The 115,343-nt window shown below is 67.9% G+C and carries 95 protein-coding genes and 1 pseudogene (1 of these 96 running past the window's edge); 54 read left to right on the top strand and 42 right to left on the bottom strand.

The annotated features are described in order from the left end of the window. The 3 genes from mgtA to AC3WLY_RS19270 all read right to left on the bottom strand — a co-directional run. A protein-coding gene (mgtA, locus tag AC3WLY_RS19280; protein ID WP_492310022.1) for a magnesium-translocating P-type ATPase crosses the window boundary here: on the bottom strand, positions 1-2,384 show its 5' portion. 379 nt of this gene lie to the left of the window's left edge; 2,384 of the gene's 2,763 nt are visible here — the first part of the coding sequence; the start codon lies at positions 2,382-2,384; its stop codon lies off the left edge, out of view. A gap of 46 nt (positions 2,385-2,430) precedes the next feature. Then, a complete protein-coding gene (locus tag AC3WLY_RS19275) occupies positions 2,431-2,589 on the bottom strand; it encodes a hypothetical protein (protein WP_175959268.1) in 159 nt (52 codons plus the stop codon). 521 nt (positions 2,590-3,110) lie between these two features. Beyond that, a complete protein-coding gene (locus AC3WLY_RS19270; RefSeq protein WP_310137577.1) occupies positions 3,111-4,769 on the bottom strand; it encodes a S8 family serine peptidase in 1,659 nt (552 codons plus the stop codon). A gap of 437 nt (positions 4,770-5,206) precedes the next feature. Between AC3WLY_RS19270 and AC3WLY_RS19265 the strand changes: the two genes are divergently transcribed. From AC3WLY_RS19265 to AC3WLY_RS19245, 5 genes are all read left to right on the top strand, one after another. Beyond that, positions 5,207-6,103, top strand: coding sequence for a glutamate/aspartate ABC transporter substrate-binding protein (locus AC3WLY_RS19265; protein WP_492309831.1), 897 nt, complete (start codon positions 5,207-5,209; stop codon positions 6,101-6,103). A gap of 428 nt (positions 6,104-6,531) precedes the next feature. Beyond that, a complete protein-coding gene (locus AC3WLY_RS19260) occupies positions 6,532-7,374 on the top strand; it encodes an ABC transporter substrate-binding protein (protein WP_175959265.1) in 843 nt (280 codons plus the stop codon). Positions 7,375-7,476: 102 nt separating this feature from the next. Continuing rightward, complete coding sequence (locus AC3WLY_RS19255; RefSeq protein WP_492309830.1) at positions 7,477-8,979, top strand: amino acid ABC transporter permease/ATP-binding protein; 1,503 nt, start codon at positions 7,477-7,479, stop codon at positions 8,977-8,979. A 30-nt stretch (positions 8,980-9,009) separates the two neighbouring features. Then, positions 9,010-10,350 (top strand): amidase family protein, encoded by a 1,341-nt coding sequence (locus AC3WLY_RS19250; RefSeq protein WP_492309829.1) that lies wholly within the window; start codon positions 9,010-9,012, stop codon positions 10,348-10,350. A 61-nt stretch (positions 10,351-10,411) separates the two neighbouring features. Beyond that, positions 10,412-10,810: an ectoine synthase gene (locus tag AC3WLY_RS19245; protein WP_492309828.1), complete on the top strand. Its 399-nt coding sequence runs from the start codon at positions 10,412-10,414 to the stop codon at positions 10,808-10,810. A 67-nt stretch (positions 10,811-10,877) separates the two neighbouring features. On the opposite strand, the gene AC3WLY_RS19240 is transcribed toward AC3WLY_RS19245, so the two are convergent. Next, entirely contained in the window at positions 10,878-11,552 is a 675-nt protein-coding gene (locus AC3WLY_RS19240; protein ID WP_175959261.1) for a GntR family transcriptional regulator, read from the bottom strand. 78 nt (positions 11,553-11,630) lie between these two features. Then, positions 11,631-12,491 carry an urea carboxylase-associated family protein gene (locus tag AC3WLY_RS19235; RefSeq protein ID WP_175959260.1) on the bottom strand — a complete coding sequence of 287 codons (861 nt, stop codon included), beginning with the start codon at positions 12,489-12,491 and terminating at the stop codon, positions 11,631-11,633. Positions 12,492-12,860: 369 nt separating this feature from the next. On the opposite strand from AC3WLY_RS19235, the gene AC3WLY_RS19230 reads away from it, so the two are divergent. Continuing rightward, positions 12,861-14,108 carry a multidrug effflux MFS transporter gene (locus AC3WLY_RS19230; protein WP_175959259.1) on the top strand — a complete coding sequence of 416 codons (1,248 nt, stop codon included), beginning with the start codon at positions 12,861-12,863 and terminating at the stop codon, positions 14,106-14,108. Positions 14,109-14,198: 90 nt separating this feature from the next. Further along, positions 14,199-14,720 (top strand): GNAT family N-acetyltransferase, encoded by a 522-nt coding sequence (locus AC3WLY_RS19225; RefSeq protein ID WP_492309827.1) that lies wholly within the window; start codon positions 14,199-14,201, stop codon positions 14,718-14,720. 29 nt (positions 14,721-14,749) lie between these two features. Here the strand turns inward: AC3WLY_RS19225 and AC3WLY_RS19220 are convergent, their stop codons facing one another. Continuing rightward, positions 14,750-15,442 carry a hypothetical protein gene (locus AC3WLY_RS19220; RefSeq protein WP_175959257.1) on the bottom strand — a complete coding sequence of 231 codons (693 nt, stop codon included), beginning with the start codon at positions 15,440-15,442 and terminating at the stop codon, positions 14,750-14,752. Positions 15,443-16,003: 561 nt separating this feature from the next. Here AC3WLY_RS19220 and AC3WLY_RS19215 point away from each other — a divergent pair. Further along, complete coding sequence (locus AC3WLY_RS19215) at positions 16,004-17,059, top strand: TPM domain-containing protein (RefSeq protein WP_492309826.1); 1,056 nt, start codon at positions 16,004-16,006, stop codon at positions 17,057-17,059. A 90-nt stretch (positions 17,060-17,149) separates the two neighbouring features. After that, complete coding sequence (locus tag AC3WLY_RS19210) at positions 17,150-17,770, top strand: LemA family protein (RefSeq protein WP_072438790.1); 621 nt, start codon at positions 17,150-17,152, stop codon at positions 17,768-17,770. 17 nt (positions 17,771-17,787) lie between these two features. On the opposite strand, the gene pbpC is transcribed toward AC3WLY_RS19210, so the two are convergent. Beyond that, positions 17,788-20,025, bottom strand: coding sequence for a penicillin-binding protein 1C (gene pbpC / locus AC3WLY_RS19205; protein WP_492309825.1), 2,238 nt, complete (start codon positions 20,023-20,025; stop codon positions 17,788-17,790). Between the two features lie 7 nt (positions 20,026-20,032). Then, a complete protein-coding gene (locus AC3WLY_RS19200; RefSeq protein WP_492309824.1) occupies positions 20,033-26,071 on the bottom strand; it encodes an alpha-2-macroglobulin family protein in 6,039 nt (2,012 codons plus the stop codon). Positions 26,072-26,378: 307 nt separating this feature from the next. Here AC3WLY_RS19200 and AC3WLY_RS19195 point away from each other — a divergent pair, with 307 nt between their 5' ends. From AC3WLY_RS19195 to AC3WLY_RS19175, 5 genes are all read left to right on the top strand, one after another. Then, positions 26,379-26,879 (top strand): sugar dehydrogenase complex small subunit, encoded by a 501-nt coding sequence (locus AC3WLY_RS19195; RefSeq protein WP_175959253.1) that lies wholly within the window; start codon positions 26,379-26,381, stop codon positions 26,877-26,879. After that, positions 26,879-28,498 carry a GMC family oxidoreductase gene (locus tag AC3WLY_RS19190; RefSeq protein WP_072438782.1) on the top strand — a complete coding sequence of 540 codons (1,620 nt, stop codon included), beginning with the start codon at positions 26,879-26,881 and terminating at the stop codon, positions 28,496-28,498. The genes AC3WLY_RS19195 and AC3WLY_RS19190 overlap by 1 nt, the downstream gene beginning before the upstream one ends. A gap of 2 nt (positions 28,499-28,500) precedes the next feature. Further along, positions 28,501-29,778 (top strand): c-type cytochrome, encoded by a 1,278-nt coding sequence (locus AC3WLY_RS19185; RefSeq protein WP_492309823.1) that lies wholly within the window; start codon positions 28,501-28,503, stop codon positions 29,776-29,778. A gap of 172 nt (positions 29,779-29,950) precedes the next feature. Continuing rightward, the gene (locus AC3WLY_RS19180; protein WP_174382050.1) at positions 29,951-30,370 is read left to right on the top strand and encodes a DoxX family protein; all 420 of its coding nucleotides are present in this window, start codon (positions 29,951-29,953) and stop codon (positions 30,368-30,370) included. 56 nt (positions 30,371-30,426) lie between these two features. Then, on the top strand, positions 30,427-31,530 hold the full coding sequence (locus AC3WLY_RS19175; RefSeq protein WP_492309822.1) for a porin: 1,104 nt from the start codon (positions 30,427-30,429) through the stop codon (positions 31,528-31,530). An 83-nt stretch (positions 31,531-31,613) separates the two neighbouring features. Here AC3WLY_RS19175 and AC3WLY_RS19170 read toward each other — a convergent pair whose 3' ends face one another. The 3 genes from AC3WLY_RS19170 to AC3WLY_RS19160 form a co-directional block, all read right to left on the bottom strand. Further along, positions 31,614-32,156, bottom strand: coding sequence for an isochorismatase family protein (locus AC3WLY_RS19170; RefSeq protein WP_310137620.1), 543 nt, complete (start codon positions 32,154-32,156; stop codon positions 31,614-31,616). Positions 32,157-32,388: 232 nt separating this feature from the next. Continuing rightward, entirely contained in the window at positions 32,389-33,708 is a 1,320-nt protein-coding gene (locus tag AC3WLY_RS19165; RefSeq protein ID WP_492309821.1) for an MFS transporter, read from the bottom strand. A 42-nt stretch (positions 33,709-33,750) separates the two neighbouring features. Then, a complete protein-coding gene (locus AC3WLY_RS19160) occupies positions 33,751-34,935 on the bottom strand; it encodes a M20 aminoacylase family protein (protein ID WP_425132598.1) in 1,185 nt (394 codons plus the stop codon). A gap of 182 nt (positions 34,936-35,117) precedes the next feature. Between AC3WLY_RS19160 and AC3WLY_RS19155 the strand changes: the two genes are divergently transcribed. Next, on the top strand, positions 35,118-36,020 hold the full coding sequence (locus AC3WLY_RS19155) for a LysR substrate-binding domain-containing protein (protein WP_034180242.1): 903 nt from the start codon (positions 35,118-35,120) through the stop codon (positions 36,018-36,020). A gap of 208 nt (positions 36,021-36,228) precedes the next feature. Next, on the top strand, positions 36,229-36,549 hold the full coding sequence (ppnP, locus tag AC3WLY_RS19150) for a pyrimidine/purine nucleoside phosphorylase (RefSeq protein WP_006478890.1): 321 nt from the start codon (positions 36,229-36,231) through the stop codon (positions 36,547-36,549). Positions 36,550-36,641: 92 nt separating this feature from the next. Here ppnP and AC3WLY_RS19145 read toward each other — a convergent pair whose 3' ends face one another. The 4 genes from AC3WLY_RS19145 to AC3WLY_RS19130 form a co-directional block, all read right to left on the bottom strand. Continuing rightward, positions 36,642-36,977, bottom strand: a complete 336-nt coding sequence (locus tag AC3WLY_RS19145) for a hypothetical protein (RefSeq protein WP_174418674.1) — start codon at positions 36,975-36,977, stop codon at positions 36,642-36,644. A gap of 475 nt (positions 36,978-37,452) precedes the next feature. Continuing rightward, positions 37,453-39,240 (bottom strand): chloride channel protein, encoded by a 1,788-nt coding sequence (locus tag AC3WLY_RS19140; RefSeq protein ID WP_492309820.1) that lies wholly within the window; start codon positions 39,238-39,240, stop codon positions 37,453-37,455. Between the two features lie 20 nt (positions 39,241-39,260). Further along, positions 39,261-39,674, bottom strand: a complete 414-nt coding sequence (locus tag AC3WLY_RS19135; RefSeq protein WP_175959244.1) for a MarR family winged helix-turn-helix transcriptional regulator — start codon at positions 39,672-39,674, stop codon at positions 39,261-39,263. A gap of 112 nt (positions 39,675-39,786) precedes the next feature. Beyond that, positions 39,787-40,962 (bottom strand): HPP family protein, encoded by a 1,176-nt coding sequence (locus AC3WLY_RS19130; protein ID WP_492309819.1) that lies wholly within the window; start codon positions 40,960-40,962, stop codon positions 39,787-39,789. A gap of 366 nt (positions 40,963-41,328) precedes the next feature. Between AC3WLY_RS19130 and AC3WLY_RS19125 the strand changes: the two genes are divergently transcribed. Continuing rightward, positions 41,329-42,297, top strand: a complete 969-nt coding sequence (locus tag AC3WLY_RS19125; RefSeq protein WP_072438761.1) for a LysR family transcriptional regulator — start codon at positions 41,329-41,331, stop codon at positions 42,295-42,297. A 42-nt stretch (positions 42,298-42,339) separates the two neighbouring features. On the opposite strand, the gene AC3WLY_RS19120 is transcribed toward AC3WLY_RS19125, so the two are convergent. Continuing rightward, complete coding sequence (locus AC3WLY_RS19120; protein ID WP_492332713.1) at positions 42,340-42,630, bottom strand: hypothetical protein; 291 nt, start codon at positions 42,628-42,630, stop codon at positions 42,340-42,342. On the opposite strand from AC3WLY_RS19120, the gene AC3WLY_RS19115 reads away from it, so the two are divergent. The 3 genes from AC3WLY_RS19115 to AC3WLY_RS19105 all read left to right on the top strand — a co-directional run bounded on the left by AC3WLY_RS19115 (position 42,577) and on the right by AC3WLY_RS19105 (position 46,072). After that, positions 42,577-43,485, top strand: a complete 909-nt coding sequence (locus AC3WLY_RS19115; protein WP_492309818.1) for a LysR family transcriptional regulator — start codon at positions 42,577-42,579, stop codon at positions 43,483-43,485. The genes AC3WLY_RS19120 and AC3WLY_RS19115 overlap by 54 nt on opposite strands. 659 nt (positions 43,486-44,144) lie before the next feature. Further along, positions 44,145-44,918, top strand: a complete 774-nt coding sequence (locus AC3WLY_RS19110) for a hypothetical protein (RefSeq protein WP_111020118.1) — start codon at positions 44,145-44,147, stop codon at positions 44,916-44,918. A 20-nt stretch (positions 44,919-44,938) separates the two neighbouring features. Continuing rightward, positions 44,939-46,072, top strand: coding sequence for a transporter substrate-binding and LysM peptidoglycan-binding domain-containing protein (locus tag AC3WLY_RS19105; RefSeq protein ID WP_492309817.1), 1,134 nt, complete (start codon positions 44,939-44,941; stop codon positions 46,070-46,072). 69 nt (positions 46,073-46,141) lie between these two features. Here AC3WLY_RS19105 and AC3WLY_RS19100 read toward each other — a convergent pair whose 3' ends face one another. Then, the gene (locus AC3WLY_RS19100) at positions 46,142-47,230 is read right to left on the bottom strand and encodes a calcium:cation antiporter (protein ID WP_492309816.1); all 1,089 of its coding nucleotides are present in this window, start codon (positions 47,228-47,230) and stop codon (positions 46,142-46,144) included. A 550-nt stretch (positions 47,231-47,780) separates the two neighbouring features. On the opposite strand from AC3WLY_RS19100, the gene AC3WLY_RS19095 reads away from it, so the two are divergent. The 5 genes from AC3WLY_RS19095 (at position 47,781) to AC3WLY_RS19075 (ending at position 53,727) form a co-directional block, all read left to right on the top strand. Continuing rightward, positions 47,781-49,337, top strand: a complete 1,557-nt coding sequence (locus tag AC3WLY_RS19095) for a 3-hydroxyacyl-CoA dehydrogenase (RefSeq protein ID WP_492309815.1) — start codon at positions 47,781-47,783, stop codon at positions 49,335-49,337. 69 nt (positions 49,338-49,406) lie between these two features. Further along, the gene (gene paaK / locus AC3WLY_RS19090) at positions 49,407-50,720 is read left to right on the top strand and encodes a phenylacetate--CoA ligase PaaK (RefSeq protein ID WP_492309814.1); all 1,314 of its coding nucleotides are present in this window, start codon (positions 49,407-49,409) and stop codon (positions 50,718-50,720) included. 234 nt (positions 50,721-50,954) lie between these two features. After that, positions 50,955-51,755, top strand: a complete 801-nt coding sequence (locus AC3WLY_RS19085) for an enoyl-CoA hydratase-related protein (protein WP_414856273.1) — start codon at positions 50,955-50,957, stop codon at positions 51,753-51,755. A gap of 127 nt (positions 51,756-51,882) precedes the next feature. After that, positions 51,883-52,554, top strand: a complete 672-nt coding sequence (locus tag AC3WLY_RS19080) for a MarC family protein (protein ID WP_034180232.1) — start codon at positions 51,883-51,885, stop codon at positions 52,552-52,554. A gap of 192 nt (positions 52,555-52,746) precedes the next feature. Beyond that, on the top strand, positions 52,747-53,727 hold the full coding sequence (locus tag AC3WLY_RS19075; RefSeq protein ID WP_425132589.1) for an aldo/keto reductase: 981 nt from the start codon (positions 52,747-52,749) through the stop codon (positions 53,725-53,727). Positions 53,728-53,769: 42 nt separating this feature from the next. Here AC3WLY_RS19075 and AC3WLY_RS19070 read toward each other — a convergent pair whose 3' ends face one another. From AC3WLY_RS19070 to AC3WLY_RS19055, 4 genes are all read right to left on the bottom strand, one after another. Continuing rightward, on the bottom strand, positions 53,770-54,636 hold the full coding sequence (locus tag AC3WLY_RS19070; RefSeq protein WP_492309813.1) for a CPBP family intramembrane glutamic endopeptidase: 867 nt from the start codon (positions 54,634-54,636) through the stop codon (positions 53,770-53,772). Between the two features lie 89 nt (positions 54,637-54,725). After that, on the bottom strand, positions 54,726-55,382 hold the full coding sequence (locus tag AC3WLY_RS19065; protein ID WP_072439081.1) for a VC0807 family protein: 657 nt from the start codon (positions 55,380-55,382) through the stop codon (positions 54,726-54,728). Positions 55,383-55,855: 473 nt separating this feature from the next. After that, on the bottom strand, positions 55,856-56,920 hold the full coding sequence (locus AC3WLY_RS19060; protein ID WP_310137905.1) for a zinc-binding dehydrogenase: 1,065 nt from the start codon (positions 56,918-56,920) through the stop codon (positions 55,856-55,858). Positions 56,921-57,268: 348 nt separating this feature from the next. After that, positions 57,269-58,009 carry a GNAT family N-acetyltransferase gene (locus tag AC3WLY_RS19055; protein WP_492309812.1) on the bottom strand — a complete coding sequence of 247 codons (741 nt, stop codon included), beginning with the start codon at positions 58,007-58,009 and terminating at the stop codon, positions 57,269-57,271. A 245-nt stretch (positions 58,010-58,254) separates the two neighbouring features. Here AC3WLY_RS19055 and AC3WLY_RS19050 point away from each other — a divergent pair. Further along, positions 58,255-58,546: pseudogene (locus AC3WLY_RS19050) on the top strand (MFS transporter); the annotation flags it as partial. Positions 58,547-58,593: 47 nt separating this feature from the next. Next, complete coding sequence (locus tag AC3WLY_RS19045; protein ID WP_175959231.1) at positions 58,594-59,079, top strand: DUF3331 domain-containing protein; 486 nt, start codon at positions 58,594-58,596, stop codon at positions 59,077-59,079. 24 nt (positions 59,080-59,103) lie between these two features. On the opposite strand, the gene AC3WLY_RS19040 is transcribed toward AC3WLY_RS19045, so the two are convergent. Further along, positions 59,104-60,306: a GNAT family N-acetyltransferase gene (locus AC3WLY_RS19040; protein ID WP_492309811.1), complete on the bottom strand. Its 1,203-nt coding sequence runs from the start codon at positions 60,304-60,306 to the stop codon at positions 59,104-59,106. A gap of 153 nt (positions 60,307-60,459) precedes the next feature. Between AC3WLY_RS19040 and pdxR the strand changes: the two genes are divergently transcribed. Both pdxR and AC3WLY_RS19030 read left to right on the top strand, forming a co-directional pair. Beyond that, positions 60,460-61,932 carry a MocR-like pyridoxine biosynthesis transcription factor PdxR gene (gene pdxR, locus AC3WLY_RS19035; RefSeq protein WP_492309810.1) on the top strand — a complete coding sequence of 491 codons (1,473 nt, stop codon included), beginning with the start codon at positions 60,460-60,462 and terminating at the stop codon, positions 61,930-61,932. Between the two features lie 215 nt (positions 61,933-62,147). Beyond that, complete coding sequence (locus tag AC3WLY_RS19030; protein WP_492309835.1) at positions 62,148-63,707, top strand: trypsin-like peptidase domain-containing protein; 1,560 nt, start codon at positions 62,148-62,150, stop codon at positions 63,705-63,707. Positions 63,708-64,283: 576 nt separating this feature from the next. Here AC3WLY_RS19030 and AC3WLY_RS19025 read toward each other — a convergent pair. Then, positions 64,284-64,937, bottom strand: a complete 654-nt coding sequence (locus AC3WLY_RS19025; protein ID WP_208457403.1) for an inclusion body family protein — start codon at positions 64,935-64,937, stop codon at positions 64,284-64,286. A gap of 696 nt (positions 64,938-65,633) precedes the next feature. Between AC3WLY_RS19025 and AC3WLY_RS19020 the strand changes: the two genes are divergently transcribed. The 3 genes from AC3WLY_RS19020 (at position 65,634) to AC3WLY_RS19010 (ending at position 68,675) form a co-directional block, all read left to right on the top strand. Continuing rightward, positions 65,634-66,221 carry an inclusion body family protein gene (locus AC3WLY_RS19020; RefSeq protein WP_175959228.1) on the top strand — a complete coding sequence of 196 codons (588 nt, stop codon included), beginning with the start codon at positions 65,634-65,636 and terminating at the stop codon, positions 66,219-66,221. A gap of 564 nt (positions 66,222-66,785) precedes the next feature. Then, positions 66,786-67,997, top strand: a complete 1,212-nt coding sequence (locus AC3WLY_RS19015; protein WP_175963495.1) for an MFS transporter — start codon at positions 66,786-66,788, stop codon at positions 67,995-67,997. Positions 67,998-68,129: 132 nt separating this feature from the next. Further along, positions 68,130-68,675 (top strand): DUF4303 domain-containing protein, encoded by a 546-nt coding sequence (locus tag AC3WLY_RS19010; protein WP_492309834.1) that lies wholly within the window; start codon positions 68,130-68,132, stop codon positions 68,673-68,675. A gap of 102 nt (positions 68,676-68,777) precedes the next feature. Here AC3WLY_RS19010 and AC3WLY_RS19005 read toward each other — a convergent pair whose 3' ends face one another. The 6 genes from AC3WLY_RS19005 to cobA form a co-directional block, all read right to left on the bottom strand. After that, positions 68,778-69,476 (bottom strand): fumarylacetoacetate hydrolase family protein, encoded by a 699-nt coding sequence (locus tag AC3WLY_RS19005; RefSeq protein ID WP_072438717.1) that lies wholly within the window; start codon positions 69,474-69,476, stop codon positions 68,778-68,780. 126 nt (positions 69,477-69,602) lie between these two features. Further along, positions 69,603-70,544, bottom strand: a complete 942-nt coding sequence (locus AC3WLY_RS19000) for a helix-turn-helix transcriptional regulator (protein WP_310137660.1) — start codon at positions 70,542-70,544, stop codon at positions 69,603-69,605. Positions 70,545-70,636: 92 nt separating this feature from the next. Continuing rightward, positions 70,637-71,236 carry a uracil-DNA glycosylase family protein gene (locus AC3WLY_RS18995; protein ID WP_310137661.1) on the bottom strand — a complete coding sequence of 200 codons (600 nt, stop codon included), beginning with the start codon at positions 71,234-71,236 and terminating at the stop codon, positions 70,637-70,639. A 126-nt stretch (positions 71,237-71,362) separates the two neighbouring features. Then, positions 71,363-72,415, bottom strand: a complete 1,053-nt coding sequence (locus AC3WLY_RS18990; protein ID WP_310137662.1) for an ABC transporter substrate-binding protein — start codon at positions 72,413-72,415, stop codon at positions 71,363-71,365. A gap of 5 nt (positions 72,416-72,420) precedes the next feature. Next, positions 72,421-73,017, bottom strand: coding sequence for an ANTAR domain-containing response regulator (locus tag AC3WLY_RS18985; protein WP_175963501.1), 597 nt, complete (start codon positions 73,015-73,017; stop codon positions 72,421-72,423). A gap of 165 nt (positions 73,018-73,182) precedes the next feature. Further along, positions 73,183-73,944, bottom strand: a complete 762-nt coding sequence (gene cobA / locus AC3WLY_RS18980; protein ID WP_492309809.1) for a uroporphyrinogen-III C-methyltransferase — start codon at positions 73,942-73,944, stop codon at positions 73,183-73,185. A 642-nt stretch (positions 73,945-74,586) separates the two neighbouring features. On the opposite strand from cobA, the gene AC3WLY_RS18975 reads away from it, so the two are divergent. From AC3WLY_RS18975 to AC3WLY_RS18960, 4 genes are read left to right on the top strand one after another with little or no spacing between them, the layout of a single operon-like run. Continuing rightward, complete coding sequence (locus AC3WLY_RS18975; protein ID WP_175963503.1) at positions 74,587-75,912, top strand: MFS transporter; 1,326 nt, start codon at positions 74,587-74,589, stop codon at positions 75,910-75,912. Between the two features lie 21 nt (positions 75,913-75,933). Continuing rightward, positions 75,934-78,531 carry a nitrite reductase large subunit NirB gene (gene nirB, locus AC3WLY_RS18970; protein WP_492309808.1) on the top strand — a complete coding sequence of 866 codons (2,598 nt, stop codon included), beginning with the start codon at positions 75,934-75,936 and terminating at the stop codon, positions 78,529-78,531. Positions 78,532-78,569: 38 nt separating this feature from the next. Next, positions 78,570-78,914 carry a nitrite reductase small subunit NirD gene (nirD, locus tag AC3WLY_RS18965; protein WP_047903106.1) on the top strand — a complete coding sequence of 115 codons (345 nt, stop codon included), beginning with the start codon at positions 78,570-78,572 and terminating at the stop codon, positions 78,912-78,914. Positions 78,915-78,930: 16 nt separating this feature from the next. Then, positions 78,931-83,118, top strand: a complete 4,188-nt coding sequence (locus AC3WLY_RS18960; RefSeq protein WP_492332702.1) for a bifunctional nitrate reductase/sulfite reductase flavoprotein subunit alpha — start codon at positions 78,931-78,933, stop codon at positions 83,116-83,118. A gap of 139 nt (positions 83,119-83,257) precedes the next feature. Here the strand turns inward: AC3WLY_RS18960 and AC3WLY_RS18955 are convergent, their stop codons facing one another. After that, positions 83,258-84,034 carry an SDR family oxidoreductase gene (locus AC3WLY_RS18955; RefSeq protein ID WP_175963506.1) on the bottom strand — a complete coding sequence of 259 codons (777 nt, stop codon included), beginning with the start codon at positions 84,032-84,034 and terminating at the stop codon, positions 83,258-83,260. 4 nt (positions 84,035-84,038) lie between these two features. Next, a complete protein-coding gene (locus AC3WLY_RS18950) occupies positions 84,039-84,476 on the bottom strand; it encodes a GlcG/HbpS family heme-binding protein (protein WP_425131321.1) in 438 nt (145 codons plus the stop codon). Positions 84,477-84,571: 95 nt separating this feature from the next. Here AC3WLY_RS18950 and AC3WLY_RS18945 point away from each other — a divergent pair, with 95 nt between their 5' ends. The 4 genes from AC3WLY_RS18945 to AC3WLY_RS18930 all read left to right on the top strand — a co-directional run bounded on the left by AC3WLY_RS18945 (position 84,572) and on the right by AC3WLY_RS18930 (position 90,304). Beyond that, on the top strand, positions 84,572-85,486 hold the full coding sequence (locus AC3WLY_RS18945) for a LysR family transcriptional regulator (protein ID WP_492309833.1): 915 nt from the start codon (positions 84,572-84,574) through the stop codon (positions 85,484-85,486). Between the two features lie 80 nt (positions 85,487-85,566). After that, entirely contained in the window at positions 85,567-86,001 is a 435-nt protein-coding gene (locus AC3WLY_RS18940; RefSeq protein WP_425131320.1) for a hypothetical protein, read from the top strand. A gap of 428 nt (positions 86,002-86,429) precedes the next feature. After that, positions 86,430-89,024 carry a bifunctional lysylphosphatidylglycerol flippase/synthetase MprF gene (mprF, locus tag AC3WLY_RS18935; RefSeq protein WP_492309806.1) on the top strand — a complete coding sequence of 865 codons (2,595 nt, stop codon included), beginning with the start codon at positions 86,430-86,432 and terminating at the stop codon, positions 89,022-89,024. Then, the gene (locus AC3WLY_RS18930; RefSeq protein WP_492309805.1) at positions 89,021-90,304 is read left to right on the top strand and encodes a virulence factor family protein; all 1,284 of its coding nucleotides are present in this window, start codon (positions 89,021-89,023) and stop codon (positions 90,302-90,304) included. The genes mprF and AC3WLY_RS18930 overlap by 4 nt, the downstream gene beginning before the upstream one ends. A gap of 81 nt (positions 90,305-90,385) precedes the next feature. Here AC3WLY_RS18930 and AC3WLY_RS18925 read toward each other — a convergent pair whose 3' ends face one another. From AC3WLY_RS18925 to AC3WLY_RS18910, 4 genes are all read right to left on the bottom strand, one after another. Continuing rightward, positions 90,386-90,829 carry a DUF934 domain-containing protein gene (locus AC3WLY_RS18925; protein WP_492309804.1) on the bottom strand — a complete coding sequence of 148 codons (444 nt, stop codon included), beginning with the start codon at positions 90,827-90,829 and terminating at the stop codon, positions 90,386-90,388. Then, positions 90,826-92,610 (bottom strand): nitrite/sulfite reductase, encoded by a 1,785-nt coding sequence (locus AC3WLY_RS18920; RefSeq protein WP_175963512.1) that lies wholly within the window; start codon positions 92,608-92,610, stop codon positions 90,826-90,828. The genes AC3WLY_RS18925 and AC3WLY_RS18920 overlap by 4 nt, the downstream gene beginning before the upstream one ends. A 211-nt stretch (positions 92,611-92,821) precedes the next feature. Continuing rightward, on the bottom strand, positions 92,822-93,223 hold the full coding sequence (locus AC3WLY_RS18915) for a hypothetical protein (protein ID WP_492309803.1): 402 nt from the start codon (positions 93,221-93,223) through the stop codon (positions 92,822-92,824). A gap of 106 nt (positions 93,224-93,329) precedes the next feature. Beyond that, entirely contained in the window at positions 93,330-94,763 is a 1,434-nt protein-coding gene (locus tag AC3WLY_RS18910; RefSeq protein WP_492309832.1) for an aminotransferase-like domain-containing protein, read from the bottom strand. A gap of 527 nt (positions 94,764-95,290) precedes the next feature. On the opposite strand from AC3WLY_RS18910, the gene AC3WLY_RS18905 reads away from it, so the two are divergent. Then, the gene (locus tag AC3WLY_RS18905; RefSeq protein WP_175963514.1) at positions 95,291-96,421 is read left to right on the top strand and encodes an ABC transporter substrate-binding protein; all 1,131 of its coding nucleotides are present in this window, start codon (positions 95,291-95,293) and stop codon (positions 96,419-96,421) included. Continuing rightward, positions 96,418-98,199 carry a diguanylate cyclase domain-containing protein gene (locus AC3WLY_RS18900; RefSeq protein ID WP_492309802.1) on the top strand — a complete coding sequence of 594 codons (1,782 nt, stop codon included), beginning with the start codon at positions 96,418-96,420 and terminating at the stop codon, positions 98,197-98,199. The genes AC3WLY_RS18905 and AC3WLY_RS18900 overlap by 4 nt, the downstream gene beginning before the upstream one ends. A gap of 97 nt (positions 98,200-98,296) precedes the next feature. Here the strand turns inward: AC3WLY_RS18900 and AC3WLY_RS18895 are convergent, their stop codons facing one another. The 3 genes from AC3WLY_RS18895 to AC3WLY_RS18885 form a co-directional block, all read right to left on the bottom strand. After that, positions 98,297-98,596: a DUF4148 domain-containing protein gene (locus tag AC3WLY_RS18895; protein WP_175963516.1), complete on the bottom strand. Its 300-nt coding sequence runs from the start codon at positions 98,594-98,596 to the stop codon at positions 98,297-98,299. A 270-nt stretch (positions 98,597-98,866) separates the two neighbouring features. Further along, entirely contained in the window at positions 98,867-99,124 is a 258-nt protein-coding gene (locus AC3WLY_RS18890; RefSeq protein WP_006478949.1) for a hypothetical protein, read from the bottom strand. Positions 99,125-99,313: 189 nt separating this feature from the next. Continuing rightward, entirely contained in the window at positions 99,314-99,460 is a 147-nt protein-coding gene (locus AC3WLY_RS18885; RefSeq protein WP_492332701.1) for a hypothetical protein, read from the bottom strand. Between the two features lie 425 nt (positions 99,461-99,885). On the opposite strand from AC3WLY_RS18885, the gene AC3WLY_RS18880 reads away from it, so the two are divergent. Both AC3WLY_RS18880 and AC3WLY_RS18875 read left to right on the top strand, forming a co-directional pair. After that, the gene (locus AC3WLY_RS18880) at positions 99,886-100,782 is read left to right on the top strand and encodes a LysR family transcriptional regulator (protein WP_072438672.1); all 897 of its coding nucleotides are present in this window, start codon (positions 99,886-99,888) and stop codon (positions 100,780-100,782) included. Positions 100,783-100,905: 123 nt separating this feature from the next. After that, complete coding sequence (locus tag AC3WLY_RS18875; protein ID WP_492309801.1) at positions 100,906-101,538, top strand: LysE family translocator; 633 nt, start codon at positions 100,906-100,908, stop codon at positions 101,536-101,538. A gap of 40 nt (positions 101,539-101,578) precedes the next feature. Here AC3WLY_RS18875 and yddG read toward each other — a convergent pair whose 3' ends face one another. Together yddG and AC3WLY_RS18865 are read right to left on the bottom strand one after the other, a co-directional pair. Next, positions 101,579-102,529: an aromatic amino acid DMT transporter YddG gene (yddG, locus tag AC3WLY_RS18870; protein WP_492309800.1), complete on the bottom strand. Its 951-nt coding sequence runs from the start codon at positions 102,527-102,529 to the stop codon at positions 101,579-101,581. 646 nt (positions 102,530-103,175) lie between these two features. After that, positions 103,176-104,861: a purple acid phosphatase family protein gene (locus AC3WLY_RS18865; RefSeq protein WP_492309799.1), complete on the bottom strand. Its 1,686-nt coding sequence runs from the start codon at positions 104,859-104,861 to the stop codon at positions 103,176-103,178. Positions 104,862-105,184: 323 nt separating this feature from the next. On the opposite strand from AC3WLY_RS18865, the gene AC3WLY_RS18860 reads away from it, so the two are divergent. From AC3WLY_RS18860 to AC3WLY_RS18830, 7 genes are all read left to right on the top strand, one after another. Then, positions 105,185-105,484 (top strand): YXWGXW repeat-containing protein, encoded by a 300-nt coding sequence (locus tag AC3WLY_RS18860; RefSeq protein WP_034180189.1) that lies wholly within the window; start codon positions 105,185-105,187, stop codon positions 105,482-105,484. Positions 105,485-105,710: 226 nt separating this feature from the next. Then, the gene (locus tag AC3WLY_RS18855) at positions 105,711-106,496 is read left to right on the top strand and encodes an RNA polymerase sigma factor (RefSeq protein WP_492309798.1); all 786 of its coding nucleotides are present in this window, start codon (positions 105,711-105,713) and stop codon (positions 106,494-106,496) included. Next, entirely contained in the window at positions 106,493-106,912 is a 420-nt protein-coding gene (locus AC3WLY_RS18850; RefSeq protein WP_072438661.1) for a hypothetical protein, read from the top strand. The genes AC3WLY_RS18855 and AC3WLY_RS18850 overlap by 4 nt, the downstream gene beginning before the upstream one ends. Beyond that, a complete protein-coding gene (locus AC3WLY_RS18845) occupies positions 106,909-107,412 on the top strand; it encodes a periplasmic heavy metal sensor (RefSeq protein ID WP_492309797.1) in 504 nt (167 codons plus the stop codon). Before AC3WLY_RS18850 ends, AC3WLY_RS18845 begins: the two co-directional genes overlap by 4 nt. A gap of 251 nt (positions 107,413-107,663) precedes the next feature. Further along, positions 107,664-109,067 carry a DUF1800 domain-containing protein gene (locus AC3WLY_RS18840; protein ID WP_492309796.1) on the top strand — a complete coding sequence of 468 codons (1,404 nt, stop codon included), beginning with the start codon at positions 107,664-107,666 and terminating at the stop codon, positions 109,065-109,067. Positions 109,068-109,069: 2 nt separating this feature from the next. Further along, the gene (locus AC3WLY_RS18835) at positions 109,070-110,227 is read left to right on the top strand and encodes a DUF1501 domain-containing protein (RefSeq protein WP_492309795.1); all 1,158 of its coding nucleotides are present in this window, start codon (positions 109,070-109,072) and stop codon (positions 110,225-110,227) included. Positions 110,228-110,286: 59 nt separating this feature from the next. Continuing rightward, positions 110,287-110,505: a YXWGXW repeat-containing protein gene (locus tag AC3WLY_RS18830; protein WP_072438653.1), complete on the top strand. Its 219-nt coding sequence runs from the start codon at positions 110,287-110,289 to the stop codon at positions 110,503-110,505. 135 nt (positions 110,506-110,640) lie between these two features. Here the strand turns inward: AC3WLY_RS18830 and AC3WLY_RS18825 are convergent, their stop codons facing one another. Next, a complete protein-coding gene (locus tag AC3WLY_RS18825) occupies positions 110,641-111,870 on the bottom strand; it encodes a tyrosine-type recombinase/integrase (RefSeq protein ID WP_492309794.1) in 1,230 nt (409 codons plus the stop codon). Positions 111,871-112,123: 253 nt separating this feature from the next. On the opposite strand from AC3WLY_RS18825, the gene AC3WLY_RS18820 reads away from it, so the two are divergent. Continuing rightward, positions 112,124-112,504, top strand: a complete 381-nt coding sequence (locus tag AC3WLY_RS18820) for a DUF4377 domain-containing protein (RefSeq protein ID WP_492309793.1) — start codon at positions 112,124-112,126, stop codon at positions 112,502-112,504. Between the two features lie 9 nt (positions 112,505-112,513). On the opposite strand, the gene AC3WLY_RS18815 is transcribed toward AC3WLY_RS18820, so the two are convergent. Then, positions 112,514-113,902, bottom strand: coding sequence for a DHA2 family efflux MFS transporter permease subunit (locus tag AC3WLY_RS18815; RefSeq protein WP_310137735.1), 1,389 nt, complete (start codon positions 113,900-113,902; stop codon positions 112,514-112,516). Positions 113,903-114,531: 629 nt separating this feature from the next. On the opposite strand from AC3WLY_RS18815, the gene AC3WLY_RS18810 reads away from it, so the two are divergent. Together AC3WLY_RS18810 and AC3WLY_RS18805 are read left to right on the top strand one after the other, a co-directional pair. Next, on the top strand, positions 114,532-114,768 hold the full coding sequence (locus tag AC3WLY_RS18810; RefSeq protein WP_175963531.1) for a FitA-like ribbon-helix-helix domain-containing protein: 237 nt from the start codon (positions 114,532-114,534) through the stop codon (positions 114,766-114,768). Beyond that, the gene (locus AC3WLY_RS18805) at positions 114,755-115,171 is read left to right on the top strand and encodes a type II toxin-antitoxin system VapC family toxin (RefSeq protein WP_175963584.1); all 417 of its coding nucleotides are present in this window, start codon (positions 114,755-114,757) and stop codon (positions 115,169-115,171) included. Before AC3WLY_RS18810 ends, AC3WLY_RS18805 begins: the two co-directional genes overlap by 14 nt. Positions 115,172-115,343 lie beyond the last annotated feature (172 nt).

Raw genomic sequence — 115,343 nt, 5'->3', positions numbered from 1 at the left:
ATGTCGAACACGGACGACGTCGGCCCGACCCACAGCATGAAGCGGCTGATGTTGCCGGCTTCCCACTTGCGCGGCTTCTTCAGGAACTCGGGATCCATCTTGTCCCACGGCAGCAGCATCTGCGACGTGTCGTAGACCAGGTTCAGCACGAGCAGCTGCGTCGCGAGCATCGGCTCCCACGGCAGGAACGCGCTGGCGACGAGCACCGAGAACACGTTGCCGAAGTTCGAGCTCGCGGTCATGTTCAGGTACTTCAGGATGTTGCCGAACGTCTCGCGGCCCTTGATCACGCCTTCCTCGAGCACCATCAGGCTCTTTTCGAGCAGGATGATGTCGGCGGTTTCCTTCGCGATGTCGGCGCCGCTGTCGACCGAGATGCCGACGTCGGCGTCGCGCAGCGCGGGCGCATCGTTGATGCCGTCGCCGAGGAAGCCGACCGTGTGCCCGTTCGCCTGCAGCGCCTTGACGATGCGCGCCTTCTGCAGCGGCGTGAGCTTCGCGAACACGGTCGTGCGTTCGACGACCTGCGCGAGCGTTGCGTCGTCGAGCGCCTCGATTTCCGCACCGAGGATCGGCTTGCCGGGTTCGAGGCCGACCTGGCGGCACACCTTCATCGTGACGGTCGGGTTGTCGCCCGTCAGCACCTTCACCGCGACGCCGTTCTCGCGCAGCGCGGCGAGTGCCGGCGCGGCCGACTCCTTCGGCGGATCGAGGAAGGTCAGGAAGCCGCGCACGACGAGGTCGCGTTCGTCGGCGGTGCGGTACTGCTCGCGTTCGTCGCCGCGCGGGATCGTGCGCGTTGCGAGCACGAGCACGCGGAAGCCGTCCTCGTTGTACGCGTTGGCCCGTTCGAGCAGCCGCTTGCGCGCGACGAAGTCGAGCGGGCGCACGCCGTCTTCATCCTGCACATGCGTGGAGACGGCCAGCATTTCCTCGACCGCGCCCTTGCAGACCAGCAGGTGCGTGCCGCGCGTATCCTCGACGACGACCGACAGGCGGCGGCGCACGAAGTCGAACGGCAGCTCGTCGATCTTCTTGTAGCCCTGAGGCTTCGCGCGTTCGCCGATCTCGTCGGCGCGTGCAACGACCGCGATGTCGATCAGGTTCTTCTGGCCGCTCTGGTGGAAGCTGTTCAGCCAGCCGAGCCGCAGGATTTCCTCATTTTTGTGACCGGACAGGTCGAGGTGGTGTTCGAGGATGATCTTGTCCTGCGTGAGCGTGCCGGTCTTGTCGGTGCACAGCACGTCCATCGCGCCGAAGTTCTGCACCGAGTTCAACCGCTTGACGACGACCTTGCGGCGCGCCATCGCGATCGCGCCGCGCGCGAGGTTCGCGCTGACGATCATCGGCAGCATCTCGGGCGTGAGACCCACGGCCACCGCGAGCGCGAACGTGAGTGCGCTCAGCCAGTCGCCCTTGGTCAGGCCGTTGATCATGAACACGATCGGCACCATCACGAACATGAACTTGATCAGCAGCCAGCTCACGCTCGCGACGCCGCGGTCGAAGCTCGTCTCGATGCGCTTGTGGCTCACGACGTTGCGCGCGAGCGAACCGAAGTACGTGTCTTCGCCGGTCGCGACGACGACGGCCGTCGCCGTGCCGCTGACGACGTTGGTGCCCATGAAGCAGACGTTCTCGAGATCGAGCAGCGGCGTCGACGCATCGTTCGCCGCGCCGGCCGTGCCGGTGCTCGCCGATTTGCCGGCCACCGCGCCAAGCGTGTCGTATTTCTCGACGGGCAGCGCTTCGCCCGTGAGCACGGCCTGGCTGATGAACAGGTCGCGCGACGCGAGCAGGCGCACGTCGGCGGGGATCATGTCGCCGGCCGACAGGTGCACGATGTCGCCCGGCACGACCTCGCGCATCGGCACCTCGCGGCGCGCCGGCTCGGCGGTATCGGTGATCGCGCGCTGCACGGTGGCCGTCGTGCGGACCATCGCCTTGAGCTTTTCGGCCGCGCGCAGCGAACGGAATTCCTGCACGAAGCGCAGCAGCGCGCTGATCGTGACCATCGTCAGCAGGATCGTCATGCCGACGTAGTCGCGATCGCCGGGCGCCGCGAAGTAGACGTCGGTGAAGAAGCTGATGGCGGCCAGCACCAGCAGCACGTAGACGAACGGGTTGTGAAATGACATCAGCAACTGGCGGGACCAGTGCGGCGGCTTGTCGTGCGCGATTTCGTTCGGGCCGTGGTGCTGCAGGCGGTCGGCGGCCTGGCCGTAGGTGAGGCCGCGCGTGCTGGTGCGCAGCGACTTCAGCGTGTCTTCGAGCGGACGGGCCGCTTCCTGCGCGGCGCGCATGATGCGCGGTTCGTTCTGCTGACCGGGGCCGGTCTTGATGAAGCCGCGCTGTTTTTTCTGAGAATGGTTTCGTTGTGTCATGGTCGCTCCTGGCGCGCGAGGCGGCGGGCGGGGAGCGGCCGTGACGTTATCGACGCACGAGCGCTCCCCGCCGCGTCGCGTCAAACGCGATCGGCTGTGGATCGGTAAAGGCGGGAACGCTCGCCGGCGCGCGGAGTGCGGTCGGACGGACGATGCGCAGCGTCGCACCGGCGAGCGGTAATCGACTACTGTCGTCTGAGTTCATCTGCACTCCTGTCGGTTGCGGGTAATCGGCACGGGCGATCGGCAGCCGCGCACGCACGAAGGCGCGCGGCCGGACGGCACGCGAACGGAAAACGCACGCGGCTGGCGCCGCGCGCAACACGAACGCACACGCGCGACGGCGCGTCGCGTGCATTCGACAACATCGAAAAATTCGGCGGGGAATCTGGCCGGTCGGGCCGGAAGGACGCCGCATCCTGCTTCCCGGGATGCGGCAGAAGACGAGGCTCTGCGCGTTTTCCTCAGGCAGCAGTCAAGTTGGTCGAGCACCAACTACAACTCGCATCGGTGTTCACAGAACACTCCATGTAATCAGACGGGGGCGATGGTAAAGGCTCGTCGTGCGAAGCGTCAACCTTTTTGTCAGGTGTTATTTCGAGAAACGGAACGGGTCGATGAGCGATCGCCGGATCGCCGGCCGCCGGATCGCCGGCCGCCGGAAAAAAACAAACCGCGCGCACGCCATGTCGGCATGCGCGCGGCTGCGTCGAGGCAGGGCGCCGGTTACGGGTTGGCTGCCGCGACGGCGGCCCCTGCATCGAGAATGCCCGAGCCCGCCGGCATCGCGGTGCACGACGTGCCGGCCGCCAGTTTCGCCACGCGCGTGCCGCCTTGCAGCTTCTGCTGGATCTGCGCGGACGTGAGGTTGCCGTTCACCGCGAGCATCAGCGCGGCGACACCCGATACCTGCGGCGTCGCAAGGCTCGTGCCGCTTGCCGGGCCGTAGGTGTCGCCGCCCGGCGTCGTCGTGCCGCTGTTGGCTGTCGACAGGATGTTGACGCCCGGCGCGCTCAGCGCGATGTTTGTCCCGAAGTTGCTGAACGATGCGCGGCGGCCGGTCGCGTCGGTGGCGCCGACGCTGATCACGCCGCGGCAGTTCGCGGGCTGGTCGAGCCCGGTCGACAGGCCGTCGTTGCCGGCGGCGACGACGACGGTCACGCCCTTCGCGTTCACGTCGTCGATCGCCTGCTGGAACGTCGTGCTGCATGCGCCGACGCCGCCGAGGCTCAGGTTGATGATTTTCGCGGGCGTCGGGTTCGTCGGTACGCCGGTGACGGGAATGCCGGCCGCCCAGCGCATCGCGTCGGCGATGTCGCTCGTCACGCCGCCGCACTTGCCGAGCACGCGCACCGGCAGGATTCGGCCGAGCCACGACACGCCGGCGATGCCGATGCCGTTGTTGGCGGTCGCGCCGATCACGCCCATCACGCGCGTGCCGTGCCAGCTGCTGGCGCTCGGTTCGCTCGCGCAGTGATAGTACGGGCCGCTCGTGTTGTCGAGTTCCTGCTGCGTGACCCAGTCGCCCGGGTCGGTCGCGTCGGAGCCGCGCGACACGCCGTTGTTGCTGGTGTTGACGTTGGTGATGAAGCTGTAGCCGGGCAGCAGGTTGCCGACGAGGTCGGGGTGCGGCCGATAGCCGGTGTCGAGCACGGCCGTGACGACGGTCGGCGAACCCTTGGTCGTGTTCCATGCGGGCGGCAGGTCCACGCCGGCGGTCGGATCGGACAGATACCACTGCTGGCTGTAGCTGGGGTCGCTCGGCGTGTCGCGGACCTTCATCGGGTGATCCGGTTCCGCGTAGTCGACGTCGGCGTCGGCGGCGAATGTCTGCGCGAGCGCCGTCGCGTCGGCGGCCGCGACACGCTGGCCGAGCGACAGCACGGCCGCGCCGTTCGAGATCGTCCGCTCGACCTGCACGTTCAGCGGCGTTTGCGTCGTCGAGGCCGCATACGCACGTGCGGCGCCGGTCGCCGTCGGCGCCGTCCAGCGTGTCATCGAACGCTGGATCACCGCATCGAGCCGCGTGCCGTCGTCGATGGCCGCCATCGCACGCGTGGCCGTCAGCGTCTTCAGCTTGACGATCAGGTGGTCGACCGGCGGCTCGTCGGGCGTGGTCTGGGCGGCCATCTGCACGGCGGCTTGCTGGGTCGTGCAGGCGTTGCTGCCGGACGTGGTGGGCGGGGCCGTGGGGGCGGGCGTCGGGGTGGGCGCGGGGGCCGGCGTCGGGGCCGGTGCTGCGTTGGTCGGCGACGGGTTGCTGCCGTCGCCGCCTCCGCCGCCGCAGCCGGCGAGGGGCAGGAGGGCGGCGGCAGACAACATGCCGGCGAGCATGCGCGCATGAGCGGAACGCGCCAGCGCGAAATTGAAACGTTTGGCTTTCATGTTGAAAGTCGATCCTCGTATAGAACCGTCGTGCCGGCGGTGTGCCCGGTCCGGCAAAACCGGACCTTGTCGTTTTTTGTCTGGTGGTCGCGGCGGGGTTGCTGCGACGCGCCATGCACTGGGTAACGGCCGCTGTGGCGGCTTCTTGAGTATGTTTTGTGTGAAAAAAGAGCAAGACGCAAACGATTACGTTGCGGCATTGCAGCATGAACGCGCGTTTGGAACGAGTGGCACAGAAGATGGGGTCGAGCCCGCAAGCGGCCGGTCGGGCGAAACGCGCGGGCGCGGGCGTTTTTGCGCGCCACGGAAAACGGCTGCCCGCGGCGTAGCCGACGTTAGTCGCAGCAGTGAAGGGCGCCTGACGCTTTCCCTGATACGGTGCGAATTTTGTCGGGCGTACGATCGCGATTCGATCAACGTTTCGTCAGGAGAAAAGCATGGATCGCCGCTTCCGTTGGCTGGCTGTCGCGCTGTCCTGTGCGCTGGCGGGCGCCGCGCATGCGCAGGCCCTCACCGGTACGCTGAAGAAGATCAAGGACACGGGCATCGTGTCGCTGGGCATTCGCGAATCGTCGGTGCCGTTCTCGTATTCGGACAACCAGCAGAAGAACATCGGCTACTCGCGGGACATCGCGTCGCGCATCATCGACCAGTTGAAGACCGAACTGAACCTGCCGAACCTCGCGGTGAAGGAGATTCCGATCACGTCGCAGAACCGGATTCCGCTGCTGCAGAACGGGACGATCGATTTCGAATGCGGATCGACGACGAACACGCTCGAACGGCAGAAGCAGGCCGCATTCTCGAACAGCATTTTTCTCTATGGCATCCGCTTCAGCACGCGCAAGGATTCGGGCGTGAAGGATTTCTCGGACCTGGCCGGCAAGACGGTCGCGACGACGGCCGGCACGTCGGACGAGCGCCTGCTGCGCAAGCTCAACGAAGAGAAAGGGATGAACATGACGATCATCAGCGCGAAGGATCACGCCGAAGCGTTCATGAACGTCACGACCGGGCGCGCGGTGGCGTTCGTGATGGACGAGCCGCTGCTGTACGGCGAGATCGCGAAGGACCGCAACCCGGGCGCGTACACGGTGACGGGCACGCCGCTCGTCCACGAAAACTATGCATGCATGATGCGCAGGGACGATCCGCCGTTCAAGCATGTCGTCGACGGCGTGATCGCGAAGATGCAGACGTCGGGCGCGGCCGAGAAGCTCTACAACCAGTGGTTTACGCAGCCGATTCCGCCGAAGGGCGTAAGCCTCGACTATCCGCTGTCGGCGGAGATGAAACAGTTGTTCAGGAATCCGACTGACCAGGCGCAGTATTGATCGTGATCTAGCAGTGTGGCAGGGGCCGGTGCGTCGTTCTGCCGGTCCATGCAGTCGATGCGCGCCGCGTATGCCGGCTGACGAGTCGGCTTTCATCTCGGCTGCGTTGCAGAAATCGTTGCGTCCGCAATGGGCGCGCACACCTCGGCGGTGATCCCAGGGGATCGCCGCCTTCTCCCGCTCATTTCTCCCCGTCCTGAAACTCGCGTCCGGCACCGGACGACGGCGCATGCGTGCGCGGATGATTCGCGCACGGTGACGCCGTTTCTCGCGTAAACCCGGATTCAGTTATCAATTTTAACTGGTCAGAATCGGCCGAAATTGTTCAACAATCTTCGGTGAAAAATCTCGCAAAGCCGCATGTGGCGGTGCGCGGGAGGCGTTGTGACGTCTATGCGCAGGAGCCGAAAAACCTCAGGAGCCATGCCATGCCCGGTCAGTTCTCGTTTCGACGTTTTCTCGGCGGCGCGTTTGTGCCGCTGGCTTTCGCGTGCTCGCTCGCGTCGGCGGCATCGCTGCAGACGGTGCGGCCCGGCACGCTCCTGGTCGGCTCCGACTTGACGTATCCGCCTTACGCGTACCTGGACGGCGGCAAGCCGGCCGGCTTCGACGCCGAGTTTTCGCGGCTGCTCGCGCGCCACCTGAAGCTTGAGCCTGTCTTCCTCGATACGCGCTTCCCCGACCTGATCCTCGGGATGAAGGCGCGCCGCTTCGACGTCGTTGCGTCGGCACTCTACGTGACGCCCGATCGCCTGAAGCAGGTCGATTTCGTGCCGTACCTGAAGACGGGCGCGTCGCTGCTCGTCGCGAAGGGCGGCGCATACCTGCCGAAAACGCCGCAGGACCTGTGCGGCAAGCGCGTCGGCACGATCAAGGGCGCGTCGTGGACGCCGAAGCTGCGCGTGGTCTCGCAGGACACCTGCAAGGCGGCCGGTCGCGGCGAGATTGCGATGCTCGAGTTTCCGACCTCGCCGGAAGCGACGTCCGCGCTGATGTCGAGGGCCGTCGACGTGCAGATCGAGGATGCGGCCGTCGCGCAGGGCATTCCGAAGCAGACGAACGGCCGTGTCGAGCTCAGCTCGACGACGCTGCTGTACCCGATCGTCATCGGCCTCGGCGTGACGAAGGATGACGCGGGTCTGCTGCGCGCGCTGGAGGGGGCGCTGGACGAGGCGAAGCACAGCGGCGAGTACGACAGTCTCGTGAAGAAGTACGGGTTGCAGGCGCCGACCGATGCCGACGTCGCGAACGCGCTCGGCACGGCGAAGTAGTCGCGAAGCGGCAACCGCGCGCCGGGCCGGCGCGCTCGCCCGCCCGGACGCGCGACCCGCGCCGGGCGCTTGCATCACCTATCGGCGGTTGAGGAGTCTTCGATGCAGTTCGATTGGCACTACGCGTTACAACTCTTGTGGGACAGGGATTTCTGGCGCGCCTGCGTCGTCGTCGTGAAGCTCAGCGTATCCGCCTGGTTACTCGGTGTGTTGCTCGGCTTTCCGGTGGCGCTCGCGAGGCAGTCGCACCGAACTGGTCTGAAGCGCGCCGCGAGCGTGTATATCTGGTTCTTCCGCAGCCTGCCGCTGCTCGTGCTGCTTGTGTTCATCTACAACCTGCCGCAGGTGTTTCCCGCCACCAGCGCGGTGCTGTCCGATCCATTCACGGCCGGCTTGATCGCGATGGTGTTGAGCGAGACCGCCTATTTCGCGGAGATCCATCGCGGCGGGATCCTGTCCGTGCCGCGCGGGCAGCTCGAAGCCGGCCGCGCGCTCGGCATCCGTTTCACGGGTATCCAGCGGATGATCGTGATGCCGCAGGCGATTCGCGTCGCGCTGCCCGCGCTCGCGAACGAATTCATCACGATCGTGAAGCTGACCTCGCTCGTGTCGGTGATCTCGCTCGCCGAGATCCTGCTCGTCGGGCAGCGGCTGTACACGCAGAACTTCCTCGTGTTCGAAACGATGCTGGCAGTCGCGTTCTATTACGTGCTGATCGTCACGGTGTTCAGCCGACTGCTCGGTTATCTCGAACGGCACCTCGACGTCAGCCGCCGCACGCCGGCCCAGGCGGGCCCCGCGACCATCGCACTGCCGCTGTCGACGCCGGCCGTCGCGCCGCGAAAGCGCGCGAGTGCCGAATTCGCGTTGCGGCTGAAAGGCATCCAGCAGCGCTACGGTCGTCACGAAGTGCTGAAGGATATCCATCTCGATGTCGCGCCGGGGCAGGTCGTATCGATCATCGGCCCGTCGGGTTCGGGCAAGACGTCGCTGATCCGCACCGTCAACGGCCTCGCGCCGGTGAACGCGGGCGAGATCGATCTGTACGGCGAGCCATTCATTCGTGCGTCGGGCGCGCATCCGCCGCGCGTGCCGCACGACCGGATCCTCGACATCGGCATGGTGTTCCAGAGCTTCAACCTGTTCCCGCATCGCACGGCGTTGCAGAACGTGATGATGGCGCCGTGCTATCACCGGCAGGCGGATACGGAGGCGATCCGGCTGCAGGCACTGTCGCTGCTGTCGAAAGTCGGGATGCTCGACCATGCGAACAAGTACCCGCATCAGCTGTCGGGCGGCCAGCAGCAGCGTGTGGCGATCGCGCGGGCACTCGCCACGCGGCCGTCGATCATGCTGTTCGACGAGCCGACGTCGGCGCTCGATCCGGAGCTCGTCGGCGAAGTATTGAAAGTGGTCGAGACGCTCGCGAAGGAGGGGATGACGATGATCATCGTGACGCACGAGATGAACTTTGCATTCAAGGTATCCGACCGGATCGTCTTCATGGAGAACGGCCGGATCCTGTACGACGTGCCACCCGAGAGGATTCGTGCCAGCGCCGATGCGCGCGTGAAGGACTTTCTGCGGCACGTCCATTTCGCGTGAACCGCAACGAGCGATCGGCGAGGAACGACAATGGACGCTTCTGATTTACGGCATCCCGACGCGAACGGGCAGGCGTGCGTCGAACGGTTGCGTACCAGCCTCGCGCGTGCCGATGCACATCCTGACGACATCGGGACGGCGTGGCTCGCACGGCGCGACAAAGCGGCGCTGGACGACGCGCGTGCAACGGATGCATCGGCACGCCGCGATGCGTCCGCCGTGCCGCTGGCCGGCGCGGTGCTGACGGTCAAGGCGTGTTTCGATTGCGAAGGCTGGGTCACGCACGCCGGCTCACTTGTCCTGGCCGGCGACCCGCCTGCGCGAACCGATGCCGCGCTCGTGGCAGCGCTGCGCCGCGCCGGCGCGGTGCGAATTGCGCAAACCGCGATGACCGAGTTCGCGTACGGCGCGCTCGGCGTGAACCGCGCATACGGTACACCCGCGACGCCGCTCGATGCGCGACGCGAGCGCGTGGCCGGCGGATCGAGTTCGGGCGCGGCGGTGTCGGTGGCGCTCGGCGCGGCCGATCTGTCGATCGGCTCGGACACGAGCGGTTCGGCGCGCATTCCGGCCGCGTTCTGCGGTGTGGCTGGCTTCAAGCCGTCGCGCGGCCGCTATCCCGATGCGGGCATGCGTTTCCTGTCGACGACGTTCGACGTGCCGGGGATCCTGGCCGCGACGGCTCGCATGTGCCGGCGGGTCGATGCGGTGCTGCGTGGCCGCGCCGCCGGCCGGCCCGTACCGGCGAGCATCAAGGACCTGCATTTCATCGTCCCCGAGCGCTTCGCGACGGACGACGTCGACCCGGCAGTCGGACAGGCATTCGACACGTGGCTGTCGCGGCTATCCGCACAGGGCGCGCGCATCGAGCGCAAGCGGCTCGATTGTGCGGTCGAAGCCGGCGCCGCCGCGCGGGCGGGAGGCGTCATCGCGGCTGAAGCGTTCATGCTGCATCGCACGCTGCTGGAAACGGCCGCGGATCGCTACGATCCGCTCGTCGGCCCGCGCATCGCGGCTGGCGAGTACGTGCGCGCTCACGACTACGCGGCCGCGCTGTTGCGCCTGGCGGCGCTGGCCGATGCGTACCACACGGAACTCGGCGATGCGCATGCGGTACTGACGCCGACGGTGCCGATGCTGCCGCCGCGCATTGCCGATCTGGCGGACGAGGCCACATATCTCGCGGCGAACGCACGCGCGTTCCGTCTGACCGAATTTGCGAACCGGCTGGACCTGCCGAGCATCAGTGTGCCGGGCGACTGTCGACGGAAGCAGCCGATAGGCCTGTTGCTGACAGGCCGCCGCGGCGACGACGCGTGGCTGCTCGATGTGGCGGTGCTGGTCGAACGCGCATTGACGGATTCCGAATGAACCGATTTCCGGCGGCAAGCATCGTCTTGCCATTTCTCATCGTTATTATTCAGAGGTGCTCATGATCGTCGTAAGGTCAGCCGATATCGCCCATACCGAACGCCACGCGCACGGCCCGGGCTGGGACAGCAAGCGCATGATCGTCAAGCAGGACGGCGTCGGCTATTCCGTTCACGAGACGCGCGTGCATGAAGGTGCGGAGTTGCATCTGCACTACAAGCATCACTTCGAAACCAACTACTGCGTGGCGGGCGAAGGGGAGGTCGTCGATACGGCGACCGGCAAGGTACACCGGATCACGCCCGGCACGATCTACGCGCTGAACCGGAACGACGCGCACATCCTGCGGGCGACGCGCGGCGATCTGCATCTCGTATGCGTGTTCAATCCGCCGCTGACGGGGCTCGAGACGCATCGCGACGACGGCAGCTACGCGTTGCCGGCGGGCGAGGAAGCGTGACGGCGTTCGATGCCGGATTCGTGCGTGCCGCGTTGCGCGGCACGCATGCAGGAGGCAGGACGCTGGCTCAGGCCGCGTCGCGCTGGCTGCGCCTGATCGCGTCGAGCAGCATCCGCTCGGAATCGTCGAGATAGCGTGCGAGCGCGGTGACGGCTTCGCTGCGACGGTTCTGCGTGAGCAGTTCGTAGATCCGGTATTCGCGCTGGATCCAGTCGGCCGTCTGCACGCGCTTCTCGTCGGGATCGGACGCGAATACGAGGCGCAGCTGTGCCGAGATGGTCCGGAAGAACTCGTCGAGCAGCGTCGACTTCTGCAGTGCGACGATATGCTGGTGAAACCGCAGGCTGTGCGTGCCGACGGCCTGCCAGTTCTCCTTGTCGAGTTCGCGCTCGGCGGCGCCGATGGCCGCCTGCATTTTCTCGAGCAGCGCCGGCTGTGCGAGTTCGGCCGTGTTCAGCGCATGCAGTTCGAGCGTGCGGCGCGCGACATAGAGATCGCGCACGTCCTGGCGATTGAGCGTGCGTACGACGACACCCTTGTGCCGCACGAACGTGACGAGCCCTTCGCGGCCGAGCTGGTGCAGGACTTCGCGAAGCGAGTTGCGCGACGTATCGTATTCGGCCGCGAGGTCCATCTCGATCAGCGCCGTGCCGGGCGGCAGCTTGCCGCTGATGATGTGTTCGCGCAGTTGATGGCTGATCCGGTCGGCGACCGATTGTCCCCGCGCTTTTTCGCTTGCCATGCTGTTCGTTTGCTCCTCTCCTGATCGTAAGCCGCCGGCGTCGCCGGCCGGCGGCGTTGCGTCATTCTACGGGCTGTGTCACACGGTCTTGCCGTGCTGCCAGTCTGCCTGGGGCGGCTGCATCCCGTGCAGGCCCTTGTACGGCGCGACGGGCGGCGACGACCAGCCTTCCAGCAGGCCCGGATCGAGCCGATATACCTCGACGCCGAGCGGCCGGCACACGTCGATCGGGTCGCGCGCATCGGGGCCCCACATCGGCACCGACAGGTCGCCGCCCGGACACGTGGACATCGCGCACAGCAGGTCGATCTCGGCGAAGAACTCGAGATAGTCGCCCGCCTGCGCGGGGCAGGCCTTCATGAAGTATTTGTCGTCGTCGTTCAGGCCCGTGCACTGGAACACGTTCAGCACGTCGTGCACGTCGAATTCCGTCAGCCCGTACGGCGCGACCGCGCGCACGAGATTCGAGTGGCAGTGGAAATGGAAGTCCTCGCCGGTCAGCAACTTGTTGACGTACGGATCGCAGCGCGTGCCGAGCAGGTCGTGCACGCGGCCGCCGTCGCCGTCGACGCCATAGCCGGCAAGCGTGTCGTCGGTGATCGTGACCATCGGGCGCAGGTAGGGCAGCGTCGACCAGATGCGGTCGAACGTCGTCACGTGCGCCGCCTGCAGCTGGCGCGTGCGCGACGCCCACATGCGCTCGCGCGGATTGTGCAGGTTCCACATGTTGAAGTCGGCGACCTGCGGACCTTCCAGCGTGACGATGCGGAATACGTGACCGGCAGGCACCGTCCACGCGAAGCCGCTGCGAATCGGCACGACGTGCGATTCGATGCGTTGCCGCGCGTCCTTGCGTTGCGCGATCGCGGAGTAAAAGGACCGGTCGACGTTCAGGACGGACCCTTTGGTGACCTGATAGGCGGCGGGATAGTTCGACATGACGCGGTGCTCTCGGGGAAATTTGCAGACGTGGATATCCGGCCGAAATCCTTGTCGGTGGCCGGTCAGGCGTCAACGAGCATGTTGGATTGTTCAACAATTAGTGGCGCTGCGGGGAGTATAGGGCGAAGGCGGGGAGGCGTGTCAATGGGTGGAAAGTACGGGGGCGGCGGACGAATGCGCACGCGGCTCGGCGAGTGTGTCCGGGCATGCCCCGATGGACGTTCAACCTCGCCCGCGCCATGGGAATCGCATCGGTTGCCGTAACAACAGGCACAATATGCGACCCGGCACGCTGCGCACGCGTGTTCACAATGCGAACACGCGGGTCGCGCCGCGTCGCCGCCGCCCGAATCCTTCCCAGTCGTCATGAACGCCACGCTCACTCCCGCGCGCGAGCCGAATTCGCCGCGCTTCCTGCTGTTCCTGATCTGCCTGTTCGCGTCCGCGGGCCAGCTTGCGATCGATATCTACGTGCCCGCGCTGCCCGACATGGCGCGGTCGTTCGCGACGACGCCGCAGGCGATCCAGTCGAGCGTGTCCGGCTACATGGCGGCCTACGCGCTCGGCCAGCTCATCTTCGGCCCGATCGCCGACGCGTACGGGCGCAAGCGCGTGCTCGCGTTCGGGCTCGTGATCTACACGCTCGGCTGCCTGCTGTCGCTCGGCGCGCAGAACCTGGAGACGTTCGTGCTGGCGCGCTGCCTGCAGGGCTTCGGGATCGCGACCACCAACCTGCTCGCGAAGGCGATCATCACCGATTCGTTCTCCGGCCAGGCGCTGATGCACGCGTTCACGTACATGTCGATCGCATGGGGGCTCGCACCGATCGTCGCGCCGGTGATCGGTGCGCACCTGCAGGAATGGTTCGGCTGGCGCGCCTGCCTCGTGTTCCTGCTCGTCTACTCGCTGGTGATGTGGGCGCTGCTGTGGCGCTATCGGGAAACCTTGCCGAAACCGGTGCATCTCGAGCCGCGCACGCTGATCGCGAACGCGGGCAAGGTGCTGGCGAGCCCGGTGTTCCAGAGCTGTTTCCTCGCGCAGGGGCTGTGCTACAGCATCCTGCTCGTGTTCAACATCGTCGGGCCGTTCATGGTGCAGACCACGCTGCACAAGCCGCCGACGTTCTTCGGCTATCTCGCGCTCGGGATCGGCCTGATGTATTTCCTCGGCGGGCTGTCGAACCGGATTCACGGGCGCGGGCTGCCGAGCGCAGAGCAGCGGCTGCGCATCGGCGCGCGCGTGATGGCGGGCGCGTCGGTCGCGATGCTGGTGCTGGCGCTGACCGTCGGCCTGCGCGTGTGGACGCTCGCGACGCCGGTGCTCGTGATGGGCTTCTGCGCGGGCGCGATGTATCCGACGCTGATGGCCAAGGGCAATTCGCTGTTTCCGCATATCGCCGGCCTGACGAGCGCGATCCTCGGGTGTGCGCTGCTGCTCGTGTCGTCCGCGATGATGGGGCTGGCCGGGTTCGTGTCGATCCACGTGCTGACGCCGCTCGCTGTGTTCTTCGTCGCGCTGTCGTTCATCGTCGTATGGATGGTGACGAAGCTGCTGCGGTATCTGACGCAGCAGCAGGCGGCGACCGTCGTGTGCGGGAGCGGGGAAGCCGCGTAGGCGTTTCGTTGATCGATCGCGAGCGGTGGCGACGCGGGCGAACGGCCCGCTTGCCGGCCGCTTGCGCCACATACCGCGTCCGACCGAACCATGAGCCTGATCCTGCTGAACCGCGTCGCCCGATCCGACGCCGCCGACCTGATCGTCGCCAACCGCGCGAGCCGGAGCCACCATCTGCCGTGGGTCGACTCGTTCACCGACCAGGTGGGATTCGACCAATGGTTCGCCCGGTGCCTGACGGGGCCGAATGTCGGCCTCGTCGCGCGGGAACGGGCGTCCGGGGCGGTGGTCGGTGTGGTGAACCTCAACGAGATCGTCGGCGGCGTGTTTCAGAGCGCGTATCTCGGGTACTACGGGATGGCGGATTTCAGCCGCAAGGGGCTGATGACGGACGCGTTGCGCGCGACGATCGGCGTCGCGTTCGGCGAGCTCGGGCTGCATCGGCTCGAAGCGAACATCCAGCCCGGCAACCACGCGTCGATCGCGCTGGTTCGGCGGCTCGGTTTCCGGAAAGAGGGGTTTTCGCCGCGCTATCTGCGCATCGGCGGCGAATGGCGCGACCACGAACGGTGGGCGCTGCTGGCCGACGACGAGAACGAAGCGGGCGCCTGACGTTTGGTTCCTTGCGCGCCGCAGGCCGCTTACAGCGGATGCGCGGCGCCGGCCTGCGTCAATAGCGAAACGGCAACCGGATCCGGCAATCCATTCGAGTCGATCGCGCCAGCCTTGGCCAGCGCACCGAGATCGCTGTCGACACCCGGTTGCCCGACCACGAACGACGTGGTCAGGAACGCCGGCGTCGTCAGCGTGACCGCATACCGCTGCTGCAGGTTCGTCACGACGGCGGATTGCGCGGCCTGCACGGCGTTCGGGCTGCCCATCACCTGCTGGAAGTGCAGATTGCCCTGGAAATTGCCGATCAGCCCGGCCGTATTCGTACCCAGCTGTGCCGCGAGATAGACCAGCATCAGCTCGGTTTCGGGCGTCGTGTTGAAGGTGCCGCCCGCGTACGCGAGCGAATGCAGGCTCGTGCCGCCCGACGTCACGGTGATGACGCACGGCAGCGCGGCGTTGACCGTCACACGGTAGTTGCCGCCGCCGTCCGTCAGCGTCGTCGCGGAGCCTGCCGCGCAACTGACCGCTACCGGCGCGCTCGCGAGCGCGCTGCCCGTGGCAGCCGTGCCCGACAGGGAGACGGTCTGCGTGTTGTTGTTGTTGAAGCAGACATCCACGCCGAAGCAGGCGTCGCCGTTGCAGGCCTGGAGCGTCGCGAGCGCTGCGACGCAGAGCGCGCCCAGCGCGGGGCGGGTGAAGTGTGTATGGCGAATGTTCATGGTCGCGGGCGTCCGGGAGAAGGAAGCAACCGGTGCGCCCGGAGAAGCGGCGCTGTTCATATTCTAGATTCCCGATCCGCGAACTGCTTGCCCGTTTGCCTGTCCAGCCGGAAACCTTTCAGTTCCCTTCGCAATTGGTTATGCTGCGGGACGACTAAAAACGACGAGAGAACGCGCCGTTGCTGAGGGAGCAGGCGTGCCGTTTCCGACATGAACTTGAAACGACAGACGGGGCGGCCGCGCCCGACGGGTTGCGAGGGCGATCCGGCATCGCGGGCAGGCACGACTCGACACGACGGACGCCCCACGCGCACGCGCAGCACGATCGCCTTTACCGGGATAGGGAAAGCGGTGACTGCCGTGCTGACGGGCGCAACGCTCCTTTACAGTTTGGCGTTCGCCGCGCCGGACGGCGGCGCAGATGGCGCCATTGCGTCGGCAGCCGGCGCACCGTCCGCGTCGGCGCCATCGGCCTGCACGCACGCGGCTGTAGCAGCGGCTACTTATCCTGTCGCCACTGATCCCGAAGCGGCGCCGCCGCTGAAAGGCCGAGTGACGGACATGACCGGCGCGCTGAGCGCCGCATGCGCGACCGAACTGACCGAGCGCCTCGCTGATCTCGAGCGCCGGCTCGGCGTACAGATGGCGGTGCTGCTGGTCGGCTCGACGGGCCACGCGACGATCGAGCAGTTCGCGACTGCGGTGTTCGAGCAATGGCGTCTAGGCGAGAGCAAGATCGACAACGGCCTGCTGCTCGTCGCGGCGCTCAACGACCATACCGTGCGGATCGAAGTCGGCTATGGGCTCGAAGACGCAATTCCGGACATTGTCGCGGGCCGGATCATCCGCGAACGGATCGTGCCGGCGTTTCGCGAGAACCGGATCGAGGCCGGCGTGAGCGATGCAGTCGCTGCGCTCACGCTCGAGATGACGCCGCCGGAGATGGCTACGTCGACCGACGCACGGCGGGATGACGAGGTGGCCGACCTCGCGTCCCGCGACAGCCGGGCGGGCGATGAGCGGCGGATGTCGAACGGATTGCTCGAGAACCCGCCGGTCGAGTACGGCAGTTTCACGTTCTGGCTCCTGCTCGGGCTGGCCAACGTCGCATTGGGTGCCGTGACCGCGTGGCGCAAGCTGCGCTGGCAGGTGATGCTCCCGGCAAGCTATCTCGTCGCGACGATCGTGCCGATCGTGATGCTGCCGGTCGGCGCGATCTTCGACGGCAATCTCGAGGCGATCCTGGCGGCCCTGGCATTGGTTCCGACGAGCGTGGGCGTCGGGGCATGGCTGCTCGGCATCGGTGTCGTCCGGTCCGCACCCATCCGCAAGTACGCGGCGATCATCGGCGGCACGCTGCTGGCGTTGATCGCGATCGGGCACTGGATGGGCTATTCGCCCGGCGAAGTCCTGGTGACGGTATTTTGCGTGCTGACGCTGATCCTCGGAATCATCGACAAGCTCACGGGCGGAAGCTCGTCGTCTTCGTCCTCGTCGTCATCCGGTTTCAAATGGCCGTCGTCAGGCTCGCGCGCGGACTCCGATTCGTCGAATTCCGATTCGTTCAGCGGCGGCGGTGGGTCGAGCGGCGGCGGGGGCGCATCGGGTCGCTGGTAACCACCAGGCGCCATACGCAGCGCACCTGCGCAAACAACGTTTCTTTTCACTACCGCTCCGCCCGGAGCGCTCAACCGGAAGTCTCCAACAATGAAATGGTTTCGAATCCTGCTCGTGTGCTGCTTACTGGCTCCGCTCGCGGGGTGCGGCTATAACGCGATCCAGTCGTCCGATGAGGACATCAATGCGGCGTGGTCCGAAGTGCTGAACCAGTACCAGCGCCGCGCCGATCTCGTGCCGAATCTCGCCGCGTCGGTGAAGGGCTATGCGTCGCACGAGGAGCGCGTGCTGACCGAGGTGGCCTCGGCCCGTGCGCGCGTCGGCAGCGTGCAGATGACGCCGGAGATGGCGAAGGATCCGGCCGCGCTCGCGGCGTTCGATCAACGGCAGGGCGAACTGTCGGGCGCGCTGAGCCGGCTGATGGTGGTGTCCGAACGCTACCCGGAGCTGAAGGCCAACGAAGCGTTCCGCGACCTGCAGACGCAGCTCGAAGGCACGGAAAACCGCATCGCGGTCGCGCGCGGCCGCTACATCAAGACGGTGCAGCACTACAACGTGCAGATCCGCCAGTTCCCGGGCGTCGTGATCGCGAAGATCTTCGGCTACCAGCCTCGCCCGAACTTCAGCGTTGCGAACGAAGCGTCGATCTCGACAGCTCCGGCACTGGACTTCTCCGCGCAGCCGCAGAAGGCGAACGCGGCCGGCCAGTAAGCAGCCGGCTCACGCGCTCAAGGCTTGCGCGCAGCCGTCTTCGCGAACGCGCCGCGCACCTCGAAGCCGATCGCATCCGCGACGTTGCCGCGCGCGTCGACGAGTTCGAGCCGGTGCCGGCCCGGCCACGGCATCCACGCGACGCGGTCGGCATGCCCGATCACCTTGTCGTCGAGCCGCCACGCGAACCGCGCGGCGCGCCCGGCCGAGCGTTCGAACCAGATCCGCTGGTTCTTCGGCGGAATGTCCGGGTCGATCGCGAAGATCGTGCCGTCGGTCGGCGCGCCGATCGTCAGCGGCGCGCGCGCACCGTCCTTGCCCGGCGTGACGGGCGCGGCGAGCCGGATCGTGTCGACCGCCGTTCCCGCGATGAACCACTCGCTGCGCGCCGGCTCGATGTCGCGCTCGAACGTGATGCGGCGCGTCTCGACGCCGGCCGGCGCGCGCGGCGCGCGGCTCGGCAGATCGCGGTGCAGGTAGCCGACGACGGCCGACCACACGGGCGACGCGCCCGTGACACCCGACACGTCCCACATCGGCGAGCCGTCCGCGTTGCCGACCCACACGCCGACCGTATAGCGCGACGTGAAGCCGACCGTCCAGTTGTCGCGCATGTCCTTGCTCGTACCGGTCTTGACCGCCGAGAAGAAGCGCGTCGCGAGCGGGTTGTCGAAGCCGAACGTGCGTACGCGCGCATTGTTGTCGGAGAGGACATCGGTAACGACGAAGCTGGCCGCCTCGCTGAACACGCGCGTGCCGCTGTCCGTACGCGCGGGCGCCGATGTGCCGGGTGCCGGTGCCGGCGCGGGCAGGTCGACGACCTTGCGCGCGACGCCGCCGTTCGCGAGCGCGCGATACGCGTTGGTCAGCGACAGCAGCGTGACGTCGGCACTCCCGAGCGCGAGGCTGAAGCCGTAGTAGTCGCCTTCCTGCGCGAGCGGCAGGCCGAGCGCGGTCAGCGTGCGCGCGAAGCGGTGCGGCGTGACGAGCACGAGCGTGCGCACGGCCGGCACGTTCAGCGAGCCGCCGAGCGCGCTGCGCACGCTCACCCAGCCCTTGAAATCCTTGTCGTAGTTTTGCGGAATGTACAGGCCGCCGCCGGCGGCGAGGTTGATCGGCGCGTCGTCGAGCAGCGACGCGGCCGTCAGCCGCTTTTCGTCGAGCGCCTGCGCATAGAGGAACGGCTTGAGCGTCGAGCCGGCCTGGCGCGGCGCGAGCACGGCATCGACATCGCGCGCGCTCGACAACGCGCCCGACGATCCGACCCATGCGCGAATCTCGCCGGTCGCGTTGTCGATCACGACGACCGCACCGTCCTGCACGTTGCGCCGGTGCGCGGGCGCGTTGAGTTCGGTCAGCGCGCGCATCAGCGTGTCGCGCGCGAAGCGCTGCAGCGGCGCATCGAGCGTCGTGCGGACCTGCGCGCCGGCCGCCGGCCTGACCTCGGCCGCGATGCGCCGCGCGAAGTGCGGGGCGAGGGCGGCACCGTCGTCGCGTATGGCGTTGGTTGGACGCGCTGTGACGAACTGCACGTAGCCGTCGAGCGACGCGCACGCCTGCTCGGCATGCATGTCGCGCAGGATCCGGCACGCGCGCTCGGCGACCTTCGCGGCCGTCGCGTTGGGCGCGCGTACGAGTGCGGCCGCGATCGCGGCTTCGCGCGCGTCGAGGCCCGACGGCGCCTTGCCGAACAGTACCTGCGACAGCGCGCCGAGCCCGACCGTCTCGCCGCGGAACGGCACGAGATTCAGGTACGCCTCGAGGATCTGGTCCTTGCGCCAGCCGCGTTCGAGCAGCAGCGCGTTCATCGCCTGCGTGGCCTTCTGCGGCAGCGAGCGCTGGCCCGAGCGGCGCGGCGAATCGCTGAGTAGCCCGGCGAGCTGCATCGTCACGGTCGACGCGCCGCGCGTGCGCTCGTTCCACAGGTTGCCCCACGCGGCGCCGGCGATCCCGCGCCAGTCGACGCCGCTGTGTTCGTAGAAGCGCTTGTCTTCGGAGACGACGATCGCCTCGCGGAACGCGGGCGACACGTCCGCGAGCGACACCCAGTCGCCGCGCCGTTCGGTGAGGTCGACGCGCGTGCGCTGCAGCGGCGTGCCGTCGCGCGCGAGCAGCACCCAGTCGGAACTGCGCCAGTTGCGGCGCACATCGTCGTAGCTCGGCAGCGCATGCGCGACGAGCGGCGCGGCCAGCACGACGGCGACGAATATGCGGCCGGCCAAACGCGCCGGCCGCGGCAAAACCCGATCGATCATCACGCGCTCACTGCTTGGCCGCGTCGGCCGGCTTCACGGTCATCGGCGGGTTCGGCCACAGGCCGTACACGGATGGCGCGTACAGCGCCTCGACGCGCGTCGGCGGCAATCCGAACGTGCCGACGTTGTTCAGCCGCACCGTGTACTCGACCGAGAATTTGCCCTTCGGCAGATAGTCGTAGTACGCGCGGTAGCCGTCGAAGTCGCGCTCGATGAACGCCGGCCACGCGCCGTCGGGCGTCTTTTCGCCCTGCGTCGCCGCTTCGGAGTCGCGGCCGAGGCCCGAACCGAGGATCGTCGCGCCGGACGGGATCGGATCGTTGACGACGACCCACGTCATGTCGCTCTGCGCATCGATGTCGAGATGCACGCGCACGACGTCGCCGCGCGTCAGCACGCCCTTGACGGCGGGCGACACCGGCGTGACGGTCTTCGTGATCCGGTAGCCGGCCGCGAACGGCGAGCGCAGCGGCACGGCCGCGAGGCTCTCGACCGTCGCCCACGGGCGCCCGGTGCCTTCCTGCGTGACAGACAGCGTGGCCGGCGCCTGCGACGCGCGCGGCCACGGCATCAGCACGCTGCGCGCGGCGGCGGCGCGGGTCGCGGCGGTGGCCGACGCCGGCGTGTCGGCCGGGGCCGGCGCCTGCGACCACGAGATCGCGCGCTCGTTGCCGCCGAGCGCGACCTTCGTTGAGCCGGAGACGGGCGTGCTCTCGTAGGTGCGCGAGAAGCGCTCGACCGCGAGCAGCCCGAGCGCGTTCGACGTCGTCGTCTGCCATGCGCCCTGGCGCTGCAGCGCGAGCAGGCCGGCCGTGACGCGCGGCATCTCGTCCTTCCACGCCGGGTCGCCCGCGAATTCCATCGCGAGACGCGCGGCGTTGGTCTCGTTGCTGGTCATCAGCCACCACAGGTCGTCGTCGCGCGCGGTCGAGAACACGAGCTGCGTGCCCTGGTACGTGAGGCGCGCCCGCAGGATCTGTTCGACCTGCGCGCGTTTCTCGTCGCGCTGCGGGATGTCCTTCACGCGCGTCAGGATCGCGTGATAGTCGATCACCGCCGACGTCGGCCACTGGTTCGGCGCGATCTCGATCGAACCGAGCATGCGGCCTTGCACGGCACCGTAGCGCGACAGCGCCTCGATCGCGGCGAGCTTGCGCAGGTCGCGATCCTGGCGCGGCGCCCACGCGTTGCGCTCGATGCGGCCGTCGACGAAGCGCGCGAGCCCGGCTTCGAGCTGCGTGCGCAGGTCTTCCGGCAGCGCGAAGCGCGGGTCGGCACGGCTCGCCTCGTCGGACAGCACGAGCAGGTACGACGACAGCGTCGGACTGCCGTGGTGCGAATCGTCGGACGACGGCGGGAAGTAGCTCGCGAGCCCGTCGCTGTCGAGATAGACGGGCATGCGCGCGACCAGCGCCTGCCATTGCGCCGGGTCGCGCAGACCGATCGCGCGCGACGCCTGCTGTTCGAGGCAGCGGTACGGATAGCGCTCGAACCAGCGGCGCACGCCGGGCAGGCCGTCGGCAAGCTTCGACTGCAGCGACACGGCGATGCCGCCGCGCGGCGTGCCCTGTGCGTTGCTGACGGCGCCGGCCGGTGCCGACACGGGCACCGTCAGCGTGCCGTCGACCTGCGCGAGCGTCGCCTGCTGCACGGTTACCGGCAGTGCAGGGACGACCTTCTGTGCGACCGCCAGCGCGTCGGACGCGCGCTTGCCGCCTTGCTCGGCCGCTTCGATGCGCCAGTTCAGCGCGCCGGCCGCGTCGAGCGCCTGCTCGGGCACGGTGATCGTCCACGCGACCTCGGTCGCCGTATTGGCCGCGAGCGACACGGTTTGCGACGCGACCTCGAGGCCCGTCACGCGCGGCGTCACGACGACCTGCATCGCGCGGTCGGTCGTGTTGCGCAGCGTGACCTGCGCGCGGAACGCGTCGCCTTCGCGCACGAGCGGCGGCAGGCCGGAGATCAGTTGCAGATCCTGCGTGCTGCGGATCGACGTGCTGCCGGTGCCGAAACGGTCGGGGCCGACTGCCGCGATCGCGACGATCCGGAAGCGCGTGAGCGCGTCGTTCAGCGGCACCTCGACGGTCGCACTGCCGTTCGCGTCGAGCGTCACGCGCGGATTCCACAGCAGCAGCGTGTCGAACAGCTCGCGCGTCGGCGCGCTGCCGCCGCCGCCGCCGCCGGCCGGCACGGCCTTGCGGCCGAAATGGCGGCGGCCGACGATTTCCATCTGCGCGGTGGCCGTCTCGACGCCGTACGCGCGCCGTCGCAGCATCGCGTCGAGCAGGTCCCAGCTGTTGTTCGGCATCAGTTCGAGCAGCGCCTCGTCGACGGCCGCGACCGCGATCTGCGTGCCGGCCGGCGCGGGCTGGCCGTTCGGCAGCGTGACCTTCACGTGCGCCTGCGCCTTGCCGCGCACCGTGTAGCGCGTCGCGTCGGTCGTCACGGTCACGCCGAGACGGTGGACGCCCGTGCCGACCTTGATCTCGCCGAGGCCGTAGCGGAACGCGGGCTTCGACAGGTCGACGAATGCGGTCGGCGCTTCATAGTGGCGGCCTTCGCGCCAGAACGCGCGCGCCCATTCGACCGGCGCTTTCCAGCCCCACGTGAAGAACGAGTACCACGGCACTTCGCGAATCCGGCCGCGCAGCGCGAGCACCGACACGTAGACGTTCGGCCCCCACGATTCGCCGACCTTCAGGTCGACGGTCGGGTTCTTGCCGTTCAGTTCGACGATGTGCGTTTCCATCACGCCGCCGCGTTCGACCGCGACGAGCGCGGTCGCGTAGCGGAACGGCATGCGCACCTGGAAGCGGGCCGTTTCGCCCGGTTCGTACGAGGTCTTCTCCGGGATCACGTCGATCCGGTCGGTGTTGTCGCCGCCGAACCAGAGTTCGTCCTCGCGCGTGACCCAGACCGACGTCGATGCGTTCGACGTGCGGCCGTCGCCGTCCTTCGCGACCGCGATCAGCTGCACGTTGCCGGCCTGTTCGAGCGTCGCGTCGCAGGCCATGCGGCCCTTGTCGTCGGTCTTGCCCGAGCACAGCACGCCGAGGTCGCGCGTGTCGCTCTTGTTGTCGTACGCATAGAAGCCGCCGACCATCCGCTTGCGCGACGACGTCGTGATGTGCGCGACGCCCTTGATCTCGATCGGCACCGATGCGCGCGGCTTGCCCTGCAGGTCGACCGCGAGCGCCTGCACGGGCACGCGCTGGCCGACCGACACCCAGCGGCCGGCCTTGATGCCGGCCACCACCGCGGCCGGCCACAGGATCGTGTCGCCCCGGATCGTCTGCACTTCGCCGTTCGGGTCGGAGAACGTCGCTTCGAGCGCGATGCGCTTCGGCGCGTCGACGTCGGGCAGGCCCTTGAGCGTGACCGAGCCCGCGCCGTTGCGGTCGAGCGTCAGCGGCAGCTTGTCGGCGATCAGCTTCGTCGCGTCGGGATCGTGGTTCGACGACGACGCGTTGTCGCCGTCCTGCGAATCGTCGTCGGCGTTGCCGTCGCTCGTGTCGGGGCGATACGGCGTGAAGCTGAAGTCCTCGAAGCGATCCGCGAACGGCGGCGATGCCCACTTCATCAGCGCCGACACCTGCACCGGCAGGTTCGATGCGCCGCCGCCCGACACGTAGTCGATCTGCACCGCGAGCGGCGCTTCCTTCACCGCGACGAGCGGGCTCTTCTGCGCGTCGCGCGCGCCGATCGATCCCTTCAGCACCGGCAGGCGGAACGCCTCGACGCGGAAGCTGCCGCTGTAGTAGGTGGCGGTCGGCGCGTCTTCCGGGCCGCCTTCGAGCGCGACGCTGTATTCGCCGAGCTTCGCGGCCGGCGGCAGCGTGAACTGCGTGTCCGCGCTGTGATCGGCGGCCCACGTGAGCGGCAGCTTGTACGTCTGACCCGTGCCGAGATGGCGGATCGTCACGCGCGTCGGGTATTGCGACGGGAACGCGAGGCTCTGCAGCGTCTCGGACCGGATGAAATGCTTCATCGACACGGTTTCGCCCGCGCGCAGCAGCGTGCGGTCGAACACCGTGTGCGCGCGCATGGTCGGCGCGCTATCGGTGTCGGTCGGCACGTTGAAGCGCCAGGATTCGATCCCGCGGTTCCAGCCCGAGCTGACGAATGCCATGTCGTGGCCCGTCTTCGGATCGTCGACGCGCGCCGACACGAAGTAGTCGTCGAAACGCTCGGACGAACTGCATTCGTGCTTCGGTTCGAACGACCCGTCGATCTTCAGCAGGCCCTGCGCATCGGTCTTGCCCGCGGCGATTTCATCGCCGTTGCAGTCCGACACGCGAATCTGCGCGTTCGGCACGGGCTTGCCCTTGTCGAGCGTCGTGACCCACACGAGGTTGTTCTCGCGGCCCTGTTTCAGGTGCACGCCGAGGTTCGTGACGAGCACGGTGGTGCGCACGTACATGCTCGACGGCTTCGCGAGCAGCGAGCGGCCGAGCGCGGGCGACGCGAGTTCGAGCACGTAGAAGCCGGGCTTGTCGATCGGCACGCCGACGATCTCGAACGGGCGCAGCGTCTTCGGGTCGGCCTGCGGCAGCGTCAGCGCCTGCGCGCCGGGCTCGCCCTTGAGCAGCGACAGCGATCGTACGTCGATGCGGCGGTCCTTCGGCGCGGGCTGCTTTTCGCCGGCCTGGAGCGGCACGTAGACGGGGTGCTGGCCTTTGCGTTGGAGCAGGCCGGGAATCTGGCTGTCGATCGAGTCGGCCGTCATCGACCAGTTGTCGAAGCGGTCGACGGTGCGCATCCACTGGCGGATCGCGGTGTCGTTCTCGACCTTCAGGTTCGCGAACTGCGCGCCGCCCGCGTTGAGGCCGGCGATATGCAGGTCGGCCTCGACGTTGCGCAGCGTGACGGGCACGAGCGCCGGCGTATCGGGTTCGGCGAAGCGCTCGACGATCCCGAAGGTGCCCGACGAGAATTTTGCGAGCGGCGGCATCGGCGCGGTGCGCGTCGCCAGCGGGAACAGGTCGGCGTTGGACAGCGAGCGGTCGGTCACGTCGCGCAGGCCCGACGGCAGTTCGATCGTCAGCGCGGCCTGCGCGGGCAAAGGCGGGTTGAACGTGACGGTCGTCACTTCCTCGCTGTGGTCGTCGGCCGCGAAGGTCGGCGACAGCGAACCGTCGGAGCCGCGCAGCTTGATCGCCTCGGCGTTCTTGCGCGAGATCGGCGCGTTGAACGACAGCGTGAGCGGGCGCAGCGGCGTGCAGGGCGCCTTCGCGTTCTCGCGTTCGCACGAGAAGCTCGCGGCGAACGGCGCGCGCACGGTGAAATCGAAGCGCCGTTCGGTTTCGTTCGCGATGCCGCTCGGGCTCGCGACGCCCTTGCCGTACACGAGCTGCATCTTCGCGCTCGCCGGCAGCGCCTGCGAGCACGACAGCGTCAATACGCGCGCGGCGTCCTTCTTCAGCCCGAAATGGTCGAGCAGTGCGTTGCGCGCATCGTCGTCGGCGGCCGTGACGGGAATGCGGTTGCCGATGCCGGCCGCTTCGCACCAGATGTTCGCGAGCGCCGAGCGCGGTTCGGCCGGGCCGTTCAGCTTCATCACGAAGACCTGCCGTTCCTCGATCTCGCGCGAGCCGGGGCGCACGTTCACCGGGAACGGGCCGCCCGTCTGGAACGTGAAGCGGCGCGGGCCGCTGGCCGCATTGCCGGCGACCGAGCGCAGCGTGTCGTTGAGCGCGACCGAGCAGCGTACCCCGGGCGGCAGGTCGTTTTCGAAATCGTAAACCCAGGTCTTGTCGTCGAGCCAGTGACCCTGGCCGCGCGCGGCGGTCGAGTCGTTGCAGGTCACGCGCGCGGGATTCGGCGCGGATGCCGAGCCGAACGCGACCATCGGTTCGTCGAACTTGACGACGGTCTGCCGGACTTCGGTGACGGTGCCTTGCGGCGACACGCTCACCGTGCGCGCCGCGAGCGCATGCAGCGACAGGGCCGCGGCGCCGCCGAGCGCCGCGACGGCGCCGATGCGCCAGAGCAGCCGTGTGGTGTGGTTGGTTCGAATCGTGTTGTTCTGTTTGTCGTGCTGCTTCATCGCTCGATTGCCCTCGGAGGGAAGCTTTCTGTTTGATTGCACGGGATTCTAACCGACCGTCGTGCGCACGCATCGTCGCGCGCAGCCGCAGGTCGCCGGCATGCGACACCGGTGCGTCTGTCGCAGATTTGTCGCGTCGACGACACAAAAATGCAGCGAAATGTCGATTATCGCGGATTGCGGAACATTTAATGGACTATAAAAAGATTGTCCGATCCGATTTGTGCGCGTACATTTCAGGTCCGCGCCGAAATTTGAGAAATATCAAGCGTGGTTTTCCCGAATCCGGCGTTCGAGAGAAGGAAACATGCACAACGACAACACTCCCCATTCGCGTCGCGATGGCGACGCAACCGGCATCACGCGGCGTCAATGGCTGCAGGGCGCACTGGCGCTGACGGCGGCGGGCCTGACGGGCTCGCTGGCGTTGCGGGCCCTGGCCGATGCGCCCGGCACCGCGCCGCTCGATACGTTCATGACGCTCTCCGAAGCGTTGACCGGCAAGAAGGGGCTGAGCCGCGTGCTCGGCCAGCGCTTCCTGCAGGCGTTGCAGCAGGGCTCGTTCAAGACGGCCGACAGCCTGCCGCAACTCGCCGGCGCACTCGCGTCCGGCTCGCTGAATCCCGATCAGGAAGCGCTCGCGCTGAAGATTCTTGAAGCGTGGTATCTCGGCATCGTCGACAACGTCGTGATTACCTACGAAGAGGCATTAATGTTCGGCGTCGTATCCGATACGCTCGTGATCCCTTCGTATTGCCCCAACAAACCCGGCTTCTGGGCCGAAAAACCGATCGAGAGGCAAGCCTGATGGCCGATACCGATACGCAAAAGGCCGACGTCGTCGTCGTCGGATCGGGTGTCGCAGGCGCGATCGTGGCACACCAGCTCGCGATGGCGGGCAAGTCGGTGATCCTGCTGGAAGCCGGCCCGCGCATGCCGCGCTGGGAAATCGTCGAGCGCTTTCGGAATCAGACCGACAAGACCGATTTCATGGCGCCGTACCCGTCGAGCCCGTGGGCGCCGCATCCGGAATACGGCCCGCCGAACGACTACCTGGTCCTGAAGGGCGAGCACAAGTTCAACTCGCAGTACATCCGCGCGGTGGGCGGCACGACGTGGCACTGGGCCGCGTCCGCGTGGCGCTTCATCCCGAACGACTTCAAGATGAAGACCGTGTACGGCGTCGGCCGCGACTGGCCGATCCAGTACGACGACCTCGAGCATTATTACCAGCGCGCCGAGGAAGAGCTCGGCGTGTGGGGCCCGGGCCCCGAGGAAGACCTGTACTCGCCGCGCAAGCAGCCGTACCCGATGCCGCCGCTGCCGTTGTCGTTCAACGAGCAGACGATCAAGAGCGCGCTCAACGGCTATGACCCGAAGTTCCACGTGGTGACCGAGCCGGTCGCGCGCAACAGCCGTCCGTACGACGGCCGGCCAACCTGTTGCGGGAACAACAACTGCATGCCGATCTGCCCGATCGGCGCGATGTACAACGGGATCGTGCACGTCGAGAAGGCCGAGCAGGCCGGTGCGAAGCTGATCGAGAACGCGGTCGTCTACAAGCTGGAAACCGGCCCGAACAAGCGCATCGTCGCGGCGATCTACAAGGACAAGTCCGGCGCCGACCATCGCGTCGAAGGCAAGTACTTCGTGGTTGCGGCGAACGGCATCGAGACGCCGAAGATCCTGCTGATGTCGGCGAACCGCGATTTCCCGAACGGCGTCGCGAACAGCTCCGACATGGTCGGCCGCAACCTGATGGACCACCCGGGCACCGGCGTGTCGTTCTACGCGAACGAGAAGCTGTGGCCGGGCCGCGGCCCGCAGGAAATGACGTCGCTGATCGGTTTCCGCGACGGCCCGTTCCGCGCGACCGAAGCCGCGAAGAAGATCCACCTGTCGAACATGTCGCGCATCAACCAGGAGACGCAGAAGATCTTCAAGGGCGGCAAGCTGATGAAGCCCGAGGAGCTTGACGCGCAGATCCGCGACCGTTCCGCGCGCTACGTGCAGTTCGACTGCTTCCACGAAATCCTGCCGCAACCCGAGAACCGCATCGTGCCGAGCAAGACGGCCACCGACGCGATCGGTATCCCGCGCCCCGAAATCACGTACGCGATCGACGACTACGTGAAGCGCGGCGCCGTGCACACGCGCGAGGTCTATGCGACGGCCGCGAAGGTGCTGGGCGGCACCGAAGTCGTCTTCAACGACGAGTTCGCGCCGAACAACCACATCACGGGCGCGACGATCATGGGCGCGGATGCACGCGACTCGGTCGTCGACAAGGACTGCCGCACGTTCGACCATCCGAACCTGTTCATCTCGAGCAGTTCGACGATGCCGACCGTCGGTACGGTAAACGTGACGCTGACGATCGCGGCGCTCGCGCTGCGGATGTCGGACACGCTGAAGAAGGAAGTCTGACCGTGCGGAAATCTACTCTCACTTTCCTCGTCGCCGGCTGCCTCGCGCTGCCGGGCCTCGCGCGCGCGGCCGACGCGGCCGATCCGGCGCAGGTCAAGCGCGGCGAATACCTCGCGATTGCGGGCGACTGCATGGCGTGCCACACCGCGAAGGGCGGCAAGCCGTTCGCGGGCGGCCTCGGCATGCCGATCCCGATGCTCGGCAAGATCTACACGAGCAACATCACGCCCGATCCCGATACGGGCATCGGCAACTGGACGTTCGACGACTTCGAGCGTGCGGTGCGTCACGGCGTCTCGAAGAACGGCGACAACCTGTACCCGGCGATGCCGTACGTGTCGTACGCGAAGATCAACGACGACGACGTGCAGGCGCTGTACGCGTACTTCATGCACGGCGTCGAACCGGTCAAGCAGGCGCCGCCGAAGAACGAGATCCCCGCGCTGCTGAGCATGCGCTGGCCGCTGAAGATCTGGAACTGGCTGTTCCTGAAGGATGGCGTGTACCAGCCGAAGCCGGCGCAGAGCGCCGAGTGGAACCGCGGCGCGTACCTCGTGCAGGGCCTCGCGCACTGCAGCACGTGCCACACGCCGCGCGGCATCGCGATGCAGGAGAAGTCGCTCGACGAGACGGGCGGCAGCTTCCTGTCGGGCTCGGTGCTCGCGGGCTGGGACGGCTACAACATCACGTCCGACCCGAACGCGGGGATCGGCGGCTGGACGCAGCAGCAGCTCGTGCAATACCTGCGCACCGGCAGCGTGCCGGGCGTCGCGCAGGCCGCCGGCCCGATGGCCGAGGCGATCGAGCACAGCTTCTCGAAGATGACGGAATCCGACATCGGCGCGATCTCGACGTATATCCGTACGGTGCCGGCCGTCGCCAGCGGCGACGCGAAGCAGTCGCGCTCGTCGTGGGGCAAGCCGGCCGAGGACGGCCAGAAGCTGCGCGGCGTCGCGCTCGCGTCGTCGGGCATCGATCCGGCGCGGCTGTATCTCGGCAACTGCGCGACCTGCCACCAGATGCAGGGCAAGGGCACGCCGGACGGTTATTACCCGCCGCTGTTCCACAACTCGACGGTCGGCGCGCCGAATCCGACCAACCTCGTGCAGGTGATCCTGAACGGTGTGCAGCGCAAGGCCGGCAGCGAGGACGTCGGCATGCCGGGGTTCCGCCACGAGCTGTCGGATGCGCAGATCGCCGCGCTCACGAACTACCTGACCGGGCAGTTCGGCAATCCGGCCGCGAAGGTGACCGAGCAGGACGTCGCGAAGCTGCGTTGACGCGGCGGGCGACGGCGCAGGGCGACAACAGAAAAGAGGAGGAGCACAGCACATCGGGCCGAGCCCGATGCCGGTTGTTGCAGAGCGGGGCGGGCGGCGCAGGCGGTCGCCCGTCCCGGTTCATTGGCAATCCGGTGCGCCAGCCGCGCATCGTTTTTCGTTGATCGACACCATGACACCGAATCAACCGTTTCTCGCGTCCCAGCGCGATGTGCTGCTGCTGCTTGCCCGTATTCTTCTCGTGATCCTGTTCGTGATGTTCGGCTGGAAGAAGATCGTCGACTTCCCCGGTACGATTGCGTTCATGGGTTCGGAAGGCGCGCCCGCGCCGATCGTGTCCGCGGCGATCTCCGTCGCGATGGAGCTGTTCGCCGGGATCGCGATCCTGGTCGGCTTCCAGACGCGGCCGCTCGCGCTGCTGCTTGCGCTGTATACGATCGGCACCGGCCTCATCGGCCATCATTACTGGACGATGACGGGCGGCGAGCAGATCAACAACATGATTCATTTCTACAAGAACATCGCGATCTCGGGCGGCCTGCTCGCGCTCTGCGCGGCCGGCCCCGGACGTTTTTCGATCGATCGCGGATGACCGGGCGCGCGCATGGGGCGCGCGTCGGATGGTCGAGACTCCGAGGGGGCATCATTTTGCGACTCAAACATTTAGCATGGCTGATCGCGGCCGCCACGCCGGCGGCCGCATTCGCACAAACGAGCGTGACGCTGTACGGTCGTGTCGACGGCGGCGTCGAATACCTGAACCACATCGCGACGCCGAACGGCAGCAAGTCGCGCTGGAGCGCGGAAAGCGGCGACTGGGGCACCAGCATGTTCGGCCTGAAGGGCATCGAGGATCTCGGCGGCGGGCTGTCGACGGTCTTCAACCTCGAAACCGCGTTCCAGGTGATGAACGGCCAGACGGGCGGCGGGCGCATGTGGTCGCGGCGCGCGTATGTCGGCCTGAAGAGCGACACGTGGGGCCAACTGCAGGCCGGCCGCAACCTGTTCATCGACAGCGACGGCGTATGGGAATTCGATCCGTTCGTGCAGCAGGCGTTTTCGTCGGCTTCGCTCGTGCGCGGCCGCAACTGGCAGCAAAGCAGCAACAACATCGAATATCACAGCCCGATTATTGGCGGCTTCGACGTGCAGGCGCAATATGCGTTCGGCAACCAGTCGCGCGGCTTCAACTACGGCGCGGCCGACGATTTCGGCCGCTCGGACGGGATCATGATCTCGTACCACTCGCCGGTGCTCGACGTGCGCGGCATCTACGACGAACTGCGCGACAACAACGGCAAGTTCAGCAACATCTTCACCGCGTCGCGCGAGTACTTCGTCGGCGCGAACGTGAAGGTGTCGAAGTTCAAGATCCAGGGCGCGTATACGCACTATCAGGCGCCGGACAGCCCGGCCGGTGTCGCGGATCGCGCGGATCACTACTGGCTCGGCGCGACCTACACCGCGACGCCGCAGTGGGCCGTGACGGGCGGCGGGTATTACGTGAAGGTCGGCGACGGCGGCGGCGATGCGTCGCATGACCCGTCGGGCCACGCGATCATGTATGTGCTCGGCACGACGTACAACCTGTCGAAGCGCACGTTCCTGTACGGCACGGTCGCGTATGCGCGCAACGGCGGGAATTCGAACTTCTCGTTGCTCGCGACGCCGCGCGACGCGACGTCGGGTACGAGCCCGCTGACGGGCGAGTCGCAGACGGGGGCGTATGTGGGGATGATGCATACGTTCTGAGCGGGGCGACTACGGACTTGCACACAAAACGCACGGGCCGTGACCCGTGCGTTGTCGCGTTTACGGAGCGCGATCGGTGTCGTTCAGAACACGCAGGCGTCGGTGGTCGTCAGCATCGCGAACGGCCCGTCGAGCGTTGCGTTGTGATGCGCGACGATCTGCTCGGCCCGCAGCGTGGGTGTATCCATGCAGGTGTGCGCATCGGCGACGAGCACCGCGCGAAAGCCGAGATCGGCGGCGGCGCGGCAGGTCGTATCGACGCAGTATTGCGTCTTCATGCCGGTGACGACGAGTTCGCCGATGTTAGCCGCGCGCAGCCATTCGGCGAGCCGCGTGCCCGCGAAGCAGTTCGGCCGGGTCTTGTCGAACAGCGTGTCGCGAGCGGCATCGATCGCGAGTTCCGGCAGCAGCGCGGCGAGCGGCGAATCGGGCGCAATCGGCGAGCCGGCGGGCCCGGTGTGGCGCACCGCGAACACAGGCGCACCGGCTTCGTGTGCGCGGCCGATCAACCGGTTGATGTTCGCGAGCACACGTTCGCCGTCGTGCGGACGATCGGGACCGTGAAACAGCCCGACCTGCATGTCGACAACGAGCAGCGCGCGTTTCGGGGAAGGGGCTTCGGACATTGCGTTTCTCCTGAGTGACCGATACGGACGGAGAAACGACAAGACCCCATCCGGAACCGGCGGGGCCTGTGAGGAATCGGTGCGCTACGACCTTGCGCGCACTCGCCGCACGAGCCCGCCGAAGGCGGTCGTGCGCGTGGTGGTCAAAGAAATGGTCGTGGCGTGGCGCATGGAGCGATCATGCCCGATGCGCGCGCACCACGTCAATCGCGTGCTGCGCATCGGCCGCCGCTCAATCGAGCGACTTCCCGGCCTTCTCGTCCATGCATCGCACCGCGAACAGCGTCAGCACGCCGCACCCGATCGCATACCACGCAGGCGCATTCGGATTGCCGGTCGCCGCGATCAGCCACGTGACGAAGAACTGCGCGAAGCCGCCGAAGATCGCGACGCCGACGCTGTACACGAGCGCGCCGCCGGTCGCGCGCACCGCACGCGGGAACAGTTCGCCGAGCATCGCGCCGGTCGCGCCGATATTGATCGCGTGCACAATCGACAGCGCCGCGATGATCGACAGCAGCGACGCGGCGCCCGGCCAGCGGTTCAGCGCGATGAACGCCGGGTAGATCGCGGCCATCAGCACGATGCGCGTCCACCAGACGATCCGGTTGCGCCCGTAGACGTCGGACAGGTGGCCGCCGATCGGCGTCACGAGCATCAGGATCGCGCCGGCGACGCAGCCGGCCGTCATCGACAGCCAGGTCGGCAGGTGCAGCACCTGCACGCCGTAGATCGCCATGTAGAACACGATGATGTAGTGGATCGACGTGCCGCCGATCGTCACGCCGAGGCCCGCGAACACGGCCTTGCCGTGATGGCGCAGCACGTCGGCGAGCGGCAGCGACGCGACCGGTTCGTCGTGCGCGGCGGCAGGCGTAGCGGCCGGCACTTCCTCGACGGTCTTGCGCAGCCAGTAGCCGAGCGGCACGAACAGCGTGCCGATGATGAACGGCACGCGCCAGCCCCAGCTTTCGAGCTGTGCGGCATTCAGCGTCGACGTCAGCGCGACGCCGGTGAGCGCGCCCGCAAGCGCGGCGAGCCCCTGGCTCGCGAACTGGAACGATGCGTAGAAGCCGCGACGATGCTGCGGCGCCTGTTCGAGCAGCAGCGTCGTCGACGCGCCGACTTCGCCGCCCGACGCGAACCCCTGCAGCAGGCGCGCGAGCACGAGCAGCAGCGGCGCGGCGAAGCCGATCTGCGCGAAGGTCGGCGCGACCGCGATCGCCGCGGTGCCGAGCGCCATCAGCAGCAGCGTGAGGATCATCGCCTTCTTGCGGCCCGCGCGGTCGGCATACATGCCGATCACGAGCCCGCCGAGCGGACGCGTGACGAAGCCGACGCCGAAGCTCGCGACCGCGAGCATCAACTGCCCGAACGACGAATGCACCGGAAAGAACAGCTTGCCGATCAGGATCGCGAAGAAACTGTAGACCGTGAAGTCGTAGAACTCGAGCGCGTTGCCGACGGCGGCGGCCGCGATCAGCCGGCGTTTCTTCGCGGCGGCGCGGGCATCGACCGGCGTGCCGGCAAACGGAAGGGCGGACGTTTCCATGGGGTTCCCCCGATAAGCGCGAAACTGCGTGGTGAAGGGCCGTCAGGCAGCGAGCCAGGCTTCGGCGATGCGAACCCAGTAGCTCGCGCCGATCGCGAGAATGTCGTCGTTGAAGTCGTAGCCGGGGTTGTGCACCATGCAGCCGCCCTTGCTGCCGATCCCGTTGCCGATGAACGCATAGCAGCCGGGGCGCGCTTCGAGCATGAACGCGAAATCCTCGCTGCCCATCAGCGGCGCGGCGTCGGTTTCGACCCGCTCGGCGCCGAGCATCCGGCGCGCGATGTCCGCCGCGAACGCGGTCGGTTCCGTGTGGTTGACGAGCACCGGGTAGCCGTAGTCGTAGTCGACTTCCGCGGTGACGCCGAAGCTTTCCGCCTGGCCTTTCGCGAGCGCTTCGATGCGACGCGCGAGCAGCGCGCGCACGTCGGCGTTCAGCGCGCGCACCGACAGCTTCATCACGACGGTTTCGGGAATGATGTTGAACGTCTCGCCGGCCTGCACGCTGCCGACCGTGATCACGGCCGCATGCTGCGCGTCGACCTCGCGCGCGACGATCGTCTGCAGCGCGACCATGATGCTGCCCGCGGCCGACATCGGATCGCGCGCGAAATGCGGCATCGCGCCGTGGCCGCCGACGCCGCGCAGCGTGATCGTCACGCGGTCGGCCGACGCCATCGCGGCGCCGGTGCGGAAGGCCATGTCGCCGGCCGCGCGGCCCGGCATGTTGTGGATCGCGAAGATCGCATCGCACGGGAAGCGGTCGAACAGGCCGTCGTCCATCATCGCCTTCGCACCGCCGAAGTTTTCCTCGGCCGGCTGGAAGATCAGGTTCAGCGTGCCGGAGAACTGGCGCGTCGCCGCGAGGTGGCGCGCCGCGCACAACAGCATCGCGGTGTGGCCGTCGTGGCCGCAAGCGTGCATCTTGTTCGCATGGCGGCTCGCGTACGGCAGGCCGGTGGCTTCCGCGAGCGGCAGCGCGTCCATGTCGGCGCGCAGGCCGACCGTGCGCGTGCCTTGTCCTTCGCGCAGCACGCCGACGACGCCCGTCTTGCCGATGCCGCGATGCACTTCGTAACCCCAGCCGGTGAGCAGCTCGGCGACGAGATCGCTCGTGAGCGTCTCTTCGAACGCGAGTTCGGGATGAGCGTGGATGCGGCGGCGCACCTCGACCAGCTCGGGGGCGATCGCGGCGATGCCGGGGATGACGGGGTTCACGGCTTGCAGCATGGTGTCTCCTGTGGGGCCGGTGGGGCGTTTGACGCGCATATGACGTGCAAGCATATAAATTTCTTTTGCGCACCAGAAGCTGCTAAATTGCTTTGGTGCTCACCACCGGTTGCCGCTCGGGAATACCCTGAACCGGCACGCACGGCCACGCACAGGGTTTCCACGGATCGCGCATCGCCGCCATGAAATACCATCAGTTGAAAGCGTTCGTCACCGTCGCGGAAGAGGGGAGCATCCGCGCGGCCGCGCGGCGCCTGAACGTGTCTCCGGCGGCGCTGACGAAGGCGGTCAAGGAACTGGAGATCGCGCTCGGCGTGTCGCTCGTCGTGCGCACCGCGCGCGGCGTGCAGCTCACCGCATTCGGCCAGCAATTGCAGGTGCGCGCGCGGCTGATCGTCGCCGAAATGCAGCGCGCCCGCGACGACATCGAGCAGGCGCAGGGGGCGACGACGGGCTCCGTCGCGGCGGCGATCACGCCGGCCGCCGCGGTGACGATCCTGCCTGATGCGTTTCGCGCGTTCCGGCGCCGCTTTCCGGTGGCGCGCGTCAACCTGATCGAAGGGTTTCCGGGCGTAGCGTTGCCGCGCCTGCACGACGGCTCGCTCGATTTTGCGGTGGCTGTCGTCGTGCCCGAATTGCTGGCGGCCGAGTTCGATCATGCGGAGCTTTATGCGAGCCGTTCGCTGATCGTCGCGCGCAACGAGCATCCGCTCGCGTCGGCCACGTCGCTCGCCGATCTCGTCGAGGCCGACTGGTTGATGAATCCGTCACCGGAAAGCTCGACGCAGGCGCTGTTCAATTCGTTCGTCGCGCACGGGTTGCCGGTGCCGGCGCGCATCGTCGAATGCCCGAGCTTCGGGCTCGCGCACAGCCTGATGACGGGTTGCGACCTGATCGCGTCGATGCCCGAGCAACTGCTTCAGGGCGAGTGGGCGCGCGATCAGCTGACGGTGCTGCCGATTCGCGAGCGTTTGCCGGCCGTGTCGGTGCAGGTCGTCACGCGCCGCGACAGCCCGCTGACGCCGGCTGCGGCGATGCTGCTCGATTGCCTGCGCGATTCGGCGCGACGCAAGGGGCTGCGGTGATCCGGTATCTCGGGCAGCGGCCGTCATCGCATAGTCATCCTGACGATCTGGTGCGTCGCGCCGTCGTCGTTTGAAGGGCACGACGTTTGCCCGGCGGGCGCGCAGTTCCGGCGCATGCCGCGCGAGCCGGTATCATAGCGGCCGGCCCGCCGCTCCGGCCGGCTTCCAACAACATCGCCATCCGGCATCCAGCAAGCAGAGGCATCACATGACCAGTGCAACCCAATTCGACAACGTATCGGTCGTCAAGCGCGCGAACGTCTATTTCGACGGCAAGTGCGTGTCGCATACCGTGCTCTTCCCGGACGGCACGCGCAAGACGCTCGGCGTGATCCTGCCGTGCGCGCTCAACTTCGGCACGGACGCGCCCGAATTGATGGAAGTACAGGCCGGCAAGTGCCGCGTGAAGCTCGACGGCAGCAGCGAATGGCAGACCTACGGCGCCGGCGAATCGTTCTCGGTGCCGGGCAAGAGCCGCTTCGACATCGAAGTGCTCGAGACGCTCGACTACGTCTGCAGCTACCTGTAAGCGCGGGCGACACAAAAAGAAAAGCCCCGCCGAAGCGGGGCTTGTCGCAAGCGGATGGCGCGAGGCCATCCGGAGCGCCTGTTCTCGTCTCGTTACAGGCAGGCGTTGATGTCGCCGGCCGACGACGCATCGCCGCCGCGGAAACCGACCCAGGTCTTCGCGTTTGCGGCGTTGGCCGGGCGTACCACGGCAGCGGCGCCATTCGGCGGTTGCTGGCCAGGTGCATAAACTGCCATCGCGAGGCCGTTCGCCAGTTCATACTGCGACGTCACCTGTTGCTGCGACTTGTCGGCCCAGGTCTTCGCGATGCACTGCGCCACCTGGTCGGCGGGTTTCTGGCTTTGTCCCACGTTCTGCAGGGCAGAATCGGCTGCATGAGCAGAAAATGCCACGGTCAATGCGATGAGCGGTAAGTATTTCACGTTCACGTTATCTCCCTCGAGTCGTGATTGATTGAGTGGGATGCGCAGCAGTACTGCGTACTAATGAGATCGCAGCGGACAAGCACGGTTCCGACTATTCCGAAACAAGTTGTTAACGCGCTTGCCAAACGGCAGCTACGGTGCTGTGCACTCTGCTGCGGCGCGGCATGCATCGTGTGCGGCCCGTCGATGGACGGGCGATGCGGCAACGACGTCATGCGTTGCCCGGTCGGCGCGCTGCCCGGTCGTGTGGTGACGTGACGGTCGCGGCGAGCGGCATGTGTCTGCATGCCGTGCCGCGACTCTTTATCTGATCGCGAAGTGGAATGGCTGATTACGGTGGCCCCGTCGCATGGGTACCATGATGACAAACTTTCGTCGGCTGGATTGTTAACCAACTTTAAACGCGGAAAGCGAGCGCTTTCCAATGGAACATGAGCCTGGGCGAGGGCGCGTTGCACGCCCTCGCATGCTGGACGCGTCAGCCGGCCTTGCGCGCGCCGATGTCGCGCAGGTTGGCCGGGACGATCGGACGGAAGCGCTCGCGCTTCTGTTCGTCGTCGAAGTGCTGGAGCGCGGGCTTGATCAGGTCGCTGCGCGACACGATGCCCGTGATGCGCAGCGCTTGCTCGTCGTCTACGACCGGCAGGCGTTCGAAGCCGAGCATCGCGAGTCGCGATGCGACGACGCGGCACGTTTCGTGCGCAAACGCGACGGCGGGCACGCGGTTGGCGAACGCGGCCGAGATCGGCGTGTCGGCCGCGGCGTGCGCGCGCTGCGCGTCGAGCGTCGCGCGATCGACGAGGCCGAGCAGGCGGCCGTTCTGCACGACCGGATACGCGCGGTGCGTCTGCTTCGCGCCGAAGTACTGCGTGTCGACCGCATCGAGCGTCGCCGCGCCGTCGATCGCGACGAGCCGGTCGGCGGACGTCATCACTTCGCCGATGTCATGCCGCTCGAGCGGATCGACGCCGTATTCGCGGTAGATGTGATAGCCGCGACGCGCGATCTTTTCCGTCATGATCGAGCGCTTCATCACGACGGTCGCGAAGCCGTGCGCGACGAGCGTCGCCGCGAGCAGCGGCAGCAGCGCGTTGGCGTCGTGCGTGAGGCCGAACGCGAACACGATCGCGGTCAGCGGGGCGCCAAGTGTTGCGCCGAGCGTCGCGGCCATGCACACGAGCGGCCACAGCGCCGGATCACCGCCCGGCAGCACCGGCGACAGCACGGTGCCGAGGCCGGCGCCGAGCATCAGCAGCGGGGCGAGCACACCGCCCGACGTACCCGAGCCGAGCGCGATCACCCACATCACGGCCTTCACGATCAGCAGCGCGAGCGCGATCTTCAGCGCGATGTGCTGGTGCAGCAGGTCGCCGATCACGTCGTAGCCGACGCCGAGCGCGCGCGGTTCGAGCCAGCCGCCGATGCCGATCACGATCGCGCCGAGCGCGGGCCACCACATCCAGTGCACGGGCAGCTTCGCGAAGGTGTCCTCGACGCGGTACAGCGCAGCCGACAGGCCGCAGGCGAGCATGCCCGACAACAGGCCCGCGACGATGCACGACAGCAGCGCGACCGGCGTCGGCGCGGCCGTGGCGAGCGGAAACAGCGGATCGACGCCGAAGAACAGCGCGCGTGCGAAACCGGCCACCGCGCACGCGAGCGCGACCGGCAGGAAACTGCGCGGACGCCATTCGAACAGCAGCAGCTCGACCGCGAGCAGCACGGCGGCGACCGGCGTGCCGAACACGGCCGTCATCCCCGCGGCCGCACCGGCGACGAGCAGCGTCTTGCGCTCGGCCGCGGTCACGTGCACGCACTGCGCGATCAGCGAGCCGAGCGCGCCGCCCGTCATGATGATCGGGCCTTCGGCGCCGAACGGGCCGCCGCTGCCGATCACGACGCCGGACGACAGCGGCTTGAGGATCGCGACCTTCGGCGACATGCGGCTCTTGCCGAACAGGATCGCCTCGATCGCTTCGGGAATGCCGTGGCCGCGAATCTTTTCCGAACCGAAGCGCGCCATCATCCCGACGATCAACCCGCCGATCACCGGCACGACGATCACCCATGCGCCGAGCGTATGGTTCGCCGGAGAGCGGTCGGCGAACGAGAACTGCTGGAAGAAGAACAGGTTCGTGAACAGGTGGATCAGGCTCAACAGCACGAACGCGGCGAGCGTGCTGAGCAGGCCAATCCCGGCGGCAAGCAACGCGATCCTGGGCAGGCGTTCGTTGGTCGAGAAATCGCGTTTGTGCGGTGCGTTCATCGGAGTGGTAAAAGCGAGGGTCAGTAATCGATCTGGGGAACCTGGAACGTGCCCTTGAGCGACTTCAGCTCGGCGCGATGCATCGCCGCGAGGCGGGCGAGCAGCGTCTCGCCGGCTTGTTCGAGATGGACCTCGACCTGCCGGCGGTCGACTTCGCTCGTCTTGCGCTTCACGAGCCCGAGCGCTTCGCAGCGCGTCACCAGCGCGACGACGCCGTGATGCTGCGCCTGCAGGCGTTCCGCGAGTTCGCCGATGGTTGCCCATTCGCGATGCGGATAACCCTTGATGTGCAGCAGCAGCAGGTATTGCAGCGGCGTCACGCCTTCGCTTTGCGCGGCGCGTTCGGAGAAGCGCTCGAAGCGGCGCATCTGGTAGCGGAACTCGGACAGTTGCTGGAAATCGCTTTTGTTCAGCGCGCGTCTGGTATCGTTCATCGAGGGCGGGCAGTCGGTTTCGGAAACGGAAAATATATCACAACATGATATAAATGGCCGAATTAAAGCGAAATTAATGCATTCCGCGTTGCGTCGGTGCGTTGCGCCTGCGTTAAGCAGCCTCGAGCATCTGCGTTTGCCGGTAGAGGCCCGTGACGAGATCCGTCTGCGTAATGATCCCGACGAGCCGGCGCGACGCATCGACGACCGGAATATGGTGATGGCCCGAATGCGTGAACAGCGGCACGAGCGCGGTGATCGGCATCGTTTCCGGCACGAACGCAACGTCGCGCGTCATCACCGACGCGACGCAAGCGGGCTGGCCGCCGAACGATTGCGGCAGCCGTGCGGACAGGCGTTGCCACAGCGGGGTCGGGCGGCGCAGCTGGCGCGTGAGGTCGGCGCGCGTGACGATGCCGGTCAGGCGGCCCTCGCCGTCGACGACGGGCAGCGCCTTCACGCGGCGGCGGTCGAGCAGCATGAGCGCGGCTGTCACCGACGTCGACGGCGCGACCTCGATCGCGTTCTTCGTCATCAGGTCGGCGCACTTGAGCTGGCCGAACGTGCGCGTATAGGCCTGCATCTCGGTTTCGCGCAGCAGCGTTTCAAGATCATCCGGATCGACGTCGAGCCATTCGCCGCGACGCTTCAGCACCGCGTCGAGGTCGCCGCGCGTGAAGCCGCCGCGCGCCGGTGCGGCGCCGCCTGCGTGCGGTTTCGCTTCGGCGCGCGCGCCGCCGTGCGGGTAGCGATGCCCGGTCAGCGCGTGATACGCGAGCGCGGCCGACAGCAGGATCGCCGATTGCAGTGCGATCGGCTCCAGCACGAAACTGAATCCGAGCGAATGGATTGCCGGGCCGCCGACCACGGCCGTGAGCGCGACGGCGCCCGACGGCGGGTGCACGCAGCGCAGCGCGAACATGCCGCCGATCGCGCATGCGATCGCGACCGCGGCGGCCGTAATCGGATCGGCGATCCATTGCGCGCACGCGACCCCGACCGTCGCCGCGACGAGATTGCCGCCGATGATCGACCACGGTTGCGCGAGCGGACTCGCGGGCACCGCGAACAGCAGCACGGCCGATGCCCCCATCGGCGCGACGAGCAGCGGCACGAGGCCCGGTACGCCGGGCAGCCACCGCATCGTGACGCCGACCGTCGCGATGCCGACGAGCGCGCCCGTGCATGAACGCAGTCGCTCGCGCCAGCCGAGCGACATCGGATGGGGAATGAAACTGTGCAGCCATTGGCGCAACGTGCGGCGCGACGAAGATGAGCCTGACGACATGGACGGGGAAGCGGTAAAAATGACAGCGTGGGGATGTGCGGCGACAAGGGCGGAATTATATCGCGTTGTGATACAAATTGTCGCGCTGCATCAAGCCGTTACACGCGCACGACGCACGCGCCTTGCATAAACCTTTCATCAGGAGAAAATTTGGGCGGCTGGCAATAGCGCAAATTTGTCTGCGGCGGCGTACAATTCCGGCCACTGAATCCCCGACATACCAGAACCACGTACGCGATGCCCGCTCTCCCGCCTTTCCCCCGGCACGGTGATCATCGATTCGGCATGGTTCGCGGCCGCGCTCCGTTCCCCACCTGACGCGAGCGCCGCCGACGCCTCCTCACTGACTCTCCCCAAACCAATTCAATGGACATGCTCGAAAACATGCGCCTGTTCGTGCGCGTTGTCGAAGCCGGTAGTTTTACGGCGGTCGCGAAGGAAATCGACGCGACCACCGCGCAGGTGTCGCGTGCGGTATCGAACCTCGAAGCGCACGTACAGACGCGCCTGCTGCATCGCACGACGCGCCATCTCGGCCTGACCGAAAGCGGCGAACGCTATTTCGAGCGCGCGAAATCGATCCTCGCGGAAATCGACTACGCGAACGCGGAGGCGCGCAACGCGCTGCTGCGGCCGAGCGGCAAGATGCGCATCCATGCGATGACGGGGCTCGGGCAGAGTCATGTCGTGTCGTCGATCGTCCGCTACCAGGAGGACAACCCCGACGTGTCGGTCGAGCTGACGCTCGCGCAGCGGATGCCGAATCTCGTCGAGGAAGGCTACGACGTGTCGATCGTGACGGCGTCGCAGTTGCCCGATTCGGGTTACGTCGCGCAGACCTGCGGCACGAGCTGCAGCGTGCTCGTCGCGTCGCGCGAATACCTGGCGCGGCACGGCACGCCGCAGTCGCCCGACGATTTGCCGAACCACGTGTGCCTGCGCCTCGATACGCCGGCATCGCCGGCCGGCGAATGGCGGCTCGAGCGCAACGATGGCGAGGAGACTGTCTACGCGCTGCAGCCGGCGCCGTTCCAGGTCAACGTGCCGGACGCGCTGTGCGTCGCGGTGCGCGCCGGGCGCGGGATCGCGTGCGTCGCACTGTATACGGTGCTCGACGACATCCGCGCAGGGCGGCTGATCCGCGTGCTGCCCGCGTACCGGCTGCAGACGGTGAGCGTGTACGCCGTCTACGCGACGCGCCGTTATCTCGACGCGAAGATCCGCACGTTCCTCGATCACCTGCGCACGACGCTCACGCCAGCGCTGGAGAACGACCTGCGCGAACTCGACCGTCTGACGGTCGAGCAGATGCCGGGCGGCCGCAAGCGCGCGTGACGGTGCGGCCCGCCGACCGAACCGCGTGCGCCGTGGCGATGCTCATGCGCCTGGCGACGTGATGCGAATCCGCTCGAACTGCCCGCGAGCCACGGCGAGCCACGTATACGCAGCGACGCCGATCAGCCCGTGCGCGGCGACGAACCGCAATGCGCCGACGAGCCATGAAGGTCTCGGTCGTCGTGCGCGGCGCGGGCCGCGCATCAGGTGCAACCGAGCATGGAAATCGTATCGATATCGGTCTAACCTCGAAGGACCATCGATCGATACAAAATCTGGATGATTGAACTGCACCAGCTTCGCTGCTTCGTTGCGGTGGCCGAGGAGCTTCATTTCGGCCGCGCGGCCAGACGGCTCTTCATGACGCAACCGCCGCTCAGCCGGCAGATCCAGTTGCTCGAGCACGCGCTCGGCATCGCGCTGCTCGAACGCAGCAGCCGGCAGGTGAGCCTGACCGCGGCCGGCGAACGCTTCCTGCGCGACGCGCGGCACATCCTCGAATTCTCCGCGCGGGCCGAGCAGGCCGCGCAGCGCGTCGCGCACGGCGGGGCCGGCCGCATCACGCTCGGTTTCACGGCCGTCAGCGCGTACCGGATGATCCCGATGCTGCTGGCGCACGCCGCGCACGCGCTGCCGGACGTCGACGTCGAATTGCGCGAGATGGTGTCGACCGTGCAGATCGACGCGCTTGCGTCGCGGATGCTCGACGCGGGTTTCGTGCGCCAGCGCGCCGCGCGCCAGCCGCTCGAATACCGGCTCGTGCAGCGCGAACCGATGCTGGTCGCGGTCGCGCAAGGCGTGCCGCTCGCCGCGTGCGAGCGCATCGGCCCCGACGATCTCGACCGGCAGCCGTTCATCGCGTATTCGCCGAACGAGGGGAAGTATTTCCACGACATGATCTCCGGCCTGTTCGCGAACGCAGGCAGGCTGCCGAACTACCTGCATTACGTCGGGCAGACGCATACGATCCTCGGCCTCGTGCGTGCGGGGCTCGGCGCGGCGCTCGTGCCGGCGTCGGCGCGCGAGCTGCATGTGGACGGTGTGGTGTTCCGGCCGCTTGCGGGCGTCGACGTGGCGGCGGAGCTGTATCTCGCGTGGCGGACGGACAACGACAACCCGGCGTTGCCCGTGTTCAACGCGATGGTCGAGCGGTTTCTCGCGCAGGAGCAGGGCGGCGCGGCGGCATAGCACGTTCGTGCCGTGTCACAAGCTTTCAATCCGGAAGCTTGCGGCGCCGTGATGGCAAGCAATCCTGATCGAGTGCGGCCGGCTGGCGTCGTGCGAATCCTTACCGTCATGAAAGCTGCCTCGATGCCAGCGTTTCAACGGCGGAACGAGGCGGTTCGCTGCACCGCGACAACCGCTTGACGCTGCATGCCGGTCGGCGCACGATACGCCAGTGCATTTGGAGCGGGACGCGCCGGCCGCGCGGTTCCTGCACCCGCGAGACGCAAAAAGAACAACGATGAGCCTTTACGCACTCGTACCGGAATCCCGGCGCCGCTTCTGTCGGCCCGCCGGAACAGCGATTTTCCCGACGCCCGTCGCGTCACGTATCCGTCATCCTGTTTCGTACCGTGCGTCGGTACACTTCCCCGTCCGCGCGCTGGCCGCGTCGATGAGCGGTGCCCGTCCGGCCCGCCGCATCGGGCCGCAGCCTGCCGCCCCCGATCTCCGCATCCTGAACGGCGTCTATACCGGCGTCTCGTGACGCCCGGCGGCGGCTGTCCTTGCATTGCGCCGCCGGTTTTCCCGACCGTCCGGCGGCACCGGAGTCCGAAGCATTTCGAGTGAGCTTGAAGAAGCAAACGCACGCAGTTCGGTTCGAGATTCAAGGAGAAAAACTCATGTCGCAGCTTTCGAATGAAGCAAACGGCAGTTCGGGGAGTGGCAAGGCAAAACTGATCAAGTGGGCGATCATCATCGCCGGCGTCGCGATTGCGGCACCGGCCGCGCTGTTCGTCCTGAAGGGGATGGTCGCGCTGATCACGGCGGCCGTCATCGGCCTCGGCGCGATCTATTTCGCGCCGGTCGTCGCGATGAAGTTCGCGAACCAGAAGGTGAAGATGATCGTCGAGGAGGCGCAGTCGAATCCGATCGAGACGCTGATCAACCAGCTCGCGGAAAAGCGCCAGGCGGCTCAGAAATTCGCGGACAGCATCACCGCGTTCCGCACCGAGGTGAAGAACTTCGAGAACAAGACGGAACTGTTCGAGAAGCAGTATCCGGACGATGCGCCGCGCTTCCGGTCGCAGCTCGACACGATGAAGCAGCTGCTCGCGTTTCGCGAAGGGCGCTACAAGCAGGTGCAGGCCGAACTGAAGAATTTCGCATCGGCGATCGACCGCGCGAAGGCGATGTGGGACATGTCGCAGGCGGCGCAGCAGATGAACAAGCTCGCGGGCCGGCAGACGGCCGACACGTTCGAGCAGATCAAGACCGACGTGGCCGTCGATTCGGTGATGCGCTCGGTCAACAAGGCGTTCTCCGAAATGGAGACGTCGCTGATGGATAACCCCGAGGTCAAGCAGGCGCAGCAGCAGGCGATGACCGGCGGTCACGTGCCCGTTCCCGGACCCGATGCGGCGAATCCCGCTGCGCTGCCGTCGAAACAACAATAACTTCCTGCAGGCACGCAACCATGAAAAAACTTCTCGGCGCAATCGCGTTTCTGGTGGTGCTCGTCGGCGTATGGGTCGTGCATCAGGGCGGCCTGTCGACACTGATTCCCGCGCATGACGCGGCCCCGGCCTCGACATCCGCGCAAAATGGCGACGCCGGCCGGCCCGCGCAGCCGTCGCCTTCGGCCAACGTGTTGCCGGCCGGCTTCACGCCGCAGGCCAGCACGCTGAAATCGATTGCCGAAAACGGCATCGTGCGAATCTCGGTGCAGAACCCGAGCGAGCCGTTCTTCGGCGAGGACAAGGGCGCGCCGCACGGCTTCAACGTCGAATTCGCGCGGCTGCTGTTCGCGGATCCGTCGTTCTCGCACGGCGGCAAACCGGTTGCCGTCGATACGCGTCACGAGGTCGACACGTACCCGGGCGTGCCGAAGCAACTGCTCGACACGGACGCGAAGGGGAACCACGTCGTCGACGTGGCGATGGACGGGCTGACGTTCCCGGACAACACGCCGGCCGGCGTCGTCTATTCGGTGCCGTACGTCGACGATTTCGGCTACTCGCTGATCGTGCGGCAAGGGTCGGCGATCCGTTCGACCGACGATCTCGCGGGCAAGACGGTCGGCATCCTGAAAGGCGACCCCGACGTGCGCGCGTTCGTCACGCGCCAGTATCCGAACGTCCGGTTCGTCGAGGTCGACGATTCCGATCCGGCGTTCATCGCGAAGAGCATCGACGGTCATGCGGTCGACGCGTTCATCTACGACTATCCGTTCGCGGTCAGTTCGATCAAGAACACCGACCTGAAGTTCGCGGTGACCAAGCTCGACGGCTCGAACATCGCATACAAGATCGGCGTGCGTGCCGACGACCAGGATCTGCTGATCTACCTGAACGCCGCGATCGCGAAGCTCAAGCAGTCGCCGCAGTATCTCGACCTGCTGCGCAAGTACTTCGTCAGCGACCAGGCGGTGACGACCGCGGCCGCGTCGGGCGAACACACGTACGTGGTGAAGGCGGGCGACACGCTGAACCTGATCGCGGCGAGCAAGCTCGGCAGCGGCCAGCGTTATCGCGAGATCCAGCGCCGCAACAACCTCGCCAATCCGAACCTGATCCTGGCGGGCCAGCATCTCGTGATTCCGGTTCGGTAACGATGGCGTGACGTGAAAAAAACGCGCGGCCCGGCGGAGATGATCCGCCGGGCCGCGCGCATATTGGCGTCAGTGAGTGATCGACAGGAACAGGTACGCGGCGAACAGCGACAGGTGCACGACGCCGTGCAGCACCGTCGTGCGCCCCTGGCTGAGCGTCAGCGTGCTGACCAGCAAGGTGAGCGCCAGCAGCACGGTTTCCATCGCGCCGATGCCGAGCGTGAGCGGCTGGCCGACCCAGATGAACACGGCCGCGACGGTCGGGATCGTCAACCCGATGCTCGCGAGCGCCGAGCCGAGCGCGAGGTTCATGCTGGTCTGCAGGCGGTTCGCGCGCGCGGCGGTGACGGCCGCGAGCCCTTCCGGCAGCAGCACGAGCGCGGCGATCACGATGCCGACCGCGGCTTCGGGCGCGCCGAGCTTCAGCACGGCGTGCTCGACGGCCGGCGACAGCAGCTTCGCGAGCAGCACGACCGCGACGAGGCTCGCGAACAGCAGCAGCAGGCTGATCAGCGCGGTGCGGCTGCTCGGCGGCGCCGCGTGCACCGTTTCGTTCGCGCTGTCGTGCTCGGTGAGGAAGTAGTCGCGGTGACGCACGGTCTGCACGAACACGAATGCGCCGTACAGCACGAGCGACGACACGCCGGCGAACGCGAGCTGCGATTTCGAAAAGAACGGGCCCGGTGCGGCGCTCAGGTAATTCGGCATCACGAGCGACAGCACCGACAGCGAAGCCAGCACCGCGAGCGCCTTGCTCGCGCCGCGCCCCTGGAAGTCCTGTTCGCCGTGCTTCCACGCGCCGACCAGCAGGCAGATGCCGACGATGCCGTTGCAGATGATCATCACGGCCGCGAACACGGTGTCGCGCGCGAGGCCCGATTTCTCCGGGCCCGCGCCGAGCATCACCGACACGATCAGCGCGACTTCGATGACGGTCACGGCAACCGCGAGCACGAGCGTGCCGAACGGTTCGCCGACGCGGTGCGCGACGACTTCCGCATGGTGGACGGCGGCGAACACGGCGCCGGCCAGTGCGGCGGCGAACAGCGCGATGACGAGGCCTTCGGCCGGCACGGCGCGCGACAGCGCGAGCACCAGCCATGCGGCAATTGGGGCCCAGAGGGTCCAGCGCGGGAGCTGGTTGGACGAGAGCGGCATGGAGGGTTTCCTTATGCGAGTGGCGGCGCGCGACGCGCCGTCACGGGGTGACGAAGCCCGGCCGTACTATCCGCCGAACGAGGATGATGAAACCGAAGGGTGGCCGCGCGCCAGGACGCTGCCTTGAGTTCGCCGCGGTGACGCGGCGAGGGGCGCGGGCGGGCCGAAGCCCGTCGCTGGATGAAACGGTTCGATGCGGCTGGCCGCCGATGGCAGGGCGAACAATCGTGAAGACACGCCGGACGGAGGCTCGGTTCCGGCCCCGGAAGGGGGGCGGACGATGGACATCGGTGGCGGCGTGACACGCGGTTTCCCCCTGAAATCCGTCGAGTTGTCGAATTTTATCAGGCGTTTGGGGGCCGCAATCTCATATTCGAACGCTTTCATTGACCTTTCGGTTTGCAAAAAGTGCCCCAATTCTTCAATTTTTTGTCTTTGCAGTTTCCGTAACGGTTTCTTGTACGACAAATTCGGGCTCGCCCTGACATAAATCTACCGACCGGTCGGTTTATAATCGCTCGCACTTCCACTTCATGACGGATCGCAAGCGATGGCTGTTTCCTCTGCACATTCGGTGAACTCGGGCGCGCTGGCGCCGTCGGCCATCGTCGGCGTGATCGGCGCCGGCGCGATGGGCGCGGGTATTGCGCAGGTCGCGGCGGCGGCCGGCCATCCGGTGCTGCTGTACGACCTGAACGAAGCGGCCTGCGACAAGGCGCTGGCCGGCATCCGCGCGCAGTTCGCACGGCTCGCGGAGAAGGGCCGGCTCGAACCGGCACAGGCCGACGCGGCCGGCAACCGGATCCGCGCGGTGCGCGCGCTGGCCGATCTGGCGGGCGCCGCGCTGATCGTCGAGGCGGCGGCCGAACGGCTCGACGTGAAGCGCGACATTTTCGCGACGCTCGAACGCCATGTCGACGACGCGTGCCTGCTGGCGACCAACACGTCGTCGATCTCGATCACGTCGATCGCGGCCGGGCTGCGCGTGCCGCAGCGCGTCGCCGGCCTGCATTTTTTCAACCCGGCGCCTCTGATGGCGCTCGTCGAGGTGGTCAGCGGGCTTGCGACCGCGCCCGACGTTGCGCGGGTCCTGTATGCGACCGCGGCCGCGTGGGGCAAACAACCCGTGATGGCGAAATCGACGCCGGGCTTCATCGTGAACCGCGTCGCGCGGCCGTATTACGCGGAGGCGTTGCGCGTACTGAACGAGCAGGGCGGCGCGCCGGCATCGATCGACGCGGTGATGCGCGAAGCAGGCGGCTTCCGGATGGGGCCGTTCGAGCTGATGGACCTGATCGGCCAGGACGTGAACTTCGCGGTGACCGAATCGGTGTTCCGCGCATATTTCAACGACCCGCGCTACACACCGTCGCTGATCCAGCAGGAACTCGTGAACGCAGGCTTCCTCGGGCGCAAGTCGGGGCGCGGCTTCTATTCATATGCGGACGGCGCGACGCCGCCCGCGCCCGATCTCGAACCGCCGCGCGACGCACCGGCGGATGTCATGCTCCACGCGCAGGACGGCCCGGCCGCCGCGCTGCACGCGCGCTTCGCGGAACGCATCGCGCTCGCCCGGCAGGCCGGCGCGCATCCGGACGACCTGCTCGCGACGGCCGGCCGCGCGTCGATCGCGCTGACCGACGGCCGCACGGCGACCGCGCGCGCCGCGCAAACGGGCGTGGCCGATCTCGTGCTCGTCGACCTCGCGCGCGATTACGCGCAGGCCGGGCTCGTCGCGCTGACGCGTGCGCTCCAGTGCAGCGATGCCGCCTATGCGGACGCGGTCGGCCTGTTCCAGCAGGCGGGTTTTCGCGTAGTCGGCGTGGCCGACGTGCCGGGGATGGTCGCGATGCGCACCGTCGCGATGCTCGCGAACGAGGCGGCCGATACGGTGAACCAGGGCGTGTGTTCGCCCGCCGATCTCGATCTCGCGATGGAGAAGGGCGTGAACTACCCGTGCGGCCCGCTCGCGTGGGCCGATGCGATCGGCATCGGCCGCGTGTTTCGCGTGCTGTCGAACCTCGCGGCGAGCTACGGCGAGGACCGCTATCGCGTGTCGCCGCGCATTGCCGCGCTGCATGCAGCCGGCCGCACGTTCCGGTCGTAGCCGCCGGCCCCGGTCACCCCGATTACCCCGAACACGATAACGACATCACGCCATTGGAGGAGCACCCCGATGACTCACCCGACGCATCCCGCCGCCGCCCTCGAGCCGATCGAGACCGCCAGCCGCGACGAACTGCAGGCGCTGCAGCTCGAACGCCTCAAATGGTCGCTGCGCCACGCATACGACAACGTCCCGCACTATCGGCGCACGTTCGATGCGGCGGGCGTGCATCCGGACGACCTGAAGACGCTCGCCGATCTCGCGAAATTCCCGTTCTCGACGAAGAACGACCTGCGCGACAACTATCCGTTCGGTCTCTTTGCGGTGCCGCGCGAGCAGGTCGTGCGCGTGCATGCGTCGAGCGGCACGACGGGCAAGCCGACCGTGGTCGGCTACACGGCGCGCGACATCGACACGTGGGCGAACGTGACCGCGCGTTCGATCCGCGCGGCCGGCGGCCGCCCGGGCGACACGCTGCACAACGCGTTCGGCTATGGCCTCTTCACGGGCGGCCTCGGGATTCATTACGGCGCGGAGCGGCTCGGCTGCATGGTCGTGCCGATGTCGGGCGGGCAGACCGAGAAGCAGGTGCAGTTGATCCGCGATTTCGAGCCGAAGATCATCCTCGTCACGCCGTCGTACATGCTGAACCTGATCGACGAGATGGTGCGGCAGGGGATGGACCCGGCCGAGTCGTCGCTGAAGATCGGCATCTTCGGCGCCGAGCCGTGGACGCAGGCGTTGCGCGAGGAAGTGGAGACGCGCGTGGGCATCGACGCGCTCGACATCTATGGGCTGTCGGAAGTGATGGGCCCGGGCGTCGCGTGCGAATGCGTCGAGTCGAAGGACGGCCCGGTGATCTGGGAAGACCACTTCTACCCGGAGATCATCGATCCCGTCACGGGCGAAGTGCTGCCCGACGGCAGCCACGGCGAGCTCGTGTTCACGTCGCTGACGAAGGAAGCGATGCCGGTGATCCGCTACCGCACGCGCGATCTCACCGCGCTGCTGCTGCCGACCGCGCGCGCGATGCGCCGCCTCGCGAAAATCACCGGCCGTTCCGACGACATGCTGATCGTGCGCGGCGTGAACGTGTTCCCGAGCCAGATCGAGGAGATCGTCGTCGCGCTGCCGGCGCTATCGGGCCAGTTCCAGATCACGCTGTCGCGCGACGGCCATATGGACCGGCTCGACCTCGCGGTCGAACTGCGCTCCGAGGCTGCGGCGTCCGTTACCGAAAGCGATCGCGCGGCGCTCGCGCGCGAGTTGCAGCACCGGATCAAGACGATGGTCGGCGTGTCGTCCGGCGTGATGGTGCTTGCGGCGGGCGGCATTCCCGCGACCGCGACCGGCAAGGCCCGGCGCGTGATCGACCGCCGCTAGGGTCTGTTCACGCTAATAACGGGCCAGCCCCACGAATGATTTTTTCCAAACAGGGGAACGTGCCTTGTCGGCCGCATTGCGGCGTCGCGCGTCGCTTGTTTGGCTCGGCCAAACGGCGCTCCTTGCTTCTTGCACTGCGACCGGCAAGGCACGTTCGCAAGCCCGTTATTAGCGTGAACAGGCCCTAGCCGCCTGATTCCGATGTTTGCCGTTCTACCCGAGGAAACCTGTTCGATGGATGGATTGAAGACCCTGGCCGTCGCGGTCGATGCGCGCGGCATTGCGACCGTGGCGCTGCAGCGCGGCGACGTGCTCAACGCATTCGACGAGACGATGATCGCCGAGCTGACCGACGCATTCACGGCGCTCGGCCGGCGTGACGACGTGCGCGCGATCGTGCTGCGCTCGGACGGCCGCGCATTCTGCGCGGGCGCCGACCTGCAATGGATGCAGCGCGCAAGCGCGAACGATGCGGCAGCGAACCTGCGCGACGCGCAGCGGTTCGCGGCGATGATGCGCGCGATCCGGCAATGCCCGAAGCCGACGGTGGCACGCGTGCAGGGGCACGCGTTCGGCGGCGGCGTGGGCCTGTGCGCGGCCTGCGACATCGTGATCGCGAGCGACCATGCGCGCTTTTCGGTGAGCGAGGCGCGTTTCGGAATCCTGCCGGCCGTGATCGGCCCGTATCTGGTCGAGGCGGTCGGCCAGCGCCAGGCGCGCCGGCTCGCGCTGACCGCGACGCAGCTCGCCGCCGGCGAAGCCGTCGCGATCGGCCTGATCCACCAGGCCGTGCCGCTCGATGCGCTCGACGAAGCGCTCGAACGGACGCTCGCCGAACTCGCTCGCAACGGCCCGAACGCGCTGATGGAAATCAAGCGCTTCTTCGACGCGATCGGCGAGTATCCGCCGTCGGACGAGCGCGCGGCGTTCACCGCGCAGACGATCTCCCGCGTGCGGGCGACGCCGGAGGCGAAGGAGGGTTTCGCCGCGTTCTTCGCGAAGCGGCCGCCGGCATGGGAAGCGGGCGCCGAGTAAGGAAAAGACGCGACGATCGGCGGCTAAGCGCGCCCGGCCGCATTTTGCGTCTCGGGCGCGGGCGCTTGCTCTACAATGCGTGACCCCCGGCGCGCTGCCGGCCCAGCCCCGACCGATTCTTCGCCCGATGATCGTCAACCGCCTTATCTCCGAGATCCTGTTCGGCTTCACCGGCCTGATCGGCATCATCAATCCGATCGGCATCGCGTTCCTGTTTCTCGAGCGGACCGAGGCGCTCACCGAGCACGAGCGCGACCTGCTCGCGAGGAAGGTGGCGTTCAACGCGTTCATCGTGCTGATGGTCGCGTTCTTCGCCGGCACGCCCGTGCTGCATTTCTTCGGGATCTCGATGGAGGCGCTGCGGATCGGCGGCGGCCTGGCGGTCGCCGTGGCGGGCTGGCAGATGCTGAACGAGCCCGACGTGCCGGGCGGCGGCGACACGCCGGTCAAGCCGATCGATGCGAACGCGATCATGACGCGCGCATTCTTCCCGCTGACCGTGCCGCTGACGGTCGGTCCCGGCTCGATCTCGACCGCGATCGCGCTGAACGCGAACCGCACGCACAAGCTGTCCGAGTTCATGCTGTCGAGCATCGTATCGATTGCCGTGTCCGTGCTCGTCGCCGTGGTGATCTGGCAAACCTACAGCCGCGCCGCGCTGCTGTCGCGCTACCTCGGCACCGAAGGCACCAAGGTCGCGATGCGCGTGTCGGCGTTCCTGCTGCTGTGCATCGGCGTGCAGATCATGTTGACCGGCTTCTCCGCGTTCCTGCAGCCGATCGCCGACCAGGTCAAGTAACCCGCCCGTCCTTTTCCGCGTTGCGACCGTGCACCCGATGCGCGCGGCGTGCCGGCGTGCGCGTCATACGCGTTTGCGCGGCGCGGGATAACATGCCACGTCTGGCGGATGCGCGGCGCACCGTTCGCGCCCTTCGCGCCGAACGGCGGCGCGCATCCGGCCGCAAGCTCAACTTCAATGACGAGGTGTGCGATGGAATACGTGAAATTCGGATCGACCGGGCTGGAAGTATCGAAACTGGTGCTGGGCTGCATGACGTTCGGCGAGCCGTCGCGCGGCACGCATCCGTGGACGCTGCCGGAAGCGGAAAGCCGCCCGATCATCCAGCGGGCGGTCGAAGCCGGCATCAACTTCTTCGATACCGCGAACATGTATTCGGACGGCACGTCGGAGGAGATCGTCGGCCGCGCGCTGCGCGATTTCACGAAGCGCGACGATATCGTGATCGCGACCAAGGTGTTCTACCGGATGCGGCCGGGGCCGAACGGCGCGGGCCTGTCGCGCAAGGCGATCATGACCGACATCGACCAGAGCCTGAAGCGGCTCGGCACCGATTACGTCGACCTCTACCAGATTCATCGCTGGGATGACGGCACGCCGATCGAGGAGACGCTCGAGGCGCTGCACGACGTCGTGAAGGCCGGCAAGGCGCGCTATATCGGCGCATCGTCGATGTTCGCGTGGCAGTTCGCGAAGGCGCTGTACACGTCGAAGCAGAACGGCTGGACCCGCTTCGTCAGCATGCAGAACCACCTTAACCTGCTGTATCGCGAGGAAGAGCGGGAAATGCTGCCGCTGTGCGAAGCCGAGGGCATCGCGGTGATTCCGTGGAGCCCGCTCGCACGCGGCCGGCTGACGCGCAACTGGGACGAATCGTCGGACCGGCAGCAGAAGGACGAGGTCGGCCAGCGGCTGTACGACGCGACGGCCGATGCGGACAAGGCGGTCGTCGACGCCGTCGCGGCGATCGCCGCCGCGCGCAACGTGCCGCGCGCGCAGGTCGCGCTCGCATGGGTCGCGCAAAAGCGCGGCGTCACCGCGCCGATCGTCGGCATCTCGAAGCCGCAGCAACTGGACGATGCGCTCGGCGCGCTCGAGTTGAAACTGACCGACGACGAGATCGCCACGCTCGAAGGCCCGTACGTGCCGCATGCGATCGCCGGGTTCAACTGAAACTGAGCGCGGTATCTCGCCGGGCGGTGCCGTGCGCCGGGGTCAGCGGGCGGCGTCGAGCATCGGGTAGGTGAACAGCCCGAAGTGGACGACGTTCAGCCCCGCATGCGCGAGCGCGGAGGCGAGCAGTCCGCCGCGCCGCCACGCGAGGCCGTAGCCGACGCCGGCCGCCGTGCCGAGCACGATCCATTGCCAGCCGCCGGCCGCGTGCGCGGCGCCGAACAGCACCGCGCCGATCGCGAGCGCGGCCCACGGGCCCCATGTGAACGCGTGGAGCGCGCGCGTCAGCCCGCCTTGCACGTAGCCGCGGAACAGCGCTTCTTCGGCGAGCGTCACGAGCAGCAGGTTGTTCACGAGCCACAGCCAGCCCGATGCCGGCCATTTGGGCGCCCAGCCGACCATCCCGAACGCGAGCGCGCCGGCCAGGCATGCGGCCGCCGTCGCGACGGCCGCCACCGCGCCCGTGCGCAGCGCTCGCGACAGCGCGATGTCGGGTGCGACCCATGGCAGCACCCACAGCAGCCACAGGCCGACCAGCGGCTTGTCGAGATTCAGGTACATCGTGAACGGCACGGCGTCCGGCGTGAAGCGCGTCGGGGCGATCACGAGCGGATTGTGGAAACCGGGGATCAGGTGCAGGCTCAGCGCGATCGCGAGCGCGGCAAACACCGCGTGCGCGGCGATCCGCACCGCGAGCGGGCGTGCGGGCGACACGCCCCATGCGGCCGCGGCCAGCAGCGCTAGCGGCGCCAGCGCGATCGGCTCGAGCTTGCCGAACGCCAGCGCGCCGGCATAGCCGAGCACGGCCAGAATGAGGCTCAGGCCGTGCTGCGGGCGATGCCACACGAGTGCGGCGGCCGCGAACAGGGCGAGCCAGATCGTGGCGCACGGAAGGAGCGAAAGGGACATGACAGGAAACGCATAGGTCGGACAAGACGCCGCGCATCATACAGCAGGCGCGGCGACATGCCGCCGGGCCGGCGCCGGCCGGTCGGCCGTCAGCGGCCGGCGACCTCGGTGACGCCGTCGCGGGTCGGGATGTCGACGCTGTTGCGCACGCGCATCCGCCGCCGGTACCAGAACGTCCACATCAGCAGGCAGCCGAACACGGTGTAGCCCATGATCGGCGACACGACCAGCACGCGCTCGACGGGCCAGGTCACGACCATCCAGCAGCGCAGCAGCATCTCCAGCGTCATGAAGGCGCCCCATACGAAGGTCATCCGGCGGAGCATCTGCCGTAGCCCCGGCTGTGCGGCCCAGACCGATTCGAAGTGCGCGGCGCCGCCGGCCATTTCCCGCGCGACGGTGGCGCGGGCGAGATAGAAGATCAGCGGACGTTCGCGGAACAGGGACAGCAGGAACACGATGCCGATCGTGCCCGACGCGAGCGATTCGCGCATCAGCAGCGTGCGCGGGCTGCCGCCGAACGCCATTCCGGCGATCGACAGCGCGATGCCGAGCAGCACGACGGCCGCCACCGCGTCGACGCGGCGCGAGCGGACGAATTCGACGATCGACCAGATGATCGGCGGAACCGCCGACGCGTACAGCGCACCGGTTTCGCCGAAATACGGATGCGCGACCCGGTACGCAACCCAGGGCAGCAGCAGGTTGACGAAGAGTTCGAGAATCAGGCCGGCTCGCGGTTTCACGGTACGCAATTCCACGCAGGTTGGGGCGAACGCGCGACGGGCGTGGTTGCCCGCGGTTGCCCCGAAAAGGGTTCGGTCCAGTATATCGAAGAATCGCGCCGGGCTGCGGTGTCGCAACGGCCGTTTGCGGCCTGCGCGTTTTTCATGCATTGGCCGCGGCCGGCTGCGTGATCCGGGAAGCCGGATCGCGCCGTGCAGCGGAGGATCGCGTCGCGCCACGTTTCTGTCGACACCGGGGCGCTTGTTCGGCGGGGGCGCATTGCGGCTAATGGTTTGGATTGCGAATGCTTTTAATCTTCGTATCCGAACGGAAAGCGGCACGAGGCCCGCTTCGGATGACGAAAGCAGGGAACAGGGCGCTGGAGGGGAATTGTCGGCAATCGGATGCGTCGCCCGGGCGCGTGGCGATGCTTTCGCGTGGAACAACGGCACGCGTGCCGCGGCACGAATCGTTGCCGCGGCCGCATGCGCCGTCAGGCGACGGCGGGTTGGACGATGATCTTCACGTTCCGGTCCTTGTGGTTGACCAGTTCCTCGAAGCCGTGCGCGACGATGTCGCCGAGCGCGATGCGTCCGGTGATGAGCGGCTGCACGTCGATGCGGCCGTCCGCGATGAAGCGGATCACGTCCGCGAATTCGCCGTTGTACGCGAGCGAGCCGATCACTTCCTTCTCGGTCGACACGATGTCGAAGAAGTTGAACGACGTCGGCTCCTCGAAGATGCCGACCATCACCGACTTGCCGGCCTTGCGGATCACGTCGATCGCCAGCTTCGCGGTGGCCGTGTGCCCGATGCACTCGAACGACACGTCGGCGCCGTAGCCGCCCGTCAGCGCCTTGACTTCCGCGATCGCGTCGGACGTCTTCGGATCGATGACGATGCTCGCGCCGACCTCCAGCGCCTTCTGCTTGCGCGCGGCCGACATTTCGAGCGCGATCACGCGCCCGGCGCCCGCGGCCTTCGCACACATGATCGTGCACAGGCCGATCGTGCCCGCACCGACCACGACGACGGTCTGCCCGACGATGCTGCCGGCCTTCTTCACCGCGTGCAGCCCGACCGCGAGCGGTTCGATCAGCGCGCCGGCTTCGGTCGGGAAGTTGTCGGGCAGTTTGTACAGCAGCTCGGCCGGCACGTTCACGTATTCGGCGAACGCGCCGTTGTTCATCAGCCCGGTAAACGCGAGGTTTTCGCAGATGTTGTACAGCCCGTGCCTGCAATACCAGCATGTGCCGCAATGCTGGCACGCGTCGGCCGTCACGCGGTCGCCGACCGCGAAGCCCGTCACGCCCGCGCCGAGTTCGGCGATCTCGCCGCTGAACTCGTGGCCGAGGATGCACTGGCCCTTCAGGCCCGTCAGCGGATGCGGCGCGTCGACCGGGATGAACACGGGGCCGGCGACGTATTCGTGCAGGTCGGAGCCGCAGATGCCGCACCAGTGCACGCGAATCGTGACCCAGCCTGCCGGCGGGCGCTCCGGAACGGGAACCTCTTCGACGCGGATGTCGTGGCGGCCGCGCCAGACGGCGGCTTTCATGCTGCGGGCGGTAGTCGGTGCCGGTGTACTCACGTTGCTGTCTCCGTCAGGTTGTCGTCGGGCGTGAGGCGTCGCTGCCGGTGCGCCCGTCGCGCGATTGCGCGATCGAACGGTATGCAGGAACGGGGCCAGCGTGAATCGGTGTGGTGCGGGGTGGTCGGCGAGAGTTGGAAGTTTGCGACGCACCATTGCGCTACACGTTTGCAGGAAGCGATATGACGGGAGTCATGCGTGAAGTTTGCTGCGATTGCGAAGTCGCGGGCCGGGTGAGACGCCGGGACGTTCGTCTCAGCGAAATGAGACGGATCGCGAGACGAACGGGGGTGGCTGGCGTGGGGCGAAGCGCGCTCAGGCGATGACTTCGTCCACCGCGACCGGTGCGAGCGGCGTGAATCCGGCGGCACGGTACAGCGGCTGACCGGCCTCGGTCGACACGAGCCATACACGCCGCGCACCGCGCTGCCGCGCATGCGCGACGATCGCGGCGAGCAGTTGCATGGCGAGGCCACGGCGCCGGTATGCGTCCGCCGTCCCGACCCGGTCGACGACGATATCGCGCGCCGACGCGAAGCCGTAGCGCGCGGTGGCCGCGATTTGCCCGTCCAACCGGTGCGCGAACAGGAACGCGGCCGGATTCCGCTGGAACGGCGGGAATGACGCGCTCGCATTGAACGCCGCGATGTCGTCCGGCGTGTGACAGGCGAGTGCTTCCGCGAGTGCGTCGTCGCTGGACAGCGTGCCGATATCGGCGGCCATGAAATGCTCGTCCGACAGCCGGCGCGTCCTGCCTTGCAGCGCAAGCGGCAACGGCGCGGCGCCATAGCGCGTGATCCATGCGCCGACGGCGAACGGGCCGTCGCTGCGCGCGGGCGCACCCTCGATCATGAAATGCTCGAAAGGCCGGCCCATGCCGGCGTCGAACCGCACGACCTGGCCGTCCGGGCTGTCGAGGACCGGCGCGTCGCGGCGGTCGCGCGCGGCGCAGTACCCGGCGATGAAGGTGCGCACGGCGGCCCTGCGGTGGGAGAAGGTCGACCAGACCGAGTCGAGCGGAAGCGTGGCGTCGGGAGCGGGCGAGGCGGTCGGCATGCGTATGTGCGCATCATTGTCGGGCGAAGCCGACAGCTTAGATCAGGATGCCGTCGCTGTCGCGCCGGTCCATTACAGCGATCGGCGAAACGCATCGTTGCGCAACTTTCCCTTTACTTGAAGTGAACTTCAATTTGTATCATGTGCGCCAGTCCGATCGCGGCCGCGTGAGACATCCCGTTGCGCGCGGCGGCCCCAACGGAGGTGGAGATGACCGAATCGCCCGTCGCGGCCAACGCCGCCACGCTGTCGGTGCGCGGCTCAGCGCGGCGATCGTCGCTTCACGCGTGATCGGCAACCTGACGGCCGGCTGGCTGCTGTCGCGCGCCGGGCTCCGCACCGTCGCCGTCGCTGGCGCCGCTCGGCATCGGCTGGGTCGTGCAGGGCAACTATCTGGGACAGGTGATCGGGCCGCTGGCGATCGGCGCGATCGTCGGCGCGTCCGGCTGGTCGGGCGGCATCGGGCTGATGCTCGCGGCCGCCGTCGCCGGTGCGGCGATCGGCCTGTCGCTGTTGCGCGAACCGATGGGCCGGCGCAGAGCGCGGCACCGGTGCCGTTCAACCCGCACGTCAATCCGTCAAGCATGCCGAACACCATGGAAAGCCTGATCTGCGAAGAAGACCTGTCGTGCGATGCGCCGTCGTTCGGCGAACGCGATGCGATGCCACTGCACGGCGGCGGCGTCGCGCATCCGCTCGTGACGAGCGGCCGCGCGCCGGTTCGGGAGCACGCCGCGGCCGCGGTGTCGCCGTTGCGCCCGCAACTGTTCGTCACGGTGCTGGAGGCCGGCGACGACGGGTTGCTGATTCGCTGGGTCGAGAGCGGCCGTTGCCATTACGGCGAGCAGCGCTGGCGCCTGCGCGTCGCGTTGCAGCCCGGCCGCTGTGCGATCTCGGGGCGGCCGATCGAGCCCGGCGAGCCGGTGTTCCGGCCGGTGCGGCGGCCCGTGCCCGCGAATGGCGACGAGATGATCTGCCCGGCATCGGTGTCGGGCGCGGCCGGCGCGGCGCGGGCGGACGTTGCGCCCGAGGACGACACGACGCGGGATCCGGCCGACGTTCTCGACTGAACGCCGGCTGGCCGCTGCGCCGCGTTACTTCTTCAGATCGTGCCGGTACTGGATGAACCCGGCATTGTTCGCGAGCCTGTCGTACAGCGCGCGCGCGGTCGTGTTGGTTTCATGCGTGAGCCAGTACACGCGGCTCGCGCCGGCTTCGCGGGCGCGTTCGTACACGGCCTCGATCAGCGCGCCGCCAGCGCCTTGCCCGCGTGCGTCGGGCGCCGTGTACAGGTCCTGCAGGTAGCAGTATGGCCCTTCGGTCCAGCACGAACGGTGGTAGATCGAATGCACGATCCCGACCAGCGCACCCGATGCGTCGAATGCGCCGAGCGCGAACATCGGCTCGGCGGGATCCATCAGGCGCGCCCACGTCGTCGCGAACACGGCATCGCTCAGCGCGGTGTCGTAGAACTTCTGATAACCCTGCCACAGCGGGCGCCACGCAGCTTCGTCGGCGGCGACGAGCGGGCGCACCGTGACGCGCGTCGCGTCGTTCGCGCGGGCGGCTGCGTCGCGCGCGTTCGCCTGCGCGTGGCGGATCGCGGTGAGCGACTGGCGCTGCTCGCCGTGTGCGTCGAAGTTCTCCGGCGCGAGCCACGCGTCGAACGCGGCGCGCACGGCCGGCCATTCGCCGTCGACGATCGAATACCACGCGGTGTCGCGACTGCGGCCCTTGTAGACGATCGCCTGCCGGAACGTGCCTTCGTAGCGGAAGCCGAGCCGCGCGGCCGCCTTGCGCGACGGCGCGTTCAGGTCGTCGCACTTCCATTCGTAGCGCCGGTAGCCAAGCGTGTCGAACGCGTACTTCATCAGCAGGTACTGCGCTTCGGTGGACACGGGCGTGCGCTTGAGCCGCGGCGAGAACGTGACGGAGCCGACCTCGATCACGCCGTTGGCCGGATCGATGCGCATCAGCGCGAGCGTGCCGACCGCGCGGCCCGTGGCAACGTCGATCACCGTGTAGTGCAGCGGATCGGCGCTCGCCTGCGCGCCGCGCGCGTAGTCGCGGTAGCCCGACTCGTCGGCGTACGGCCCGTGCGCGAGATAGGTCCAGTCGCTGCCGTCGGGCGCCTGCGCATAGGCGGCATACAGATCGGCCGCGTGGCGCTCGGCGTCGAGCGGTTCGAGCCGGCAGTAGCGGCCCTCGAGCGCGATGCGCTCGGGGCGCGGGCGCGCGGACCAGTCGGGAACGGGGTGGCCGATGGGTTGCTGGAAGGCGTTGGTGAGCGTGGACAAGGTCGATCTCGCGTCGGTTGGCGGCCGGCGACATGCCGGCATGCAGACGATCGTAGTCGCAGCGAGGTACCATGAAAAGCGCCACAGACCGGCAAATTTATGGTGCCACGGTCCGGGCGCCGTGTTCCGACACTTTCACGCTGCGATGTTCCGATGACGACTGCCTTTCCTTCCGGCGACTCTCCGTTGCTGCCGCTCGACGCGCCGCTGGCGCGCACGCCGGGCGCGCCCTCGCTGCAGCGCCAGTTGCTGCGCCGCGTGCGCGACGCGATTCTCGGCGGCGCGATGCCCGCCGGCACGCGGCTGCCCGGCACGCGCGCGCTGGCCGAGACGCTCGGCGTGTCGCGCAACACGACGGCCGCCGTCTACGAGCAGCTCGTCGCCGAAGGCTTCCTGCAGTCCGACCGCCGCGGCACGCGCGTCGTCGGGCTGTCGCGGCCGGCGCCGCCGCGCCGGCGTGCCGCGCCGCCGGCCGTCGCGCAGCGGCTCGGCCGGATTCGCCCGAGCCTTGTCGGTAGCGGCGAATCGGAGGGTTTTCGGCCGGGCGTGCCCGCGCTGTCGCATTTCCCGGTGGATGCGTGGCGGCACGCGATCGACCGCGCGCTGCGCCGTGCCGCCCGCGACCTGCTTGCCTATGGCGATCCGCTCGGCGAACGCGAGCTGCGCGAATCGATCGCGCGCCACCTGGCCGTGACGCGCGGCGTGCGCTGCGATCCCGAGCAGATCGTGATCACCGAAGGCGCGCAGGGCGCGATTGCACTGTGTGCGCAGTTGCTGACGAACCCGGGCGAGACGGTGTGGGTCGAGGAGCCCGGCTATCGCGGCGCGCGCACCGCGATGCAGGCGGCCGATCTCGACGTCGTGCCGATGCCGGTCGACGCGGAAGGGCTGCGCGCGGAAGAGCACGACTGGCACGAGCGGACGCCGCGCCTCGTCTATACGACGCCGTCGAACCAGTTCCCGACCGGCGCCGTGCTGTCGATCTCGCGGCGGCTCGCGCTGATCGATGCCGCGCGCCGGCATCGCGCGTGGATCATCGAGGACGACTACGACAGCGAATTCCGTCACACCGGCGAGCCGATCGGCGCGATGCACGGGCTCGCGCCCGATTCGCCCGTGGTCTATCTCGGCTCGTTCAGCAAGACGATGTTTCCGGCGTTGCGGATCGGCTTTCTGGTGCTGCCCGAGGCGCTGCTGGCCGCCGTGCGGACGGTGCTGCCGGAGATGCTGCGCGGCGGGACTCGCCACGTGCAGCTCGCGCTGGCCGATTTCATCGAGACAGGCGAGTATGGCCGCCATCTCGGCCGGATGCGCCGGCTGTATCGCGACCGGCGGCGGTTGCTGCTCGCCGCGCTCGACGGCAGCCTGGGCGTGCCGCACCAGGTCGAGGGCGGGCCGTGCGGATTGCATCTCGCGCTGCGGCTGCCGGCGCGCTACCGCGACCGCGCGATCGTCGACGCGGCGCGCGCGCATGGCATCGGCCCGTTTCCGCTGTCGGGTTTTTCGATTCATGCGGAGTCGGCGGCCAACGGGCTCGTGCTCGGCTTCGGCAATACGTCGGCCGATGCATTCCAGCCGATGTTGCGGACGTTGTCGGCGATCGCGGAGCGGGTCGGCGGAGGTTGAACGGTCGCCGGACTTGTGCGGATTGACGAATCGCGCACTTTGTTCGAAACGAACGCCGTCGCGGCTCCGCGGCCGCCGCGCCACCTCGCATGCGGGTTTCGATTCGTATGTTCGAACAGGCTGCTTGGACTATAAATGGATGCGTGTACCGGTGCTTGTCGGGTGCCTGCGCGTCTCGCGCAAGGCGGCGCCGCGACTGCCGGGGGAGGTGCACCGTGGTTCGCCAGACGCTTGCTCGCGCCGTGCTTCGCACCGCGTTGATCGGGGGCGTATTTGCCGGTTTTTTGCTACCGCCGCCAGCCGCCATTGCGGGGACGCCCGCACCGCCCGTCAAACCTGCCATGAAGGAAAGGCCGGCCGCCGCGTCTTACGCGATGCCGGTCGATTTTCCGGCCATCGTCGATCGTTACGGACCCGCGGTCGTGACGATCATGACCGCGCTCGATCAGCAAACCGGCGGGCCGTCCTTCGCGATCCTCGATACCGACGATCCGCTCGCCGCGTTCTTCCGGCGCGGCGCGCCGCCGCCCGCGCAGGGCGTGCCGGCGCCGCCCGACACGGTGCTGCGTGCGGTGTCGGGCAGCGGCTCCGGCTTCATCGTCAGCGCCGACGGCCTGATCCTGACGTCCGCGCATGTGGTCGACGATGCGACCGACGTGACGGTGCGGCTCACCGACCGCCGCGAATTCAAGGCGACGGTGCTGGCCGTCGATCCGCAAAGCGACGTCGCCGTGTTGCGTGTCAATGCAACGAAGCTCCCGTTCGTGCGCCTCGGCGATTCGGCGAAGGTGCGTGCGGGTGAACCGGTGATGACGATCGGCGCGCCGGACGGATCGGGCAACACGGTCACGGCCGGCATCGTCAGCGCGACGTCGCACCGGCTGCCGGACGGCAGTGCGTTTCCGTTCTTCGAAACCGATATCGCGCCGAATCCCGACAACTCGGGCGGCCCCGTGTTCAATCGCGCGGGCGACGTGATCGGCATCGCGGTGCAGGTTTATACGGGCGCCGACCGCTACGCGAGCATGACGTTTGCGATCCCGATCGCGTTCGCGGTAAAGGTGCGTGCGCAGCTACAGACGCAGATGCAGGCGCAACAGGCGCAGGCGCAGGAGCCGGCGCAGGGCGCGCCGTCAGTCAACGCGTTCGGCGTCGATGTGCAGGATGTCGGCATCGGGCTGGCCGCGGCGTTCGGGCTGCCGCGTCCGGCGGGCGCGCTCGTCAACGGCGTCGCGCCCGGTTCGCCGGCCGCCGCGGCCGGCGTGAAGCCCGGCGACGTGATCGTGAAGCTGGGCGACAAGCCGATCGGCCGCTCGGCCGAACTGAACGACCTGGCCGCCGCGCTGTCACCCGGCGAGAAGGCGTCGCTGCGGGTGATTCGCAAGCGTGCGCCGGTGATGCTGACGATCACGGGCGCCGACGACGCGGCCGGCAGCGCGGGCACGACAGTCGGCATGGTTGCGCCGAAGGCCGCTGCACGGCCGGGGGCGGCGGCGGGGACGGGCGAGGGCGGCGATCGTCTCGGGCTGACGATGCATGCGCTGAGCGACGACGAGCGCCGCTCGACGGGGCTCGCGGTCGGGATGATGGTGGACGCGGTGCACGGCCCGGCAGCGAGGGCGGGCATCCAGCCGGGCGATGTCGTGCTCGAGATCAACGACACGCTGCTCGAGACGCCGGACGATGTGCAGTCGCTTGAAGCGAACGGCAGCGTGATCGCGCTGCTGATCCAGCGCAACAACGCGCGGAAGTTCGTGTCGGTGCGTGTGCGTTAGGGGCGTTGACGTGGCTGGCGTCGTGCGCCTGCCGTCGTCCGGTATCGCCGGCAGTCGGCCAGGCATTCAGGAGCGATCACGCATGAAAGCGGCATTCTTCATCGTAGTCGTACACAGGCGCAGGGTCCGGTAGCGGCACCGCGCGGGCACCTATGCGCCCGCAGACTTGTTCGGGGGCTTTTTGGGGGGGGCTTCGTGGAATTCAGTGGATGTCGCTTGACGACCCACTGGAGTCGTTTAGACCGTGCCGGATAAGTGGCCGCTTTCACGCTGCTGCGGCCATTGGCCCGGTACGTTGGCCCAAGCGCCTTGCCTTCCACCGGTGCGCAAAATTCTACACGCCAATAAAAAACTCGCAGGTGAGCGATCAGAACAGACGTTCGAGATTTTCCTTCGACCAAATCTTGCCGGCTAAGGCCAAATAAAATTCCGCTCGCCTCGTCAGAGCCGCAGCATCAGAGGTGGCCATTGCCGACATTCGCTCAACGGCGTTGGGGGGCGCTATATGCTGCTGAACGACCATCTATTACTCATTTGTAATTGGGTAGATAGAACGGTCAGGCTAATTCGTCGCAATTATTCAGCCTCAGTCGAACGCGGCCGCTCGACGGCAATAGTGAGATCGCACCGGTAATAGCCGAAAATTTCCTGATTCTGCCCATCGTCCGACAGCGAATAAAGCGCGAAGGCAAGATCGAGGCGCTCGACGCCGTGGGCCGCGATTTTCGACTCGAAGCTCGAGAAATTGACCTCCTTTTTCATGGCCGGCAAACCATTTTGATTTGGCGAATCGGGATCGGGCTGAACCCCAGCCATTCTCTTCACATAATACGGCTTGAATCGATTAAATACCGGACCTCGCGCAACAGGATGCACGCCATATACGATCACGGCATCGTCCGCATTGTTATAAATCGACACGCCAGTCATGGAAACGACGTCGCCGATTTTTGCCTTGAACTTCAGCTCGCCGATGTCGCCCCGCGAGCCAGCACCGATCATGAACAGGTGCTTGGGGTTCACGGATGTTGGCGCTAACCTATCCGGATTCGGTCCGTAAGTTTCTTTGATGCGTTCCGTATCCACGACCACCAGCACATGGATTATCCGCGCTTTCGCATGCACGACAACGTCGACTTCCATGACGAATTCTTCATTCCCGTTGAATGATGGGGCGCGACTTGGCGACAAACGAAGGCGCCGTGTCGCGGCAATCTCATCCTGATCCATTGCCTTTCGCCATGAAGGAGCCGGGTATTTTCGGCGTAATGACGCCAGCGAAAGGCACTTGACGAGACTTGAACGGAGATCAAGGATCCTTGTTTTTGCCTCCTTCCGCAAGTGTTGATTTGTTGCTCTCGGGCATCGGACGTGGAACGCGGCAGCTCTCGCCCTCAAGCACGACGCGATCCCGATAAGCGTTATCCGGATTAGCGCGTGCTGCGTTTCGACCGGTGCCGGCCAGACGGCGAGATCCTCCATCCGTATGCGGGCCGCGAAGATGGCGAAGCGTGGTCCGTGCTCCTATTTCAGGCGAGCCACTTCGGCACGCAGTCGCGCCGGCTCTATTCTCTATGGTGGAACGTCCTTTTGGTTTTTTGGCGTGCGACCACACCTTTCCAAGATTGTTTTCCGATTTCTTGAAAAACTCAAAAACCTATTTACTTTGTCAGGTGCGTGACCAAAAAAATAAGGGAGGCATGGGGTCAACGAAGATCAAAAACATCCTCATTGGCCGCCCAATTTTCCCGCCGTGTAATCACGTGTAATTGATTTGGCAAGGTGTCCGGCCCAATCTTAAGTCTCGATATGCACAGGTCCGCGAGACCTTCCGGCCGAAGGGCCGACGGACCGGTGTCTATCGAGGTGGTTGATAGTGCATCACCAAGCGGTCTCCCAAATATTCACGAGAATGGAGAATTTACCATGAGCGAAATTGACCTGAAAGCAAGCTCCCAGGCAATCGACATACTGGTGGTCATCGACACCGAGTATGTAAAAAACTACTGGAACAAGAGTACTCCTGCACGGACGCCGAGCCAGAAATGGCAAGAACCAACCGGTCTGGACCATATTAATAAGTTCATGATTTGCACGGGTTCGCGGGGCATTATCAGCGGACAGGGCACGGGCGACCTGCACTTCAGGGCGAACGTCAAGGATTCGGTAAGATTCAACGGCACGTCGGTTTACGGTAACGCCGACGACGCCGTGATCGTCTACCAAATCAAGCCAATCCTGATACCCGGCGTCAGCATCAACGTATTCAATAAGTTCATCGTTAACGACTACACGTTGACAGGCGCGGCGCAGCCGAACTCCAAGTCGGAGTGGGATAACGGCTTGCCAGCCCTGCACGTCCCGGAAGACTTCCAGACGTTCGAAGCGACCGTCGCGCAGAGCGGCACCGAATTCTTCGGCTTGAGCTTCGCTCTTTACACGCTCGCAGACGACGGCCAGCGCCAGGATCTGTACGGCTATTTCTGGTGGGATCCGCACATCACCGTCGCCTAAGCGGCCGAAACAGGGGGCGGCCGCAGTCGTACAAAAAATAAGAAGACCGACGAATAGGCCTTTGGGGGACCGAAGCGGGTCCCCAAAAGGCTTCGGGCGCCCGCGCCTTGTACTCGTTCCATAGCAGGTCAATTGTTACGTTCTTCTTGCTTTGTTCGCAATGCACCAACGGCGATTTCGGGATTGAGGACCCAACGTGTGACACCGGCACCGGCAGAGACGGGCGGCCATCGAGTAGCTGCATCGCAACGCCGTGCCGTCGAGCGCGACGAAGCTGCAGTGCTCGCATGGAAGCAAAAGACGTGGCCGATACTCAAAAAAATGTGCAGCCTAATCGACGCCACTACGTGAACATGGGCAGTGGCCGATGGTGCGATGAACAAGATCTTGGACGGAACGTCCCTTAACTGAGTGAAGAGGACCTTTTAACGTCCGCGTGAGCGCGCGGTCGGACGGCCGAAACTGGCCGAACGCAGACGGTCTTTCTCGCGCTCCCCGGAAATCCGCTAAGAACTTTTTTTGCATTGCGCACGCCCAAGCGGCGAGTGCGCGGAGGGCATTCGCTTGCAACCGAACCTGCCGATCGATTCCGCTGCGGCGTCGCCGCGACACGCGACGCTGATCCTGCTGTGCGCGTTCTCGGTGCTGCCGCTGAGCCTGTTCCTGCCGTCGCTGCCGGCGATCGCGCGCGACCTGCGCGCCGACTATGCGCTCGTCGCGCTGTCGCTTGGTGGATACGCGGCGGTGGCGGCATCGCTCGAGTTCGTGATGGGGCCGCTGTCGGACCGGTTCGGGCGAAGGCCGATCGTGCTGACGAGCGTCGGCGTGTTCGCGCTCGGCTCGCTCGGCTGTGCGATGGCGACCGATATCCGCGTGTTTCTCGCGTGCCGGCTGATGCAGGCGGCGATCACGTCGGTCTATCCGGTGTCGATGGCGACGATCCGCGACACCGGCGGCGGCAGCCGTGCGGCGAGCCGGATCGGCTATGCGGCGATGGCGGCCGCGTTCGCGCCGATGCTCGGCCCGACGCTCGGCGGCGTACTCGATCAGACGGTGGGCTGGCGCGAGAGCTTCTGGTTGCTCGGCGCGGCCGGCATCGCGCTGTTCGGCTGGTGCGCGTTCGATCTCGTCGAGACGCACACGAACCGGTCGTCGAGTCTCGGGCGGCAGCTTCGCACGTATCCGGCGCTGCTCCGCGCCCGCCGTTTCTGGGCCTATGCGCTTTGCATGGCGTTTTCGACGGGCTCGTTCTACGCGTTCCTGGCCGGCGCGCCGCTCGCCGCGAAAACGCTGTTCGGCATCGCGCCGGCGGAGATCGGTTTCTACATGGGGACGATCACCGCCGGTTTCGTGTGCGGCAGCTTTCTGGCCGCGCGTTTCGCGCGCCACTACGCGCTGGCGACGACGATCCTGTGCGGTCGTGTCGTCGCGTGCGCGGGGCCGTTGATCGGCCTCGCGCTGGTGTTCGGCGGCGCGACGCATGCGATCGCGTGGTTCGGGCCATGCGTGCTGGTAGGCATCGGCAACGGGCTGACCAATCCCGGCGCGCATGCCGGTGCCGTGTCGGTGCGCCCGGACCTGGCGGGCAGCGCGTCGGGGCTGGCCGGTGCGATGACGATCGCCGGCGGCGCCGCGCTGTCGTCGCTGACGGGCGCGGTGCTGACCGCCGGCAACGCGGGCTATGCGCCGCTCGCGATGATGCTGCTGTCGGCGGCGATCGCGCTGGCGGCCGCCGTCTGCGTGCGCGTGTTCGACGCGCGGGACGCCGGGCGGTGAACGAGGGTGCGGCCCGCTACCGTGCCGCGCGCGATTGGCGGACAATTCATCGAACGCCGGGAGACGACGAACCATCCGCGAGCCGTATTCCCCGACGCGCGAAGGGCGACTGGGCGACTGGGCGAGGATGCGATGATCGACTTTTCTGATTTCCAGCGGGAAATTGCCGACGCCGCGAGGGCGACGTTCAAGGCGCTGCGGGCGTTGCACCCGGATGAGCATTTCTACGCGTTCGCGCTTTATACGGACAGCGGTGCGATGACGGTGGTGCCGGCGGCCAATTCGGTCGAAGGGCTGAGCCGGGTCCGCGCGCAACAGGCGGTCGCGGACGACGATCCGGATCCGCAGTACGTGTGGGGCTTTTCCGAGTGGGCGTACGCGGCGGCGGAAGCGTCGCCGTTCAACGTGATCTGCGGCAAGCTGGCCGACGAAGTGCTGAGCCCGACGTTTGTGCGGTCGAGGTTCGCGGAGTTCTCCCGGCAACTCCACGCCGACATGATCGAGGCGTTGCGGCTGCTCGATCGCGACGGCCTGTTCGGCACGGGTGAAGCAAGGGAATCCATCACGCTGTTCGTATCGATCAGCGACGACGACGCAGCCGAGGCACTGGAAAACGAATCGGCGAAAGCGCTGAATCCGCCGGCCGTCGCCGACAAATTTCTGCGCCGCTACGACTGAGCAACCGGAATGCCGTCGCGGCCGGCCAGAGCCGCAACGCGCAACGCGCAACGCACGGCGAGCGCCGCATCCGCCCGCGTGCGCGCGTGACTCTTTGATCCGTTACGGCTTCGCGCCGACGACGAACTCGAACGCCGCGACGCCGTCGACGCCGCCCGTCACGCGGTCGCCCGGCTGCAGCGCGCCGACGCCGGCCGGCGTGCCGGTGAAGATCAGGTCGCCGGCCTTCAGTTCGACCGAGCGCGACACATATGCGATGACGTCGGGCACGGCCCAGATCATGTCGGCCAGATCGCCTTGCTGGCGCGTTTCTCCGTTGACCGCGAGCCAGATGCGGCCGGCGGCCGGGTGGCCGGTGGCCGTCGCCGCGCGCAGCGCGGTCACGGGGCCCGACGCGTCGAAGCCCTTCGCCCAGTCCCACGGACGGCTCAGCTTCTTCGCTTCGGCCTGCAGGTCGCGGCGCGTGAGGTCGACGCCGACGCCGTAGCCCCACACGTGCGACAGCGCGTCGGCCGGGTCGATCGACCGGCCGTCCTTGCCGATCGCGACGACCAGTTCGATTTCGTGATGGAGGTCGCTCGTCAGCGGCGGATACGGGACGGTGCCGCTTGCCGGGACGATCGCGTCGGCCGGCTTCGTGAAGAAGAACGGCGGCTCGCGGTCGGGATCGGCGCCCATTTCGCGTGCGTGGTCGGCGTAGTTGCGGCCGACGCAGAATACGCGGCGCACCGGAAAGCGCGCGGAAGACTGTTCGACTTCGACGGAAGGACGCTCGGAAGCGTCGATGACATAGGCGGACATCGGATGGCCTCGTTCGGTGGGTAGACGGATGCCGGCGCCCGTGCGGCGCACGGGCCGGCATGCGTGCAACGATACCCGACGCGCGTGCGGCCGGATGCGACGCAACTGCGTTTTACCGGGACAAAACTACGCGTCGTCGGCGGCGGGTGCGTCGTCGCCGTCCGGCAACGCGGCGTTCGCGTCGCGATACGCCTTCGGCGACACGCCGACCCGCGCGCGGAAGCGCCGCGCGAAATACCCTTCGTCGCGGAAGCCGACCGAGCGCGCGATGTCCGCGATGCGCCGGCTCGTATGGGCCAGCAGCGATTGCGCGAGCGCGATCCGGCGCTCGGTCACGAGATCGGTGAACGTGCTGCCGGTTTCCTTGCGGACCAGGTGCGCGAGGTAGTTCGGCGACAGGAACGCGGCCTCGGCGGTCGCGGCGAGCGTCAGGTCCTCGCGGGTCAGGTTCGCGCGCACGTGCCGCAGCACGCGCGCGAGCGCGTCGCGCCGGCCCGCGCGCTGGGCGCCGCGCTGCGCGAGCTTGTCGAGCGCGCCCGCGTACTGCGTGCAGACGAGCCCGATCAGCTGCAGCAGGTAGCCGCGCAGCAGCGTGGTCGAGCCGAAGGTGCGCACGCGATCGGTGTCGAGCATGCACAGCGCGAGGCGGCGCGCTTCGTCGTACGTGTCGCCGGTCAGGATGAAGTCGAGATGCTCCTGGAAGCGGAACGGCGTCAGCTCGGGAAAGCGGTGCGCGGGCACGTCCTCGAGATCGAGCGGATCGACGTCGAGATCGGCGCGCAGGAACGCCTGGCTGAAGTTGATCACGATGAAGTGCGCGCCTTCCGGATGCGGGATCAGGTGCTCGCGATGCGGCAGCACGAACGCGAGCGCGCCGCGCGGAAACGGCCGCGTGACGCCGCCGATCCGCTGCTCGGTGTCGCCGCCGAGGTTGAACTGGATCTGGAAATACGCGTGCCGGTGCGGCTCGGTGATCGCCTGGCGCGACGCCTGGTCGCGGATGTAGAAATCGAGCCGGTCGCTGCGTTCGGGCATCCCGTACAGGCGCGGCGGGGCGGTGGATGGCATTAAGGATTCTGCGGTTCGTGACGCGGTTGAGCCGCGATGGTACAGCGAACCGGGCGCGACGGGGATGGGCGCGGATGTGCTGGGCCGCGCGATCAACCCGCAACCAGCGGCGCGACCCGGCGCCGCAGCTCGGGCACGACGTCGGCGTCGAACCACGGGTGGTGCTTGAACCACGCCTGGTTGCGCGGCGACGGATGCGGCAGCGGCAGCACGCCGGGGCCGTAGTCGCGCCAGGCGTGTACGGTGTCGGTCAGCGTGGCCTTGCGCGTATCGCGCAGGAAATGCCGCTGCGCGTACTGGCCGATCAGCAGCGTCAGCCGGACCGACGGCAACTCGGCAACCAGCCGGTCGATCCACAGTTGCGCGCATTCGGGGCGCGGCGGGTTGTCGCCGCTCGCGCCGCGGCCCGGGTAGCAGAAACCCATCGGCACGATCGCGAAGCGCGTCTCGTCGTAGAAGGTATCGGCATCGACGTCGAGCCAGCCGCGCAGCCGCTTGCCGCTCGCGTCGTCCCACGGGATGCCGCTTGCATGGACACGCGCGCCCGGCGCCTGCCCGACGATCAGGATCCGCGCGTCGCGCTGCGCGCGCACGACCGGCCGCGGGCCGAGCGGCAGCTCGGCTTCGCATGCGCGGCACGCGCGGATTTCGGTGAGCAGCACGTCGAGCGGCGCGCGCGTTCGTTTCGGCATCGATTCGGATCGGGGACGGAGTGGCAAGGCGGTGTCGTTCGTGCGGCGCTGCCGGAAGCCGCCGGGTGACCCGGATCGGCGTGGCGCGGCCCTGGGGCGCGCGCCAACTGCATCATGCGACCCGTATCACGCCCGCGACGGGCCCGCTGCGCCGCCTTCGGCGACCGCAGCATCATACAACGCGCTCTGCGCGATCGCCGCGGCGATCTCCACATCGTCGCGCGGGCCGTCGAGCATGCCCCAGCGCCGGTATTGGGCCAGGAACCACCGGCCGTCGAGCGGATCGGGCCGGTTCACGGCGCCGCCGTCGTGGAAGCGGATCGGCAGCGGCGGCTCCGCGAACGGCCCCGCGCCGTAGTCGCCGAGCAGGCGCGGTGCGATCAGCCGGGCCGGCACGCCGATCGCGTCGGGCGACGCGAGCCAGTCGGCCGCCTCGACCCGGTGCGCGGCGCTGTCGAGCCACGCGCACGCGTCGATCAGCGTGCGGATCAGCGCGCGTGCGGTTGCCGGATACAGCGAGACGAAGTCGCGTCGGGCCGCGAGCACCTTCTCCGGATGATCGGGCCAGATCTCGCTCGTGACCGCGACGGTGCGGCCTGCGTGGCACGCTTCGGCGACCGCATGCCACGGCTCGCCCGCGCAGAAGCCGTCGAGCTCGCCGTTCGCGAGCGCGGCGACCATCTCGGGCGGCGGGATCACGACGCTGCGCACGTCGCGCAGCGGATCGACGCCGTGCGATGCGAGCCAGTGGTTCAGCCACATCGCGTGCGTGCCGGTCGGGAACGTCTGCGCGAGCAGCGGCTTGCGGCCGAGCGTCGCGAGCGCGTCGCGCACGCTGCCGCTCTCGCGGTACGCGTCGGCGAGGCCGCGCGAGAACGAGATGGCCTGGCCGTTGCGGTTCAGCACCATCAGCGCGGCCATGTCCGCCTGCGGGCCGCCGATGCCGAGCTGCAGCCCGCAGACGAGCCCGTACAGCGCATGCGCGGCGTCGAGCTCGCCGCTCAGCAGCTTGTCGCGCACGGCGGCCCACGACGGCTGGCGGTTCAGTTCGAGCGTCAGGCCATGCGGCGCACCGAGGTTCAGGCGCTGCGCGACGATCAGCGGGGCCGCATCGCTGAGCGCGACGAACCCGAGGCGAAGATGTGCGCGTTCCGGCGCGGCGGGAGGCGAAGTATTCATGGCGGTCATGACTGGGGTGACGCGTCGAGCAATTGCCGCGCGACGTCGACGATGCGCAGGCCCTGATCCATCGCGCGCTTGCGCAGCGCTGCATACGCATCGTGCTCGGACAGCCTGCGCTGGTCCATCAGCACGCGTTTCGCGCGGTCGATCAGCTTGCGCTCCGCGAGTTCGCGCTCGACGTCGGCGAGCCGGCGGCGCAGCGCATCGTCGTGCGAGAAGCGCGCGAGCGCGACTTCGAGAATCGGCGCGAGGCGCTCGGCCGACAATCCTTCGACGAGATACGCGCTGACGCCCGCGCCGACCGCCGCGCGGATCAGCGCCTGGTCGCCGTCGTGGCTGAACATCAGCACGGGGCGCGGCGCGGTCGCGTTCATTACCGCGAGCTGCTCGAGCGTGTCGCGCGACGGCGAATCGGTATCGATGATCACGACGTCGGGGCGCTGCTCTTCGACGGCCGCCGGCAGGCGCGCGGGCGTCGCGACGTCGTTCAGCATCTCGTAGCCGAGGCGCGCGAGCGCGTCGCCGAGCTCGCCGATCGGCTTGTCGGTGTCGGTGACGAGCAGCACGCGCAGGCGGGTGGGCAGGGCGGACGCACTCATGAGGCGAGCGGCAGCGGCGGAAGGTCGGCGCGACGCGCGAACGGCATGTGACGGCCGAGTCGGGACGCGGTTCCGATACCGCGCGTGCGCGACCGGCGGCCGGCGCGAACGCGGCCAATGGATTCGAAAGAGATGGGCGGCCGGCGCCGCGTGATGCAGCGCATGCTACGCAGCCCGGGCCAGCGCCGCGTCGCGCGCGGCATCCTCGTGCTGCACGGCCGCCTCGCCGATCGCGCCGCCGACGAGGATCACCGCCGGGCTGCCGAGCCGCGCTGCGTCGATGCCGCGCGCAAGGCCGCCGAGCGTGCCGGTCCAGCGGCGTTCGTCGGGCGTGCCGGCCCATTGCACGGCCGCGGCCGGCGTCGACGCCGGCAACGCGGCGAGCAGGCCCGCCGCAATGCTGTCGACGCGGCTCATCCCCATGTAGATCGCGAGCGTGGTGCCGGTCGCCGCGAGTCGCGACCAGTCGGGTTCGCCGTGATCCTGGCGGTGCGCGGTGACGAACGTGACACCCTGGCAGTGCTCGCGGTGCGTGAGCGAGATGCCGAGGCTCGCGGCGGCCGCGAATCCCGACGAGATGCCGTTGACGATCTCCACGGGAATCGCGGCGGCGCGCAGCGTCGCGAGCTCTTCGCCGGCCCGCCCGAACAGCAGCACGTCGCCGCCCTTCACGCGCACCACGTGCGCGCCGCGCAGCGCGTAGCGGCGCATCAGCTGCTCGATGAACGCCTGCGGCGTGGAGCGGCAGCCGCCGCGCTTGCCGACGCGGATCACGCGCGCCTGCGGTGCGAGTTCGGCGATGCCGGGCGCGACGAGGTCGTCGAGCAGCAGCACGTCGGCGGCGGCCAGTGCTTTCACGGCCTTCAGCGTGAGGAGATCGAGGTCGCCGGGGCCGGCGCCCAGCAAGGTGACTTTGCCTGTCGTCATGTCGTGTTCCAGTGCCGCGTGCGTGCGGCCGTCGATAGCGCGTTGTCTGCGCGGCGGCGGCGGGCGGTAGAAACATACCGGCATCCGGCCGTGCCGCGCACGGGAGGGACGCCGTTGTCCTGACGGGCCCGCCGTGATCGACGGGCATGGTTTTGCGGGAACTGCCCACCGGCGCCGTTGCCGGTGTGATGCATGAGCTTCAGCAATATCCGGGCCAACCGGCGCGATGCGCGGCGGGAGCGCGGCGCGACGGCCGCGTGCATGAATGCGCACGCAGCGGCGGAGAGACGCGATGCCGCGTCGGCGTGCATCGTGCCCCGTCAGTGCGCACCGCAATGTCGCACGGCGACAGTGCTGCAGCGCACCACATCTGTGCCTTGCTGCTTCACGACGCATCGTGCGCCGCGTGCCGGAGCGCGGCGCATGCTGGCCGGCGAGCCTTGCGCGGCGGGGCCGCCGGCGCGATTCGGGCCGACATGGCACGGCGTTTGCGTAAGCTGGTTCGGACGCGTCAATGGCGATTCGTCCGCAGTACCGAATACATACGCGCCCGGCAACGGGCTTCATGGGCAACGGCGTCCTACGCATCGGGTCTCGACGAGACCGGGTGCGCAGGACGCCGTTTTTCGTTTGGCGGATGACATGACCGACAAAGCTACCCGTATCGATCTCTTCAGCCTCCGCACCGCGCCGATGCGCGCGTTCCACCTGACGTGGATGGCGTTTTTCGTGTGCTTCTTCGCGTGGTTCGCATGCGCGCCGCTGATGCCGCTCATCGCACGCGAATTTCATCTGACGGCGGCACAGGTCGCCAACATCAACATCGCCGCGGTGGCCGCGACGATCGCCGTGCGGCTGCTCGTCGGCCCGCTGTGCGACCGCTTCGGCCCGCGCCGCATCTATGCCGGCCTGCTGCTGCTCGGCGCGATGCCCGTGTTCGCCGTGTCGTTCACGCATGACTACTGGTCGTTCCTGATCTGCCGGCTCGGCATCGGCGCGATCGGCGCGGGCTTCGTGATCACGCAGTACCACACGTCGGTGATGTTCGCGCCGAACGTGGTCGGCACCGCGAACGCGACGACGGCCGGCTGGGGCAATGCGGGCGCGGGCGCGACGCAGGCGCTGATGCCGCTGCTGGTCGCCGCCGGCCTGATGCTCGGCTTCGGCGAAGGCTCGTCGTGGCGCATCGCGCTGGTCGTGCCGGGCGTTGCGATGCTCGTGATGGCCTGGGCGTACTGGCGCTTCACGCAGGATTGCCCGCAAGGCGACTTCGTCGCGCTGCGCAAGGAAGGCGTGACGATCGACAGCGGCAAGAAGGGCGGCTGGGCGAGCTTCGTCGCCGCGTGCGGCAACTATCGCGTGTGGATGCTGTTCGTCACATACGGTGCGTGCTTCGGCGTCGAGGTGTTCATCCACAACATCGCCGCGCTGTACTACGTCGACCACTTCAGCCTGTCGCTGAAGGATGCGGGCCTCGCGGCCGGCATGTTCGGGCTGCTCGCGCTGTTCGCCCGCGCGCTCGGCGGCTGGCTGTCCGACAAGATCGCCGCGCGCCGCAGCCTCGACGTGCGTGCGACGCTGCTGTGTGCGCTGATCATCGGCGAAGGGCTCGGGCTGATCTGGTTCTCGCATGCGCAAAGCGTCGGCATCGCACTCGTCGCGATGCTGACCTTCGGCCTCTTCACGCACATGGCCTGCGGCGCGACCTACGCGCTGGTGCCGTTCATCGACCGCAAGGCGCTCGGCGGCGTCGCGGGGATCGTCGGCGCGGGCGGCAACGTCGGCGCAGTCGCCGCGAGCTTCCTGCTGAAGGGCGTCGGCGACGTGCAGCACACGCTGAGCCTGCTGGGCCTGGCCGTCACCGCGACCGCGCTGTGCGCGATGGCCGTGCGCTTCAGCGAAGAACACAAGGCACGCGAGGCCGAGCTGCGCGACCGCGCGCTGGCCGCGGGCAGCGTCGCGAACTGATCGACCGAAGGAAACGTCATCATGAAACTCATCGTCATCGGCCACGGCATGGTCGGCCACAAGCTGCTCGAATGCGTCGCGGCGGAAGCGGGCACGACGGGCGCGCTGCAGGTCACCGTGCTCGGCGAGGAGCCGCGTCCGGCCTACGATCGCGTGCACCTGTCCGAATTCTTCGCGGGCAAGTCGGCGGTCGACCTGTCGCTCGTCGAACCCGGCTTCTTCGAGCGTCATCCTCAATTCGACCTGCGCCTGAATGCGCGCGTCGCATCGATCGACCGCGCCGCGCATACGGTCACGCTCGCGTCGGGCGAAACGCTCGCGTACGACAAGCTGGTGCTCGCGACGGGCTCGCGCCCGTTCGTGCCGCCGATGCCGGGGCATGATCGCGCGGGCTGCTTCGTGTACCGGACGATCGAGGATCTCGAAGCGATGCAGGCGTGCGGCACGCACGCGAAGCGCGGCGTCGTGGTCGGCGGCGGGCTGCTCGGCCTCGAATGCGCGAAGGCGCTGCGCGACATGGGGCTCGACACGCACGTCGTCGAATTCGCGCCGCGCCTGATGGCCGTGCAGGTCGACGACGGCGGCGGCCGGATGCTGCGCGCGAAGATCGAGGCGCTCGGCGTGACCGTGCATACGGGCAAGAACACGCTCGAGATCGTCGATGGCGAGGAAGGCACGCACCGGATGGCGTTCGCCGACGGCACGCATCTCGATGCCGACATGATCGTGTTCTCGGCCGGCATCCGCGCGCGTGATGAACTGGCGCGCGCATGCGGGCTCGACATCGGCCCCCGCGGCGGCGTCGCGATCGACGACGCATGCCGCACCAGCGACGCCGATATCTACGCGATCGGCGAATGCGCGGCGTGGAACGGCATGGTGTACGGCCTCGTCGCACCCGGCTACGACATGGCGCGCGTGGTCGCGAAGCGGCTCGCAGGCAGCGCTGACGGCACGGGCGCGGCTGCGTTCGCCGGCGCCGACATGAGCACGAAGCTGAAGCTGATGGGCGTCGACGTCGCGAGCATCGGCGACGCGCACGGCACGACGGCCGGCAGTCGCACCTATCAGTACGCGGACGAGCGCCGGCAGGTCTACAAGAAGCTCGTGGTGTCCGACTGCGGCAAGTTCCTGCACGGCGCGGTGATGGTCGGCGACGCGGCGGAATACGGCACGCTGCTGCAGATGATGCTGAACCGCATCGAGCTGCCGGAGTCGCCGGAATTCCTGATCCTGCCGTCGTCGGACGGCGCGGCGAAGCCGGCGATCGGCGTCGACGCGCTGCCGGACGGCGCACAGATCTGCTCGTGCAACAACGTGTCGAAGTCGCAGATCTGCACGGCGGTCGCCGACGGCGTGACCAGCCTCGGCGCGCTGAAGTCGTGCACGGGCGCCGGCACGTCGTGCGGCGGCTGCGTGCCGCTCGTCACGCAGATCATGAAGGCCGAGATGAAGAAGCAGGGCCTCGCGGTCAACAACCATATCTGCGAGCACTTCCCGCATTCGCGCCAGGAGCTGTTCCACCTGGTCCGCGTCGAAGGCCTCACGACCTTCGACGAACTGCTCGCGAAGCACGGCCACGGGCTCGGCTGCGACGTGTGCAAGCCGGCGATCGCGGGCATCCTCGCGTCGTGCTTCAACGAGTTCGTGCTGAAGAAGGAACACGCGGGGCTGCAGGATTCGAACGACTACTACCTCGCGAACATCCAGCGCGACGGCACGTACTCGGTCGTGCCGCGCATGCCGGGCGGCGAGGTCACGCCGGAAGGGCTGATCGCGGTCGGCCAGGTCGCGCAGAAGTACGGACTCTATACGAAGATCACCGGCGGCCAGCGCGTCGACCTGTTCGGCGCGCGCGTCGAGCAGTTGCCGTCGATCTGGGAAGAGCTGATCGCGGCCGGCTTCGAATCGGGGCATGCGTACGGCAAGGCGCTGCGCACCGTGAAGTCGTGCGTCGGCTCGACGTGGTGCCGCTACGGCGTCGACGATTCGGTCGGCTTCGCGATCGACCTCGAGAACCGCTACAAGGGCCTGCGCGCGCCGCACAAGATCAAGTTCGGCGTGTCGGGCTGCACGCGCGAGTGTGCGGAAGCGCAGGGCAAGGACGTCGGCATCATCGCGACCGAGAAGGGCTGGAACCTGTACGTATGCGGCAACGGCGGGATGAAGCCGCGCCACGCGGAACTGCTCGCGTCCGACCTCGATCGCGCCACGCTGGTCCGCTACATCGACCGCTTCCTGATGTTCTACGTGCGCACGGCCGACCGGCTGCAACGCACGAGCGTATGGCGCGACAACCTCGAAGGCGGGCTCGACTACCTGACCGACGTCGTCGTGCACGACAAGCTCGGGATCGCGGCCGAACTCGAAGCCGACATGCAGCACGTGGTCGACACCTACGAGTGCGAATGGAAGAAGGCCGTCACCGATCCCGACACGCGCAAGCGCTTCCGCCACTTCGTGAACAGCGATGCGCCGGACGCGAACATCGCGTTCGTCGAGACGCGCGGCCAGATTCGCCCCGCGACGCCCGACGAGCGCGTGCGCGGCAAGCCCGTGACGATTCCCGTCGTCGCCGCAAGCGCGACGCAGGCCGTGACCGAATCCGCAACCGTCTGACCCTGACCGACACCAGCGTCTTTTCCAAGGAGCCCATCATGAACGATCGTCTTCCGCTGTCCTGGACCCGCGTGTGCCCGCTAGACGACATCGTGCCGAACACCGGCGTGTGCGCACTCGTCAACGGCGAGCAGGTCGCGGTGTTTCACGTCGCGCACGCAGACGGCGGCGTGTTCGCGATCGACAACGTCGATCCCGTGTCGCAGGCGGCCGTGATGTCGCGCGGGCTGATCGGCAGCCTCGGCGAGCGCGTCGTCGTCGCATCGCCGCTGTACAAGCAGCATTTCGACCTGCGCACCGGCGAATGCCTCGAAGCGCCCGAGCAGTCGGTGAGCGCGTATCCGTCGCGGGTCGAGGACGGCTTCGTGTGGATCGCGGCCTGACCGCCCCGGAGCGCGCATGACCGCCACCCCCGTCAAGAGCGTGTGCCCGTACTGCGGCGTCGGCTGCGGGATGGTGCTGCACGTCGAGGATGGCGAAGTCGTCAAGGTGTCCGGCGACGCCGACCATCCGACCAACTTCGGGCGGCTGTGCACAAAGGGTTCGTCGGCGCACGTCGCGCTGCGCCGCTCCGGGCGGCTCGATCGCGCGTTCGTGCGCCGCGCGCGCGAGGACGACCTCGTGCCGCTGCCGGCGCGCGACGCGATCGCCGAGACCGCGCGCCGCCTGCGCGCGGTGCTCGATGCGCACGGCCCCGACGCGCTGTCGTTCTATGTGTCGGGGCAGATGTCGATCGAGGCGCAATACCTCGTCAACAAGCTCGCGAAGGGTTTCGTCGGCACCAACAACATCGAGTCGAACTCGCGCCTCTGCATGGCGAGCGCGAGCACCGGCTACAAGCAGTCGCTCGGCGCGGACGGCCCGCCCGGGTCGTACCAGGACTTCGATCGCGCAAACCTGTTCTTCGTGATCGGCGCGAACATGGCCGACTGCCACCCGATCCTGTTCCTGCGGATGATGGATCGCGTGAAGGCCGGCGCGAAGCTGATCGTCGTCGATCCGCGTCGCACCGGCACGGCCGACAAGGCCGACCTGTTCCTGCAGATCCGGCCCGGCACCGATCTCGCGCTGACGAACGGGCTGCTGCACCTGCTGCACGCGAACGGCCGCACCGACGGCGCGTTCATCGACGCATACACCGAAGGCTGGGACGCGATGCCCGCGTTCCTCGCCGACTACACGCCCGAGCGCGTCGCAGAAATCACCGGGCTCGCGGAAGCCGACCTGCGCACGGCCGCGCAATGGATCGGCGATGCGCAGGAATGGATGAGCTGCTGGACGATGGGGCTCAACCAGAGCACGCACGGCGTATGGAACACCAACGCGATCTGCAACCTGCATCTCGCGACCGGCCGCATCTGCCGCCCCGGCAGCGGGCCGTTCTCGCTGACGGGCCAGCCGAACGCGATGGGCGGGCGCGAGATGGGCTACATGGGCGCCGGGCTGCCGGGCCAGCGCTCGGTGCTGTCCGACGACGACCGGCGCTTCGTCGAGAACCTGTGGCGCGTGCCGGCCGGCACGCTGCGCAAGGAAACCGGCCAGGGCACCGTCGACCTGTTCTCGCGGATGGCGGCCGGCGACATCAAGGCGTGCTGGATCGTCTGCACGAACCCGGTCGCGACCGTGCCGAACCGGCAGAACGTGATCGCCGGATTGCAGGCCGCGGAGCTCGTGATCGCGCAGGACGCGTTCCTCGACACCGAGACCAACCGCTACGCGGACATCCTGCTGCCCGGCGCGCTGTGGGCCGAGGGCGACGGCGTGATGATCAACTCCGAACGCAACATGACGCTGATGCGTGCCGCGGTCGCACCGCCCGGCGACGCGCTGCCCGACTGGCGCATCGTCGCGGAAGTCGCGCGCGCGATGGGCTTCGGCGACGCGTTCGACTATGCGTCGGCGGCCGACGTGTTCGACGAGATCGTCCGTTTCTCGAATCCGGCGACGGGCTACGACCTGCGCGGCGCGAGCCACGCGGCGCTGCGCGACGGCCCGGTGCAATGGCCGGTCGCGCCGGGCACCGCGCGCGAGCGGCACCCGATCCGCTACCTGAACGACGGCGTGAGCCAGACGCTGCGCACGGCGGCCGACGGGAGCGCTGCGCCGCATCTCGCGTTCCCGACGCCGTCGGGCAAGGCTCGCTTTTTCGCGCGGCCGCACGTCGATCCGGCCGAGCTGCCCGACGACACGTTCCCGATCGTGCTGAACACCGGGCGGCTGCAGCATCAATGGCACACGATGACGAAGACGGGCAAGGTCGCGATGCTGAACAAGCTGAACCCGCGCCCGTTCGTCGAGCTTCACCCGGACGATGCGAGCGCGCTCGGCATTGCCGCGAAGGACAGCGTCGAGATCCGCTCGGCGCGCGGCCGCGCGGTGCTGCCGGCCGTCGTGACCGAGCGCGTGCGGCGCGGCAACTGCTTCGCGCCGATGCACTGGAACGACGTGTACGGCGACGACCTGTGCATCAACGCGGTGACGAACGACGCGATCGATGCCGAATCGCAGCAACCCGAACTGAAATATTGCGCGGTCGCGCTGCGGCGCGTCGAGACCGACGCGTTCGCGTCCGCCGACGACGAGACGGCACAACCCGACGCGTGCGCCGACGACGCACGGCCCGCTTCGACGATGGTGCAGGCCACTGCTTCACAGGAATCCGACATGGCAGACATCGACACTTTCGCGGCCGCGCTCGGTGTTACCGATTTCGCGCCGCCGCCATTGACCGACACGGAACGGCTGTACGTGGCCGGCCTCGTCAGCGGGCTGAAGGCGAGCGCCGGCCGGCGCGAGGGCGGCGTGCCGGTGCTGCCGGCCGGCGCGCCGCTCACGCCACCGGTGCGGTTCTGGCTCGACGGGATGCTCGCGGGCCTTTTCAGCCGTTCGCTGCCCGCGAGTTCTCCGGTTGCCGCGCTGCCTGCGCTGCCGGCCGATGCCGCTGCAACCGGCGGCGTGCGGATCGTGCGCACGCGCCCGAAGGTCGTGCTGCTGTGGGCATCGCAGACCGGCAACATCGAATCGCTGACCGAGGATTACGCGACGCAGCTGATGAACGCGGGCTTCGAGATCCGCACCGCATGCATGTCCGACTATCCGGTCGCGTCGCTCGCGGGCGCGCAATACGTGCTGCTGATGACGAGCACGTTCGGCGACGGCGATGCACCCGACAACGGCAGCGAATTCTGGGACGCGCTGCAGGCCGGCAGCGCCGCGCGCCTCGACGGCGTGCACTTCGCGGTGCTCGCGTTCGGCGATCGCAACTACGACCAGTTCTGCGGCCACGGCCGCCGGCTCGATGCGCGGCTCGCGGAACTCGGCGCCGCGCGCCTGTGCGCGCGCGTCGATTGCGACGTCGAATTCCAGCACGATGCGGACCAGTGGCTCGAACGCGTCGTCGCGCGGATCAAGGAGGCCGATGCCGCGCTGCACGCGGTGCCGTCCGGCGGCATGAGCCCGTCGGGGCTGTTGCCGTCGAAGGCGCATCCGGCGCCGTCGAAGCTCGTCGCGAACCTGCGGCTCAACCGTCCGGGCGCCGCGAAGGACACGCGCTATGTGTCGCTGTCGACCGAAGGCGCGAACCTCGAATACGAAACCGGCGACGCGCTCGGCGTGTGGCCGACCAACTGCCCTGAGCTGGTCGACGAGCTGCTGTCCGTCACCGCGCTGAAGGCCGACGCGCCCGTGTCGGTGGCGGGCGTCGGCGACGTGCGGCTCGGCGATGCGCTCGCGCGCCACTTCGACATCACGCGCCCGCATCCGGACACGCTCGCGTTCATCGCGTCGCGCAGCGCGAACGGCGCGCTGAAATCGCTGCTCGGCGACGACCGCAAGGGCGACCTGAAGCAATGGTTGTGGGGGCAGCAGCTTGCGGACGTGCTGCACGAGTTTCCGGTCGAGCTGTCGGGCACCGAGCTGGTCGGAATGCTGAAGCGGCTGCAGCCGCGCCTTTATTCGATCGCGTCGAGCCCGAGCGCGCACCAGGGCGAGATCCACCTGACCGTGTCGGCCGTGCGTTATCACAACGGCCGGCGCGCGCGCAAAGGCGTCGCGTCGACGTTCCTCGCCGATCGCGCGGACGACGGCCGCGTGCCCGTGTTCGTGCAGAAGTCCGCGCATTTCCGGCCGCCGGTGAACGGCGACGTGCCGATCGTGATGGTCGGCCCGGGCACCGGCGTCGCGCCGTTCCGCGGCTTCCTGCACGAGCGGCAGGCGCGCGGCGCGCGCGGGCGCAACTGGCTGTTCTTCGGCGAGCAGCACGCGCAGACCGACTTCTACTACGGCGACGAGCTGGGCGCGATGCACGACAGCGGCTTCCTGACGCGGCTCGATCTCGCGTTCTCGCGCGACCAGGCCGACAAGATCTACGTGCAGGACCGGATGCGCGAGCAGGGCGCCGAGCTGTTCGCATGGCTGGAGGAAGGCGCGCACTTCTACGTGTGCGGCGACGCGTCGCGGATGGCGAAGGATGTCGATACGGCGCTGAAGGCGGTCGTTGCCGAGCACGGCGGAATGTCGGACGACGACGCGAACGACTACGTCGCGCGGCTCGCGAAGGCGCGGCGCTATATGCGGGATGTGTATTGAACGCAGGCGGGGCGGCTTGACGCGGCCGTGCCGGCTGGCCGGCCTGGCACGGTGACCGGCCAGCCGGCGGCGGTCCGGGCTGCCGGGATGGCGGTCGATGACGGACACGGTGTGACCCGTCGGCCGCCAACAGCTTGCGTCACTGCTGCCGATCCCACGCGCGCGCCTGTTCGGCACGCACGAACGCTTCCGACGACTGTGGCAGCAGGTTGCGGAATGCGCCGCCGTCGCTTTCGATCACGTCGACCATCTTCGCGATCATTTCCTCGGGATCGTGCTGTTCGAGCGGGAACGTCAACCGCTCGGGCGTCACGGTGTGGACGGCCGGATCGTGCCATCGCCGTGTCGTTTCCATCATCCGGTCGTTGAAGCCGGTGCTGTACGGGCCGGGGTTCACGACCGCGACGCGGATGCCGTGCGGCGCCAGTTCCGCGTGCATCGCCTCGGCCACCGATTCGACCGCGTGCTTCGATGCGCAATAGGCGCCCGTGAACGGCCCCGTGATCAGGCCCGCGATCGACGACACGAACACGATCTTGCCGTGCCGGCGCGCGAGCATGCCGCGCGCGATTTGCTGCGTGAGGTCGAGCGGCCCGAACACGTTGACGTCGAACAGCTCGCGGACGATCTCGACCGGCAAATCGACGAGCGCGCCGGCTTCGCCGACGCCCGCGTTGTTGACGAGCACGTCGAAGTCGAGATCGGCCGCGCGGGCGCGATCGTGGGCCGACGTGACGTCGAGCTTGATGGCGCGCAGCGCGGTGCCGCGTTGCGCGGCGGCGGCCGTCAGGCTGTCGATCTCGGCCGTGATGCGTACGCCGGCCGTCACGTCGTGGCCGCGTTCGGCGAGCCGCAGCGCAACTTCGCGGCCGAAGCCGGTGCCTGCGCCGGTGATGAGGATGCGTTTCTGTGCCATGTGCCTACCTTGTGGTGTGAAAGGTTGCCTGAAAGCGGTCGCGGCAGTGCCGGGCGATCGCGCTGTCTTCGTCGACGCTGCCGCCCGAGACGCCGATGGCACCGACGCAGCGGCCGTTGCCGTCGACGAGCGGTTCGCCGCCGCCGAACGTGACAAGCCCGCCGTGACTGTGCTCGATGCCGCGCAGCGGGCCGTCGCCCGACATCGCGCCGAGTGCTTCGGTCGATGCGCGGAAGCGGATCGCCGTCAGCGCCTTGCGCTGCGCGAGATCGATCGCGCCGAGAAAGCAGTCGTCGGTGCGCACGAACGCGAGCAGGTTCGCGCCGGCATCGACGATTGCGATGGCGACGCCCATGACCTGCAGCGACGCGGCATGCGCGAGCGCTGCTTCGATCGTGCGGCGGGCGGCTGCGAGCGGCAGCGCGGCGGTGAGCGGGTCCATTCGAGGCTCCGGTGGGACGACAGGGCCAGTGTAGGCAGTTGCGGTATATGGGAGAATCCGCATTCCGCTCGAAAGAGTTTCAAGTTTTTTTAATGATGGGCAGGCGCGATCCGATGGCCGGGCTGCACGTGTTCGTGACCGTTGCGACGGCCGGCAACTTCACGCGGGCCGCTGCCGCGCTCGGCCTGACGCCGGCGGCCGTCAGCCTTGCGATCGGGCAGCTCGAGGGCGAGCTGAACGTGAAACTGTTCAATCGCAGCACGCGCGGCGTGAGCCTGACGGAAGCCGGACAGCGCTACTGGCAGCAGACGGAGCCTGCGTACCGGCAGGTCATGCGAGCGCGCGGCGAGCTGAAGGATGCGCGCAGCGAGCCGAGCGGGCTGTTGCGCGTCACTGCTCTGCCGCTGGCGCGCACGCTCGTGATCGCGCCGATTCTTGCCGTGTTCCGCGAGCGCTATCCGAAAGTCCGGCTCGAGATCCGCTACGAGAACGAGCTGGTCGACATCGCGAAGGATGGTTTCGATGCGGGGATCCGGCTCGCCGACCGGCTGCAGCCGGGCATGATCGGCGTACGGATCGCGCCCGCGCTGTCGTGTGCGCTGGTCGCGTCGGCCGGTTATCTGGCGCGGTACGGCGCGCCAGTGTCGATCGCGGAGCTCGAGCGTCATGCGTGCATTCGCTTCCGGTTTTCGGAGAGCGGGCGCCTGCATAAGTGGTTGCTGCACGACGGGCGCCGCGACGTCGATCTCGATCCGGACGGCGTATTGGTGACGAACGACGCCGACGCGGTGATCGACGCGGCGCGCGCGGGTGTCGGGATCGCGTTTGCGTTCATGCGCGAGCGCATCGAGCAGGACCTGCGTGACGGCACGCTCGTCGAGGTGCTGCCGGGTGCGTGCCGGACGTTGCCGCCGATGTGGCTGTATTACGTGAATCGCAAGCACGTGCCGGCCAAGTTGCGCGCGTTCATCGACGTGCTGCGCGAGCGGGCCGGCGCGGACGTGGCGTAATCCTGTCGCGCGGCTGCCGGCAGCGATTCGCGCGGAGGTGCATGATGGCGGCTCCACCCACGAAGCCACGGAGTCGCGTCATGCCGGTATTCCCGCATTTCCCGATTCGAACCATTGCGATCGCCGCCGTGCTGGCGGCCGCCGCGACCTGCGGCGCGCCAGCCGTCGGCCAGACGTCGACCATACCGGCCGGCACGGCCGCCGCGACACCCGACAACGCGGTGCTCCTGACCGTCTTTCTTAAACACGACCAGTCGCGACCGCTCGCCGAGCTGAACGCGCAGCTTGCGAAGCAGGGGTTCTACAAGGCGTTTCCGCCGCCGGGCGTCGAGGTGGTGAGCTGGACCGTGACGATGGGGATCGGTCAAATCGTCGTGCTGCGGCTGCCGGCATCGCGGCTGCGTGAAGTCAATCGGGTGCTCGAGGATACGGCGTGGGGCGCGTACCGGACGGAGTTCTATCCGACTTACGACTACAAGGCGATCGGGTTGGCGGAGCATGAGCGGGGGAAGTAATTGGAGCGGCATATTCCCGAACCGGGGCGAAAGGGGGGCCGTCCGCGAATATCAACCGTCCCCATTCCCGAAAACCCCGTGCCCACCCCGAATTCATCCTCTCCCGCGCAGCCCGGCCGGGAGAATTTCTCCCAAATCCATCCCTGCTTATTCAACCGATGAAAAAACCGCCCCGGTTCCCGGTATGATGCGCACCTTGCGTTGATCGGCCGCACGATTTTGATGCGATGTTGACGCGTCCCGCGTGCCACAAAACCCCACAATGCGGACCTGAAAGATTCTGTAATATAAATTCCGTATACTCGTAAGTTCTGATCCAGGCGTCACCTGCCTCCGTCTTTGGCCGACCGCCCACGCAGAACAACCAGATATGTCGCCGCCGGGCCATCCCGCGCCGCGACTCGCTATGCATCACCACTGAACAACCTATGTCTTCCCGCCACCCTGGGTCGCCGGGCCGTGTCGCGGCGGCGATCGCCCGTGTCTCGGCGCTGGTTCGCAACGAGCGCGTGCTGTCGCCGCTGCTCGCGTTCGGCATCGGCCTGCTGCTGATCGTCGTGTTCCAGCACCTGTCGGAATCCGTCGACTACCGGTCGGTGATCCGCCAGTTGCGCCACATGTCCGCCGCGGAATGGGGCGCGTCGCTGGCCGCGACGGCGCTCAGCTATCTCGCGCTCGTCGCCCGCGACGCGGTCGGCCTGCGTTATGTCGCCGCGAAGGTGCCGCGCGCCGCGCTGTGGATCGGCGCGATCGCCGGATCCGCGCTCGGCAACGCGACCGGCTTCGGTGCGCTGACGGGCGGCGCGGTGCGCGCGCGCGTGTACGGCGTATCGGGCGTCACGCCCGCGCAGATTGGCCGGATGACGGTGTTCACCAGCGGCACGCTGGCGCTCGCGATGGTGCTGATGACGGCGGTCGGCATGGTCTGCGTGCCGGAGGCGCTCGCCGCGATGCTGCACGTCGCGCCCGGCGTGCTCACGTGGAGCGGCGCGGCGCTGCTCGTGGTGCTGGCCGCGCTGGTCGCGATGTGCGGCAACACAGCGCGCCCGGTCGTCACGCGCTTCAAGTGGCTGTCGTTCGACGTGCCGGCGCGGCGCGATCTCGTCATGCAGGTCGTCTACGCGGTGCTCGACGTCGTCGCGGCGGGCCTGACGCTGTGGGTGCTGCTGCCGGCGGCGCCGGTCGGCTTCCCGACCTTCATCACCGTCTATGCGGCCGCGCTGCTGCTCGGGATGATCGGCCATACGCCGGGCGGGATCGGCGTGTTCGAAGCCGCGATGGTCTTCACGCTCGGCCGCGAAGTGCCCGCGCATGCGATGGTCGCCGCGCTGATCGCGTATCGCGCGATCTATTTCGGCGTGCCGCTCGTGCTGTCGGCCGGCCTGCTGGCCGGTTTCGAGGGCCGCGCGCTGCGCCGCCGGCTCGTGACGCGGCAGGCCGTGCGCGTGTCGCAGCTCGCGCCGCTGTTCCTGAGCCTCGTGACGTTCGCGGTCGGCAGCATGCTGGTGATCTCGAGCGCGACGCCCGCGTTCTGGCACCGGATCGCGATCCTGCGCCACCTCGTGCCGCTGTGGGTGCTCGAAGGCTCGCAGGTGATCTGCAGCGTGCTCGGCGTCGCACTGCTGTTCGTCGCGCGCGGGCTGCTGCGCCGCCTCGACGGCGCATGGTGGATGACCTTCGCATTGACGCTCGCGAGCCTCGCGCTGTCGCTGGCGAAGGGCCTCGCGTTCGTCGAGGCCGGCGTGCTCGGCACGCTGCTCGTGCTGCTGCTCGTCAGCCGCCGCCGCTTCAACCGCCATTCGTCGCTGCTCGCCGAGCGCTTCACCGTGAGCTGGTTCGTGTCGGTGACGATGGTGCTGATGCTGGCCGTGTGGGTGCTGTTCTTCGCGTTCCGCGACGTGCCGTACACGCGCGAGCTGTGGTCGCACTTCTCGTTCGACGCGCGCGCGCCGCGTGCGCTGCGCGCGACGCTCGCAGCCGGCGTGTTCGTCGCGCTGTTCGCGCTGTGGCAACTGCTGCGCCCGGCGCCCGGCCGTTTCGTGAAGCCCGCGCCGCAGGACCTGTTCGACGCCGAACGGATCATCCGCGCGCAGGAATGCAGCGATGCGGGCCTCGCGCTGATGGGCGACAAGTCGTTCCTGTTCTCGGAATCGCGCCAGGCGTTCCTGATGTACGCGAAGTACGGCCGTACGTGGGCCGCGCTGCACGACCCGGTCGGGCCGCGCGAGGAATGGCCGGCGCTGATCGGCAAGTTCATCGCGCTCGCGCACGCGCACAGCGGCCGCGCGGCGTTCTACCAGGTGCGCGCGAACGCGCTGCCGCTGTATCTCGACGCGGGGCTCACGCTGATGAAGCTCGGCGAGGAAGCGCATATCGCGCTCGACCAGTTCGACCTGAAGGGCTCGAACCGCTCGCACCTGCGCTATGCGCTGCGCCGCGGCGACAAGGACGCGCTGACGGTCGAGGTGATCGCGCCGGGCGACGTGCCGGTCGCGCTGCCGGCGCTGCGCGACATCTCCGACGGCTGGCTCGACAGCCGCGACGCGCGCGAGAAGAGCTTCTCGGTTGCCGCGTTCCACGACGGTTATCTCGCGACGCAGTCGGTGATGCTGGTGCGGCAGGCCGACAAGCCGATCGCGTTCGTCACGTTCATGACGACCGACCTCAACACCGAGGCGACGGTCGGCGTGATGCGCCATCTGCCGGACGCGTCGCCGTACGCGATGGAATATCTGTTTACGCAGCTCGCGCTGCATCTGAAGGAAGCGGGCTTCCGCAAGCTGAGCCTGGGCATCGCGCCGTTCTCGGGGATGGGGGCGGCGAAGATGCCGTCGCCGTGGCACCGGCTCGGACTGATGGTCTGGCGCTTCGGCGGCCGCTTCTACAACTTCCGCGGCTTGCGCGCATTCAAGAGCAAGTTCGAACCGCACTGGGAGCCGCGTTACCTCGCGGCCTCGGGCTCGGTCGGCGTGTTCGTCACGCTTGCGGATCTGTCATTGCTGGCTGGAGGTCGGCGTTCATGATGTCGAAGAAGGGAATCGCGCGGGCGGCAGCCGCCTGCGCGGGAATGATGCTGGCCGGCGCCGCGTGCGCCGCGCAACCGGCCGCCGTGAAGGCCGAAACCGTGTCGGGCGGCCGCTACGGGCCCGTTACCGTGACCAAGCCGAGCGGGCCGCTGCGCGGTTTCGTCGTGCTGTTCTCGCGTGAGGCCGGCTGGAATGCCGCCGATCAGCAGGCCGCCGACGCGCTCGCGAAGGCCGGTGCGATGACGGTCGGCGTCGATTCCGAGCGTTATGCGACGAACCTCGCCGCGAAGCAGGAGACCTGCCATCACCTCGACGGCGACGCCGAGGCGGTCAGCCACCAGCTCGAACGTCTGGCGCAGTCGTCGCGCTATTTCACGCCGATCGTCGCGGGCGTGGGCCGGGGCGGTGCGATCGCGAAGCAGATCCTGGCGATGGCGCCGGAGAACACGATCGCCGGCGTCGTATCGGTCAACCCGGCACCGAAGCTCGATCAGCGCTTCAAGCCGTGCCCGCCCGATCCGACGATCGTGCGCCGTGCGATGCCGGGTTTCGTCGAAACGGCTGCCGCGGGCGACACCACGAAGCTCGTGTCGCTCGTCACGTCGCACCTGCGTGACAGCGGCAGCAGCGGCGACGAACTCGATGTGTCGGACCTGCCGCTCGTCGAGCTGCCGGCCAAGGGCGGCAGCGGCCGGCTCGCGATCGTGATCTCGGGCGACGGCGGCTGGCGCGATCTCGACAAGACGATCGCCGAGGCGCTGCAGCGCGACGGCGTGTCGGTGGTCGGCATCGACAGCCTGCGCTATTTCTGGAGCGAGAAGCCGCCCGCGCAGGTGAGCCGCGATCTCGCGCGCGTGATGCGCACGTACATGACGCGCTGGCATGCGAACCGCGTGGCGCTGGTCGGCTATTCGTTCGGCGCCGACGTGATGCCGTTCGCGTACAACCGGCTGCCGGTCGACCTGCGCGACAAGGTCGCGGTGATGTCGCTGCTCGGCTTCGCACCGTCCGCCGATTTCCAGATCCGCGTGACGGGATGGCTCGGCATGCCCGCGAGCGACAATGCGCTGAAGGTCGCGCCGGAAATCGCGAAGGTGCCGCCGCAGCTCGTGCAGTGCTTCTACGGCGCGGAAGAGACGGACACGATGTGCCCGGCGCTCGCGAACACCGGCGCCGACGTGATCAAGACGCAGGGCGATCACCACTTCGGCCGCGACTACATCGCGCTCGAGAAGAAGATCCTCGGCGGGTTCGGCAAGCCGGTGGCGGCGCGCTGAACGCAGGCGCCCGCGCTTTACGGCGGGTGCCTGCCGGTTTGCTTCCGGTTCATCGTACGGGCGGCCAGCGTGCCGCCCGTTTCATTTTCCGGCCTGCGTCGCCGTGCCGTGCGGCGGCGTTGCCGTTCTCGCATCGCGCTGATAGAAGCCCGGAAACCGGTCGAGCTGCCGGCGCGCGGCCGCGATGTCCGTGTCGTCGCCGAGCACCGCGCTCGAAAACCCCGTGCGCTCCATCAGCAGCAGCTGGTCGACCAGCACGTCGCCGGTCGCGCGCAGGTCGCCGGCGAAGCCGAAGCGCTTGCGCAGCAGGTACGCCTGGCTGTACGCGCGACCGTCGGTGAACGACGGGAACTGCAGGTCGATGCGCGCGGCCTGCGCGATCCGCGCGGCAAGCGGCGGCAGTTCCTCGTCGTTGCCGATCGTCAGCGTCGAAGCGTCGTGTTCCCGAGTATCGCCCGCGTGGTCGGCCGGCGTCAGCAGCCGGATGCGTGCGTTCGTGCTTGCGTTGTCGCTGGCTGGCTTCATGCGTGCTCCGCGTGGTGGCGCGCGTCGTTCGCGGCGGCCTTGAACGGTTCCGCGCCGATGCGGCGCACCGTGTCGATGAATCGTTCGCTGCGGCCGTTCGCATCGATCCGCGCGTCGAGATACGCGTTGACGATCGCGTCGACGACATCGACGATCTCGTCCGCCGAGAACGACGGGCCGATCACCTTGCCCGGCCGCGCGGGGCCGCTCGCGGTCGAACCGTCCGACCCGCCGAGCGTCACCTGATACCACTCCGCGCCGTCCTTGTCGACGCCGAGGATGCCGAGGTGGCCGCTGTGATGGTGGCCGCACGAGTTGATGCAGCCGCTGATGTGCAGGTCGATGTCGCCGACGTCGTGCAGCAGGTCGAGATCCTGGAAGCGCTCGGCGATCGCATCGGCGATCGGGATCGAGCGCGCGTTCGCGAGCGCGCAGAAGTCGCCGCCCGGGCACGCGATCATGTCGGTCAGCAGCCCGACGTTCGCGCTGGCGAGCCCGATCGCGCGTGCGTTCTCCCATAGCAGGAACAGGTCGTCGACGTGTACCCACGGCAGCACGACGTTCTGCGTGTGCGTGACGCGCGCCTCGCCGGCCGAGTAGCGGTCGGCGAGATCGGCGAGCGCGTCGAGCTGGTCCGGCGACGCGTCGCCGGGCGCCTGCAGGCGGCGCTTGAACGACAGCGTGACGATGCGCAGCGCCGGATCGCGATGATCGGCGACATTGCGCGCGAGCCAGCGCGCGAATGCGGGATGACGGCTGGCCTGGGCGGATAAGCGCGCATTCGCGCCGGGCAGGTCGAGCGTGCGCGGCTCGAGCCGCGGCGGCACGAACGACGCGGCGACGCGATCGAATTCGGCCTGCGCAATCGTGTGCGGGCCGCCGTCATGGTCGACGATCTGGCGGAACTCCTCCTCGACGTCATCGATGTAGCGCTGCCCCTCGGTCTTGACGAGGATCTTGATCCGCGCCTTGTACTTGTTGTCGCGCCGCCCGTAGCGGTTGTACACGCGGACGATCGCCTCGATGTAGTTCATCACGTGCCGCCACGGCAGGAACGCGCGCAGCAGCGTCGCGATCATCGGCGTGCGGCCCATCCCGCCGCCGACGCTCACGCGAAAGCCGAGCTCGCCCGCGTCGTCGCGCACGAGCTTCAGCCCGACGTCGTGCCAGTCGGTCGCCGCGCGGTCTTCGGCGGCACCGGTGATCGCGATCTTGAACTTGCGCGGCAGGAACGCGAATTCCGGGTGCAGCGTCGTCCACTGGCGCATCACTTCGGCGAACGGGCGCGGATCGGCGATCTCGTCAGGCGCTACGCCCGCGCGCTCGTCGCACGAAATATTGCGGATGCAGTTGCCGCTCGTCTGGATGCCGTGCATGTCGACGGTCGCGAGCAGGTCCATCACGTCGGCCGCCTTCGCAAGCGGAATCCAGTTGAACTGCACGTTGGTGCGTGTCGTGAAGTGCGCGCTGCGGGTCGGCAGGCGCAGCGTGCCGAGCAACGCCTGCGCGTCGCATGCGGCGCGGTAGGTGGCATCGTCGGGCACATCGTAGTCGCGCGCGATCCGCGCGAGCACGCGAAGCTGCGCGCTCGACAGCTCGCCGTACGGCACCGCGACGCGCAGCATCGGCGCGTGGCGTTGCACATACCAGCCGTTCTGCAGGCGCAGCGGCCGGAACGCGTCTTCGCTCAGCGTGCCGTGCTGCCAGCGTTCGAGCTGGTCGCGAAACTGGGCGGCGCGGCTCAGCACGAGCGCCCGGTCGAAATCGGTATATCGATACATGACGTGATACGCGAGAGGAGCCGCGGCGCGGCATGCGCACGGCTCGGAGGGGCGTTGCGACGGATGTCGGGCAACGGAAGACAGCGTAGGGAACGCGGCGCGGCGGGACAAGCAGCAGATCGGGACGAAAAGGGCGCAGCAGATGGCGGGCGCGGCGCCGGCGCGGCGGGCCGGGCATGCGTCGTGCATGCCCGTGGCCGGTTGATGTGTCTTATGCGTCGGCGTCGGCGTCGACGACGAGCGCCGGATCGAGCGCACGGATGCGCTGGTCGATGAAGTAGCCGCCGCCTTCCTGATAGCGCAGGAACAGGCGGCCGCACGAGCGGCAGCGGCTGACGTTGCAGCGGTTGTACGGGAAATGGCGCAGCGCGATCGGCGCATCGTCCGACGCGTAGCGCGTACCGGCCGGATGATGTTCCGCATAGGTCGGCTCCGCATCGCCGGGCGGCGCGAGCGTGGCGACTTCGGTCAGCTGCGTGTCCTGCAGCGACAGCGGCAGGCTCGTCCATCCGGCGAGCGAGGTTTTCGTGCACGTGCACGGCTGCGTGACGTGTGCCGCTTCGGCCGTCAGTTTCAACAGCGCGTCGTGATCGAGATAGGGCAGTTGGCTCATGGGAAATCTTGAAGAAGCGGCGAAACCGGCAATGTAACCCGCGCGCGGATTGGCTGCATGGCCGCGGCCCATGCGCCGGCAGCACGCATGGTGCGCATCGCGCGCTTTAACCGCCCTTGCGAACCGACGGCTGCGCGACCAGCTCGCCGAGCACGCGGATCGCGCGCTCGATGTCGCGGCTCCACGGATGGCCGAAGTTCACGCGCACGCAGCGCTCGAAGCCGTGCGCGGCAGAAAACAGCGGCCCCGGCGCGAAGCTGATCCCGCGCGCGATCGCCTGCCGATGCAGTTCCATCGCGTCGATCGCGTCGGGGAACGCGAGCCACAGGAAATACCCGCCTTCGGGCCGCACCCACTCGACGCCGGCCGGCAGCCAGCGCCGCAGCGCGTCGTCCATCCGGTCGAGCTGCGCGTGCAGCACGCCGCGCAGCTTGCGCAGATGGCGGTCGTAGCCGCCGTGCTCGAGATAGTTCGCGATGCCGGCCTGCGCGGGAATGCTCGCCGACAGCGTCGTCATCAGCTTGAGCCGCTGCACCTTCTCCGCGAACCGGCCGGCGGCGGCCCAGCCGATCCGGTAGCCGGGCGCGAGCGTCTTCGAGAACGAACTGCAGTGCATCACGAGGCCGTGTTGGTCGTACGCGCGCGCGGGCAGCGGATAGTCGGGGCCGAAATGCAGCTCGCCGTAGACGTCGTCCTCGATCAGCGGCACCTCGCGCGCCGCCAGCATGTCGACGAGCGCGCGCTTTTTTTCGGCGGACAGCGTGACGCCGGTCGGATTCTGGAAATTGGTCATGAACCAGCACGCGCGGATGTCGTGCCGCTCGAGCGCGTTCGCGAGCGCATCGAGATCGAGGCCCGTGCGCGGATAGACGGGAATCTCGACCGCGCGCAGGTCGAGCCGCTCGATCGCCTGCAGCGCCGCATAGAAGCCGGGCGCCTCGACGGCGACGACGTCGCCGGGCCGCGTGACGGCCATCAGGCACAGGTTCAGCGCTTCGAGCGCGCCGTTCGTGACGACGATCTCGTCGATCGGCTGCGACACGCCGGTCGCGAGATAGCGCCGCGCGATCTGCTGGCGCAGCGCCTCGTTGCCGGGCGGCAGGTCGACGACCGTGCTCCACGGGCTCACGAGCCGCGTGGCCTGCGCGAGCGACTTCGCGAGGCGCGGCAGCGGAAACAGTTGCGGCGACGGGAACGCGGAACCGAGCGGCACGATGCCGGGCTGCGTGGCGGCATCGAGTACGGAGAACACGAGGTCGCTGATGTCGACCTTGCGCGATGCGCCGGCACGGCTCGCGCGGCGCTTCGCGGCCGGGCCTGCTTCGGGCGTTGCGCCCGGCGCGACGTAGTAGCCCGAGCGTTCGCGCGCGCGGATCAGCCCCCACTGTTCGAGCTGGTAGTACGCGCGAAACACCGTCGACTGGCTCACGCCGTGCTGCGCGATGATCTGCCGCAGCGACGGCAGGCGCGTGCCGGCCGCGAGGTTGCCGTTGCGGATGTCGTCGGCGATCGTGTGTGCGAGGGTTTCGTAGCGTTTCATCGGCGTGGACGGGGGCGCCGTCGCCGCGCGCGGGCCGGATTGGCGCCGTGCCGGCGGGCGCGGGTCATTGTCCGATGCGCGGCCCGAAAAGAAAAGCGCGGGCGGCATGCTCCACGTGCCGAGCGACGCGAGCGAGAAGCCGCACGACGGCAGCAGGTAGCTCGGAAGCCACGTGATGAAGAAGCAGATCGCGAAGTTCAGGCCGGTATCGCGCTGACGGTCATTTCCGCGAATGGGGCGGACCGGCGCAATCGGCGTCGACGGCCGCAGGCATGTATGCGACGCATGCAATGCGTCGTCATCGAAATGCGAACCAGTTAGCGTCCGGCAACGCGCTTTCTTCTGATCATTCGTCGCCCGGCTTGCCGCGTACGTGCGCCCGCAACGATTCCGGATCGACACTGCGCCGGGCATGTCGCATGTCTGCATGCGCAACGCCTGCCGCGTGCGGCTACTTCCAATTGCGCGCCCATATTTTTTATGGTCTTGTTGCGGGATATCGCATCGACTCGAAAAAGGATGGTCGAATGCAGCCGAGCGATTCATACGGGGTCCGCTTGATCAGGAGAATCGGCGCGCGTACGCGCGCCCGCGGTGCCGTGCGCGCGCTGTTCATCATCCTGACACTGGGCTTGCTTGCGCCTGGCCTGCCGACTTTCGCCGACTCTCCGGAAACCGTCAACGACAACGTGCTGCGCGTGCTGGCATGGCCCGGCTATGCGGACCGCGACGTCGTCAGCGCATTCGAGGCGCGGTTTCATGTGCGTGTCGAAGTGACGTTCGTCGATTCCGACGAAGCGCTGTGGGCGCGGATGCACGGCGCGGCGCCGCCGCCTTACGACGTGCTGGCCGCGAACACGGCCGAGATCCAGCGCTATGCGCACGAACGTCTGCTCGCGCCGATCGACCTGGCGCGCATCCCGAACCGGCAGCGGCAGTTGCCGAACTTCCGGCAGCTCGCGACGATCGGCGGGCTCGTGCAGGACGGCGCGACCTACGCGATCCCGTTCACGTATTCGTCGATGGGGCTGATCTACGACCGCACGCAGGTTTCGGCCGCGCCGCGCTCGATGCGCGAGCTGTGGAATCCGCGCTACCGCGGCAAGGTGCTCGACTTCAACAGCGCGCAGCACAATTTCTCGTTTGCGGCGCTGGCGCTCGGCTATCCCGATCCGTTCCGCCTGTCGCCCGCGCAGACGCTCGCGGTTGCGCGCAAGCTGATCGACCTGCGCCGCAACCTGCTGACGTACTACACGCTTCCCGAAGAGGCGACCGCGCTGTTCGTCCAGCATCGCGCGGCGCTGATGTTCGGCAACTACGGCACGCAGCAGGTCGAGCTGTTGCGTCGCGCCGGCGCGGACGTCGGCTACGTGATCCCGGACGAAGGCGCGCTTGCATGGCTCGACTGCTGGGCCGTCACGCGCGGCGCGCAACATGCCGGGCTCGCGTTCGCGTGGATCAACTACATGCTCGAACCGGCGATCGGCGCGCTGCTGACCGAGCGCCAGGGGCTCGCGAACACGCTCGAGCCGCCGCCGGGCATCGACACCGGGCACCAGCATCTCGTGTGGCTCCAGCCCGTCGAAGACATCGAGCGGCGCGAATCGCTGTGGAGCCGCATCGTGTCGGGCGACCGGCCGGAGCGGTTCGACAAATGATCCGGCTCGGGCTCACGTCGAAGCTGTCGGTGCTGTTCGCGTGCATCGGCGTGATCGCGTCCGGCACGACCGGCTATTACGCGTATCGCGCGAACCGCACGATGCTCGTGCAGGAAGCGCAGCACAGCCTGCTGATGTCGACCCAGTTGCTCGGGCAGCGCTTCACGACCGCGCTGTCCGACGTTGCCGCCGATGCGCTCGTGCTCGCGCAGTTGCCGTCGTCTGCGCCCGTCGCGGGCAGCGACAATCCGGACAGCGCGCGACGCACGCGGCTCGAGCAGGTGTATTGCAGCTTCATGAGAAATCATCCGGAATACCTGCAGGTTCGCCTGATCGCGAGCGGGCATTTCGGGCTCGAACACATTCGCGTCGTTCGCGACGCGCACGGCATCGTCGTCCTGCCGGAAAGTGGGTTCCAGGAGAAAGGACAGTTTTCCTACGTATTCGATACGCTCGCGACGGAGCCTGGCCATATCTACCTGTCGCCGATCGTGATCAACCACGAGACGGGTTCGCACGCAGCCGAAGGGCTGCCGATCCTGCGCGTGGGCACGCCGGTCGTCGACACGTCGGGCCAGACGGTCGGCGCGCTGGTCGTCGACGTCGAGCTGCCGCGCTTGGTCGACCGGCTCGAACGCGATCTGCCGGAAGACTATGCGGTGTATCTCGCGAACGAGTGGGGCGATTTCCTCGTGCATCCCGACCCGGCGCAGACGTTCGGCTTCGATCGCGGCCTGCGGGTGCTGATGCAGGACCGCTTTGCCGTCACGCGCGCGCTGTTCGACAGCGCGCGCACGAGCGTGACGCTCAACGGCCTCGAGCAGCCCTACGACGCGCCGGGGCAGATGTTCGCGTTCGCGCGCACGCCGTTCGGGCACGACGAGGGCAACCGCTTCGTCGTGCTCGGGATGGCGCGTCCGCTTGCCGACGTGCTGGTGCCGGCCGGCATGCTCGGCGAACGGATTGTCCGGATGGTGCTCGTGTCGAGCCTGATGGCGGTGATTCTCGCGATCCTGTTCGCGCGCGCGATCACGCGGCCGCTGCAGGCGCTCGCGCGCGCCGCGACGCACGTGTTCGACGATCCGGCCGCCGAACAGCTTCCGGTCCGGCGCGCCGACGAGATCGGCGTGCTCGCGCGCTGTTTCGACAGCATGCGTGTTGAGATCCGCACGCAGGTCGCGATGCTGCGCGCGAAGCAGCGGGAGCTCACGCACCTCGCCGGCCACGATCCGTTGACCGAGCTGCCGAACCGCCTGCTGTTCATGGAGCATCTCGATGCCGCGATCCGGCATGCGGCCGCGGTGCACGAAGGGCTGGCCGTGATGTTCGTCGATCTCGACCGCTTCAAGCAGATCAACGACCAGCACGGGCATTCGGCCGGCGACCGTACGCTCGTCGCGGTCGCGAAGCGGTTGAGCCTCGTGCTGCGCAACGACGACATGGTCGCGCGGCTCGGCGGCGACGAATTCATCGTGCTGATTGCGGACGTGCGTTCACCGGCGGTGATCGGCGATGTCGCGTCGCGGATCCAGATCGTGATGGCGGAAGAACTGGAGTTCGGCGACCGGCGCGTGGCCGTTGGTGCGAGCATCGGCGTCAGCGAGTTTCCGGCCGACGGCGCATCGGCCGAGGAACTGCTCGTCAAGGCCGACGCGGCGATGTATGCGGCGAAGGCGTCCGCGCAGTGCGCGTACGTGCGCTATCAGGACCTGGTCGGCGGCGGCGCTGCGCCGGACGAAGCCGGGGCCGGCCGCGTCGCATCGGGTGCCGGCCGGTGACTGCCGGCCGGTAAAACACGCGATGCAAGCGCAACGAGCCCGTCACGGACGGGCTCGTTGCATGTGCGGACTGCGCGCGGGGCGCGCAGCGGCAGGCTTAGTGGCCGAAGTAGACCGAGTCGCGCGGGCTTTGCACCTTGGCGGCCGGTGCGCCACCCTGGACGGTCTCGGCCGGTTGCGCACCGTAGCCGGTATTGTCGGCGGCGCGCACGCGGGCTTGCGCGGCCTGGATGTCGGCCGGGTAGTGCGGGCTCGACAGGCCCGGCTTGTAGCCGGCTTTTTCGAGCTGGACCAGCTCGTTGCGCAACTGCGCGCGGGTCACGGTGCTTTGGGCGAATGCGCCGAACGAAGCGGACAGGGCGACAGCGGCAACGACTGCGGAAACGAGCGATTTCATGATGACCTCCGATGTTTGTCTTGGCTTTCCGCGTTCGACACCATGTCGTAAGCGGTTGATTACATCGTAGGCGTCGGTCGATTCAGGGTAAACGTGGATTTCAGCGAAAGATCATTGTCGCGGAGGCAATAATCCCGGGACAAATGTCTTCTGTCCCCATTCAGTATTGCCGGATTTGCAAGAGCGCGGTGATACAGGCGGGCGCCCGGTGGCGACTGGGGAGGACGGCAGGAGGTGGAGATGACGCGGGCGGGCCGCGGTGCGGCCGGATCAGACGCCGTCGTCGTCGATTTCCTTGCGCTCCCGGCGTTCCTCGTTGCCGCGGCGCGCGCGCAGGCGCTGACGCGACAGGACGGCGATCACCTGCTGGGTCGGCGCGCCGGACGGCAGTTCGTTGCGGATGCGATCGGGCACCATCGGCAGGCCCGCGCGCTGCCGGCGCAGCGCCTTTGCGATTGCCCGGCGGCATTCGTCCCCGTGGCAATCCCATTCATCGCGGATTCTCTGGCAATAACGGCATTGTTCCATCGAAACAGTCTAACGCGTCTTGGGGAACCGGGCAGCGCGCGGGGCCGAACGGGTCACGCATGGAGCTTCCGTCGCGGACGTATCGACGATGGGCAGTTGAATGGGACTGCGAAGCAATTGGGTGAAATGAGTTGCCTGAAACTACAATTCCCCATCCGTCTCCATACGGATTTCTTTCGGACGAACGGCTTACCGGAGAGACCAGATTCCCCAGACGGCGATCAACAGGCCAAGGCCGAGTCCGCAGCCCAGCAACACATAGGTTTCCATCTCGTGCCTTTGAAAACGGGGCAGCGCCGACGTCGGCGTCAGCGTGCGGGCAGCAAAGCCGGTCACGTATCGTCGCGCCGTCGGGCGGAGCGATACGCCGGGTCCGCGAATACTACGCTTTGCAGCTTTCAGAACGCAAGCGCGATCGATGGCGGTGGGCCGCCGCTATTTCTTGCCCGCGTGCCGGCTATTCGTGTGCGGCCGGCGGGCGCGCGGCCCCGATTCAGGCCGGCAGGTCGTATCGGCAAGCATGAGCAATGCGGTGGCGTGGTTCGACATGGATTCTCGAGCGCCGGCCGGTGCGCATGCAATCGACGCGGCGGATCGAACGTGCATCCTGCCTGCGCGCTGCCGTGGACGTTCGACTCGACCGCGGCGCAGCGCGGTGCCTGGCGCGGTGCCGTTTGAGATACTGTCGGGGCGGTTCAATATAATTCATGATACTTCACTGCCTCATGTGAAATTTACATACACCGGAACAAGGAGACCCGATGACGCTTGCCCAGTTGCAGGCACTGGCCGCCGTAGTCGAACTCGGTTCGCTCACGGCCGCGGCCGACCGGCTCAGCCGCAGTCAATCCGCGATCAGCCATGCATTGACCGAGCTGGAGGACATCACGCAGGTCAAGCTGCTCTGGCGGGACCGGCAGCCGGTGGTGTTGACGGCGGCGGGCGAACGCCTGTGGCCGTACGTCCAGAGCGTGGTGCGGGAGGCGCAGCTGCTGCGCCAGCAGTTCAGCCTGTCGCGCGGCAAGCTCGAAGGCAAGCTGGTGGTTGCGTCGCTGCCGAGCGTCTCGCTGGCGTTCGTCGTCCCCGCGCTCGAGGCGTTGAAGGAGATGCACCAGGGCGTGTCGGCGGTGCTGCTCGAAGGCACGGACGGCGAAGTCGAAGGGTGGATCGACGACGGTACGGCCGACATCGGCGTGGTGGCCGGCACGAAGACGTTCGCGCACACCCTGCCGCTGCTCGACGAGGATTTTGTCGCGGTGGCGCCGGACGGCATGTTCGGCGGCCGCAAGAGCGTGTCGGCAAAACAGTTGTCCGCGGCACCGTTCATTTTCTCGAAGGCAGGGTGCGGGCCGGTGATCGCGGATTACTTCGCACGTGGCGGCGCGCCGCTCCGGGCGGCGTTCAACGTGGTGGAGATGCGCACCATTCTTTCGATGGCGGAGGCCGGCATGGGCGTATCGATCGTGCCGCGCATCACGCTCACGTACACGCCATTCGGCGGCCGCGTGCTGGAACTGTCGCCGAGGCTGCATCGTTCCGTGCGGTTGTCGTGGAACGTGGCCGGCAACGCGGTCACCGACGAGTTCGTGAGGCTCGTCGACGCACAACGCGCCAAAGCCGCGAAAGCGATCCATGCGCGTGCGAAAAAGGGCAGGTAGCGCGGCCGGCGAGATGAACGACGCTCATGGGCGGCTTGCAGTTTATTCATGCCGAGGATGATCGAGATGCAATACAGTGTTCGGACCTCGTCACTCTGACTGCCTACCGCGAAGGAGCCTGCCGTGCCGGCCTTGCCCACCCTGTTTGCGTTCGGACTCGTGTCGCTCGGCATGGTGCTGACGCCCGGACCGAACATGATCTACCTGGTTTCGCGCTCGATCTGCCAGGGCCGCCGCGCAGGGCTCGTGTCGCTCGGCGGCGTCGCGCTGGGGTTCGTTTTCTACATGGTTTGCGCGGCGCTGGGCATCACCGCGCTGGTGATGACCGTGCCGTATGCGTACGACGCGCTGCGCTTTTCCGGTGCGCTGTATCTGTCGTACCTGGCGTGGCAGGCGCTGAAGCCGGGCGGCCGCTCCGCGTTCCAGGTCAGGCAGTTGCCGCACGACAGGCGCGTCAGGCTCTTCACGATGGGTTTCGTCACGAACCTCGCGAACCCGAAGATCGCGGTGATGTATCTGTCGCTGCTGCCGCAGTTCATTTCACCGGGGCACGGCAGCGTGCTCGCGCAATCGCTGGCGCTCGGCTGCGTGCAGATCGCGGTGAGTGTCAGCGTCAACGCGCTGATCGCCTGCATGGCCGGTTCCATCGCGGGTTTTCTGGCGGGACGACCGGTTTGGGCGTCGGTCCAGCGCTGGTTGATGGGCTCCGTGCTGGCCGGATTGGCGGTGCGTATCGCGCTGGAATCGCGAAGCTAGAGCGGGCAACCCTGCCTCCCGTCGGAAGCATCCCGCATCGTCATCCGGGGCAATTGCCTTCGGCATCCTTCCCGACCCGAACGGGCGCTGCCTTTTCACTGCGCCGGCTGCGTGTCGCGAGCCAGCACAGGATCGACCCGCCGCAAACCATCACCGCGCCTTGCCAGAATTCGACCGACAGCGGCGCATGCAGCAGCGTCGCGGCGAGCGCGGCCGCGAGCACCGGCGTCAGGTACGACGCGCCGACGATGATCGTCACGTTGCCGTGCATGATGCCGGTGTTCCATGCCGCATAGCCGAACCCGAGCGCCGACGCCGCCAGCACGAGATAGATGACCGCGTGAAGGCTGAACGTCATGCCGCCGCCGCCCTCGATCGCGAACTTGATCCAGAGCGCCGCGGCGACCAGCATGAAGAACGGCGTCACGCCGTTCTTGCCGTCGGCAATGCGCGCCGTCACCGTGCAATAGCCGGCCCAGATCAGCGCGCCGAAGAAGGCGAGGCCATAGCTCAGCGGATTGTCCGCGACGTTGCGCAGCATGCCGGCCGGATCGAGGCCCTGGTCGCCGCCAAGCACCCGGCAGATGCCGAGCATCGACAGCAGGACGCCGGGCACGACCAGCAGGTTGGCACGCTGCTTGTTGAACACGATGGCCGCGACCAGCGTCAGGCTCGGCCACAGGTAGTTGACCATCGCGACTTCGATCGCCTGCCGGCCGTTGCTCGCATACCCGATCGACAGCGCCAGGCACAGCTCGTACGAGACGAACAGCAGCCCGCCCCACAGCAGGTAGTTTTTCGGGAACTTGCTCAGGTCGGGGAAGCCGATCGTGAACAGCAGAAGCACGGACGCCACCGTGTAGATCATCGCGGCGCCGCCGGTCGCACCGAGGCTTTCGCTGACCCCGCGGACGAGGGCGACCACCGAGGCCCACAACAGCACCGCGCCGAGCCCGGCGAGCGTTGCCTTGTTCTTGTTGTTGCGCTTCATGCTTCCTGCCTGTTTCAACATTCAAATTCGATTTCGGATGATTCGGTTCCGCTCGCGTGTGCCGTCATCGCGAACGGAAAAATCCGGTTGCGGCCGCCACGCGGTGCGGCAGCTGCAACCGGCGATGCAATGCAGCTATTACGCCGGATACGCATAGTTTAAAGGGGCGGAGCCGGGGAGCGACCGAGCGGCGGACGTTGGCGGGGGAGCGGCCGGGTGCGTGCGGCCGATTCAGGCGTGTGCGGAACGCGGTAGCCGGTCATGCGTCGTCGATGCGCCATGTCGCACCGATTGCCGACAATGCGCGTCCGATCGCGTCGAGCATCGCGTCCCGCGTCGGCCCGAGTGTCGTGACGAGGAAGAACCCGTGCTCGTCGGTCGACAGGCCGATCGGCGGCCAGCTACCGGTTTCATCGCGAATTTCAAGTCGTCGTCGGTCGGGATCGACGTCGATGTCGCCGTGCGTTTGCCGCAGTGCATCCGCGATTGTATTGAATGCGTCGGCCGACGGGGGGCGTGTGGATGCGGTATTCGAAACTCATCTTCATGGGCCGGTGCGCGAAGCGGGCAGTCTAACCCGTGTCATGGCACGCCCATTCCTCGATGGCGATGCAACCGGCGCCCGCCGCAGCGGGCGCCGGCCCGATCACCGCTCGTGCCGCTTCTTGCTCAGCTCGATCGTCTCGAACAGTTCGTACTGCGCGGTCGGGTGCTGATCGGCGCCCGGCGCGTGGTAGTAGCGCATCGTGATCGTCGTGTGGCCGCCCGGCTTGCCCGGGTCGTGGTCGAACACCGCGATCCCGTAGCCGGTGCCCGTATCGCGGCGCGCGGACCAGATCGCATCCTCGAGCGCATCGGCCGGCTGGCGTACGAACGTGTTCGGCGCGGTGCCCGGCACCGGCCGGTTCGGCTTCGTGAATACCTTCGCCCGCGCAAAGCCGGTCGACGGGTTCTCGCCGTACACGTCGAGCGGCGCGCTGGTGCCGCCACCGCCGAGGATCAGGTGGATCGTGCCGTGGCTCGTGTCGAACTTCGTGCGGTCCGGGTCGTTCGAGCCGACCGGACGCGGCTGCAGCGTCTCGACCACTTCGCCGGTTGTCGCGTCGACGCCCGCGCGGTGATTGCAGCCGCGCACCGGGTAGCTGCGCTCGTAGTCGTGATCGTGGCCGCACAGCACGAGGTCGACGCCGTAACGATCGAACAGCGGCAGCCATGCCTCGCGAATGCCTTTGTCGGAACCGTTGCCCGTCTTCGACGAACTGAGCGCGTCCTGGTGCATCTGCACGACGATCCAGTCGATGTCGTCGTCATGCGCCGCATGGCGCAGCGTGTGTTCGAGCCAGCGCGTCTGCTCGCCGTTGCTGTAGCCGCGCACGTAGAACGACGTGCCGGGCTCGATCGGCGGGCGGCCCGTGCTCGCGGCCGGCACGAGCGGCGCGGGGCCGCCGACGAACGCGGCGGCGTCCTGGTACACGACATCGTCGGCGTCGAGCGACACGAACAGCACCGAGCTCACGCGGAAGCTGTACCAGCGGCCCGGGAAACGCGTGCCGTTCTCCGGCAGCGTATAGCGCGCGAGATACGAGTCGAGCCCTTGCGGACCGTTGTTGAACTCGATCTCGTGATTGCCGGGGCAGGGCATCCACGGGCGATTCGCGGCCGACGTCTGGTTGTTGTTGCCGAAATCGCGCCACACCTCGGGCTGGTGCGCGGGGTTCAGGTTCGCGTAGCAGAGGTCGCCGTTCAGCAGGTGGAACAGCGGCTGGAACTGCTCGACGGCCTGCACCGCGAAGCGGCTCTGCGGCGACGACAGCACCCATGCGCCGTTCGGCGTCGCGAGATCGCCGTAGCTCGTGAAGCGGAACGGCGCGCGCCCGCGCGGCGCGGTCGAAAAATTCGCGGCGAACGGCTGCGCGGCGTTGCTGTCGTTGTCGGCCGTGATCTCGTAGCGGTAGTGCGTATCCGGCTTCAGCCCGTGCACGCGCGCGTGGTACGCGAACACGGTTTCGCCGTTCAGGCCGTCGGTGTACAGGCGCTGGACGCCGTGCACCGTGCGCGGCGGCTCGCCTTCGGCGACGATGCGCGCACGCGGATTGACGGCCGGTGCGAGCGACGCCCACGAGATCACGACTTCGGACGTCGGGTCGTTGCCCCACGTCAGGTGGACCTGTTCGGGCGTGCCGTCCGGATTCGACGCGGCGGCCCGGGCGGCTGCGAGCCCGCCGGCAGCGGTCGCAAGGCCGGATACGCCGGCGAGTTTCAGGAAGCCGCGACGCGACACCGAGGCGGCCGGCTCGTTCGGCTGATCAGGGAGATTGTCCTGGTTCGACATGGTCGTAGTTTTCGTTGATGGGGACGCGAAAGGTGGAGCCGCGCGGCCATGCGCGAGCGCGGCCGGGGCGTGGGCCGGAAACGAGCGGGATCCCGGTGACACGCATTGTCGAGGGGCAGTTTTGCTGCGTTGTGACAGCACGGCAACCCCGTGTATGGCGGCCGATACGCTGGCCCGCGCATCGCGCGGCAGCCGGCCCGCGCCAAAGCGCGTTCGATCCGCCCGAAATTTATTCGCCGATACCGCGACGGATTTCTGTCGCTCGCTCCGTTTAACGCATGAACGGCCGCTTCCGGTCGATGCCCGTTACTTCGGAGTCTTTCATGAAACTTTCTGTTCCATTGCGGTTTGCCGCCGGATGCGTGGCCGCGCTGGCGGCGTCGGCGGCATTCGCGCAGGCCGTGATCGTCGCACCTTACGCACCGCCGGCGCCGCGCGTCGAAGTGATGCCGGCGCCGCGCGCGGGCTACGTGTGGGACCAGGGTCACTGGCACTGGCGGCAGGGCCGCTACGTCTGGATTCCGGGCCACTGGCAAGTGGTGCGCGTCGGTTACCACTGGGTGCCCGGGCACTGGGCCGCGCGCGGCCCGGCCTGGCGCTGGGTGCCGGGCCACTGGGCTTGATGCGCGCGCCGCCGCGCGGAACATCGTGCCGGCGCGGCGGATCCTTCACGCAAAATCATGAGTCGAAGCCATGCCTTTTCGAACCATCGTGATACTGGCAGCCGCGGCCATCGTGCTGGCCGGCTGCGTCGTGGTGCCGGCGCGTCCGGTGTATTACCGGCCCGCGCCGGTCGTCGTATATTGAGCACGCCGGCCGACGGTCGCGTAACCGGCCGACAGGATCGATATGCCGCGCGACACGGATGTCGATGAAACGGACATGGCCGACGCCGTGTGCGACGCCGCGCGCGATGCGCACGGCGCCGCCGAACCGTCGGCGTGGCGCCGCGCGGCGATGGCCCGACGCATGCAAGGAGAGCACGACGATGAGCTTCAGCCGGGCGGCGGGCACACCTGCCGGCACAGGGCGGCGCATGCGCGCTGCGCGACGGAGCAGGCGGCGTTGAACGATCGCGGCGACCGCGATCCGGACGCGGAACTCGTCGCACGCGTCGGCGCGCGCGATTCGTCGGCGGTGCGCATGCTCGTCGCGCGCAAGCTGCCGCGGCTGCTCGCATTGGCGACGCGCATGCTCGGCGACCGGAACGAAGCCGAGGACGTCGCACAGGAGACGTTCTTGCGAATCTGGAATCAGGCGCCGCGCTGGCGCGAAGGCGAGGCGCGCTTCGACACGTGGCTGCATCGCGTCGTGCTGAACCTGTGCTACGACCGGTTGCGCGGCCGGCGCGAGGAGCCCGTCGATACGTTGCCCGACGTGCCGGACCCGCAACCGGAGCCGGCCGCGCATGCGGAACTGCGCTCGCGCGACGCGCGCGTGCGGCAGGCGCTTGCCGCGCTGCCGCCGCGGCAGCGGGAAGCGCTCTTGCTCCAGTACTATCAGGAAATGTCGAATGTGGAAGCGGCCAACCTGATGGGCATCACCGTCGATGCGCTGGAAAGCCTGCTCGCCCGCGCGAGGCGCAACTTGCGCGCGCAACTGGCCGGCGACCCACCTAGCGAGGACAAGCGATGACACCCGAACGATTTCGCACCATCGTCGCCGCGTACGGCTCGGACGCGCGGCGCTGGCCGGACGGCGAGCGCGCGGCCGCCGAGGCGTGGGCGCGCGCGAACCCGCGCGACGCGCTGCTGGCGCTGGACGATGCCGCCGACCTCGATGCATGGCTTTCGTACGACACGGTCATGCCGCCTGCACCGGCGCTCGTCGAGCGCATCGTCGCGTCGGCACCCGCGCCGCAACGCGCGCGGCGGCGCGGCACCGTGTGGTGGTCGGGCGCGGCGTTCGCGGGCGTCGGCCTGGCCGGCGCGCTGGCGGGCGCGGTGGCCGTGTCGATGCTGATGCTCGGCAGCGTGCCGACGTCGCCGCACGAGCCGGACTATCTGACGACGACGTTCGGCGGCCCGAGCGTGGATTGGGGTGGTGAATGAGCGAACGCGGCTGGAAATTCATCCTCGTCGGCTCGGTCGTGCTGAACGTGTTCATGCTCGGCGCGATCGGCGGCGGCGTGTATCAGTGGTTCTCGACGCATCGCGACCAGCTTGCGGCAGGCGCGCCCGCGCATCGCACCGCGTTGCGATTCGCGGCGGACGAATTGCCCGATGCGCGGCAGCGCGAGTTTGCCGCCGCGCTGAAGGCCGCGCGCAAGAACGGCCGCGATTTCGCGCGGGAAGGGCGCGACGGCCGGATCGCCGTACTGGATCTGCTCGCCGCGCCTCAACTCGATCGCGCGGCGATCGACGCTGCGCTCGACCGCACGCGCGCGGCCGATACCGCGATGCGTGTGCAGGTCGAGCACAGCGTCGTCGATTTCGCGGCGACGCTGACGCCCGAAGAGCGCGTGAAGTTCGTCGACGGGTTGCAGCGCAGCGGCAACTGGCGTCTGCCGCCGAGACTGCAGAAAAAGCCGGATGCGCCGGCGAGCCAGTAAGCCAGTAAGCATCAGGCAGCGCGACACGCGGTATGCGTGTCGCCGATATTCGCGTTCGGTCATGCGCAATGCGTGCACGAGATGAATCGCACGCGCCGTTGCGTGTCGATGACTTGCGCCGTTGCCGTGCATCACCTCCGCCGACTCTCCCGTTCCTCGTTTCTCCGATCCAAAAAATATTTGCCATCCCCGCGACGGATTTCCCTGCATGCCCGCGTTAAACGCAGGTACGCACCGCAAGAGAGCCCGTCATGGACCACCCGAACGACACCACGCCGGCCGCGATCGCGCTGAACCGCTTCGGTCTCGGCGCGCGGGCCGACGAAGCGCCGCCTGCCGACCCGAAGGCGGCGCTGGTCGCGCAATTCGGCCGTTACGACGCGCGGCCCGCCGCGTGGGCCGGCGAACCGGACGCGGTCGCGCTCGCGACGCGCTTCGCGAACGCGCGCAACGCGATGACGGGCGACGACGCGGCCGCGAAACGCGCGACCGCGCAATCGATCCGGCGCGACGGCTACGATGCATATCGCAGCGCCGTCGCCGCCCGGTTGAACAGCGCGCTGAACACGCCCGCGCCGTTTGTCGAGCGTCTCGTGCATTTCTGGGCGAACCATTTCGCGGTGTCGGTCGACAAGGGGCAGGTGGCCGCGTACGCGGGCGCGTTCGAACGCGACGCGATCCGACCGCACGTGCTCGGCCGCTTCGAGGACATGCTCGTCGCCGTCGAACAGCATCCCGCGATGCAGGTCTTTCTCGACCAGGCACGCTCGGTCGGCCCGGACAGCGCAGCCGCACTGCGCGCGCAAGCACGCAATCCGTCGGCGAAGCGCGGGCTCAACGAGAACCTCGCACGCGAAATCATGGAACTGCACACGCTCGGCGTGCGAACCGGCTACACGCAAGCCGACGTGACGGAATTCGCGCGCGCATTGACGGGCTGGAGCATCGCGGGCGGACGCGGGCCGCAGCCGGGCGACGCCGCGCCCGGCGCGTTCGTGTTTCGCCCGAAGCTGCACGAGCCGGGCATGCGCACGGTAATGGGGCGCACCTACGACCAGCCGGGCGAAGCGCAGGCGCGCGCGATCCTGCACGACCTCGCGCGGTCGGATGCGACGGGTCGGCACATCGCGTTCCAGCTTGCCCGTCATTTCGTCGCCGACAATCCGCCGCCCGCGCTGACCGACCGGCTGGCGCGCGCGTTCGACGCGAGCGGCGGCGATCTGCCGACCGTCTATCGCGCGCTCGTCGATGCACCCGATGCGTGGTCGCCGGTCAACCGCAAGTTCAAGACACCGTGGGAGTGGGCCGTGTCGTCGCTGCGCGGGCTCGGCTGGCGCGAGATGGACGATCGGGGCGACCTGAAGGCCGCGCCGCTGCTCGCGCAGCTCGGCCAGCCGGTGTGGCGGCCGGGTTCGCCGGCAGGCTATGACGATGTCGCCGCCAGTTGGGCCGCGCCCGACGCGCTCGTACGCCGCGTCGAGATCGCGCAGCGCCTGGCCGCGCGCACCGGCGACCGGCTCGACCCGCGCACGCTCGGCAATTTGCTGCTCGCCGGTTCGATGAGCGAGCCGACCGCGGCCGCGCTGTCGCGCGCGGAAAGCGCGACCACGTCGCTCGCGCTGCTGCTCGTCTCGCCCGATTTCCAACGGAGGTGAACATGGCACTGTCCCGCCGACAATTCCTGAGCGTTGCCGCCGCCGGCGCAGGCGCGATCCTCGTCGCGCCGCGGATCGTGTTCGCGAACGTCGAGACCGATCGGCGCTTCGTGTTCGTGATCCAGCGCGGTGCGGCCGACGGCCTGAACATCGTCGTCCCGTATGCCGAACCCGCGTATGCGTCGCTGCGCGGCGCGCTCGCGATCGATACGACGGCCGCAACGCGGCTCGACGGCACGTTCGCGCTGCATCCGTCGCTCGTGCAGACCGCGCAGCTATACCGCGACGGACAGGCGCTGTTCGTCCACGCGATCGCGTCGCCGTATCGCGACCGCTCGCATTTCGACGGGCAGAACGTGCTCGAAACAGGCGGCCGCGCGCCGTATCAGGTGAAGGACGGCTGGCTGAACCGGCTCGCCGCGCTGCTGCCGGCGACGCGCGAAAGCGCGATCGCGTTCGCGCCGACCGTGCCGCTCGCGTTGCGCGGCACCGTGCAGGCCGCGTCGTATGCGCCGTCCGGTTTGCCGGCCGCGCCGGACGACTTGCTCGCGCGCGTGTCGGCACTTTACGAGGCCGACGCGCAGCTTGGCCCGCTGTGGCAATCGGCGATGCAAGCGCGCGGCCTCGCCGGCGACGCGCATGCGCGGCAGGATCCCGCGGGCGTCGGCAAGCTTGCCGCGACGTTCCTCGCGCGCGACGACGGCCCGCGGATCGCGATGATCGAAACGGGCGGCTGGGACACGCACAGCGCGCAGAACGCGCGGCTCGCGAATCAGCTGAAGGCGCTCGACACGATGCTCGCCGCGCTGCGCGACGGCCTCGGGCCCGCATGGCAGCAGACCACGGTGCTGGTCGCGACCGAGTTTGGCCGCACGGCCGCGGCGAACGGCACGGGCGGCACCGATCACGGGCAGGCGTCGGTTGCGATGCTGGCGGGCGGCGCGGTCGCGGGCGGCCGCGTGATCGCCGACTGGCCGGGGCTGCGGCCGGGCGACCTGTACGAAGGCCGCGACCTGAAGCCGACCGCGTCGCTCGATGCGCTGATCTCGGGCGCGGCCGCCGAAAGCCTGCGGCTCGATCCCCGCCGCACTGCGTCCGCGCTGTTCGCGGAAAGCGGCGCGACGCGGCCGATGACCGGCCTGATTCGCGGCGCCGCGTGACGCGGGGCGTTTACGCGCTCGACCCCGCCATCCGATTACACAAAAAGGGAGAATCGAAGATGAAGATCCGATCCGTTTCGCTTGCGGTACTGGTGAGCGCGAGTGCCGCGCTGATGTCAGCGTGCGTGGTCGAACCCGTGCGGCCGCCGCAGCCGGCGCCGCTCGTCGAAGTAATGCCGCCACCACCGGCACCCGGCTATCGCTGGGCGAAGGGGCATTACCGGTGGGCCGGCAATCACTGGGCGTGGGTGCCCGGGCACTGGGTGGCCGTGTACTGATCGGGCGGGGCGTTCAGCGCGGTGCGCGGCGCGGGTGCCGGGAAGCGGGCTCGAACCCGCTCGCTGAACGCCGGTGCGAAACGCAAGCCGGCTTCGACATCGACGGCACGCTACCGAGCGCAGCGCGCGGAGCACCTACCACCCGATCCGGTGCTTCTCCTCCGTCTCGCGATGCCGCCAGTCGTCGTCCGCGTGCAGGTACTGGCTCGTCGTCGTGAGCGACACGTGGCCGAGGTTGTCGCGCACGAGCCGCAGGTCGACGCGGCCGTCGGCCATATGCGAGCCCGCGCTGTGGCGCAGCCAGTGCGCGGACGCCTGTTCGAGCACGCGCGCCTGTTCGTCGCCGGCCGCGCCGTTCGCGCGCAACCAGTCGGCCGCGTGCCGGAACACCTGCTTCACGATCCGGTGCAGCGCCGCGCGCGTGAGCGGCTCGCGCGCCTGACCGAGCGGCAGCACGAGCGGCGTGGGCTCGCCGTCGGACGGCAGCGCGGGCAGCCCGTGCGCTCGCCGGTAGCGCGACAGCTCGGCCATCATCTCGTCGGTGGCCGGCACGAGCCGCTGCCGGCCGCCTTTGCCCGTCACGTCGAGCCACCAGCGGTCGTGTCCGTTCGCGTCGCGCCGGCAGAAGAACTGGCCCATCGTCGTGTCGGCCGCTTCGGTGATGCGCAGCCCGCCGAGATACAGCAGCGTGAACAGCCAGCGCGCGCGATCCGCATGGAAGCACGCGCGCGCATCGTCGCGCGGCATCGCGACGATCGCGTCCTTGACCGACTGCCATAGCGGTTGCCCGAGATGGCGCGTGACGCGCGGTGCGGGACGACGCTGCCGCTGCCGCGACAACGCGAGCGGATTGCCTGCGAGGTAGCCGGCCTGCACGAGCCACGAGAACATCACGTTCAGGATCACCAGCGCCTGCCGCTGACTAGCCGCCGATAGCGGCCCATAGAACGGCCGCCAGCGCGGGTCGTCGCGCGGATGCTTGCGGCCGCCGTTCGCGCACCACACATCGGCTGGCGCGGGCGCGAGCAGGAACTGCCGGTAGACGACGAGATCCTCGTGCGTGAGCGACGACAGCGGCTTGCCGCACGCGATCACGGCCCACAGCAGCAGGCGCTCGGCTTCCTTGCGGTAGTTCTGGAACGTGGTCGGCGTATCGACGAAGCGCGCGAGCCAAGCGCGCACGGCGTCGAGATCGTTGGTCGCGGCGATCTGCGGATGCGCGCTGCCCGAGCGGTTGGTGCCCGCGCGTCCGTCGAGCGCGGCCGGCACGGTCAGCGTATCGATAGGCAGCGGGCGCAGCGCGGCGCCGGACGGAACGGGTGAGGTCATGCGAAAGGGGGAGGCACTGTGCGTGCCGCGCGGCATGGCGTATCGGGAAGCGCCGATGGTACACGATCGTCATGCGGTGAATATGCCCTCGAACGCGGTCGATCGACCGGTGCGACGGATGCATCACTCTAGCGACAGCACACGGTTCAGCGACGTTCGCACCAGCGTTGACTGCCGCGTGACGCCGGCCGGCATGACGGTGGCGAATCGCCTTCTGTAAGCTGTCTGGAAACTTTCGCGCCGCGCTGTCCGTCTAACCGCCCCTCCAACGCCTCCAGAGGACCATCGGATGATTCGCCATTCCAGAACGCTGCTCGGCGCGGCCGTCATTGCCGGCAGCGCGCTCGTCGCCGGATGCCAGACCGACGCGGCCGTCACGGCCCCGAACGCGGCCCGCCCGGCCGACGGCCGGCCGGTGACGAAGACCATCTATGTCGCGCCGCAATCCGCGCGCTGCACGGGTGTCGCGCCGATGGAATGCCTGCAGGTGCGCAGCAGCCCGAGCGCGGCGTGGAGCCTGTGGTACGCGGGCATCGAGGGCTTCGCGTACCAGCCCGGTTACCTGTACACGCTCGAAGTCGACGAATACCGCGTCGCGCAGCCGCCGGCCGACGGGTCGTCGATCCGCTGGGTGCTCAAGCGCGTCGTCGAGCGCCGCCAGGCGAACTGACGTCCGCGCTCACGCGGACGATCGCGCCGCCGCACCGGCTGGCGGCGTTGCCGTATCGATCCGCCGGAACACGGCGGACGACAGCAGCGTGACGGCGCCCATGCACGCGAACGACAGCATGAACCCGCGCCCCATGGAACCCCACCAGGCGGCGAACAGGTTCACGAGCCCGCCGCCGATCGACACGCCGAGCCCCATCGCCAGCATCTGCATCATCGTGAACAGGCTGTTGCCGCTGCCGGCATCGGCATGCGACAGCCCCTTCAGCGTCACGCCGTTCATCGCCGCGAACTGCATCGAGTTCGCGGCGCCGAACACGACCAGCAGCACGATCTCCAGCACCGGCGCGGGCCGCGCCGACACCAGCGCGAACCCCGCGATCGCGCAGCCGACGATCCCCGTATTCACGACCAGAAACGTCGCGTAGCCGAAGCGCTTCACGAGCGGCGCGATCCAGCGTTTCGCGATGACGCCTGCGATCGCGGCCGGCAGCATCATCAGCCCCGACTGCAGCGGCGTATAGCCGAGCTGCACCTGCATCAGCAGCGGCAGCATGAACGGCACCGCGCTCGTGCCGATCCGGCACAGCAGGTTGCCGAGCAGCCCCGAACCGAAGTTCGGCTCGCGGAACAGCCCGAGCCGGAACAGCGGTTGCGCGCGCCGCCGCGCATGCGGCAGGTACGCGAGCGCGCTCGCCAGGCCGAGCACGGCGAGCCCGGCCGACCAGGCGGCGCGATGCGCGGGCATCGGCGGGTCGATCGCGAGCGACAGCGCGATCATCGCGACCGACAGCAGCGCGCAGCCGATGAAGTCGAACGGCGGCGGCTGTTTCGCCTGGTCGTGCGGCAGGTAGCGCTGCACGGCGATGAAGCCGACCGCGCCGACCGGCACGTTGACGATGAACACCCAGTGCCATGAAATCGCCTGCGTGAGCCAGCCGCCGAGCGTCGGCCCGACGATCGGGCCGAGCTGGCCGGCGATCGACACGAACGCGATCGCCGCGACGTACTGTTCGCCCGGCACGCGGCGCAGCACGGCGAGCCGCCCGATCGGCAGCAGCATCGAGCCGCCGATGCCCTGCACGGCGCGCGCGACGACGAGCTGGCCGAGCGTATGCGACGCCGCGCAGCCGATCGACGCGAGCACGAACACGAGAATGGCGACCGAGAACACGCGGCGCGTGCCGAACCGGTCGGCGAGCCAGCCGGACGCCGGCGTGAGCATCGCCATCATCAGCGTGTAGGCGACCACGACGGGCTGCATCGCGAGCGGCGACGCGTGCAGGCTTTGCGCGATCGAAGGCAGGGCAGTGTTGACGATCGTCGTGTCGAGCGACTGCATGAAGAACGCAGCGGCGACGATCCAGAGCAGCACGGAGTGTGTGGGTTCCCGGGACATGGCGAAGTGGCGGTGCGAAGGCCGGGCGCGGGCGGCGCCGTTGCACGGTCGCGCGGCGCCCGCCGGTCTTCAAGCGCTCGATGGTACCGATTCCGGCGGCCATCGGGAAGCTGCCTGAAGACATTGATTGTCATCGGCGAAGCCGATGACGGTGCGCGATGCTCGATCCCGCCTGCGTAGCGCACCTGCCACGCGTGATGCGCCCGCATCCTGCACGTGCGCCGAGCATGTCGTATCGGTCATGCGCACGGCAACGCGTTCCCGGTCCGGCAAACAGCAAGCTTGCTTGCACGGTGTCGTGCCGGGGTTCGTACCGCGCATCGTGACGGCGGCCGCATGTGCCGGGGAGGCGGTGAATGAAGCCGCTCCGTGCGGGGCTACGCGTGCCTGCGCAGGTCCTCCATCGGCGAATAGCCATTCGGCCGTCTTTTCTGTCGTTCCGATCTGCCTTACCTTGCGGACAGCAGTTCGACGTGTCGGGCGAGCGGCGGTAGTCGGCTGGATTCATGCCGGCCGCGGCCGTTCGCCGACGCCAACCACCGTCTTCCGTCCAGCCATGACGATGATAGCAATGCTTGCAATTCACCGTCATGGCGCTATCATTGATAGCAACCTGGATGGAGGGACCTATGGCAAATCTTCTGGTGCGTAACGTGGATGACAGTATCGTTCAGAGCCTGCGAGAGCAGGCTGCGGCAAATGGCAGGAGTGCCGAGGCCGAGCATCGAGCCATTCTGGCCGATGCGCTCGGCCGGCCGAAGCGAAGGACATTCGCGCAAGTGCTGATGAGCATGCCCGATGTTGGCGAAGACGCGGATTTCCAACGTGTGCAGGATTCCGGCGAGGTCAGGCATGTTTTTGATTGATACGAACGTCATCAGCGAAATCAGGAAGGGAAAGCGCGCGAACAGCGGGGTGCGCGCTTTCTTCCGTGAAGCCGGAAACGACGGCGGCAGTCTCTACCTGTCCGTCGTGACGGTTTCCGAACTGCGCCGCGGCGTCGAGATGATCCGCCGCCGCGGCGATTCGCAGCAGGCGTCGACACTCGATGCCTGGCTGGCCGCGCTCATGTCCGACTATGCGTCTAACATCCTGCCGATCGACATCGATGTCGGCCAGTTGTGGGGCCACCTGCGTGTCCCGCATCCGGAGCACGCGCTGGACAAGCTGATTGCCGCAACGGCGCTCATCAACGACCTGACGGTCGTCACCCGCAACGTCGGTGATTTCGCGAAGACGGGGGTCCGGTTGGTGAATCCGTTCGACTAGCGTCGCGCGTTCGATCAGCGCGGGTTGGCCCTGGGCAGTGGAGAGGATGCGTCGCGTGAAGCTTCGACCGGCGGTGCCGAATCGGCCCGACGAGCGGAACCTGTCCGCATTTTTGTGGGCGAGGCGGTTGAACAGCGCGTTATCCGCGTGCCTGCATAAATCGCTCGCCGAA

Source organism: Burkholderia sp. FW306-1C-G01B (genome assembly GCF_058781685.1).
Note: the sequence above shows the minus strand (reverse complement) of the source record. Positions and strands in the feature narration are given on the sequence as shown.

Coding starts and splice junctions, on each gene's coding strand:
- AC3WLY_RS19275 (WP_175959268.1), bottom strand. CDS start 2,589: ATGAACTCAGACGACAGTAGTCGATTACCGCTCGCCGGTGCGACGCTG.
- AC3WLY_RS19270 (WP_310137577.1), bottom strand. CDS start 4,769: ATGAAAGCCAAACGTTTCAATTTCGCGCTGGCGCGTTCCGCTCATGCG.
- AC3WLY_RS19265 (WP_492309831.1), top strand. CDS start 5,207: ATGGATCGCCGCTTCCGTTGGCTGGCTGTCGCGCTGTCCTGTGCGCTG.
- AC3WLY_RS19260 (WP_175959265.1), top strand. CDS start 6,532: ATGCCCGGTCAGTTCTCGTTTCGACGTTTTCTCGGCGGCGCGTTTGTG.
- AC3WLY_RS19255 (WP_492309830.1), top strand. CDS start 7,477: ATGCAGTTCGATTGGCACTACGCGTTACAACTCTTGTGGGACAGGGAT.
- AC3WLY_RS19250 (WP_492309829.1), top strand. CDS start 9,010: ATGGACGCTTCTGATTTACGGCATCCCGACGCGAACGGGCAGGCGTGC.
- AC3WLY_RS19245 (WP_492309828.1), top strand. CDS start 10,412: ATGATCGTCGTAAGGTCAGCCGATATCGCCCATACCGAACGCCACGCG.
- AC3WLY_RS19240 (WP_175959261.1), bottom strand. CDS start 11,552: ATGGCAAGCGAAAAAGCGCGGGGACAATCGGTCGCCGACCGGATCAGC.
- AC3WLY_RS19235 (WP_175959260.1), bottom strand. CDS start 12,491: ATGTCGAACTATCCCGCCGCCTATCAGGTCACCAAAGGGTCCGTCCTG.
- AC3WLY_RS19230 (WP_175959259.1), top strand. CDS start 12,861: ATGAACGCCACGCTCACTCCCGCGCGCGAGCCGAATTCGCCGCGCTTC.
- AC3WLY_RS19225 (WP_492309827.1), top strand. CDS start 14,199: ATGAGCCTGATCCTGCTGAACCGCGTCGCCCGATCCGACGCCGCCGAC.
- AC3WLY_RS19220 (WP_175959257.1), bottom strand. CDS start 15,442: ATGAACATTCGCCATACACACTTCACCCGCCCCGCGCTGGGCGCGCTC.
- AC3WLY_RS19215 (WP_492309826.1), top strand. CDS start 16,004: ATGACCGGCGCGCTGAGCGCCGCATGCGCGACCGAACTGACCGAGCGC.
- AC3WLY_RS19210 (WP_072438790.1), top strand. CDS start 17,150: ATGAAATGGTTTCGAATCCTGCTCGTGTGCTGCTTACTGGCTCCGCTC.
- pbpC (WP_492309825.1), bottom strand. CDS start 20,025: ATGATCGATCGGGTTTTGCCGCGGCCGGCGCGTTTGGCCGGCCGCATA.
- AC3WLY_RS19200 (WP_492309824.1), bottom strand. CDS start 26,071: ATGAAGCAGCACGACAAACAGAACAACACGATTCGAACCAACCACACC.
- AC3WLY_RS19195 (WP_175959253.1), top strand. CDS start 26,379: ATGCACAACGACAACACTCCCCATTCGCGTCGCGATGGCGACGCAACC.
- AC3WLY_RS19190 (WP_072438782.1), top strand. CDS start 26,879: ATGGCCGATACCGATACGCAAAAGGCCGACGTCGTCGTCGTCGGATCG.
- AC3WLY_RS19180 (WP_174382050.1), top strand. CDS start 29,951: ATGACACCGAATCAACCGTTTCTCGCGTCCCAGCGCGATGTGCTGCTG.
- AC3WLY_RS19170 (WP_310137620.1), bottom strand. CDS start 32,156: ATGTCCGAAGCCCCTTCCCCGAAACGCGCGCTGCTCGTTGTCGACATG.
- AC3WLY_RS19165 (WP_492309821.1), bottom strand. CDS start 33,708: ATGGAAACGTCCGCCCTTCCGTTTGCCGGCACGCCGGTCGATGCCCGC.
- AC3WLY_RS19160 (WP_425132598.1), bottom strand. CDS start 34,935: ATGCTGCAAGCCGTGAACCCCGTCATCCCCGGCATCGCCGCGATCGCC.
- AC3WLY_RS19155 (WP_034180242.1), top strand. CDS start 35,118: ATGAAATACCATCAGTTGAAAGCGTTCGTCACCGTCGCGGAAGAGGGG.
- ppnP (WP_006478890.1), top strand. CDS start 36,229: ATGACCAGTGCAACCCAATTCGACAACGTATCGGTCGTCAAGCGCGCG.
- AC3WLY_RS19140 (WP_492309820.1), bottom strand. CDS start 39,240: ATGAACGCACCGCACAAACGCGATTTCTCGACCAACGAACGCCTGCCC.
- AC3WLY_RS19135 (WP_175959244.1), bottom strand. CDS start 39,674: ATGAACGATACCAGACGCGCGCTGAACAAAAGCGATTTCCAGCAACTG.
- AC3WLY_RS19130 (WP_492309819.1), bottom strand. CDS start 40,962: ATGTCGTCAGGCTCATCTTCGTCGCGCCGCACGTTGCGCCAATGGCTG.
- AC3WLY_RS19125 (WP_072438761.1), top strand. CDS start 41,329: ATGGACATGCTCGAAAACATGCGCCTGTTCGTGCGCGTTGTCGAAGCC.
- AC3WLY_RS19115 (WP_492309818.1), top strand. CDS start 42,577: ATGATTGAACTGCACCAGCTTCGCTGCTTCGTTGCGGTGGCCGAGGAG.
- AC3WLY_RS19120 (WP_492332713.1), bottom strand. CDS start 42,630: ATGAAGCTCCTCGGCCACCGCAACGAAGCAGCGAAGCTGGTGCAGTTC.
- AC3WLY_RS19110 (WP_111020118.1), top strand. CDS start 44,145: ATGTCGCAGCTTTCGAATGAAGCAAACGGCAGTTCGGGGAGTGGCAAG.
- AC3WLY_RS19105 (WP_492309817.1), top strand. CDS start 44,939: ATGAAAAAACTTCTCGGCGCAATCGCGTTTCTGGTGGTGCTCGTCGGC.
- AC3WLY_RS19100 (WP_492309816.1), bottom strand. CDS start 47,230: ATGCCGCTCTCGTCCAACCAGCTCCCGCGCTGGACCCTCTGGGCCCCA.
- AC3WLY_RS19095 (WP_492309815.1), top strand. CDS start 47,781: ATGGCTGTTTCCTCTGCACATTCGGTGAACTCGGGCGCGCTGGCGCCG.
- paaK (WP_492309814.1), top strand. CDS start 49,407: ATGACTCACCCGACGCATCCCGCCGCCGCCCTCGAGCCGATCGAGACC.
- AC3WLY_RS19085 (WP_414856273.1), top strand. CDS start 50,955: ATGGATGGATTGAAGACCCTGGCCGTCGCGGTCGATGCGCGCGGCATT.
- AC3WLY_RS19080 (WP_034180232.1), top strand. CDS start 51,883: ATGATCGTCAACCGCCTTATCTCCGAGATCCTGTTCGGCTTCACCGGC.
- AC3WLY_RS19075 (WP_425132589.1), top strand. CDS start 52,747: ATGGAATACGTGAAATTCGGATCGACCGGGCTGGAAGTATCGAAACTG.
- AC3WLY_RS19070 (WP_492309813.1), bottom strand. CDS start 54,636: ATGTCCCTTTCGCTCCTTCCGTGCGCCACGATCTGGCTCGCCCTGTTC.
- AC3WLY_RS19060 (WP_310137905.1), bottom strand. CDS start 56,920: ATGAAAGCCGCCGTCTGGCGCGGCCGCCACGACATCCGCGTCGAAGAG.
- AC3WLY_RS19055 (WP_492309812.1), bottom strand. CDS start 58,009: ATGCCGACCGCCTCGCCCGCTCCCGACGCCACGCTTCCGCTCGACTCG.
- AC3WLY_RS19045 (WP_175959231.1), top strand. CDS start 58,594: ATGCCGAACACCATGGAAAGCCTGATCTGCGAAGAAGACCTGTCGTGC.
- pdxR (WP_492309810.1), top strand. CDS start 60,460: ATGACGACTGCCTTTCCTTCCGGCGACTCTCCGTTGCTGCCGCTCGAC.
- AC3WLY_RS19025 (WP_208457403.1), bottom strand. CDS start 64,937: ATGGATCAGGATGAGATTGCCGCGACACGGCGCCTTCGTTTGTCGCCA.
- AC3WLY_RS19020 (WP_175959228.1), top strand. CDS start 65,634: ATGAGCGAAATTGACCTGAAAGCAAGCTCCCAGGCAATCGACATACTG.
- AC3WLY_RS19010 (WP_492309834.1), top strand. CDS start 68,130: ATGATCGACTTTTCTGATTTCCAGCGGGAAATTGCCGACGCCGCGAGG.
- AC3WLY_RS19005 (WP_072438717.1), bottom strand. CDS start 69,476: ATGTCCGCCTATGTCATCGACGCTTCCGAGCGTCCTTCCGTCGAAGTC.
- AC3WLY_RS19000 (WP_310137660.1), bottom strand. CDS start 70,544: ATGCCATCCACCGCCCCGCCGCGCCTGTACGGGATGCCCGAACGCAGC.
- AC3WLY_RS18995 (WP_310137661.1), bottom strand. CDS start 71,236: ATGCCGAAACGAACGCGCGCGCCGCTCGACGTGCTGCTCACCGAAATC.
- AC3WLY_RS18990 (WP_310137662.1), bottom strand. CDS start 72,415: ATGAATACTTCGCCTCCCGCCGCGCCGGAACGCGCACATCTTCGCCTC.
- AC3WLY_RS18985 (WP_175963501.1), bottom strand. CDS start 73,017: ATGAGTGCGTCCGCCCTGCCCACCCGCCTGCGCGTGCTGCTCGTCACC.
- cobA (WP_492309809.1), bottom strand. CDS start 73,944: ATGACGACAGGCAAAGTCACCTTGCTGGGCGCCGGCCCCGGCGACCTC.
- AC3WLY_RS18975 (WP_175963503.1), top strand. CDS start 74,587: ATGACCGACAAAGCTACCCGTATCGATCTCTTCAGCCTCCGCACCGCG.
- nirB (WP_492309808.1), top strand. CDS start 75,934: ATGAAACTCATCGTCATCGGCCACGGCATGGTCGGCCACAAGCTGCTC.
- nirD (WP_047903106.1), top strand. CDS start 78,570: ATGAACGATCGTCTTCCGCTGTCCTGGACCCGCGTGTGCCCGCTAGAC.
- AC3WLY_RS18960 (WP_492332702.1), top strand. CDS start 78,931: ATGACCGCCACCCCCGTCAAGAGCGTGTGCCCGTACTGCGGCGTCGGC.
- AC3WLY_RS18955 (WP_175963506.1), bottom strand. CDS start 84,034: ATGGCACAGAAACGCATCCTCATCACCGGCGCAGGCACCGGCTTCGGC.
- AC3WLY_RS18950 (WP_425131321.1), bottom strand. CDS start 84,476: ATGGACCCGCTCACCGCCGCGCTGCCGCTCGCAGCCGCCCGCCGCACG.
- AC3WLY_RS18945 (WP_492309833.1), top strand. CDS start 84,572: ATGGGCAGGCGCGATCCGATGGCCGGGCTGCACGTGTTCGTGACCGTT.
- AC3WLY_RS18940 (WP_425131320.1), top strand. CDS start 85,567: ATGCCGGTATTCCCGCATTTCCCGATTCGAACCATTGCGATCGCCGCC.
- mprF (WP_492309806.1), top strand. CDS start 86,430: ATGTCTTCCCGCCACCCTGGGTCGCCGGGCCGTGTCGCGGCGGCGATC.
- AC3WLY_RS18930 (WP_492309805.1), top strand. CDS start 89,021: ATGATGTCGAAGAAGGGAATCGCGCGGGCGGCAGCCGCCTGCGCGGGA.
- AC3WLY_RS18925 (WP_492309804.1), bottom strand. CDS start 90,829: ATGAAGCCAGCCAGCGACAACGCAAGCACGAACGCACGCATCCGGCTG.
- AC3WLY_RS18920 (WP_175963512.1), bottom strand. CDS start 92,610: ATGTATCGATATACCGATTTCGACCGGGCGCTCGTGCTGAGCCGCGCC.
- AC3WLY_RS18915 (WP_492309803.1), bottom strand. CDS start 93,223: ATGAGCCAACTGCCCTATCTCGATCACGACGCGCTGTTGAAACTGACG.
- AC3WLY_RS18910 (WP_492309832.1), bottom strand. CDS start 94,763: ATGAAACGCTACGAAACCCTCGCACACACGATCGCCGACGACATCCGC.
- AC3WLY_RS18905 (WP_175963514.1), top strand. CDS start 95,291: ATGCAGCCGAGCGATTCATACGGGGTCCGCTTGATCAGGAGAATCGGC.
- AC3WLY_RS18900 (WP_492309802.1), top strand. CDS start 96,418: ATGATCCGGCTCGGGCTCACGTCGAAGCTGTCGGTGCTGTTCGCGTGC.
- AC3WLY_RS18895 (WP_175963516.1), bottom strand. CDS start 98,596: ATGAAATCGCTCGTTTCCGCAGTCGTTGCCGCTGTCGCCCTGTCCGCT.
- AC3WLY_RS18890 (WP_006478949.1), bottom strand. CDS start 99,124: ATGGAACAATGCCGTTATTGCCAGAGAATCCGCGATGAATGGGATTGC.
- AC3WLY_RS18880 (WP_072438672.1), top strand. CDS start 99,886: ATGACGCTTGCCCAGTTGCAGGCACTGGCCGCCGTAGTCGAACTCGGT.
- yddG (WP_492309800.1), bottom strand. CDS start 102,529: ATGAAGCGCAACAACAAGAACAAGGCAACGCTCGCCGGGCTCGGCGCG.
- AC3WLY_RS18865 (WP_492309799.1), bottom strand. CDS start 104,861: ATGTCGAACCAGGACAATCTCCCTGATCAGCCGAACGAGCCGGCCGCC.
- AC3WLY_RS18860 (WP_034180189.1), top strand. CDS start 105,185: ATGAAACTTTCTGTTCCATTGCGGTTTGCCGCCGGATGCGTGGCCGCG.
- AC3WLY_RS18855 (WP_492309798.1), top strand. CDS start 105,711: ATGCCGCGCGACACGGATGTCGATGAAACGGACATGGCCGACGCCGTG.
- AC3WLY_RS18850 (WP_072438661.1), top strand. CDS start 106,493: ATGACACCCGAACGATTTCGCACCATCGTCGCCGCGTACGGCTCGGAC.
- AC3WLY_RS18845 (WP_492309797.1), top strand. CDS start 106,909: ATGAGCGAACGCGGCTGGAAATTCATCCTCGTCGGCTCGGTCGTGCTG.
- AC3WLY_RS18840 (WP_492309796.1), top strand. CDS start 107,664: ATGGACCACCCGAACGACACCACGCCGGCCGCGATCGCGCTGAACCGC.
- AC3WLY_RS18835 (WP_492309795.1), top strand. CDS start 109,070: ATGGCACTGTCCCGCCGACAATTCCTGAGCGTTGCCGCCGCCGGCGCA.
- AC3WLY_RS18830 (WP_072438653.1), top strand. CDS start 110,287: ATGAAGATCCGATCCGTTTCGCTTGCGGTACTGGTGAGCGCGAGTGCC.
- AC3WLY_RS18825 (WP_492309794.1), bottom strand. CDS start 111,870: ATGCCGCGCGGCACGCACAGTGCCTCCCCCTTTCGCATGACCTCACCC.
- AC3WLY_RS18820 (WP_492309793.1), top strand. CDS start 112,124: ATGATTCGCCATTCCAGAACGCTGCTCGGCGCGGCCGTCATTGCCGGC.
- AC3WLY_RS18815 (WP_310137735.1), bottom strand. CDS start 113,902: ATGTCCCGGGAACCCACACACTCCGTGCTGCTCTGGATCGTCGCCGCT.
- AC3WLY_RS18810 (WP_175963531.1), top strand. CDS start 114,532: ATGGCAAATCTTCTGGTGCGTAACGTGGATGACAGTATCGTTCAGAGC.
- AC3WLY_RS18805 (WP_175963584.1), top strand. CDS start 114,755: ATGTTTTTGATTGATACGAACGTCATCAGCGAAATCAGGAAGGGAAAG.